We start from the raw sequence: 115,343 nt of genomic DNA on the forward strand, positions 1-115,343 counted from the left end.
TTGTGGATAAAAAATTGATGCGGTTGTGGATAAAATTCAGTATAATCGCTGAATCTGTATATGCTTACATAGATTTCAGGCCGTCTGAAAAACAGTGTGTCATCAAGCTGTTTCTTTTATTTTCAGACGGCCTTTGCTGTTTTCCTGCCTTTGTTTTCCCAAACGTTTTACGATTTGAGCCATTCCATGACCTTAGCTGAATTTTGGCCGCAGTGCCTTTTGAGTCTGAACCTGACCTTACCCGCGCAACAATTCCAGCAATGGATTGCACCGTTGACCGTGGGCGAGGAAGGCGGCGTGTGGGTGGTGTATGGCAAAAATCAGTTTGCCGTCAATATGTTGAAAAACCGGTTTGCCGCTAAGATTGATGCCGTTTGTGCGCAATTGGCGCCACAGCAGGGGGCGCTGGTGTTTAAAGTCGGTGCAGGGCAAAGCTATGACATGGCGGCACAACAGGATGCGCCTGCGGCAGAGAATCAGGAAGTACAGGCGGCAGAAGCGCCTTCGCAAGCAACGATTGCTGAAACCGCGCAAACCGATTTGGCTATGCCGTCTGAACACACGGCCAAGCCGATACCGAAAAAATCCGCTGCCGATATTTTGGCCGAACGTTTGAAAACCCTACCGGAAAGCAAAGCCGCACCGGAAGCGGCAGAAGACAAACCCGCGCCCGGTAAAATCAAGCAGGAAGTGCAGCGTGAGGCAGAAGAAGCGCGTTATCAGGCGACCAATTTATCGTCGGATTACACGTTTGACACCTTGGTCGAAGGTAAGGGCAACCGCATTGCCGCTGCCGCAGCGCAGTCAATTGCAGAAAATCCGGGACAAAGTTATAACCCGTTTTTCCTATACGGAAGCACAGGCTTGGGTAAAACCCACTTGGTGCAGGCTATTGGTAACGAATTGCTGAAAAACAAGCCCGATGCCAAAGTGCGTTATATGCATTCCGATGATTACATCCGCAGCTTTATGAGCGCCGTGCGTTCCAATGGTTATGATGTGTTCAAACAGCAATACAAACAATACGATTTGCTGATTATCGACGATATTCAGTTCATCAAAGGCAAAGACCGCACGATGGAAGAGTTCTTCTATCTGTATAACCATTTCCATAATGAAAAGAAACAGTTAATCTTAACTTGTGATGTATTGCCGGCCAAAATCGAAGATATGGACGACCGCCTGAAGTCACGCTTCTCATGGGGGTTGACACTGGAACTCGAGCCGCCCGAATTGGAAATGCGCGTGGCGATTTTGCAGAAAAAAGCCGAATCCGCAGGCGTAAACCTGACCGAAGAAGCGGCGTTTTTCATTGCCAACCTGATTCGCTCGAATGTGCGTGAATTGGAAGGCGCGTTCAACCGTGTCAGCGCCAGCAGCCGCTTTATGAATAAGCCGATTGACATCGATTTGGCACGAGATGCGCTGCAAGACATCATCGCCGTGCGTCATAAAGTAATTACCGCCGATTTGATTATCGATGCCACTGCCAAATATTACCGCATTAAAATCAGTGATATCCTGGGCAAAAAACGCACGCGCAATATTGCCCGCCCGCGCCAAGTGGCGATGAGTTTGACTAAAGAACTCACCAATTTAAGCCTGCCGTCCATCGGCGATGTTTTCGGCGGTCGCGACCATACCACTGTGATGCACGGCGTGAAGGCGGTCGCAAAACTGCGCGAAGAGGATCCCGAATTGGCGCAGGATTATGAAAAACTACTGATTATGATTCAGAACTGATGTTCAGACGGCCTGATAAATATAGTAAATCCACTTTAAAATAGTACGGCGTTGGTTCGCCTGGCCGTATTATTTATACTGTCTTCTGCTCGCCGCCTTGTCCTGTTTTAAAGTGAAGCCACTGTATCAGGCCGTCTGAAACCGAAAACCGACAAAACCAAACAAAATCCAAAGGACTTTCCCATGTTAATTTTGCAAGCCGACCGCGACAGCATTCTCAAGCCGCTGCAAGCCGTTACCGGTATTGTGGAACGCCGCCATACCTTGCCGATTCTGTCTAACGTGTTAATCGAAAGCAGCAACGGTCAAACCAATATCTTGGCGACCGACTTGGAAATCCAAATCAACACCCACGGCCCGGAAAGCCAAGCGGGGGATTTCCGCATCACCACCAACGCCAAAAAATTCCAAGACATTCTGCGCGCGCTGCCGGATAGCGCCATCGTGTCGCTGGATTGGGCGGATAACCGTCTGACCTTGAAAGCGGGTAAATCGCGTTTCGCGCTGCAAACCCTGCCTGCGGAGGACTTTCCGTTGATGAGCGTGGGAGAGGACGTGAGCGCGGCTTTTGCGCTGACGCAGGACACCTTTAAAAACATGTTGTCGCAAGTGCAATACAGCATGGCGGTGCAAGACATCCGCTATTACCTCAACGGCTTGCTGATGCAGGTGGAGGGCAATCAATTGCGTTTGGTGGCGACCGACGGCCACCGTTTGGCGTATTCCGCCACCGCCATTGAAGCAGAATTGCCGAAAGCCGAAGTGATTCTGCCGCGCAAAACCGTATTGGAATTGTTTAAGCTGCTGAACCATCCGGGTGAGGCCGTCAGCGTGGAACTGTTGAATAACCAAGTACGTTTCCGCTGCAACGATACCGTAATTGTGAGCAAGGTCATCGACGGCAAATTCCCCGATTTCAACCGCGTGATTCCGTTGGACAACGATAAAATCTTTTTGGTATCGCGCACCGAATTGCTGGGCGCGCTGGAGCGTGCTTCGATTTTGGCCAATGAAAAATTCCGTGGCGCACGTTTATTTTTACAACCGGGCCTGCTGAGCGTGGTGTGTTCCAACAACGAGCAGGAAGAAGCGCGTGAGGAACTGGAAATCGCTTATCAAGGCGGCGAATTGGAAGTGGGCTTCAACATCGGCTATTTGATGGACGTATTGCGCAACATCCATTCAGACGATATGCAGCTTGCTTTCGGCGATGCCAACCATTCGACCTTGTTTACCATGCCGAATAATCCGGACTTCAAATACATTGTGATGCCGATGCGCATTTGACGAAAATATATCGGCAAGGCCGTCTGAAAAGCGCCGGCCTTGCCGCAATGATTATGCCGTCTGAAACTGTTTTCAGACGGCATTTTTCATGAAAGATTTGCATACGTAAAGGCTGAAATATCCAACAAAATCAGGTATAATGACATGTTATTTGCCGTTGCGTTGCAGGTTTGGCCGACATCGTTTTCCTCCACTCCGGCACGCGTTTGAAAAAGCATTCAGACGGCCTGTTTTTCTATTTAGTTTCAAAAAGATAAAGATTATGACCGACCAAAAACACGAAGAATACGGCGCAGACAGTATTCAAGTCTTAGAAGGCTTGGAAGCGGTGCGCAAACGCCCGGGTATGTACATCGGCGATACGCAGGACGGCAGCGGCCTGCATCACATGGTATTTGAAGTGCTCGACAATGCGATCGACGAAGCCTTGGCCGGTCATTGCGACAAAATCACCGTCACTATCCACGCCGACAATTCCGTCAGCGTTTCCGACAACGGCCGCGGCATGCCGACCGGCATACACCCGAAAGAAGGCCGCTCGGCCGCCGAAGTCATCATGACCGTATTGCACGCGGGCGGTAAGTTTGACAACAACAGTTACAAAATTTCCGGCGGCCTGCATGGCGTGGGCGTGTCGGTGGTGAATGCCTTGTCCGATTGGGTGGCATTGACGATTTACCGTGACGGTAAAGAGCATTTTGTAAAATTCGTAAACGGCGCTGCGGAGAAACCGTTGGCCGAATTGGGCGGGTCGGATAAAAAAGGCACCACCGTGCGCTTCCGTGCCAGCGAAGAGACCTTCGGCAATGTCGAATACAGCTTCGATATTTTGGCCAAACGTATCCGCGAATTGTCGTTCCTGAATAACGGCGTCGACATTGAATTGACCGACGAGCGCGACGGCAAACACGAGAGCTTCGCTCTGAGCGGCGGCGTGGCCGGTTTCGTGCAATACATGAACCGCAAAAAAACACCGTTGCACGAAAAAATCTTCTATGCCGCCGGTGAAAAAGACGGCATGAGCGTGGAATGCGCCATGCAGTGGAACGACAGCTACCAAGAATCGGTGCAATGTTTCACCAACAATATCCCGCAACGCGACGGCGGCACCCATTTGGCGGCCTTGCGCGGCGTGATGACGCGCACTTTGAATGCCTACATTGAAGCCAACGAAGTGGCGAAAAAAGCCAAAGTCGAAACCGCCGGCGACGACATGCGCGAAGGCTTGACCTGCGTGTTGTCGGTAAAATTACCCGACCCGAAATTCTCATCGCAAACCAAAGACAAACTGGTGTCGAGCGAAATCGGTCCGGTGGTGAACGAAGTCATCAACCAAGCCTTGACCGAATTCTTGGAAGAAAACCCGAACGAAGCCAAAATCATCACCGGCAAAATCGTTGATGCCGCGCGCGCGCGCGAAGCCGCCCGCAAAGCCCGCGAAATCACCCGCCGCAAAGGCGTGATGGACGGTTTGGGCTTGCCGGGTAAATTGGCCGACTGTCAGGAAAAAGACCCGGCTTTGTCAGAACTGTATCTGGTCGAGGGCGATTCGGCGGGCGGTTCCGCCAAACAAGGCCGCGATCGCAAATTCCAAGCGATTTTGCCGCTGAAGGGTAAAATTCTCAACGTGGAAAAGGCACGTTTTGAAAAAATGCTGGCCAGTCAAGAAGTGGCGACGCTGATTACCGCTTTGGGTGCCGGTATCGGCAAGGAAGAATTCAATCCGGAAAAACTGCGCTATCACCGCATCATCATCATGACCGATGCCGACGTGGACGGCGCGCACATCCGCACGCTGTTGTTGACCTTCTTCTACCGCCAAATGCCTGAATTGGTGGAACGAGGTTATATTTATATCGCCCAGCCGCCTTTGTACAAAGCCAAATACGGCAAGCAAGAGCGTTATTTGAAAGATGAATTTGAAAAAGATCAATGGTTGCTGGGCTTGGCAGTCGATAAAGCCAAATTGGTTTCAGACGGCCATACCATAGAAGGTGAAGAATTAGCGCAAATCGCCAAGCAATTCTTGTTGGCTAAAGCCGTGATTGAACAAGAAAGCCGTGTGATTGACAGCTTGGTATTGAATGCCATGCTTCATGCCAAACCAGTGGATTTATCGACGGCAGAAAGCACCGACAAAGGCATTGCCGAGCTAAGCGGCCTGCTCAAAGATCAGGAAATCGCACTACAGCGCATCGAAGGTCATCAAGAAGGCAGCCATTTCATCAAGATTACCCGCCAATTACACGGCAACGTTGCCATCAGCTACATCGAGCCGAAATTTTTGAGCAGCAAGCCGTATCAAACCATCGTGCAAACCGCTGAAATGTTGGATGGTTTGATTGGTAAAGAAGCGGTTTTGGTGAAAGGCGATAACGAGCAGCCGGTTGCCGGCTTCGAGGAAGCCTTGAATATCTTGATGAGCGCCGCACAAAAAGGCATGAGCATTCAGCGATACAAAGGCTTGGGCGAGATGAATCCCGAGCAATTGTGGGAAACCACCATGGATCCGAACGTGCGCCGTTTGCTGAAAGTGCGCATTGAAGATGCCATTGCGGCGGATGAAGTGTTCGTGACCTTGATGGGAGATGAAGTCGAACCGCGTCGCGCGTTTATCGAAAACAATGCCCTGATTGCGCAAAATATTGACGCTTAATTAAATGAATGTATTCAAAGGCCGTCTGAAACTGTGTTTCAGACGGCCTTTTTGTATGATATTGATGACATCGAATCAAACCAGTCAAAATGTATAGTGGATTCACTATAATTATTACGTTAATTTTTTGGCGGTTGATAGGCCGCCTGAATCCGTTAATAGTGTGGGGCATGATAATCAGAACGAGATTAAATGATTGTATTTAAAATAGAATAAATAGTTTATTTGGCTGGTTATCTTCTTCATTTGATTTAATTTTTCGTAAAAATTCCACTGTTGGCCGCGCTTTATGTCAAACTGCATAAATCAGGACAGATGGCTGTTTCGGCAGAATGTTAATAGTTTAAAGATACTAAGATTAAGATTTAGATTTAAAATAGTAAACTATAATCGATTCCATAGTTTTAATAGCTAAAATCTTCATGTATAGTCTGTTTCGTCATAGCAAACAAACAGCATCTGGCGGCAGTCATCTCCGACCATGATAATAAAAATCATCGAAGCAGCTTAAACTAAGCCTGCTTTAAAGATTTCCATTTAACTAATACCAAGGAGCAACACCATGAATAAATGCCCTGTAAACCACTTGACCATGAGCAACGGTGCGCCGGTTGCCGATAACCAAAACAGCCTGACCGCCGGTCCGCGCGGTCCTTTACTGTCGCAAGATTTGTGGCTCAATGAAAAATTGGGTGATTTTGTGCGCGAAGTGATTCCTGAGCGTCGTATGCACGCGAAGGGCAGCGGTGCATTCGGTACTTTTACCGTTACTAACGACATCACTCGCTATACCCGTGCATCGATTTTTAGCGAAGTCGGCAAAAAAACCGAAATGTTTGCTCGCTTTTCTACCGTGGCCGGTGAGCGCGGTGCGGCCGATGCTGAGCGCGATATTCGTGGTTTTGCCTTGAAGTTTTACACTGACGAAGGCAACTGGGACATGGTCGGTAACAACACGCCGGTGTTCTTTGTACGCGACCCGCGTAAATTTCCGGATTTGAATAAGGTGGTAAAACGCGACCCGCGCACCAATCTGCGCAGCCCGAACAATAATTGGGACTGGTGGACATTGCTGCCGGAAGCCTTCCATCAAATAACCATCGTGATGTCGGATCGCGGTATTCCACGTTCTTACCGCCACATGCACGGTTTCGGTTCGCACACTTATAGCTTCTGGAACAAAGAAGGCGAACGTTTCTGGGTGAAATTCCACTTTTGCACTCAGCAAGGCATTGAAAATCTGACCGATGCCCAAGCCGAAGCGGTGATTGCGAAAGACCGTGAAAGCAACCAACGCGACCTGTATGAAGCGATTGAGCGCGGCGAGTTTCCGAAATGGAAAATGTACGTGCAAATCATGCCGGAAGCCGATGCCGAAAAAGTGCCTTACCATCCGTTTGATTTGACCAAAGTATGGCCGAAAGGTGATTATCCGCTGATTGAAGTGGGTGAGTTTGAATTAAACAAAAATCCGGAAAACTACTTTGCCGATGTCGAACAAGCTGCTTTTGCGCCGAGCAATCTGGTGCCGGGCATCAGCGCATCGCCGGATAAAATGCTGCAAGCGCGTTTGTTTAACTATGCCGATGCCGGGCGTTACCGCTTGGGTGTAAACCGCAATCAAATTCCGGTCAATGCGCCGCGTTGTCCGGTACACAGCAATGCCCGCGACGGTTTGAACCGCGTTGACGGCAACTATGGCAGCTTGAAAAACTACGAGCCAAACAGCTACGGCCTGTGGCAGGAGCAGCCTGAATTTTCCGAGCCGCCTTTGAAAATCAACGGTGATGCTGATTACTGGAATTTCCGTGAAGATGATGCGGATTACTTCAGCCAACCGCGCGCGTTGTTCAACCTGATGAACGATATGCAAAAACAAGCTTTGTTTGACAACACCGCTGCGGCCATGGGTGATGCGGCAGATTTCATCAAACACCGCCACATCCGCAACTGCTTCATGTGTGACCCTGCTTACGGCGAAGGCGTTGCCAAAGCCTTGGGCATGACCGTTGCCGATGCACAAGCCGCCCGCGAGACCGATCCTGCGCTGGGCCAACCGGGTTTGCTGTAATGTGGTTGGAGATTAACGAGCGGATTGATGCATAGTGAATCCACTTTAAAATAGTACGGCGTTGGCTCGCCCAGCCGTATTACCGATACTGTCTTCGGCTCGCCGCCTTGTCCTATTTTTAAAGTGAATCCACTATATTGATTCACCCGAATCAGGATTAAGGCTTGATATGAGTAAAGGCCGTCTGAATGTTCAGACGGCTTGAGACCTTCGCAAAATCTCCATCTTTGGCGTTATGCGCCCGAAAGTTTGCCTGTCTTTATATATCTCTTCGCTTTCCGTGCTGCTCTGGCTTGGAACTGCACTCAAATCCGGGGTTTTGTAAAAGTCCCGGCCTGGCTTTAAATATGAAAAAATTAAATATGAAAAAAGGTTTCAGACGGCCTCGACCAAATATTTCCATTCGCCGTAACCTTCTTCATCCATTTTGTCCAACGGAATAAAACGCAGGCTGGCGCCGTTGATACAAAAGCGCAGACCGCCGAGTGCTTGCGGGCCGTCGGGGAAAACGTGGCCCAAATGCGAATCGGCTGCTTTGCTGCGCACTTCGATTCGGCGCATGTCATGACTCAAGTCTTCCAGCGCGGTGATGTGTTCGCGTGCGATCGGTTTGGCAAAGCTCGGCCAGCCGCAGCCGGAATCGAATTTGTCGGCGGAGCTGAACAAAGGTTCGCCGCTGACAATGTCGACATAAATGCCCGGATCGAACAAATGGTCGTAAGCGTGGGAAAACGGGCGTTCGGTGCCGCTTTGTTGGGTGACGTAATATTCTTCCCCGCTCAATTTTGCCCGGATTTCGGTTTCAGACGGCCTGCCGAATACGCGCGGGGTGGCATGAGCGGCGGATAAGGGTTTGTGCGCCAAACGGATGTCGATGTGGCAATAACCGTTAGGATTTTTGCCCAAGTAATCTTGATGGTAGTCTTCGGCAGGATAGAAATGCTGCAAAGGCCCGCATTCCACCACAATCGGCGCGGTGTGTTTTTGCTGCTCGGCGGCCAAGGCGGCGCGGATGACTGCTTCATCGTCCGGCTTGGTATAATAAATGCCGGTGCGGTATTGCTCGCCGACATCGTTACCCTGGCGGTTGAGCAAGGTCGGGTCGATGATGCGGAAATAGTATTGCAACACATTGTCCAAGCTGATTTTTTCGTCGTCAAACACGACTTTCACCACTTCGGCATGGCCGGTGTTGCGGTGGCAAACGTCTTCGTAAGAAGGGTTGTCGGTACGGCCGTTGGCATAGCCCGATACGGCTTCCAAGACACCGTGGATGCGGCGGAAATAGGCTTCGACGCCCCAAAAGCAGCCTCCGGCCAGATAAATGGTGTGTGTCATTGTCATTCTCTGTTTAAAATTGAATTACTTACATATGGGCATTCCCTAAAATTTCTATTCGTTTTACAATTGCGAATTATTCTTAAATTTATGCCGAACTCATCAGGCCGTCTGAAAGCTCATGAAAGCTTATTATGTCCATCGCTGATCCCAAAAGAATTTTAATCATCAAATTGCGCCATCATGGCGACGTGTTGCTGACCACGCCGGTAGTGGCCGCCATCAAACAGCGTTTTCCCGATTGCGAAGTCGATATGCTGGTGTATCAGGAAACAGCCGACATTATCCGAGACAATCCCGAGATTACACATATTTTCAGTGTGGATCGCGCGTGGAAAAAGCAAGGGGTGACGGCGCAACTTAAGCATGAAACCGATTTATTCAAGCGGCTTAAAGCGCGCTGTTACGATTGGGCATTTAATTTGTCCGACCAATGGCGCACGGCGTTTATTGCCAAATTCTGCGCCGAATGCAGTGTGGCCTTGGCTTATGGAAAACGCGATAATGCGGCATGGCGTTTTTGTCATGATTTTATCAACCCTGATTTGGACGTAAACCATCATGTTATCGAGCGGCATTTGGCGGTGTTGCCGCCGTTGTTGGTGCGTGAAGATTGCGGCGAAGCGAAAGTACTGCTGACCGTCAGTGACGAAGTACGCCGCAGTTGGGAAAACAAATTGCGTGAACAAGGCTGGCGCGGCGAGAATTATGTGTTGGTGCATCCCGGCTCGCGCTGGTTGTTTAAATGTTGGGAAGACGGTAAAAATGCGGCGGTGGTACAGCTTTTGCTCAACCACGGCTGCCATGTGGTGCTTACCGCCGCGCCCAATGAAGCCGAGCGCAATATGCTGGATGAGATTTTAGGCCGTCTGAACATTCCGGCCGGCGTGAGGGTGTGGGACATGGGCGGCAAACTCAACCTGCGCGAACTTGCCGCCGCGATTGACGGCGCGCAACTGTTCTTCGGCGTCGATTCGGTTCCCATGCACATTGCGGCGGCCTTGGATAAACCGCAAGTCGCTCTGTTCGGCCCGACATGGGTTGGCCGTTGGCGGCCGTATTCGGAACAGGCTGAAGTAGTTTGGGCGGGTGATTTCGGCGAATTGCCGCATCCGGACAGTATCAATACCGATGATAAAACGCGTTTGCTTGGCGCAATTCCTTTAGAAGCGGTATGGGAAAAAATTGCAGCGAAGCTGGGCTTGCCGCGTTAGCAGTGTTTTATAGTCGTTTCAAATAAAAATAATACAGCGTTGCCAGCTTCCTTATGTACTAGATGTACACGGCGGTCGCTGTCGCCTTGTCTTATTTCTATTTGAAACGACTATATATCAACAGGCCGTCTGAAAAACTGGTTTCAGACGGCCTGTTCGATTTCAGCGCTCTTTCCCGAAACCGATATATGATTCGCCACGCTGTTTGCGTTCGCGCCATTCTTGGCGTAATGAGCCGTTGTTGCCGTTGTATTTATCGGAAGCGGTCGGTGTGTCTTGTTGCCATTGCCACGTCATTTGGTTGCCGTTGCTGCCAATCGGATACGAGCCGCGCAAGCCGATAAGGCTGCCTTGGTCGGCAATTTGGGTATGGGAAACGGATTTGCCGTTGATTTTGGTGCGCGAGCTTTCCACGCCGCTTTTGAGTTGGCCGTAGATTTTTACTTCGGCACACGCCAACACGGGCAGGAGCAGGGCAGTTAAGACAAAGGCGGCGGATTTCATGATTGCCTTTCGCATCAAAAGAAAATAAGATGGAATCAAGTATAACCGACTTGGCTGTAAAAGAATGACGGTTCAGGTAAAGGCCGTCTGAAAGGAAACGATATGGTTCGCACAATCCGCGCTGCCGCTGTGCAGATGATTTCCGCCACAGATCCCGATACCAACATCCAAACCATGCGCCGCTTGGTCAAAGAAGCCGCCGAAAAGGGCGCCGATTGGGTATTGCTGCCGGAATACTGGCCGATTATGGGTCGGCAGGATACCGATAAAATCGCCTGCGCCGAAACCTTGGGCGAAGGCAAATTTCAGACGGCCTTAAGCGATGCGGCGCGTGAAAACCGGGTGATTTTGTTCGGCGGTACCATACCGTTAACCAGCGGTGAAGACGGTAAAGTGATGAACACCATGCTGGCTTATGACCGCGGTGGCCGGCTTTTGATGCATTACCACAAAATGCACTTGTTCGGCTTTTCCGGTTTGGGCGAACGCTATGCCGAAGCCGACACCATCACCGCGGGCAAGGAAGTGCCCGATTGGCAGGCGGACGGGCTGAACGTGGCGGCCGGCGTATGCTACGATTTGCGTTTCCCTGAATTTTTCCGCATGCAGGCACCGTTTGACGTATTGCTGCTGCCGGCGGCCTTTACCTACACCACCGGCGAAGCGCATTGGGAATTGCTGTTGCGCACGCGGGCGGTGGAAAACCAATGTTACGTCGTGGCATCGGCGCAGGGTGGTAAACACGAAAGCGGACGGCGCACCTTCGGCCACAGCATGATTATCGACCCGTGGGGGGAAGTGCTGGCGGTATTGCCGGAAGGCGAAGGCGTGGTGGCGGCGGATTTGGACGCGAGCCGTCTGAACAGCGTGCGCACGCGTTTACCGGCCTTGCAGCACCGTTTGCTTTAAATATAAGGCCGTCTGAAACCGATTCAGACAGTCTGAGACCTTTTCAAAATCCCCATCTTTGGCACATTTCTTCGTTATACGCTGCTTGAAAGCTTGTCTATCTTCATGATATGCCTGCGCTTTCTGTGCTGCTATGGCTTCAAACTGTGCTCAAATCCGAGGTTTTGCAAAGGTCTCAGCCCATTTTCCCAAGCTTTGATGAAATGAATAAGAAACCCATCCGCATTTTAGGCATTGACCCCGGCAGCCGCATAACCGGTTTCGGCGTGATTGACGTATATGGCCGCGAACACAGCTACGTTGCTTCCGGCTGCATCAAAACCATTCCCGGTGACGAACTGGCCGGCCGCATCGGCGTGATTTGCGAACACATCAACGAAATCATTGATGTGTACCAACCCAACCAAACCGCCATCGAACAGGTATTCGTCAACGTTAATCCGGCGGCAACGCTGATGCTGGGGCAGGCGCGTGGTGCAGCGATTGCAACCATGGTGTTGCGTGGTTTGCCGGTGTATGAATACACCGCGTTGCAGGTCAAGCAGGCGGTGGTCGGGCAGGGCAAGGCGGCGAAAGAACAGGTGCAGCATATGGTGGTGCAGATGCTGGGGTTGTCGGGTACGCCGCAAGCCGATGCAGCGGACGGGTTGGCCGTGGCGCTCACCCATGCGCTGCGCAATCATGGTTTGGCCAATCAAATCAACCGCAATGGCTTGCAGATTAAGGGCGGGCGGTTTCATGGTTGAGGCCGTCCGAAAAGATTGGATAAGCATACGGGCGAGTGAAACATACGGTCGGCGAAGTGAAAAAGTCATACAGGCGGCGCGCCCGACGGGTAGGGTGGGCATTTATGCCCGCCGGATACCGTTTAAAACCAGCGGTAATCTTAAACCGGAAGATTGCGTGGGCAGCGAGTGCTTTACCGCTACTCAAACGGTTTGAAAGCGTCTGGAAATCGCAAATTAAGGCTTTGATAAATTGATGAATTAAAACAATAATTATTAATATCAATAAATTATAGTGAATCCGCTATAACAGCCGTCGGCTGTCGGTGGGTAAGGCCGGATTCTCTGAAAAATTACTATTCACTAAAAAATCAGGCCGTCTGAAAGCAGCAAAATTTCAGACGGTCTTTGCTGTTATAATAACCACACTTAACATACAGGCCGTCCGAATAATGAAATTTGCTTTTTTTATTTTGTATCTGGTGCAGCTTTTGCCTTTCAAGCTGATCCACAAAATCGCCGATGCGGTGGGTTGGCTGGCGTATTACGCCGTGAAACCGCGCCGTAAAGTCGGGCTGGTGAACCTGAAAAAATGTTTTCCCGAGTGGAACGATGAAAAGCGTGAAGCGGTATTGAAACGCCATTTCCAACACATGGCCAAACTGATGTTTGAATACGGCCTGTATTGGTACGCCCCTGCCGAACGGTTGCGCAGCTTGGTGCGCTATGAGAACAAACATTATCTTGATGATGCTTTGGCTGCGGGCGAAAAAGTGATTTTGCTTTATCCGCACTTTACCGCGTTTGAAATGGCGGTGTACACGCTCAATCAAGATGTGCCGCTGACCAGCATGTATTCGCATCAGAAAAACAAAGCGGTAGACGAGCAGATTTTAAAAGGCCGCCACCGCTACGATAATGTGTTTCTGATTGGCCGTACGGAAGGCCTTCGCGCGATTATCAAGCATTTGCGCAAAAGCGATGCGCCGTTTCTGTATCTGCCCGATCAGGATTTCGGCCGCAATGACTCGATTTTTGTCGATTTCTTTGGTGTTCCCACTGCCACCATTACCGGGTTGGGCCGCATTGCCGGTATGGCCAAAGCCAAAGTGATTCCGGCGGTACCGTTTCGAGAGGCCGATAATACCGTGACATTGCGTTTTTACGAGCCGTGGGAACATTTTCCCGGCGAGGATGTGGCCGCCGACACCCAACGCATGAACGACTTCATTGAAGCGCGTGCGCGTGAAATTCCCGAGCAGTATTTTTGGTTGCACAAGCGGTTTAAAACCCGTCCGGAAGGCGAAGCAGGGTTTTATTGATTACATACAGTTACAAAAAATCAAGGTTTGGTGGCTGCCGAACCTTTTTTGTTTCTGTTTAATCGAGCAGGGTTGATATTTATTCATACAAGGCCGTATGTAAGAAAAGCGCGGTATGCCTTATTCCAAAGGAAATCAAGCAGCCTGAAAATTTGGATAATGACGGTAAAATCATCTGTGTCATTTAAGTTTCATATAAGCCGAATATTTAATTAATATATTAAATTTAATATTTTTTAAAAACAATAAGTTATAAAAAATTAGTTTAAATTTAAATATATTATTTTTTTTAGATAAGATTTTAAATTTTAAATTTTTAGAAAAATCGGTATTTTATTTTTCTAAAATCAAATTTTAGAAATTATTTTAAGATTCTTTGGTTCTTAGGGAAATATACTATTTTTAGAAGGGAAAGGGAATTTTTCAAAAAAAGACTTGGCAAGCACATTAAAAACGCGTACATTTCGCTACATTGAGTTACAAGATGTTCAGCCAGCAAGTCTGAATATCGCCCCGTTCCCTTAACGGGCGTTTTGCCGGTGCGGTTTCTGCCGATGAAACGACTGTTTATTAATGCAGAGTTGAGCTGCATTAATAAAGCCGCAGGCGAGAGCCTGTATTGTTTGTGAAGCGTAAATCTCTGATTTGAGGTATTGAGGCAATCCTGTGGGGGGTTGCCTCTTTTTTTATCCGCGGCTTCGTGTCACAATGTCCGTATCCTGACTCGAGGAACATGCCATGACCCCGATACTCGCTTTTGATATTGAAACCATTCCCGATGTCAACGGCATCCGTCTGCTTTACGATTTGCCGCAAAGCGTGACGGATGACGAAGTGGTGTTGTTTGCCCGGCAAAAACGACGCGCGCAAAACGGCAGCGATTTTATGCAGCATCATCTGCATCAAGTGGTGGCGATTTCGTGCTGTATGCGTTGGGGCAGCGAGAAGATCCATGTCGGTACCATCGGCGAAATCGATGACAGAGAAGAAACGGTGATTGCCAAGTTTTTCGAGTTGATTGAAAACCACACGCCGCAGCTGGTGAGCTGGAACGGCGGCGGTTTCGATCTGCCGGTATTGCATTATCGCGCCATGATACACGGCATAGCCGCCGCACGTTATTGGGACATGGGCGAGGGCGATTTCGGCGACAGCCGCGATTTCAAATGGAACAACTACATCAGCCGCTACCACAACCGCCATTGCGATTTGATGGATTTGCTCGCGCTGTATCAACCGCGTGCCAACGTGCCGCTGGACGACATGGCCAAGCTGTGCGGTTTCCCCGGTAAATTGGGCATGGACGGCAGCAAAGTGTGGGAAGCGTATTATCAAGGCCGTCTGAAAGACATCCGCGATTATTGCGAAACCGATGCCGCCAATACCTATTTGATGTATCTTCGCTTCCGCCTGATGAGCGGTGCCTTGGACAGCGACGAATATGAAGTCGAAGTGAAACGTTTGAAAAACTATCTTAAAGAACAAGCCGAGGATAAACTGCATTGGCAGGAATTTGTCGGTCAATGGCGATGAATGTTGGCAACAGGCCGTCTGAAACTTAATCATGTTTCAGGCGGCCTTTTACTATCAACGCTTAATCAGGTAAACTCGTTTTTTTGTTCACGTTACCGTCCGTCATGTCTGCCATCCCCCCCCTCAAACAAATCACCCTTATCGGCGTCGGGCTGATAGGCGGCTCGTTTGTGTTGGATTTGAAACGCTTGGGAATGGTGGAAACCGTAGTAGGCATCGATTTAAACCGTGAAAACCTTGACCGCGCGCTGGAGCGGCGCGTGATAGATGCCGCGTTTACCGAAATCAATGCCGAGAGCGTTGGCGGGGCGGATTTGGTGTTGATTGCCACGCCGGTATCGACCCTGCCGGCAATTTGTCAGGCCGTCAAACGGTTTTTGCGGGCGGATGCGCTGGTATCGGATGTAGGCAGCACCAAGCAAATCGCCGTCGAAGCCTTCCGCACTTATCTGCCCGAGCATTTGCCGCGCTGTATTGCCGCGCACCCGATTGCCGGTTCCGACCGTCACGGCGCGTTGGCGGCGCAATTCGGTCTTTATCAAGATAAAAAGCTGATTATTACGCCGCACGGCGACGAGCATTCAGACGGCCTTGAGCGGCTTGAATCGCTGTGGCAGGCAGTGGGGGCGAAAACGTTTCGTTTAAGCGCGGCTGAACACGATGCCATTTTTGCCGCCGTGTCGCATATGCCGCATTTGTTGGCTTTTGCTTTTGTACACGAAATTTTCGATCATCCCGACGGGCGAGCTTACCTGAGCTTTGCCGCCTCCGGCTTCCGTGATTTTACCCGCATCGCGTCCAGCCATCCGGCGATTTGGACGGACATTTGTTTAGCCAATAAAAACAGCCTGCAGGATTTAATCGGCGGTATCCGTCGGCAATTGGATACGTTGGAGCATCTGTTGGCAGCCGGGAACAAAGCGGCGCTGTACACTTATTTTGAGGAAGCCAAAAACACACGCGATGAGTGGTTGAAAGGGCAGTAGTTGTAAGAAATAACAAGGCCGTCTGAAAGCAAATACTTTCAGACGGCCTTTAGTTTAGATCGCTTAACCCGGTCTGCCGTCGGCGCGCGGACGAATCAGCCAGGGAATGTATTTCCACGCGTAAAGCAGCAGCGCGGCGGCAAACAGCGCAGCCGACAAGCGGATGCTGTGGGTATAAGCCGTGCCGTGAACGAAAGTCGCCAAAATGCGCACCAAGGTGGAGGCAATCATTAACCAAAATGCCACCGGCACCGATTTGGGCGGCGGATAGATCGCGTTGCCGGTGTGGCCGAGCGCGGTGCGCGCCATCATGCCCAAGGTCAACACGCCAATGCCGCCCACGCCGATTAAGTGCACGCCCAAATTCAGGAACGATGGTGCGAAGTAGGAAATGCCGACCGCCATCAAGCCTAATCCGGTGAAGAAATAGCCGGCGAACAAAATCCACAGCATCGGTTCTTTCAACACATCGTTATGCCACCAACGATATACCTGTACCAAGCTGATGATACCCGCGGTGAAAGAAAACAGGGCAGCCAGCGGCAACAGCATTTGGTGCGCCATCAGCATGGCGGCCGACATCGGCAGCCACAAAGAAGCATGGCCGACCCATTGCGGGCTGGAGATTTGCGGGATATTCAAGCGTTTCGATGTGAAAAACGAGATAATGCGCATGCCGATTAAGCCGATAAAACCGGCTACCATAATCAGGCCGGATTGCAGGCCGGTCAATAAGGCAGCGGGGTCAAACGGGCTGAGTTGGCGGTGAAAAGCAACATGAGTGCCGCCCAACACGAAAATGGCGAATACGGCCACATAGTTGCGTTTGTTTTTGGTGCGGAACACCGGCAATGCCATGCACAACGCACCATACCAAAAGAAAATGGTGCCGAAAATGCCGCTGGCCGCCGCACCCCAGCCGGGAATAAACACGCAAATGCGTGCCGAAAGCCAAAACGCGGTTAGGCCGGCCAACACTGCGCCGCGGGTCGGCGACCGGCCGGTCCAAGTAGCGACGGCGGTGAGCAGGAACGCAATCACCACCAAGCCGGCATAGCCCCAAATCATTTCATGTGCGTGCCAGTAAAAGCCGGGCAGCTCGGGCGTGCCTTGATAGCCGAAGCCCCACAGTAAAATCGATAGCGCACCGTAAAGGGCGGCCAGTGAATAAAACGGGCGGAAAGCCATAGCCCAAACGGGGTGTTTGAACAATGCGTTCATGGTGGTTCCTTGATTGATTATGGTGAATGGTGTAGATAGGCCGTCTGAAAGTTTCAGACGGCCTTGTCCGTATGTTTAGGCAGTTGCACCGTCCAAGTAAGGCTCAACGGCAGGGAAAAGCTCGCGCTCTTCGAAGCGGGCATGGTCGCGCAGGGTGGTGGCGAATTCTTGGTTCCATGCTTCGCTGGTGTAATCGGGTTGCGCCATCATTTGGCGTAATTTAGTGTGGTCGTTTTCAAAACGCGTGCGCAGTTCAGGCGCAATATTCGGCCAATGCGGGGCAAGCTGGTTTTCTTCTTCCTGAAAATGTTGCGCCAATTCAACAAAATGCGGCTCGAGTTCGGCTTGATGGCTTTCAGACGGCGTGCGCAGGATACGCACGCACAAAGAAAGGGAATGATGGTGTTCGCGCGAGAGTTCAATCAGTGCAGGATGGCGTTTTAATGGTTTCATAATCGGCGGTTCGTGTCGGATTTTACTGGATTAATTTATAAGTTTCATATATTATGAAACTTAATTCTATATAAAGTCAAACACATACCGCCCCAATTGTATGATGACTCATTAGAGCGGCTGATTTTAAATAACAAATACAACCCGATTCAGAACAGAGATCGTTATGTATCTAACCCAGCATACAGATTACGGATTGCGCGTTTTAATCTATACCGCCATCAACGATGACTCGTTGGTCAACATTAGCACTATTGCCGATACTTACGGCATTTCTAAAAGCCATTTGATGAAAGTGGTGACTGCCTTGGTAAAAGGCGGCTTTCTTACCAGCGTCCGCGGTAAAGGTGGCGGATTAAAGCTGGCTATGACTGCAGACAAAATCAACATCGGCGCCGTCATAAGGCATTTGGAACCTATGCAGCTGGTTGAATGCATGGGCAATAACAATGATTGCCTGATTACCCCGTCTTGCCGCTTGGCCGGTATTCTTGGCGGTGCGATTAAATCGTTTTTCAACTACCTTGATGGTTTTACACTGGAAGATTTGTTGAACAAGCCGACCTACGATTTGCTGTATTTCCCTAAAATCGACATCATGCCCGAGCAAGATTCTGTAGAGGTTATGCCGACGGCTCTGCCTGAAAACCTGGAACATGTACCGGAGAAAGTGGCACAGCCGGGTACTATTCGCATTGATGCGGCGAACTGAGTTTAGACATCATTGCTTAAGCACAGTGGTTCGGCATAAAAATTTGGCGCTATGCCAGTAACTTTATATTTCTTCCAACGGCTTTATTTCCGATACATTGCCGAAATAAAGCCGTTTGTTTTAGCTTGACAAGAGAATGAATATCATATTCAGTCTGTTTTAATTTAATGATTTTTAAAGTAATTATTTGAATGGTAATAAACCTGCTATCGGACTGAATTGTGTAAAAATAAGTTGCAAACAGGAATAATTGCTATTACCATGCGCATACTATGAAAAAAGATCGAATGATAAACCCCACGGTGGTTGCCGTGGTCGCTCTTTTGCACATTGGATTGATGTCTTTATTATGGAAAGCCCATAAGCCCGACATTGTTGATGTTGAGCATATCGAGTTTGTTGAATTAGGAGATTTCGGTGGCGGCGATGGCGCACCGGAAGGTGCCGGTGCGCCATCGCCGGTGCAAGCGCCGCCACCTCCGCCGCCGCCGAAACCTAAACCGCGCCCTGAGCGGAAACCCAAACCGAAACCGGTAGAAGAGGCGAGGCCGGAGATTAATCCGGTTATCATCAAAAAGGCAGAGGCGGATATTCAGCAACCTAAAGAAAAACCGAAACCGGTTGAAAAAAACAAGCCGAAACGCGAGCCTAAGCCGGAACCCAAACCAGAACCTAAACCAGAACCTAAACCTGAGCCGGCACCGGCGCCAGAAACTAAAGCAGAAAAACCTGCTGAGAAACAGGCCGAAAAAGCCGGCGGTAACGCGGCTGAAAAAGCAGGCGGCGAAGGCGGTAAAGGCGGATCATCTGCCAAAGGCGAAGGCAATGGCCGCGGAGAAGGCAGCGGCAGCGGTTCAGGCGGTAAAAAAGGTGAAAACGGCACCGGTGAGGGCAGCGGCACAGGCGGCGGCAGCGGCCCGGGCAGCAGCCGCGACAATCCGGTAAAAGCCACCGGCTCGATTCCGACTCCGCCGTATCCTGCTTTATCGCAAGAAAATGGTGAAGAGGGTACCGTCGTGCTGAATGTATTGGTAGCACCGGGCGGCAAAGTCGCTTCGGTATCGGTTGCCAAGAGCAGCGGTTCGTCACGCTTAGACCGTGCCGCACGCAATGCCGCCAAATCCGGCCACTTCAGCACCAATGTATGGACGAGCTACCGCGTGCCGGTACGCTTCAGCTTAGATGGATAGGCCGTCTGAAAGCAGTAATGCTGTGGCCTGAATCCCAACAGGCTGCCGCCGAATGTTTCATTTATTTATTTTGATTTTGGAAAAACCATGAATTTAGGATTAGTGTTTCAATCGGGCGATTACGTCTTAATCAGCGTATTTTTATTGATGGTCATTATGAGTATTGTCACGTGGAGCGTTTTGATCGTGCGCGTGATTAAGCTGCGCAAAGCCAAAGCAGGCAATGCCGCCGCCAAAAAAGCGGTTATGGATTCGTTTACGCTGAATGATGCTGTGCAGAAAGTCAGAAATATCGATGCACCAATCAGCACGCTGACCACTGATGCCGTACGTGCGTACGACAATTATCGCCAAAGCACCACCAAAACCTTGGCCAACGCATTGCCGCTGAATGAATTCTTAGTCGGCCAAATCCGCACCAGCATGAATCAGGCCATGCGCCAATTTGACGGCGGCATGACGGCCTTGGCGTCGATTGGTGCGACCGCGCCTTTTATCGGTTTGTTCGGTACCGTTTGGGGTATTTACCACGCTTTGATTAACATCAGCGAAAGCGGCCAAATGAGCATCGCTGCCGTAGCAGGTCCGATTGGCGAAGCCTTGGTGGCAACAGCGGCCGGTTTGTTTGTGGCGATTCCGGCGGTGTTGGCTTACAATTTCTTAAACCGCGGCAAAAAAACCGTTTCTCAAGACTTAGACGCTTACGCGCATGATTTGCACGTTCGTCTGTTGAATCAGAAGGATTAACATATGGCATTCGGTTCAATGAATTCCGGTGACGAAGATGCGCCGATGTCTGACATCAACGTGACTCCTTTGGTCGATGTGATGCTGGTGTTGCTGATTGTATTTATGATTACCATGCCGGTGCTGACGCATTCGATTCCGTTGGAGTTGCCGACCGCTTCCGAACAGGCGGCGAAAAAAGATGCGCAGCCTAAAGAGCCTTTGCGCGTGACGATTGGTGCCGACGGCGCATATTATATCGGTGGCGATTCCGACAAGAAAATCACCATTGAAGAAGTTGCCGCGCGTTTGAAGGAGGCTAAAACGGCGAATGAAGATGCCATCGTAGCCATTGCAGCAGATAAAGCCGTGGAATATGATTATGTGAACAAAGCTTTGGGTGCGGTACGCGAAGCCGGTATCAGCAAAATCGGTTTTGTCACGGAAACCAAAGCAGAATAACAGTTGAAAACGTTGCAAAGATTTCTGCTTATCTGTTTAACAGGCTGCCTGAAAGAATAGTTGAACTAAAATTTTGAGTGTTTAGTCTAAGGTTTCAGACGGCCTGTTTGTATGAAAGCCAAAATTCTGCAATATTAGCCGATTAAAATAAGCTTGCCTGATGGAGAAGGAGTACAACAGACATGACCTTATTGGATGTGAGTTTGTGGTTGATGGCTGCGGTTTTGTTGTTGATGCTGCTTTCCATCGTATTCGGTTTGGTCCATATGGCCGTGATGATGGCTAAGCAGCAAGAATTTTGATTTATAGTGAATTCACTTTAAACTAGTACGGCGTTGGTTCACCTGGCCGTATTATCTATACTGTCTTCGGCTCACCGCCTTGTCCTATTTTAAAGTGAATCCACTATAAAAGATAATGAAAAGGCCGTCTGAAATGTTTCAGACGGCCTTTTATGTGTTTGATTTAAGAAAATTTTTGTTCGGCTGCAGTTTGTAAACGCGCTTCAAAATTGCTCAAGTCAACACCGGCTTCGGCAGCGGCGGCTTTAGCCTCGGCAACGCGCATACCGTTTTGCACTTGATGATAAGCCCACAATAAAGAACTGCGCGTGCCGGTGCGGCAATAGGCTAATACGGGCTGGTCGGCGTGCTGCAATAGATCTTGAAATGCAGCAACATCGGCGGCGGAAATATTAGGCGCGGCAACAGGCTGGTGTTTGAAAGACGTAATGCCTTCTGCCGACAGCCATTGTTGCACTTGCGCCATTGATGGCTGATTGTCTTCTTCGCCGTCGGGGCGGTTGCAGATAACGGTTTGGATGCCCAATTGTGCGGCATCTTTTGCATCTTGTTCGGTCAGTTGCGGCGACACGTATAATTGTCCGCTCAATTTCAAAATAGCCATGATTTCCCTTCCTTTTGTCAATTGTTCAGACGGCCTGATGAAAGGCCGTCTGAAAGTTTAGCGGTTAAACAACCATTTATCCAACAAATCTTGATGGGTGATTTTCAACAAAGCCGTATTCGCTTCCACGGCTTGCACGGTAATGTGCGTTTGGTGCAGCACGCCGCTGCGGAAAAAGTGCAGCGTGGCACGCTCGCCGACAGCCAATTGTGCCCATTGTGCGGCCAAGTCGGTGCAGGCATAGCCGTTGAGTGCGATGATTTTGTCTTGCGGGCACAAAGCTGCGTTTTCCGCACTGCCGCCGTTGAATACGTGCGTCAGCGTGGCGCCGTCGCCGCTTTGTTTGAAGCGTGCGCCGAAATCGCCGGCCGGTTTTACGCAAACCGTTTCGCCCGCCAAGCCGCCGTGACTGTACGGCATGGGCTGCCAATCCAATGCCACGCCGACGTGTGCCAAGCATTCTTGCAAGGGCAGGTCATCGGTGCTGTATAAGGCCGTCTGAAAAAATGCTTGCAAATCCAAACCGGTGATTTGTTGGCAACGCACTTGCCAGTGTTTTTCCGGAATGCCTTGCCCTGTATTGACCCAATCGCGGTAGTGCTGTTGCATCACACTGTCTAATGAATGCCTGCCGTTGCTTTTTTGACGAATCAGCAAATCCAAACACAATGCCGCCAACGCCCCTTTCTGATAATAGCTGACGATGGCATTGCTGCTGTTTTCGTCTTGTTTGTAAAACTTGTTCCATGCGGTGAAGCTGGATTCAGCCAATGTTTGTTTCAGACGGCCTTTGGTGTGCTGCACGCGGGTAATCGCTTGGCCGAGCAGATTTAAATAAGCATTGCCGCCAATCACGCCGCTGCGTGCTAGGAACAAATCATCATAATAAGACGTAATGCCCTCAAATGCCCACAGCTGCTCGGTGTAACTTTCTTGGTCGAGGTCGTAAGGCACAAATGCTTCGGGCTTAACCGACTTTACATTCCAAGCATGAAAGTATTCGTGGCTGAACAGGCCGAGCAGTTGGGTATAGGCTTCGTCGGCTTCGCCTATATTGTGCAGCGGCAGGCTGTTGCGGTCGGCTAAAAGAGCGGTGCTGCTGATGTGTTCGAGGCCGCCGTAGATGTTGTCACCGATATGCAGCATAAACAGATATTCTTGAAACGGTGTAGGCTCGGGGAACATTGCCAATTCGGTTTCGCAGATTTTGCGAATGTCGTTGATAAAACGTTGGCGGTCAAAATCGCGGTAAAAGCCGCTTAAGGCAATGCGGTGTGGAATACCGGCGGCGGTAAAGTCTAGAAATTCAATCTTACCCATTTCAACCGGATGGTCGATTAAATCGGCATAAGAGGCCGTCTGAAATTGAAGTGCGGCGTTTTGGGGCAGGGTAGTGGCAATTTGCCATTGGCCGGGAAAATCTTGCAAAGTAACACCATGCGGTAGAGATTCGGAGCCATGGATTTTTAAAAACAGGCAGGCACCATCAAAGAAGCCGCGTTCTGTGCTTAAAAACGCGCCGCGCACGGATAAGTCAAACGCATAAACGGTGTAGCAAATTTGCCACTTGCCTTTCCGGCCGTTTGCCTGCCATTTATTCTTGGTCAATTGCGTCAATGCAACAGTATGACCATTGCAAGAAGCACTTAATTGCGTGATATGTCTGGAGAAGTCACGAATCAGATAGCTGCCCGGTACCCAATTGGGCAGGCTGAATTCAATAGGTAAATCATTGTCTTGATTTAAGCTCAATGTAATTTGGTATTCATGGCTCAAGGGGCGGAACGAGATTGTGTAATTAATCATATCTATTGCTTGGTTTGTTAAAATTAATGAATAGCGTCGGCATACAGTGTCTGATATTTAATTTACATCAAAAAGCCTTTAAAAAAACGGGTCTTGAAAAAAATGTATGTTGTTTATCGAGTTGGGTTTTATTTAAATATTTGATTATTAAAATTTTTTATTTTTTAAGCTGCGTATTGGTTTGAGCGGAAGAAATATAATATTGCTTGGCTCAATCTTGTATATATGTTAAATTTAGAAAAATTTATACTTTGCCTTAATGTTTTTTGTGGAAACGCAGAAAACATTCGGGCGGGTAAAACAAAAATTTTTAATTCCCATAATTTATGGAGACTCCCATGGACACACAAACTTATAACTACAAAGTGGTGCGCCAGTTCGCCATCATGACAGTAGTTTGGGGCATCGTGGGTATGTTGGTCGGTGTGATTGTCGCCGCCCAATTATACTTGCCGGCTCTTAATTTATCTGAAATCGGACCTTGGTTCCACTTTGGTCGTCTGCGTCCATTGCACACTAATGCAGTGATTTTCGCATTCGGTGGCTGCGGTCTGTTTGCCACTTCTTATTATGTCGTACAGCGCACCTGTAATACCCGCCTGTTTGGCGGTTGGTTGGCATCATTTACCTTTTGGGGCTGGCAAGCGGTCATTGTAGCGGCAGTCATCACCTTGCCGATGGGCTTTACTCAAGGTAAAGAATATGCGGAGTTGGAATGGCCGATCGATATCCTGATTACTCTGGTATGGGTGGCTTACGCAATCGTATTCTTCGGTACCATCGCCAAACGTAAAGTAAAACACATTTATGTGGCTAACTGGTTCTACGGCGGCTTCATCTTAGCCGTTGCCTTACTGCATATTGTGAACAACATCAGCATCCCTGCCGGCTTCATGAAATCTTATCCGGTATATGCCGGTGCCATCGATGCCATGGTTCAATGGTGGTATGGCCATAATGCGGTAGGTTTCTTCCTGACCGCGGGCTTCTTGGGCATGATGTACTACTTCGTTCCAAAACAAGCAGGCCGCCCGGTTTACTCTTACCGTTTGTCTGTGGTTCACTTCTGGGCATTGATTTTTACTTATATGTGGGCAGGCCCTCACCACTTGCACTACACCGCATTGCCTGACTGGACACAATCTTTGGGTATGGTCTTGTCGCTGATTCTGTTCGCACCATCTTGGGGCGGTATGATCAACGGTATTATGACCTTGTCTGGCGCGTGGGACAAACTACGTACCGATCCGATTTTGAAATTCTTGATCGTTTCCCTGTCTTTCTACGGTATGTCGACCTTTGAAGGTCCGATGATGTCGATCAAAACCGTTAACTCCTTGAGCCACTACACCGACTGGACAGTTGCACACGTACACGCCGGCGCCTTGGGTTGGGTAGGTTTTGTGACCATCGGTTCGATTTACTACCTGATTCCGCGTCTGTTTGGTAAAACCCAAATGCACAGCGTGAAATTGATTGAAACACACTTCTGGATCGCAACCATCGGCGTGGTGTTGTACATTGCTGCGATGTGGATTGCCGGTGTGATGCAAGGTTTGATGTGGGGATCGTTGAATGACGACGGTACTTTGACCTACTCATTTGTTGAGTCTGTAAAACGCACTATGCCTTATTATGCAATCCGTGTGGTAGGTGGTCTGATGTATTTGACCGGTATGTGTATCATGGCGTACAACGTTTACCGTACTGCAATCAGTGGCAAACCTGTTGAAGCTGAGATCCCTGCGGTTTCTCAACACCACCACTAAATAACAAGAAAGTAGGCTACCAAATGAAATTACAACAATTAGCTGAAGAAAAAGTCGGCTTTCTGATTATTTTCACTGTGATTGTAATCAGTTTCGGCTTGTTGATTGAAGTTGTGCCTTTGTTTGGCACGAAAGCAGTTATCGAGCCTGCTCCGGGTGTGAAACCTTATAATGCATTGCAAGTGGCAGGTCGTGATATTTATGTGCGTGAAGGTTGTTACAACTGCCATTCACAAATGATTCGTCCTTTCCGTGCAGAAACCGAGCGTTACGGCCATTACTCTGTTGCCGGCGAGTCTGTTTACGACCGCCCGTTCCAATGGGGTTCGAAACGTACCGGTCCTGATTTGGCACGTGTCGGCGGCCGTTATTCTGATGAATGGCACCGCATTCACTTGCAGAATCCGCGTGACGTGGTTCCTGAATCGAATATGCCGGCATTCCCATGGTTGGCACGCAACAAGGTAGACGCTGAAGCAACTGTGGCGCGCATGAAAGCATTGCGTGCCGTAGGTACCCCTTACAGTGATGAAGAATTGCAAAAAGCACCGGAAATGCTGACCAACAAATCTGAGCTGGATGCAGTGATTGCCTACTTGCAAAGTTTGGGCTTGGCATTGAAAAACGTAAGGTAACATCATGGATATTAACTGGGTCCGCTCACTTTTTACGCTGCTGATTTTTGTCAGCTTCATACTGGTCATCTATATTGTGTTCAACCGGCACAATAAGAAAAATTACGATGAAGCCGCCAGTAGTATTTTTGACAATAATGACGATACGCCTGATAAAAACGAGCGATAACCGGTTAATCCGTGGTCACGGAGCAAAAGAATGAACACAACATCCCAATTTACCAGTAATTTCTGGAATATATACATTGCCGCCATTGTCCTGCTCAGCTTTATCGGTTTGGCTTGGCTGCTTTTCTCGCAAAATGTGGTGAAACAGCCGAAAAAAGGCGAAGAAGTACAAACCACAGGTCATGAATGGGACGGTATTGAAGAATATAACAATCCGTTACCGCGTTGGTGGTTTTGGTTGTATGTCCTCACTTGGGTTTTCGGTGCTGTTTACTTGGTGCTGTATCCGGGGGTAGGTGACTGGAAAGGTATCTTGAATTGGACCAGTCACAACCAATACGAAAAAGAAGTGGCCAAAGCAAACGAGCAATACCAACCGCTGTATGCTAAGTTTGCCAAAATGCCGATTGAGAAAGTGGCGAAAGATCCGCAAGCACAACAAATCGGTAAAAACATGTTTGATACTTACTGTATCCAATGTCACGGTTCGGATGCCAAAGGTTCTAAAGGTTTCCCTAACCTGACCGACCACGACTGGTTGTGGGGCGGCGAACCGGAGCAAATCTCCGAAACCATCGAAAAAGGCCGTACCAACGTGATGGCTGCATGGGGGCCGCAATTGGGTGAAGAGCGTGTGAAAGACGTTGCGCATTATGTGATGTCTTTGTCTAAAGGTAAAGACCAATACGATGAGGAACGTGCTGCTCGCGGTCAGGCTTTGTTTAGCGGTCCGCCTGCTAACTGCTTCACTTGTCACGGCGACAAAGGTCAAGGTATCCAAGGCTTAGGTCCTAACCTGACCGACGACACCTGGTTGTGGGGCGGTACGCAAAAAGCCATTATCGAAACCATTACCAACGGTCGTCATAACCAAATGCCGGCATGGGGTAACTTCTTGGATAAAGATAAATTACACATCATGACCGCTTATGTTTGGGGCTTGTCTAATAAAGACGGCAAAGCACCGGTGAAAAAAGCAGAGCCTGCTGCGGCTTCTCCGGCTGCTAGCGAAGCTTCCGCTCCCGCAACTGAGGCTGCTTCTGCTGCCAGTACGTCTGCTGCAACTGAAAAAGCCGTACCGGCTGCGGACACTGCTGAAGTCACTTACAATGCAAACGATGGCGCAGTATTCTTCTTTGCAACCGGTAAAAGTGATGTAGCTGCTAATGCAGAAACTGTAGTGGCGGATTTGGTTAAAGCTGCTAAAGACGGTAAACGTCTGATTGTAAGCGGTTATACCGACAGCACTGGTGACACTACAGCAAATGCCGAATTGTCTAAAAAACGTGCCCAAGCGGTTCGGGCATTTTTTGAAGCTCAAGGTGTAAAAGCAGAAAATATCGAATTGCGTAAACCTGAAAACACTACTGCTGCACAAGGCAATGATGTTCAAGGTCGTCGCGTAGAAGTTAAATTGGAAGGTTAATATCCTGATGAAAAAGCCACTCGAAAGGGTGGCTTTTTTGTATTAAATTATTTAGTTTTCAGACGGCCTTAATTAGAACAAGGTGTAAAACACTCAAGGCCGTCTGAAAAATCGGTTATAATGAATTTATTTCAAAGGCCGTCTGAAAAGACGGTTTTCTTATTATTTTCACGCGGTTCGTAACCCTCCCGCGATACCAAAACTAGGAATCAATATGCATAATCAAAAAGCCTTGATCATCTTTTCCGGTGGCCAAGATTCTACCACTTGCCTGTTTCAAGCAATTCAAACGTATGGCCGAGACAATGTCCAAACTATCACTTTTCGCTACGGCCAACGCCATTCAATCGAATTGGAACGCGCACAATGGATTGCTCAAGATTTAGGCATTGCGCAAACCGTATTAGATTTAAGCTTAATGCGGCAGATTACCCATAATGCTTTAATGGAAGAGGGAGCGGCCATTCAGACGGCTGCCAACGGTATGCCGAATACTTTTGTCGATGGGCGTAATGCTTTGTTTTTAATGTATGCCGCTATTTACGCCAAAGGGCAAAACATTAAGCACATCATTGTCGGTGTGTGTGAAACCGATTTTTCCGGTTATCCGGATTGCCGTGACGTGTTTGTTAAGTCTATGAATGTAACCCTCAATTTGGCGATGGATTATGATTTCCAGATTCACACGCCTTTGATGTATCTGACCAAAGCACAAACATGGGCGCTGGCTGATGAATTGGGCTACTTGGATTATGTGCGCGAGCAAACGCATACCTGTTACAACGGTGTGGCCGGCGGTTGCGGCGAATGCCCGAGCTGCGTGTTGCGCGAACGTGGTTTGCAGGAGTATCTGGCGAGCAAACAGGCCATCTGAACACATACACTTATTGTCTCTATAACAAAGGCCGTCCGAATGTTTCAGACGGCCTCAAAGAATACATCATGAAAATCACCAAAATCTTTTCCTTCGATTCATCCCATATGCTTGATGGCCATGACGGCAAGTGCCAAAACTTACATGGCCATACCTATAAGCTCGAAATCACCGTTTCAGACAGCTTGATTCAAGGCGGTGCCAAAGACGGCATGGTGATGGATTTCACCGATTTAAAAGCCGTTATCAAACAAGAAATCATCAACCCGTTTGATCATGCCTTTATCTACGATGGCAGCAACGAGCGCGAAAGCCAAATCGCTGCTCTATTAGAAGGCTGGAACATGAAAACCCTGCGCTTGGATTACCGCACTACTGCGGAAAACATGAGTATGGAAATGTTCTCCCGGCTAAAGAAAGCTGGTTTGAAGGTGTGCAGCGTCAAGCTCTGGGAAACACCGGCTTCCTGCGCCGAATATGAGGGTGCATGATGGTGTCGATTGAGTCTGTTAACCCGCAATACCGCATTGTCGAAATATTCGAAAGCCTGCAAGGTGAGGGCTGCAACACCGGTATGCCCGCTGTTTTCATCCGTTTGGGCAAATGCAACTTGGCTTGTTCGTGGTGCGACACCGATTACCTGCGTTTTGAAATGATGGGTCTGCAAGAGATTTTAGGCCGTCTGAAAAGCTACCGTGCGCGCAATATCATCATTACCGGCGGTGAACCAACCATTCAGCCGCATTTGGATACCTTGCTCGATGCACTCAAAGCAGCGGGCTATTATTTGTGTATGGAAACCAATGGCCTCAATCCTACACCGCCGCAAATTGATTTCGTTGCCGCCAGCCCGAAGGCATGTTATGCGGATAAGTATGCCAAAAGCTGCATTGAGAAAGCTGATGAAGTGCGCATTGTTGCCGATGGTGATGTGCTGGCCTTTTGCGAACAAATCGAGCGCAAGATTCAAGCCAAACATTTTTATTTATCGCCTTGCGAGCAGAGCGGCGTAATGAATATTTACGACACCATCCGCCAAATTGGTCTGCTCAACAGCCGCACCAATACGCCTGTACATTGGCAATTAAGTGTGCAAACGCATAAATTGGCGGGAATCGAGTAAGCGTTAAAATTTATGACCAAGGCCGTCTGAATCGTATTTCAGACGGCCTGAAATGTAGGAAATTGTCGGGTTGTTTACACTTTTTATGCAAAACAGCTTTTGTTTTTTGCCCGAATGATTGTTTTAGGATTTTTGAGCATTATCGAGAACCATGCGGCTTTGCCGTGCCTTTCGGCATTCTTGGCAACACTCGAAAATCCCAACATGGGTCTTCAAGCAAAAAAGCAAAAGTGTAAACAACACTAGGATTTTCTATACCTGAGACCTTTGCAAAATTTCCTTTCCCAAACAATAAAGGTTACTTGAATTATCAAGTAACCTTTATTTCCCTCCAAATACATATATTCCCCCTAAATTCCCCCGAACCCAGCCACCCAAGCGCCTGCTTTCCCGGGTGCTCCCTTTTCGGCAGCAGGCGCAACGAGGCTGAGTTTGTTTGCCGCTTCGGGCAAATTCAAACACCGCTTTCAAATGACTTTGTGCATTCGCTTTTCGTAAGCCGAAATATGTTGCCCTATGGCAGCGGAACTTGCGGTGCAATGTACCGAAACCCTGTTCCGCCGCATAACGGGTTTCCGATAAGTATCGGTTGCGTTGTTTGCCTTCGTCTGTTAAGGGGCGGCCACGGCGGGCTTTACGTATGATGCCGTCCGAAAGTTTTTTGTTGTTTAAGCATTCCCGATTGGCTTTGCTGCCGCAGCCTTTGCCGGCATATACGGCGGTGTATTCGGCTGTGCCGTCGAAGTGGCGGCACTCGTGTTCGTTGGCGGGGCTGACAGGCAGTTGGCCGGTACAGCCTTCTTGGCCGGTACGGGTATGTTGTTTACAGCTGGTTTGAATTTGCCGTCTTTTTTATCCGACGGGCGTCTTTGTCTTTGCCGGGAGCGATTTCGCCGGCGATACCCTCCACAGATGACAATGATGGTTTGAGCGGTTTGTTGGGAGAAGCTGCTTATGGGAAATCCTCTAAATTCGGTTTAGGGGAATTTAGAGGGTTTTTTTGGGGGGCAAAGGTCTCGGCCTTTATGCATATTAAGTGTTGAGTAAGGTGTATTGAGATGTAGTTCTTTTGTAGTATTTTCTCAACAATTCTTATATTTTTATGAATGTATATTTAATAATGAGAAAATATATATATGAATATTTTTAATTTTTTATTAAATGTAACCCAAGATTTATGTTCAAGAAAACAGACAGGGTTTTAAAATCATTTGGTATTTTGCCTAATACTTTTGAAGTATTTATAGTAACATATTAATTTTAAAAAATAATTCTTTGCATTTTAATGGGTTTGCCTAACGGTAATCAGAAAAAACTTGACCGCTTACATAGGATTACGTAAAGTAATCGGCATGATAAGTAAATTGGTATGACCAATTTTAAATACGGCTTCTTTAATCGCTGCAGGTTTAGGGTGGATTAAGGCAAGCGTTTTTTATTTGGTTTTCTTGATTGAATGCTTTACACGTAATACAAGGATTTTCCGTATGGCACTTTTTCTCAGTATTTTTCCCATTGTTTTCCTGATTTGGTTGATGGTGAAGAAAAACAGCATGCCTTCTTATATTGCCCTGCCGATTGTGGCGGTATTGATTTATGTGATTAAAATCACTTATTTCGGTGATGATTTTATGCTGTTAAACGCCACCGCCGCATCCGGCTTGGTATCGACTTTGACGCCGATTACCGTGATTTTCGGTGCGATTATGTTCAACCGTATGATGGAAACTACCGGCTGTATCGACATCATCCGCAAATGGTTGGCGAATATTAACCCGAATCCGATTGCGCAATTGATGATTATCGGTTGGGCGTTTGCCTTTATGATTGAGGGCGCATCCGGTTTCGGTACGCCTGCTGCCATTGCCGCCCCGATTTTGATGAGCTTGGGTTTTAACCCTTTGCGTGTAGCTATCTTTACACTGGTGATGAACTCCGTACCGGTATCGTTCGGTGCGGTGGGTACGCCGACTTGGTTCGGCTTCGCACCGTTGAACCTGACGCCTGCCGATATTTTGAGCATCGGTAAGCAAACCGGTATCATCCACTTCTTTGCCGCTTTTGTGATTCCGGTGATTGGTTTGAGCTTCATCGTTTCTAAAGAAGAAATCCGTAAAAATCTGGGCTTTATCGGTATCAGTGTGTTCTCATGTGCACTGCCTTACGTTGCCTTGGCGATGGTCAACGAAGAATTCCCATCTTTGGTGGCGGGTGCCATCGGTTTGATGGTTTCCGTGTTTGCCGCCAACAAAGGCTGGGGCTTGAGCAAAGATTATCCAAAAGATACCAACATGGAAAAAGTGCCTTTGGCACAAGTGGCCAAAGCATTGGCGCCATTGGGTATGCTGATCGGCATGCTGGTGATTACCCGTATCAAACAACTCGGTATTAAAGGTATGTTGACCAGCGCTGAACCATGGTTTGGCTTTTCGCTGCCGGGTTTGAGCGATATTACTGTGACCCAATCCTTAACGATCGTATTTGGTAATATTTTTGGTGAAGCAGTATCCGAAAAATACCAAACCCTGTATGTGCCGGCTTGGATTCCGTTTGTCATTACCGTGTTGATTTGTATTGTTTTATATAAAACCAAGGCTCAAGATGCTTGGGGCTTTTATAAAACTACCTTTAACCAGACCAAAAAACCATTGCTTGCCTTGATGGGTGCGCTGATTATGGTGAAATTGATGATGGTCGGCGGTGATGATTCAATGGTGAAAATCATCGGTAAAGAGTTTGCCGCTATGGCCGGTGACAACTGGATTTACTTCTCACCTTACTTGGGTGCCATCGGTGCATTCTTCTCCGGATCGAATACCGTATCCAACCTGACTTTCGGCCCGATTCAACAGCAAATCGCTTTGGATACCGGATTGTCGGTTACCCTGATTCTGGCGCTGCAGTCGGTCGGTGGTGCGATGGGTAACATGGTATGTATTAACAACATCATCGCGGTATCCAGCGTGTTGGGCATCGACAAATGCGAAGGTGAGATTATTAAGAAAACCGTGATTCCGATGATGATTTATGGTGTGATTGCCGTCTTGGTTGCGTTGATTTTCTTCATGTAAACGAGTTTTTGTGAACAGTCAACATGCCGTCTGAAAAGTTTCAGACGGCATTTTTTCTTATAGATATGATTGACTAATAGGACTTACTAATGGAATTTAACTGTTTGATTTATAATGCTTGTATAATTTATTTATCGGCAAGGCCGTCTGAAAGATTTGAACTGCACCCCAAAAGTTGGACACCCCTCCAACTTTAAAAGGTGCAGTTTTCTTATGTCCAAATATAACCTACACTTCAAATACCGAGCCGTACTCCATTATCACCAAGTGCACAGCCAACAGCGCACCGCAGAGCACTTCAACGTCTCGCGCACCCACCTGCGCCGTTGGATAGCCGCCTATCGCCAAGGCGGTATCGCCGCACTTCAACACCCGCAGGCTACGTTTATGAAGACCAAACGCAAAAACCCGTTTATCGCCGACAAACCCGACCACGAAAAAACCCAGGCGGAACTGATTGAAGAGTTACGTTACATGAGGGCGGAGAACGACTACCTAAAGCACATGAAAGCCCTCAACGAAAAGAACGCCGCCAAAGCTGCGAAACCGTTCAAACGTTGAGAGCGAAGCACCCGCTGAAATATCTGCTGCACAGTGCCGGCGTTCCCAAAAGCAGCTTTCATTACCATATCGGCAAAGCCGATCCCGATGCGGCGGCCAAAACCGCAGTAAGTGAAGTCTATCGCCCGCTACGGTCATCGGCGGATTGCCGCCGTATTGTCGTGGAACAAAAAGAAAGTGCAGCGCATTATGGGTTTGTTGGGACTGAAAGCCAAAGTCCGCAGCAAAAAAGCCTGCCGTCCGCAGGTAATAGGAGAGGCTTCGGATAATATTCTTAATCGTGAATTTACTGCTGGCAAACCGGCAGACAAATGGCTGACCGATGTGACGGAGTTCAAATGCACAGACGGGAAGCTGTACTTATCGCCGATATTGGATGTGTTTAATCGGGAGATTGTGGCCTATTCTTTAAGCCGCAGAGCAAACAGTAAACTGGCGGCGCAAATGTTGGATAAAGCATTTGGCCGTCTGAAAGGCCAAACGCCGCTGCTGCATTCCGACCGGGGTGTGCTTTACCGCACCGGGGCTTATCGGGCGAAACTGGCTGGGAAAGGAATAGTGCAAAGCATGTCGCGCAAAGGAAATTGCCGGGACAATGCGCCGATGGAGCGTTTCTTCGGTACATTAAAAGAAGAGAGCTTCTATCAGGAAGGTGCGTTGTCGGTGGCAGAGCTGACAGAGGTAATATAGTCAATCTCATGAATTTAAATAACATTCCTAAACAACTCATCCACAGACACCACCCCAAGTTTTCTCCGTCTCGCCTTTAACCAAGCCCATTTCTTTTCGATGGGATTCAGGTCGGGGCTGTAAGGCGGCATCCATAGGACGGTATGCCCCTTTTTCTTCAGCAAGGCTTCTGCCTTACCCTTATGAAACGCCGCATTGTCCATCACCACAACACTCTCGGGCGGCAGTTGCGGGATCAGTAACCGTTCTACCCAAGTGTCGAATATCTTGCTGTTGATGGAACAGTCAAACAAACTGACCGCAAACAGTTGATTATCATACAGCGCACCGATGGCATTAGTCTGATTACGTCCCTGCCAGTCATGGGTATCAATACACCGTCTGCCTTTTGGGGCATAACCGTAAGGATGGTGGACGGAAGCTCTGAATCCGCTTTCGTCCAACCAAACAATCGGACGTTCCTTCAGTTGGAAACGGTGTCTGAGTCTGATAAAGCGTTTTCTGAGCCGAACATCTGCTTTGGGGTGTTTATTGGTCTTTTTTTCGGCTGATTCCGTATCTTTTCAATGCCTGGTGAATGCCGTTGGTCGAACAGTTGAGCCGTTGTGCCCGTTCGTAGCAATAGGCATCGGGGTATTGTTCGACATCTCTAAGCAGTGCTTCTTTGGTAATTTTGAGGGGTTTTCTGTCTTTGGGATAGCCTTTGGGAATGGGATTCTTTTTCCATTTGAACACGGTATCGCTGCCGATGCCGAGCTCTTTGGCTACTTGACGGATGGAGAGGCCTTGGGCGAGTTTGGCTAAGGCGAGTTGGCGAAAGTCTGTTGAATAGGTCATGGGGGCGATTGTAATTTATATTAGGGGGATTGACTATAGATGATTACATACGTTACTACAATCATGAGCGGATTAGTTTAAACTTAAAAAAGCTGAGTCCTGTCGGCTACAGAACCCAGCTTGAAAAGGCTGTTTGAGAAAGATTCTTAACTTGTCCAAGTATTGGGGGGCAGTTCACATTTCAGACGGCCTTGTCGTTAGATTAGAAATCTATTTCAAACACAAATCGGTTTATTTCCACACCAATAAAGCATGGTTACGTTTGCCGCGGCGCAGAATCGTATATTTACCAAAACGCTTGTGTTCATCGGTCAACAGATAAGCATCGTCAGGTTTTTCCGCAGCATGATTCGAATTATTCGGATCGGTTACGGCAGTACCATTAATTACGACTGCTTTGCTGTTTACAAAACCGCGCGCTTCTTTATTTGATTGCGCCAAGCCGCTGCTTACCAAGGCTTCGACCACATTCAGACGGCCTGAAACTTCAAAAGCAGGCAGACCGTCGAGGGCGAGTTGCTCGAAGTCGGCTTCGGTCAGGTTGCTTTGGTCTTCGGCAAACAGGCTGGCGGAAATGCGTTGCGCTGCTTCCAAAGCCGCTTCGCCGTGAATCAGGCGGGTCATTTCTTCGGCAAGAATGCGTTGCGCTTCGGGTTTGGTGCCGCTGGCTTGGTCTTTGGCTTCGATGGCGTCGATTTCTTCCACGGATAGGAATGTGAAATATTTCAGGAATTTATACACATCGGCATCCGCTACTTTCAGCCAGAATTGGTAGAATTGGTAAGGCGAGGTTTTTTTGGCGTTCAGCCATACTGCGCCGCCTTCGGTTTTGCCGAATTTGGTACCGTCTGACTTGGTTACCAGCGGCAGGGTCAGGCCGTACACGGTTTTGCGGTGCAGGCGGCGGGTCAGGTCGATGCCGGCGGTGATGTTGCCCCATTGGTCGGAACCGCCGATTTCCAACACCGCCTGATGGCGGCGGTTGAGTTCGGCAAAGTCGTAGCCTTGCAGCAGAGCGTAGGCGAATTCGGTAAACGAAATGCCCACATCGTCCCGTTCCAAACGCTGTTTGACCGATTCACGGGCCAACATGGAATTAACCGAAAAATGTTTGCCGATGTCGCGCAGGAAATCCAAACAGTTCATTTCGCCGAACCAGTCGGCATTGTTGGCCATTACGGCGGCGTTGTCGCCCTCGAAACTCAAAAACGGTTTGAGTTGGTTACGGATACTTTCCACCCAGCCGGCGACGGTTTCGGCGGAATTGAGGCTGCGTTCCGCCGCTTTAAAACTGGGGTCGCCGATCATGCCGGTTGCGCCGCCCACCAAGGCAATCGGCGTATGCCCCGCCTGTTGGAAACGGCGTAATGCCAAAACGGGTAGCAGGTGGCCGATATGCAGGCTGTCGGCGGTCGGGTCAAAACCGCAGTAAAGGGCGATTTTCTGTTCGTTCAATAAAGTTTCTAAGGCCGAAAAATCGGTGGTTTGGGCGATTAAGCCACGGGCTTGGAGGTCTTGCAGAACATTCATTGCGTTTGGATCCAGTGGGAAACTGCTGTTTTCAGACGGCATCATGATGATTTGAGGCCGTCTGAAAATCGGGTTTATACATTAAACAAAAAGTGCATCACATCACCGTCTTGTACGACATATTCTTTGCCTTCGACACGCATTTTGCCGGCTTCTTTGGCTTTGGCTTCGCCGCCCAGAGCGACAAAGTCTTCATAAGCAATCACTTGGGCACGGATAAAGCCCCGTTCGAAGTCGGTATGAATCACGCCTGCGGCTTGCGGGGCGGTATCGCCTTTGTGAATAGTCCATGCACGCACTTCTTTGACGCCGGCGGTGAAGTAGGTTTGCAGTCCCAAAAGGTCGTAACCGGCACGGATTAAGCGGTTCAAGCCCGGCTCTTCCAAGCCCATTTCGGCGAGGAACTCGGCTTTTTCGTCTTCTTCCAACTCGGCGATTTCGCTTTCCATAGCGGCGCAAACGGCAACCACAGGGGCGTTTTCTTTGGCGGCGAGTTCTTTCAGTCGGTCGAGATGGGGATTGTTTTCAAAACCGTCTTCGGCAACGTTGCCGACATACATGGCGGGTTTGGCGGTGAGCAGGAACAGTGGCTTGAGCATGGCGAGTTCTTCGGTGTCCAAGCCCAGCGAGCGGACCGGTTTGCCTTCGTCCAAATGCGGCAGGAGTTTTTTGCACAATTCAACCAGTTTTTGCGCATCTTTGTCGCCGCTGCGGGCGCGTTTTTCTTCACGGACGATGGCTTTTTCGACGCTGGCAAGGTCGGCAAGTGCCAATTCGGTGCCGATGGTTTCGATGTCGGCAATCGGATCGACTTTGCCGGCGACGTGGACGATGTTGTCGTTGTCGAAGCAGCGCACCACGTTCACAATCGCATCGGTTTCACGGATATTGGCGAGGAACTGGTTGCCCAAGCCTTCGCCTTTGCTTGCGCCTGCGACCAAGCCTGCAATATCGACAAATTCTACAATGGCGGGCTGCATTTTTTGCGGATTGACGATTTTCGCCAGTTCCGCCATGCGGGGATCGGGTACTTCGACAATGCCGACATTGGGTTCGATGGTGCAGAAGGGATAGTTCGCCGCTTCGATACCGGATTGGGTCAGGGCGTTAAAGAGGGTGGATTTGCCGACGTTGGGCAAACCGACAATGCCGCATTTCAAGCTCATGTTTTTTCCTGATATTTGCTAAAATTTTTAAATGGGCAATTATAGCATAATTCGTTTGTGCGGTCGGATGACAAGGCCGTCTGAAAACGGTGTGTTAATTTTCAGACGGCCTAGAATGGTATGTATAGCGTGAATGAAATCTTGGCTAAATCATTCAGGCCGTCTGAAAACGGATGATTTCAGACGGCTTATGCTTATTTAAAAATCAAAATCAGCAGCAGGGTAATGGCAATCAAGCCAAGCCACAGGCTTTGCCGTTGCTGCACTTTAATCAAATGCAGATAAGCATCGCGCATTTCTTGCTGGCGGTTTTCATCAACCAGTGCATTGAGTTTGCGCGGCAGGCAGGGCAGGATTTGCGCCCAGTCGGGGGCTTCGTTTTTCAGATTGTTAAAAAAGGCTTTAGGGCCGATTTGTTCATTCATCCATTTGGTGAGGAAAGGCTTGGCGGTAGCCCACAAATCCAAATCAGGGTCGAGTTGGCGGCCTAAGCCTTCGATGTTGAGCAGTGTTTTTTGCAGTAAAACCAGTTGCGGCTGGATCTCGACATTAAAGCGGCGGCTTACTTCAAATAAGCGCATCAGCACCAAGCCGAAGGAAATCTGTGAAATCGGTTTGTTGAAAATCGGTTCGCACACACTGCGCACGGCGGCTTCGAGTTCTTCCGCCCGTGTGTCGGCAGGCACCCAGCCCGATTCGATGTGAGCGGTGGCAACGCGGTGGTAATCGCGGTTGAAAAAGGCGAGAAAGTTAATCGCCAAGTAGCGTTTGTCGTAATCGGTGAGGCTACCGACAATGCCGAAATCGAGTGCGATATAGCGGTTGTCGTCGGCAACCAGAATATTGCCCGGGTGCATATCGGCATGGAAAAAACCGTCGCGGAATACTTGGGTGAAGAAAATTTCTACGCCGTAATCTGCCAGTTTTTTCAGGTCGATGCCTTTGGCTCTGAGCGCAGCGATGTCGGAAACCGGCGTGCCTTCCATCCATTCGATGGTCAATACGTCACGGCTGCAATAATCGTAAAATACCTTGGGAATAATCAGCATGTCGCTGCCGGCGAAATTGCGGCCAAGCTGGCTGGCATTGGCCGCTTCGCGCATTAAATCCAATTCGTCATGCAGGTATTTGTCGAATTCAGCCACGACTTCGCGCGGTTTCAGGCGTTTGCCGTCGGTAAATAAGTGTTCCAACCAACCGGCTCCCAAACGCATCAACGCCAAATCCTGTTCGATAACCGGCAGAATATTCGGGCGCAATACTTTAACTGCTACTGTTTCGCCACTGTGCAAGCGTGCTTTGTGGACTTGGGCTATCGAGGCGCTGGCGACCGGCTCGGTTTCAAACTCGGCATACAGGGTTTCAATCGATCGGCCTAGGGCTTTTTCAATTTGGCGGCGTGATAATTGCGCGTCAAACGGTGCTACGCGGTCTTGCAGTTTCGCCAGTTCGATAGCGTATTCGTAAGGAATCAAATCGGGGCGGGTGGATAAAATTTGGCCGAATTTGATGAAAATCGGGCCGAGATTTTCCAAAGCCAAGCGTAAACGCACGGGCAGGGCTTGGTCTTGGTATTCGGCAGCTTGCGGCAGCTTGCCGATTAAGTTGCGCAACCAATTTTGCCGGATGTGATTGATAAATAAATCGGACAGTCCGTAAAGATAAAGAGTGCTAAAGATGGTTTTAATGCGTTTGAGCCATTTCATGATGGGCATTCGGTTGCGCTGGAGATGGTACGAATTATAAATCATTGCAAGGCGTTGCGCCAAAGCTTCTATTGGGCGTGAATAGGAAAATGTAATAAAAAGGCCGTCTGAAACGGGTATGTTCAGACGGCCTTTTTATTGGAAATTTACAGGAATTTAGCAGCAATATAACCAACCGCTACCAATACGATCATGAGGATAAAAGCGGCCACAGCGATTAAGATGTTTTTGCGTTTGGCTGCGATGGTAACCAGGTCGGGATTTTTGCCCAATTCTTCACGCAGTTTTTCTTCCAATTCCGCACGGATTTGCTTACGCAGGATTTTTTCTTCGCGTTCGCGCTCTTGTTGGAGCCTGTGGACAATTTCGGTTTGCTTTTTGTGCTCAAAGGCCAGCTTTTCTTGCCATTCAATGCGTTTTCGGTCAACGATTTGAGGTGTGGCGCTGGAAAACTGAAAATTGCAGACCAAACAATGAGACTGGCTTGGTTCTTCAATAATAGTCATACACACCGGACATTGGCTGATTCCCGCCGGCGTCTCTTCTTCCGAATCAGGATTAACGGAATTAGGCATCAGCTCTAAGGAATGGCGAACAATGACATCTAAGCCCAAGTAATTGAAATAATGTTGGGCATTTTCGCGTTCTTCTTGCGTGCAGTTTTCAGCAATAATGGCTTGTGGGCGCTCTGCCAGTGCCTGTACCAAGTCTTCTGCTTCGTTTTCCGGCAGATTGTCATACAGACAAGCATTAATCCGCTCGCGATCGACATTGGGCGGATAAGAAACATATACGTCGTAAAGCTTTGCTTTTTGGTTCATCGGTATCCCATTTATACAATTGATAAAACGGTTTATGTCGTTTTTAGGCGCTTTATCAGGAGATTTTCTATTGTTATATATATTATAGAAGTATAAGCGTTATAGGGTTGTATGTCTTCTGCAACAGATAAAGGGTAGTTTCTAGGGTTAAAACAGCCTGGTGTAATAAAACTAAAAAATCAGGTTTGCGAGTAGTTGATGTCAATTGGTGTTATTGTTCAATAATAGATAATATACCAGTTAATTGTTTTATGTGTATCATAAATTACACAAAACGGATACTTACTTGAACAAAATATTATGAAAAGGCCGACTGAATCATTCAGACGGCCTTTTGCCGGAAAAAATTTCAAGCGGTAGTCAGTGCCAATCTTTGCGATTGGTTGAAATATTGGGCTTGGATATGCACACTCAATCTTTCTTAAGAGAGCAACCATTAAACCGAGAATGATGAACCGCAGCCGCAGGTGGTTTCGGCATTCGGATTGCGAATCACGAATTGTGAGCCCTGCAGACTTTCGGTGTAGTCGATTTCGGCACCAACCAAGTATTGGTAGCTCATTGGGTCAACCAAGAAAGTCAGGCCGTTTTTTTCGATTTCGAAATCATCGTCGTTTTTGATTTCATCGAAAGTAAAGCCGTATTGGAAGCCGGAGCAACCGCCGCCGTTCACGAAAACACGCAATTTGAGTTCGGGATTGTTTTCTTCCGCGATAAGGTCTGCCACTTTGGTGCAGCAGCTATCGGTAAAGAGAATAGGGCTTTCAGATGACATGATGTGATTCCTTTTATATGACTGTTATGTGTATTGTCGCGCAATCCGCTAAGTAAGGCAAGTTGAGATAATGACTTAAAATTCAATAGCCCATATAAAAATTAGATATTGCGCCCAAACCATTCCACGCGGCCGATGATGGCAATATCGTCACCCAGATGGTTCAAATCGATTTCAAAGGTTGGGTAGGCTTCGTTAGCGGAAATGACATTTACGATGCCGCCGGGCATTAACTGCAAACGTTTGACCAACAGATTTTCATTCAGGCGTAAAACATACAGCCCGTCGCGCGGAGTGATTTCGCTGTGGTTAATCAAAATCGAATCACCATCATTGAGCACACCTTCCATTGAGTCGCCTTTAACCGAAATCACGGATAAATTTTTGGTGTCGCGGGTGACGTAGTTTTCAATCCAATAGCGGCGGAAAGCCATGGTAAAGACGGGTTTTTCATCACCCACCAATTGGCCGTGACCCGCAGCGGCTTGAATGTTGTAACGCGGCACAAAGACAAATTCTTCGACATCAACCGGATTGCCCAGCGTGTCGTAAGCAGTGGTGTTGGGAGCGGCTTGGTCGGGAAAAGGCTCGCCTTCGCCGGTCAGCAGCCAATCAATGCTGCAACCTTTTAATTGTTTGATTTTTTTTAAGGTTTCTGATTTTGGCAAGCCGCCTTCATTCCAAATGCGGCTAAAGCCGGCAATGGTCATATCGATATCGGCTGCAATTTTTGCTTGCTTGGCATCGCCTTTCCATAAAAAGGCCAGTCTGTCTTTAAAGGTATCCATGTTATTCCTTAGGTGAAAGTGTGATTTTGGATACACACTGGTTAATTGCTTTATATTTTACTTCATTTTTAAGAATGGCGTAAGAAAAAAATTAGTTTAACTAAGAAAAAGTATTGCATTATTTATTTTTTCTGAGTATTATGTCGGAAATTGAAGATTAACTAAAGTTCCCTGCCATATTTTTGAGTTTATCTCTATATTCATTTTGTCATATACCTTGCGTATATTGTATGAAGAGGGCTTACAAGATTAATCTGATTGATTTCAAAAGAATGGGATTATTTTTAATTTTTAATTAAAGGAATCAAAATGACAGGCTATCGTAAAAATACTTGGTTGGCAGTAATGGCTTTGGCTTTAGGCCTGGTAGCGTTTCCTGTCAGCTATTCAGAAGCGCAATCTTCTAATGTGTCGATCTCTGCATTAGAGTGCGAGCAATTAAGCCATTTGATTTTGGAAAACATGAATGTCAAGCAGCGCAAATTCGCGCTCGAGTGTGACATCGTTGAAGCATCGCATGATTGGGAACAGCAATATGGCGGTCTCAACGAGCAAGAATTCGTAGCAAGTGTGGTTTACGAATAAATCGATTAATATCGAAAACAATACGGTAGAAACACGCAGTAAAATTTGAGGCCGTCTGAAATAGTAGCATTCAGACGGCCTCAGGTTTATTTTCAAATCATTACTTAATTGAAAATTAAGGTAATAATGGCGCAGCTTGCAGGCCTAAGCGCTCGTCAAAACCAAACATAATGTTCATATTTTGAACAGCTTGTCCGGCAGCTCCTTTAACCAAGTTATCAATGACCGACAACACTACCCAAAGTTGGCTCTGCGGCGCTTGCTGTACGCTGATGCGACAGATGTTGGCACCGCGTACGCTGCGGGTTTCTGGTGTGCTGCCCGGTTTCATCACATCCACAAAAGGGCTGTCTTGATAAAATTCGTTCAAGATGTCGTATGGATTGATGTTGTTTGCCAAGTGCAGGTAAACGGTGGCATGCATGCCGCGAATCATCGGGGTTAAGTGCGGAACAAACACAAAACCCTCTGCTACATCAGCTTGCAAGCTGCTGATGGTTTGCTTGATTTCCGGTAGGTGGCGGTGGCCGCCGATGCCGTAGGCTTTAAAATTGTCGCCTGCTTCACACAATAATGAACCAACATTACTTTTGCGGCCTGCACCTGAAACGCCGGATTTACAGTCGGCAATCAACGGCATATTGGCTTTCAGATGGCCTTGTTGCAATAATGGCAGCAGGGGTAGAGATACGCAGGTAGGGTAGCAGCCAGGATTAGCCACGATTTGTGCCTTAGCAATAGCGTCGCGGTTCATTTCGCATAAGCCGTAAACGGCTTGCGGCACAATATCGGGACAAGCGTGCGCCATGCCGTACCATTGCTCCCATGTCGGAATGTCCTGAATGCGGAAGTCGGCAGATAAATCGACAATACGCGCGCCTTTGGCCAATAATTCCGGTGCCTCTTTCATGGCTATGCCGTTGGGAGTGGCAAAAAAGACCACATCGCATTGATTAAGGTTGGCTTCGTCCGGTGTTTGGAAAATCAAATCATAAATGCCACGTAAGCTGGAGAAGTAATCGGCAATTGCCGTGCCGGCCTCACTACGGCTGGTGACGGCGGTTATTTCAACATTGGGGTGTGTGGTCAGCAGGCGTAATAATTCAACGCCGGTATAACCTGTTGCGCCGACGATACCGACTTTGATTTTAGCGTTCATCTGTATCTCCAATAAGGGTAAATTCGATAGTGAGGGTAGTTTAAGGCTTGGCAGTCCGTCTGAAAAGGGTAGGAAATCATAAATTATTGGGCGAAGTGACTTATCAGCATAATAAATAAGAAAGGCCGTCTGAAAAAGATAAACCAAAGTTTCTTTTTCAGGCGGCCTGAGATGTAGAAAATTGTCGGGTTGTTTACACTTTTATGCAAAACAGTTTTTGTTTTTTGCCCGAATGATTGTTTTAGGATTTTTGAGCATTATCGAGAGCCATGCGGCTTTGCCGTGCCTTTCGGCATTCTTGGCAACACTCGAAAATCCCCAAATGGGTCTTCAAGCAAAAAAGCAAAAGTGTAAACAACGCTAGGATTTTCTACACCTGAGACCTTTGCAAAATTTCCTTTCCCAAACAATAAAGATTACTTGAGTTATCAAGTAACCTTTATTTCTCCTCCAAACACACAGATTTCCCTAAGTTTCCCTAAATTCTTCCAAATCCTGCCATCCAAGCACCCGATTTCCCAGGTACTCCCTTTTCGGCAGCAGGCGCAGCGAGGTTGAATTTGTTTGTCGTTTTGGGCAAATTCAAACACACCGCTTTCAAATGACTTTGCGTATTCGCTTTCCGTAAGCCGAAATATGTTGCCCTATGGCAGCGGAACTTGCGGTGCAATGTACCGAAACTCTGTTCCGTCGCATATAGTGGATTCACTTTAAAAATAGGACAAGGCGGCGAGCCGAAGACAGTATCGATAATACGGCCGGGCGGGCCAACGCCGTACTATTTTAAAGTGGATTCACTATAACGGGTATTTGATAAGTATCGGTTGCGTTGTTTGTCTTCGTCTGTTAAGGGGCGGCCACGGCGGGCTTTACGCATAATGCCGTCTGAAAGTTTTTTGTTGTTTAATCATTCCCGATTGGCTTTGCTGCCGCAGCCTTTGCCGGCATATACGGCGGTGTATTCGGTTATGCCGTCGAAGTGGCGGCACGCGTGTTCGTTGGCGGGGCCGACATGCAGTTGGCCGGTATAGCCTTCTTGTTCGGTACGGGTGTTGTTTGCAGCCGGCGGTTTGGATGATGGCGGAGGCAATAACAGCGGCGGCTTTTTCTACTTTTAAGCCTTTGCCGGTTAATCGGTTCCGACGGATAAGGCAAAGTTTGGTCTTGCGCCAATCGGTTGCGGCAGCGGTGGTCGCGAATTCAGCGGTTTTTTGTTGCTCAAGACAGGTATGGATGGGTTGCCAATCAATGATTTGGTTGATTTTGAGCAGTGGGAACCGGTCGATGCCGTTGATGGCAATGATGGTTTGGGCGGTTTGTTGGAAAAAGCTGCTTATGGAAAATCCTCTAAATTCGGTTTAGGGGAATTTAGAGGATTTTTGGGGGGTGCAAAGGTCTTGGCTTGAATGTTTATTTAGCCATTAAAACAGCAATTCGGTCGGCTCAGTCTCGGCCGGAATTTCCTGCGTCGGATAAGCAGGAGCAGGGGCATAGCTTGAGGCCGGGGGAGGCGTATTTTCTGCAGAAGCCGCTGCATTGCTTGGCGTAACCGATTGAGCAGGTTGCGGTGTAGCCGGCGTTGGGGCAGTGATTGGTTTCACAGTATCATCACCGGCATCGATTTCGATTTCGGAACCTGAAGGCAATACATCGTTTTTAACTGGAGCCGGTTTTGGCATAGCTTTCGGTTTGCTGTAAGCAGATGAGCCGGTGGTCCAAGCCAGAGACTTCAATGGGCCTTTGAGCTTCACGCCTTTGGCACAAGTTAAGCAGTTAGCTTGGCCGGTGCGGTTTTTCAAAATCGCTTCAACGCGCTTAGTGTTGGTGTTTTTGCCGTGTGCTTTTGCCCATGCAGCAATGCTCTTTTTCAATGCTGCAGTATCGAGATTCTCTTTATTGTATGGGTCGCGGTAAGCGGCAAGCCATAAATTTTTATTAGCATCTTCATTTAAAGCCGCCATTTGGTAAATCACGTGAGCCGGTGAGCCGGTGGAAATAGTTTTGGCAAATTCCAGGGCATCAGGCGATTTCATGCGCACACAGCCGTGGCTGCGCACGCCCGGTACACTAGATGGTGCATTGGTGCCGTGGATACCCAAGCCCAATTTCGGGTCACCAAGACGAACGAATACCGGCCCTAAAGGGTTTTTCGGTCCCGGCGGAATGGTTTTCACATTGTCGCCACGCTCTTTTTGAATCGATTTTGGAATGTGCCATGTAGGATTAAAGGCTTTAACACCGATTTTGTGTTCGCCTAAGTTGGTTTGGGTCATGGCTTTCCCGACTGCAACAGGGTAGGCTTTGGTCAGCTTGCCGTCGGTGTATAAAAACAGGCGCTGTTGCGGGATATTGATGAAAACGTGTTGGCCTTCGGTTGCCGGTGCGACATCAGGCAGTGGCGTGTTGGCAAATGCGGTGGTGGTCAGTGTCAGTGCAAATAAACTTAAGCTGATTTTTTTCATGTATTTGTCTGTATTTTAACAAAGGGTTAAAAGATAATTTTGCGAAATCATACCTTAATATAGTGGTAACTGTGCGAAAATATGCTTTTCCGGTAAGTAATAACCGGCAAACGGTTATTTAAGATGAATATTTCAGTGAAGATAAATAGATGGCCAAAGGTGAGTATGTGAAGAATGTGGCGGACGTTTTTTCTTTGGATTATGAAGGGCGCGGGGTAGCGCGATCGGACGGAAAAACGGTTTTTATCAAAGGTGCCATGCCGTCTGAAACCGTTGGCTACCGTGTGACCGGATCTAAAAAACAATTTGATGAAGCGGAAGTAGAATCTGTCTTAAAGCCATCAGGTGAACGGGTTAAGCCAAAGTGTCGCTATTTCGATACATGTGGCAGTTGCGTACTGCAGCATATCGAGCCGAATGCGCAGGTGGCATTTAAGCAGCGAATTTTAGAAGAACAATTGGCGCGTATCGGCAAAGTGCTTCCGGAGCAAATCCTGCCGCCGATTTATGCGGCGCCGTGGCATTACCGTGATAGAGCCAGATTGAGTGTCGCTATTGATGCTTCAGGTAAAGCCAAATTCGGTTTTCAGGCAAAGCGCAGTCATGATGTGGTGGATATTGCGTCTTGTGAAGTGTTGCCGCAACACATTTCGGTGCAGATTCCTTCGGTAACAATGTTGCTGCAAACATTAGTGGATTCGGGAGCAGGAATCAAATTTGTCGAGTTTTACCGCAGTAAAAAATTAACCGTATTGAATCTGTGTTTTTATCAAAGGCCGTCTGAAAAAACAGAGTGCCAATTGAGAAAATGGTTTGATGCATCTTTAAAAGAAAAAAACGAAACTTGGCAGCTGTGGATACAATACGGCAAAGAATCGGCACAGGCTTTTTATCCAATACATCATGTTGATTTATCTTATGATTTGCCTGAGTATGATTTGACTATGCCTTATCGGCCGGGTGACTTTACTCAAATTAATGCCGACTTAAATGCACTGATGATTAGTCGGGCCATCCGGCTGCTGGATATCCGTTCAGGCGAAAGAATTGCCGATTTGTTCTGCGGGTTGGGCAACTTCAGTTTGCCTATGGCAAAATGTGGCGCAAGTGTAGTCGGTATTGAAGGCGCAGATTATTTGGTCGATCGTGCGCAGCAAAATGCCATGGCAAACGGCTGTGCAGATCAGGTTGAATTTCAAGTGGCTGATTTATTTGATACAGATGAAGCAACGGTAGCATCGTGGGGACAATTCGATAAAATGTTGCTCGATCCGCCGCGAAGAGGTGCTTATGCTGTCGTCAAATCGCTACATTTACCTTATTTACCCAAACGCATTGTTTATGTGTCGTGCAATCCTGCCACACTCGCGCGTGATGCTGCTGTTTTAATTGAGAAAGGCTATGTTTTCAAGTCTGCCGGTGTGATGAACATGTTTCCTCAAACCGCCCATGTCGAATCCATCGGCGTGTTTGAGTGGTAGAAAATCTCGGTGTTGTTTACACTTTTCTTTTTTTACTTGAACACTCAAAAATCCTAAAATAATCATTTATGCAAAAAACAAAAGCTGTTTTGCATAAAAAGTGTAAACAATCTGGCGATTTCCTACAATATCAGGCCGTCTGTCAAATGGTTTTTTAATGTAATTATCCGGGGAATCATGCTATCATAATCAATCTAGGGGATAACATGATTCGATAGCATAAATAAATGAGTGTCGAACATATTAATACATTGGCAGTGTGATGCGCATTTGTGCATCATCGGGAGGTGTTCTTGAATTATTCGCTTTTAATCATCTTGCTGGCGCTTTTGTTGCTGGTCTTGTTGTTCGTACGCTATAAGCAAGGCGGTGAGACGGCAAAAAAACCGAGCAAAGCAGCTAAAGCATCCAGACAAAATAATCATCAAAATCAGGCTGATGAGGCTTCTGATGGTGCAGATTGGATGGATAAAGTCAATCAGTCTGTTTCCAATGCCGACAACCAAGATTGGGAATGGGACACAGAAGGTGGCAGCGGCACATCTACAGCTTCCGTATCCGCTCAGGAAGTCGACCCATTAACCGAATATCAAGTCTATAAGCAATTCGGCTACGAAAGCAAAGCAGCCGAATCCCTCGCCAGCTATCTCAATGGCCTGCCTGATGGCGCGCCTGAAAAATTAGTTCATGAATTGGTCGGCTTAAATCTGCGTGTCGGTAACATCGATAAATTAGCCGAAACCTTAGAAAATCATGGTTCCGCTTTGCCGGAAGACAGCTTGGCTGAATATGTGAAGCTGGGTCTGATGGCCGAGTCTACTCATTTGCGCCTGCGCGTATTGGCAGAGAGCAAATTAGGCTGGAATATGCAGGAGGTTGCCCGTCAAATCGGTGAAAATAATGGCATTGAGGAAAATATTGTCACTAACCCTGTTCTTACCATCGATTCTGCCAATCCACAAGCAGCTAATGGGTTCTCTAAACGCGCTCCAATTGTTTTGGGTAAAAAAGAATTCAGCGATATCACGCCTGAAGAGATGAGTGCGGTAATCGGTTTTGTGAAGCCGGAGCAAAGTGCCAAGATTCTGAAAGATAAAGTGAATTATGAGACAGCGGTAGAACAATACAACCGTGCGATTCATCATTCTGCCAAACCGGCAAGCCTCATTATTGATGCCTTGAAGTTGGACTATCAAAACGAAGAAGTCGGTCAATTTGCCAAGCATTTATGGAAATTATATTACTCTTTGGGCCAATATGGCCGCCAAGTTAAAGAACGTATGTTAGGCTGGGGCTACAGCCTAGGTTACCATGAGCTTTTCGATGATTTGGAACGCAGCCCGAGTGAGCAGCAAGTGCGAGAAATCGGCTTGTCACGTGGTTATTTGCAACCAACTGCCTTACAAATGAAATCCAAATACCGCGACTTGGTGCAAAAAGATTCATCCATCATCAGCGCAAATAATTCACCTGCCGACGAGGCATTGAAAGAAGTGGAATCTTTGCTGATGTATGGTCAGCTTGATCAAGCAATTGGTACTTTGGAACAGGCAGTATTGCAATATCCGAAAGAATCTCAGCTGTATGTGATGCTGTTTGACCTTTATGAGCGTGCTGAGGATTGGGCACGTTTGGAACAATTCTTACGTTTATTGCGAGAACGCGTCGTCAACTTGCCGGAGGAGGTGGTTTTGGCCATGAGCCGCTTGTTGCAACGTGTCAACCAACATTCTAAAAAATAAAATAACTCAAGAGAGTATCAATAATGGACAATCTGTTGCCTAAGATTAAAACCATACGGATCATGTTGCAAAAAGTGGGTGATCAGCAAGAGGCCGTATTCCGTATGGCTTTTAAAATGCACAATACGACGAATTACGAAATTGTAACGCCGGAATCAGCCGATAAACCGGATTTGATTTTGGTCGACACTGACTCACAACAAGGGATGGAAGCGTGGAAAGCAGCAACAGCAGCCTATCCTGAAACACCGGTAGCGATGTTTTCTTCATCTGAACCGACCGTTACCACACCTTATCTGCCGAAACCAATCAAATTTGATACCTTATTTCCTATCTTGCGCAGTTTGGCACAAGGCGGACAGATTTTTACCGTTTCAGACGGCGTGACTTCCAGTCAAGAAGCAGGTCAAACTCAAGCTGATGGTACGCGCAAAGCAACCATCCGCCGCTTCAATCCACAAAAAGGGTTGCTGGGCGCGTTGAAATTTGCCAGTCAAGGTCATCAAGATATTGCCGTTTTGCATCAAGGCAAACCGGTATTGATCGTGTTTCCAAACATTCAGCGTGTCTTATTGACCGTTAATGCCACTGAATTAGAAAAACTATGTAAAGATGATAATCTTGCCGTAGTGTGTAAGGCTGTGCCTGATAACCCGCAATGGAAAGAAAAGGCTAAAGTCACGATTATGTCGTGCTTGTGGCAAATGGCGATTTGGACTGCCCAAGGCCGGCTGATTTATCCGATGACACCGCAAACCGTTTTCACGTTGAAACGCTGGCCGAATTTGACCCGTTTGGCTCATGTGCCTGAATCGATGCGCTTATCGGCCTTTCTAACCAAAACATCGGTTAACCTGAATATTCTGTATAAAGTCATGCCTTTAGAAATGCCGGATATTTTGAATTATCTGGCAGCGACGTCCGTAACGGGTTTCTTGGCAACCGATGCCGAATACGCTCAAGCAGTGCCGGCCAATCTGACCGAACGCGTTAATGTCAGCAGCGATGTGCCGGACAGCGAAATGGCTAAAGATGCCGAAAAAGTGGCTGGTCCGTCAGAAGAGCAGCCGCGTGGTTTGTTACAACGCCTGATGCGTAAATTGCTTGGTAAACGATAATAAAAAGGACAAGGCAATGAAAGAAAATAAAATTATCTTTACCGGTCCGGTAGGCGTAGGTAAAACAACAGCTATTTCAGCATTATCCGATGAGCCGCCAATTCAAACGGATGCTTCCGCTTCCGATATGACTTTGGTCCGCAAAGGCTACACCACCGTTGCTATGGATTATGGTGTGATTCATTTGGATGAAGAAACCAAAGTGCATTTATATGGCACACCGGGTCAAGAACGCTTTAATTTCATGTGGGAAATTCTTAGTCAAGGCAGTATGGGTTTGGTGTTGCTGCTGGATAATACCCGTACTAATCCATTGAAAGATTTGCAATTCTTTTTGGAAGCTTTCCGTGAGTTGCTGAAAACCGCTCCTTTGGTAGTTGGTGTGACCAAAATGGATATCCGTTCTTTGCCGGGTGTGGATGTATATCAAAAATACTTGGCTCAAAATAATTTTAATGTACCGGTTTTTGAGATTGATGCCCGTCGTGAAGACGATGTGAAGCAGTTGGTGACTGCGATGTTATTCTCAATTGATCCGGGTTTAGAGGTATAAGATGGAATCTACACTCTCTTTACAGTCAAATTTGTACCCCAAAATTACACCGGCAGGCGCCTATTATGCCGTTTCTAACGAAACCCCAAGTGCCAGCCGTACATTACTTTACGGTTTATTGCGGGCAGATCCTACTGAAACTATCAGCAGCCAAAGAGTGTTGGCTTGGGCCGATACCAGCGACATCAACACGGCATTGAATCTGCTGTATCGTTTGCAACGCTTGGAATTTTTATACGGCGACGAGCAAATGAGCACAGACGATGTGAACCTGACTGATGAACAACTGCCGCAATTATTGGAGCAATTGTCCAATTCAGGCAAAGCATTATTAGCTGATGAAAACGGGCTTTATTTTGCCAATGCAGGCTTTCATCATGAAGCTGCGGAAGAATTAGGCTTATTGGCGAGCGAAGTGGCGAAAGTTGAAGATAATCACCGCTTATTGATTCGCAACAACCTGTACATTAACAACAGCGCATGGGGTATTTGCGATCCATCAGGCCAAAGCGAACTGACTTTCTTCCCGCTTTACGTCGGACAAACCAAACTGATTTTGGTTATCGGCGGTATGCCTGATTTAAATAAAGAAGCCTTTGTTACCATGGTTAAAGTGTTATATCACCGATACGGCAGTCGCTAACCCGACTTGATATAACCCACTACATTTTGAATGGAATAAAAATATGCAACAATTATTAATCTCCGTATTAAGCGACTTGAATAATACCTCTACGGATATCGTCGCTTCTGCCGTGATTTCTCCTGATGGCTTGCCGATTGCAACGCTGCTGCCAAACCATTTAAATGCCGACCGTGTAGGTGCCATGTCGGCCACCTTGTTGGCTTTGGGCAACCGTTCCGTACAAGAGTTGGCTTGCGGCGAGCTTGATCAAGTGATGGTAAAAGGTAAAAACGGCTATATTTTATTGAGCCAAGCAGGTGATAATGCCGTATTGGCTTTAATGGCCAAAGAAAGTGGCAAATTGGGCTTAATCCTGCTGGATGCCAAACGCGCTGCCAAACATATTGCGGAAATTTTGTAATGTAGAAACATTGGATTATCAAAAAATAAAATAATCTATTGACAGGTTTATTATTCTTAACTAAAATCCAACTCTTATTCCCTGATAGCTCAGTCGGTAGAGCGACGGACTGTTAATCCGCAGGTCCCTGGTTCGAGCCCAGGTCGGGGAGCCAAATTTAAAAAAGGCCACCTTATAGGTGGTCTTTTTTTATAGATATTTTATAGATAAATGTTTAGGTCGATTTTATTCATTTTGTGTGATGTCAGCCATTGATGTAGCAGTTGGAAATAAGTAGTGAAATATATAGTGGATCCACTTTAAAATAGTACGGCGTTGGTTCGCCTAGCCGTATTATCTATACTGTCTCCGGCTCACTGCCTTGTCCTATTTTAAGTGGTGACTTGCGCGTCTTCGGTAAACAAGGGCATTTGCTCGGCAACGCGTTTTTCATCGGCTAAATTTGAGAATGTATCCACCAAATCTTTTAAGGCTTGGCGTTCCTGAAAATTTAGCTACAGTTTTCAGGCAGCCTGAATTTTGGACGAGAACACGCGTCTTGCCGCGCACCACGCTTTTGGGTGGGTGGTGCGGAACGGTGCGTTCTCCGTAGTGTCAGTACTGGCTCAAAATTCATTCTCAAAAATTTAACTATTTTTGCGATTAAAATTTTTATAGATTGAGTAGATGAATTTTTAAAATAACTCGCCTATTGAATTTTTAAAATAACTCGCCTATTGAATTTTTAAACTAACTCATCTATAATGCGTTTAAATTTTTAAACTCTTAAACATTTAAACGTATCTAAACATAGGAATTCAAATATATGAAAAAATTATCTGCTTTATTATTGAGTGCTGCTTTGAGCATGACAGCGTGTAGCACAACCAACCCCACAACCACATCAACTGAAATCGTTAATCCCAATGCGGTTTACACCCAATATGCTACCGTTCCCACGCAATACATTACGGCTGAAAATGGCGTTCGCTATGCCTATCGCCGTATGGGCAAACCACAAGCTGTGCCGATTATTTATTTCAATCATTTAGCATCTAATATGGATAACTGCGACCCTAGAATTATGGACGCATTGGCGCAAGATTTTGAAATTATCTGTTTTGATTACAAAGGAGTAGGCAGTACTTCTGGCAAACAAGCGCAATCTATTCAAGAAATGGCACACGATAGCTTGGCGTTTATCAAAGCATTGGGCTATGAAAAAATTGATATTTTGTCGTTTTCTATGGGCGGATTTATTTCACAGGAAATCATGGAGTTGAAACCTGATTTAATTCGCAAAATTATTTTGGCTGGCACAGGTGGACGCGGTGGTCAAGGTGTAAGCGATGTGGTTGGTTTGACTTACAAAGAGATTGCCAGAGGGCGTTTGCATGGTGTTGACTCTAAATATTTCTTATTTTTTAATTCATCGCCAAGCGGTCAAGTCGCCGCCCAAGATTTTTTAAGCCGTTTGGAAGAAAGGAAAGTCAATCGTGATATACCTGCAAAATGGAGCAATTTACGTATACAATTAGAAGCCATTAGCAAATGGGGAAAAGAGCAACCTGCTGATTTGTCTAAATTTACTATGCCTGTATTGGTCATCAATGGCGACCACGACCGCATGGTACCAACGGTTAATTCCTACGATTTGGCAAAACGTTTCCCTAATGCCCAATTGCATATTTATGAAAATTCGGGACACGGGGCGATTTTCCAATATCATGAAGATTTTGTGAAACGTGCCAAAGCATTTTTTGCCAATAAGAACGCAAAATAATGTTGTATGGGCTTGAGTGAATACACTATATAATATGCCGTCTGAAAATCATTTTCCAATTTTGATAAAACAACACTCACTTAAAACACATTATATTCAATGATTACCGACACAACTTTCCCAGCATCTTGATTTAAATTTGTGTTTAAAAATGCAGGTTGGCACTTATTAATCGGTCTTTTTGTAGCAGGTATAGCGGCACTATTGGTCTTTAAAATATAGTATCCACATCCTTATGAAGTGCTAACTGGTGGTTTGGCGTTATATAAATTGGTTGTTATCGTTGACGTGATATGCGGCCCTTGATATTGGCCAACCCGAAGAAATCCACTAAAGAGCGCATAATCGATTTTAGCTTAATCGGTGTTATTCAATTGGTTGCATCATTGTATGGGCTTTACAGCGTTTCTCAAGCATGTCCGGCGGTGGCAGGCATTTGAGCAAGATAGAATCATGTAGTCACTGCTGCTGAAATGATCATAAACAGCTGCCTAGTGCACCGGAAGGTTTGCAGCAATTATCATGGTTTGGTGTAAAGCGTGTGGGTTTGCGTGAGGCTGTGAATGTGAAAGAGGTTAACCAAAGTTTATCCATGTCTTTGCAGGGGGTTGAGCCAAGTATACGACCGAATTGGCGGCTTGAAGATGGTAAGAAAGAACGTGCAAAAATTCGCACCAAGATGAGACCTTTATCTGTATTGGCACAAGCAAAGGGCTTAAGTGAAGCGGAAATTCTTTCGAGTGCTTCAGTAAAATCCGATGAGCAACTTTATTACTTACCTTTTACCAGCAGTTTGAATCAAAACTGGGTTGTTTTGCTTATCCAACATGCAGATTTTGTGGCTTATGCCCCTATAGACGGTTTATCGTGAACTACTAGCATTATGCTTATATGTTATACAATAAGCATATAAATATTCGTTCAAAATTTAACTAGATAAATTTCCTATTAAGTCAAAATTAGAGTAAATGCCTAATTTTAGCTTAATCATTTTTGATAGAGAAATAAACTGATTATAAACAATGGTATATTATTTAATATTTATTGCCGGTTTCCGTTTGTTTTAACTAATAACCGCTTATCCTTCATTTTAATATATTATCAATTTCAGCTTGAAAAAGTGACAAGAAACGGCACATGACAAAAATGGCTAAGGCGTATATGACGAATACCAACTAAAACTGACAAAAAATGTCATATTAAAATCTTGAAATTAGCTTTAAGAGATAAAACTTTAGGCTGTTTGAAATGTAATATATAAAATTTATGTTTTAAAACAATGGCTTTTAATAAAATATTTGAAAATTTTAAGATTACTTAAAAACTGGCACGTTCATTGCTTGATAGATTATGTCCGGCGAAGTTGAAGCGCAACGGATACTGAGTCGGAAGCTGTATATTCCTTCCTCTTCATGGTTTTACTCATATGAAGTAAACGAAAATGCCAAGCGCATTACGGATTTTAAAATATAATACACAACCAATTATTCACAAATTTTTAACCGGAGTTAATGAAATGAAAAACATGCAAAAAGGTTTTACCTTGATTGAATTGATGATCGTAGTTGCAATTATTGGTATTCTGGCAGCCATTGCGTTGCCTATGTATCAAAACTACATCGCTCGCTCACAAGTTTCACGCGTAATGGGTGAATCAGGCAATTTAAAAACGGTTGCTGAAACTTGTGTTTTGGATGGTAAATTGACTGTTGGCAAGGACAACGGTAACTGTAAAATTGGTGCAACTGGATCTAATTTGTTAACTGGTGCCGCACAAAGTGGTGAAACTCTAGAAACTGGTACGGGTGTGCCTCAAGTAACGTTGCAAAATACAGGTGCTGCAACTATTGTAGCTACGTTTGGTAATAATGCTGCAGCTGATTTGAAGACTAAAACTTTGACTTGGACGCGTTCAGTAGATGGTACTTGGACTTGTGGTACAACTGCTCCTGAAAAATATGTACCATCAGGTTGTGCTGTGACTACTACTACTCCTTAATTTTAATCATTTTGTAATCTTGAAAAGCGTATCATGAAATGTGGTACGCTTTTATATTTATAATTTGTAAAATAGGTTTAAAAGATGCATAAAAGCCATATGCTAGGTGGGTTTACATTAGTTGAATTGATGGTTGTGTTGGTTATCATAGGGGTGTTATCAGCATTTGCGCTACCAATTTATCAAAATTATGTTGGAAAAGCTCAATTGGCGCGTATTGTGTATGAATTGTCAAGTACTAAAGCATCTATTGAGACCATTTTATCTAATGGTGGTTTTCCTACTGTAGATGCTGCGCAAAATGGCACTCCATACTCTGATCATGGAGGTATTTATGAGTACATAGGAATTCAAGGTAATAATCCTGTGTCTAACATTATTAGTTTAGCTACTATTAAATCTGCTGATGGCAGTTTTGGCGGAATTGAGGCAGTTGTTGGTGGGGATGTTAGCGCGATATTAACAGGTACAACAATTGAATTATTGCGCAATCCTTCAGGCCTTTGGAGCTGTGAAATTAGAATCTTAAATAAAGTTGATAAAAGTGATTTTAGTATTAGTGGCTGCAAAATTGTTGATTAAGTAACAAATTGGTTAAAATGTTATTTAAATATATCTATGGATGGATTCATATCATTTTGTTTATTTTAAATGAGGCTGTCTTAGATAACTGGGAAAATCACCCTTAGGGTAGAATCCTTCCTATGAGAAAAAGCTGCTTAAGCTGGTTAACCATAGTCGAATAAAATCTCAAATTTCCATTTTAAAACAACTGGTAAAACAGGGGTGTTCTAGTTATCTAGGATCGTCCCTTTTAAATTAATTAGAATCAAATCTAAAGTAGATTAGATAATCATGAAATTACATTAAAGGCCGTCTGAAAATTTTCAGACGGCCTTTATTATTATCTACTGCTCAGCTATTTAATTTCTTAACCGGTCAACTGCTTAGTAATCAGCTTCTTAATCGGCGGGAAATTATTGCTGGCGCGCAACACCAGGCCGCGTAGAATTTTGGCCGGAGCGGTTTCATTGGTGAAAAGTTTCAACAACATATTGGTGCCATGGTAAATCGGATGGGCATGCAGCATGTGTTTGCTGTTGTATTTTTCCAGCAGAGTGTTTGAGCCGATGTCTTGGCCGCGTTGCTCGGCTTCCAAAATCAGTTTGGCTAAAATATCGGCACTGGATAAGCCTAAGTTGAAGCCGTGTGCGGTAACGGGATGCATACCAACGGCGGCATCGCCGATCAAGGCGCTGCGTTTGCCGTAGAAACGTTGGGCAATCATGCCGACTAAAGGATAATTATGGAAAGTGCTGACCACTTCCATATCGCCCAATCGGCCTTTTAATTGGGCTTTGACCATAGCGGCCAATTCTTCATTGCTCAAGGCTTTGACGGAATCGGTTTTATCGGCATCAACGGTGATGACGGTATTGGTGATATGTTCTTCCAGCGGCAACAGGGCGATGGTGCGGCCATAGTGGAAGCATTCATAGGCCGTGTGGTCGTTGGAAAGGGTATGTTTCATGCGGCCGACAAACATGGTGCGGCTGTAATCGTGCATATCGGATGAAATGCCCAATTGGCGGCGGGTCTGTGAGAAACGGCTGTCGGCGGCCAAAAGCAGGCGTGCGGTCAGGATGTTACCGTTTTCGATAATAACTTGCGCTTCTTGATCGGATATTTTCACATCTTTGACATTAGAGTCGGTCAGAATGGTCACGTTGTCGAGTGTGGCCACTACTTCATACGCAGCTTTGCGGATGTTGTGGTTGGAAACCAAGTAGCCTAAGCAGTCGGCCGGTTCGCCGCGTGCTTGGGCGGGTTGCGGGAAGTGCAGTTGGTAATCGGATTGGCCGTTTAATACTTTGGCATCGCGTAACGGATAAATTTCGTCTGCGGGAATGCGTTGCCACATGCCTAAGCGTTGCATGATTTCGCGGGAAAGGTGGGTAAGCGCGATCTCTCGGCCGTCGTATGGCGGATTTTGCAACACAGCGAGCGGGTTGCGTTCGATAAGGGTCACTTTTAAACCGCTGCCTGCCAGTTCTGCGGCAAAGCTGAGGCCGGCCGGGCCTGCGCCGACGACGAGAATATCGCTGTGTAAGTTCATGGAGGTATCCTTTATTGTAATGGCGTAATGGCTGTGGATTATTTTCAGACGGCCTTAAGTGTACTGTTTTTTGGCGGTTGATGGGTAATCCGGAATAATTGGCAAATTATAGCAAAATTGCTTATAGAATAAAGCAAAGATTCATTCGGTATGCAAGTTTTTACGTGGGCTTTAATGTATATCAAGTGCCCGTATTTAAGATAGGGGAGAAAGGCCGGAATACCTGATCGAATAGGGAGAGGGTTAATATAAATTAACGCGGTGAGAGGTAGTAAGAAAATGAGGGTAAGAAAAAAACCGCTTCTTAAAACAAGAAGCGGTTTAATTTGAGCGGATTACTCTTCAGAACCGGTGTAAGGGCGAACGCTTACGGTTTTACGGTTTAACGCGCCTTTGGTTTTGAATTCTACGTAACCGTCAACTTTAGCGAACAAAGTGTGGTCTTTGCCCATGCCTACGTTGTCGCCGGCGTGAAATTTAGTGCCGCGTTGACGAACGATGATAGAGCCTGCCGGAATCAGTTCGCTGCCGAAGGCTTTTACGCCCAATCGTTTGGCTTCTGAATCGCGACCGTTGCGGGTGCTGCCGCCTGCTTTTTTACTTGCCATGTTAAATACTCCTTAGCTTGTGTTAAATCAGGCGATTGCCACGATTTCGATTTGGGTGAAATTTTGACGGTGGCCTTGGCGCTTTTGGTAGTGTTTGCGGCGGCGCATTTTGAAAATGCGGACTTTTTCGCCGCGGCCGTGGGCCACTACTTTGGCGGTTACTTTTGCGCCCTCGATAAAAGGTGCGCCTACTTTTACAGATTCGCCGTCAGCAATCATCAAAACTTCGTTCAGTTCGATTTGGCTGTCGAGTTCGGCTGGTATCTGTTCTACTTTCAATTTTTCGCCAACGGTAACTTTGTATTGTTTACCGCCGGTTTTTACGACCGCGTACATACTCAACTCCATGAGAATTTTGGTTAAATCATTCGCACCCCATGTGCGAAACATTGAATTCTATGCATATTTTGCTGTTTTGTCAAAGTTTATTTCTGTTGTGATGAAAATGCCGTCTGAAAGGTGTGTCAAACGGTCTTTACTGCTATAATCGCGCGCTGGATTATGATATTTTTATGCAATACTCTCTTTTAATAATAATTTTCTAGAAATTCCGGTCATGCTCGAAAATCTGCCTTATTTCCAACGTCATCTGCCTGACGATTTAGCTAAAGTCAATGTTGTGATTAATCAAGCCGTTCAGTCGGATGTGGCGCTGATTTCCCAAATCGGCAACTATATCATCAGTGCCGGCGGCAAGCGGTTGCGTCCGATTATCACCATTTTGGCGGGCAAGGCCGTGGGTTATGATGATGAGAAACTTTATTCGCTGGCGGCGATGGTGGAATTTATTCACACATCGACGCTGCTGCATGACGATGTGGTGGACGAGAGTGGTTTGCGCCGTGGCCGAAAAACCGCGAATAATTTGTTTGGCAATGCGGCAGCGGTGTTGGTGGGCGATTTTTTATATACCCGCGCATTTCAGTTGATGGTCGGCTCGGGCAGCATGAAGATTTTGGAAGTAATGGCAGACGCGACTAACATCATTGCCGAAGGCGAAGTGATGCAGCTGATGAATATCGGCAACACCGATATTACCGAAGCCGAATATGTGCAGGTCATTCAATACAAAACCGCCAAGCTGTTTGAAGCTGCCGCGCAAGTCGGTGCGATTTTGGGTAAAGCCACTCTGGAACAAGAGCAAGCGTTGAAAGATTACGGCATGTATGTCGGTACTGCTTTCCAAATCATTGATGATGTGCTGGATTATTCGGGTGAAACCGAAGAAATCGGTAAAAACGTCGGTGATGATTTGGCCGAAGGTAAACCGACCTTGCCGCTGATTTATCTGATGCGTAATGGTTCGGAACAAGCGGTGAATGATGTTCGCCATGCTTTGGAAAATGCCGATCGCAGCTATTTTGAGAAGATTCATCATCATGTGGTCAATTCAGAGGCTTTGTCTTATTCGGTAAGCGAGGCGCGTAAGGCAGTTGGAAAAGCGATTGCGTGTTTGGGTGCTTTGCCGCAAAGTGAAATTACCGAAGCCATGCGCCAGCTTGCCGAAGAATCGTTGGCGCGCTTGTCTTAAAAGAGCGTGACATGAATTTCAGTTTTATTCCGCTTTTCTTGGTGGCGCTGATTTTACTGGGTGTCTTGAGCAACAATAATTCGATTACGATTTCCGCGATTGCCTTGTTATTGATGCAGCAAACAGCCTTGGCAAAATACATTCCTTTAGCGGAAAAATACGGCTTGGGCGTCGGTATTGTTTTTCTGACTATCGGCGTATTAAGCCCCTTGGTTTCGGGTAAAGTGCAGCTGCCTAACCTTGCGGCATTTGTGAATTTCAAAATGTTGGCTGCGGTAGCTGTCGGTATTTTTGTGGCGTGGATTGCCGGACACGGTGTGCCTTTGATGAGCAGCCAGCCTATCTTGGTGACCGGCTTGTTAATCGGTACGATTGCCGGTGTCGCTTTTTTCGGCGGTATTCCCGTTGGACCGCTGATTGCTGCAGGGATATTGTCGTTTATCGTCGGAAAAGTTTAGTGCACTCGCCATAGTTCAACGGATAGAACGTATGCCTCCTAAGCATAAAATACAGGTTCGATTCCTGTTGGCGAGGCCAATAATATCAATGCCGTCTGAAAAGCTTCAGACGGCATTGTTGTTTTTAAAGATGAAAGAGGCCGCCTGAAAGTTTCAGACGGCCCAACTTTATTCTGGTGTCACCGGCGTAGCGGAGCTATCGGCATGGTTTGGTTGTAAGGCGGTCAGTTTCTTGGTGAGGAAATTCAGAATCACACCGTAAGCAGGTAGGAAAAACAGGGTACAGATGGCGAGTTTGAATAAATAATCAACAAAGGCAATGCCCGGCCAATGCTGTGCCATAAAGGCATCGTTGCTGGCATAGAAAGCGACGCTGAAGAAAATCAATGTATCTAATGCATTGCCGAGAATGGTCGATGCGGTTGGGGCGGCCCACCATGATTTCAGACGGCGTAAGCGGTTGAATACAAAAATGTCCATCATTTGGCCAAACGCATAGGCGGCAAAACTGGCTAGAGCGATTCGGCCGACAAAGGTGTTGAATGTGGCCAACGATGCCCAGTCTGTCCAACTTCCTTCGCTGAACAAAACGGAGAATACATAAGAGAGTAATAAAGCGGGGAACATCACCCGAAAAATAATCCGGCGCGCTAGATGTGAGCCGAAAATACGCACGGTCAAGTCGGTGGCTAAGAAGATAAACGGAAAGCTGAGTGCCCCCCAAGTGGAATGCACACCAAAAATTTCAAAGGGAAATTGCACCAGATAATTGCTGGAAGCGATAATGAGAATATGGAATAAAACGAGCCAAAACAGGGCTTTTTTCTGTTGGGCTTGGGTAAATTGATACATGAATGGCTTTCGGAAACGGCTTTCAGACGGCCCGGGATGTAGGAAATCACCGGATTCTTCACACTTTTTATGCACAACAGTTTTTATTTTTTGTCTGAATGATTGTTTCGGGATTTTTGAGCGTTATCAAGAACCATACGGCTTTGCCTTGTTTTTCGGCATTCTTGACAACACTCGAAAATCCTCAAATGGGTCTTCGGGCAAAAAAGAAAAAGTGTAAACAACGCTAGGGTTTCCTACATCCCAGGCCGTCTGAAAAAACGATTTGATTTTAAAAATGGATTTAGTGCATGTCGTGTTCGAAGAGACGTTTTCGTGCCAGGCTTTCGAACTCGGTACCGGCTTTGCCGTAGTTGGCAAAAGGATGAATGGCAATGCCGCCGCGCGGGGTGAAATCGCCATAGACTTCGATATATTTCGGATCCATCAGCGCAATCAGGTCTTTCATGATGGTATTGACGCAGTCTTCATGAAAATCACCGTGATTACGGAAGCTAAATAAATAGAGTTTCAGCGATTTGCTTTCCACCATTTTAATATGTGGAATATAGCGGATATAGATGGTGGCGAAATCCGGCTGGCCGGTCATCGGGCACAGGCTGGTGAATTCCGGACAGATAAATTTGACGAAATAATCGTTTCCGGGGTGTTTGTTGTCGAATGCTTCTAAGATATTGGGAGCGTATTCGGTGGGGTATTGGGTGCGTTGGTTGCCCAATAGAGAAATACCGTTTAGCTCTTCGGTGTTACGGGACATTTTTGATTTCCTTAGTTTTTTAATGTGGGAGGTTTTCGAACCACGTAACCGTTTATTTTAATATAAAAATTTGTTTCTGTGGGGATTTAACTTCAAGTTGGCAGGGGAAAATGATGAAATAGTGGCACGTTCAATGAACTAAATATACTGATTGTGCTTCTAAACCAGAGCGTTTATATGGCAATTATGTTTCTTGAGGGATAGTGTTTTGTGTCATAGTCATGAATTTAAAATAAGATTATCGGTTATTATCGCAGCTAATCAGATGCAATATGCATAATGTGACCCGTTTGTAATTTGGGTAAACCGATTATCAGATTTTCATCGGAAAAATAATCAGCTGAATTAATATAGTGTTGGAAAGTAAGTATCTGCATATTGGGTAAATGAATATGTCATTATTCATTCTGCTTTATTCAAAACAAATTAGCCATCTGAATAAGAGAACATACAATGGGTTTTTCACAAGTTGAATTAGTTAATGCGTTGTGCTTGTTGTCAGGCCGACTGCCTGAATTTTCCGAGCATCAAACCCAAGCCGGAAGATTGCTGCGTGTTGTGACCGAGCGTTTAAGCAGCCATTTGAACGAGAGCTTGAAAGTTTTCGGTATTAATGAAAATTTATGGTTTGCCATGATGGCGATTTATGTCAGCCCGAATAGCGAAATTTTGCCGTCGCGTTTGAGCGATTTGATGGATTTGACCCGTACCAGCGCAACCCGTTTGTCGGATGAAATGGTGGAGCGCGGTTGGGTGGAGCGCCACATCAATCAGCAAGACCGTCGTCAGATTGTGTTAAAATTGACCGCTGAAGGCGAATTGTTTATCCAGAAAGTTTGGCCGCAAATTTCAAGCAAAAGCGGAGAAGCTTGGCAGGATTACACTAATGATGATTATGTGCAGCTGCAATATCTGCTGACCAAGCTGTTAAACCGTTTGGATGGTTGATGTGTCACGCTGACGGCTGCGAGACATGATAATGGAGTCGTTCATGAAATTCCGAATTGCCAAAACAGGCATGTGCATCATCGCAGCGGCAACGCTGGCCGCATGTGCTCAATTTGGCAAACAAGCACCGTTGGAGAACCCAACGGTGCATTCTTTATCGCAGGGCAACTCAGTGCTCGGCCAAAATGCTTGGTGGTTGCAATTACAGGATAAGAAACTCAACACACTGATTGCGCGTGCTATTCAGACATCGCCCGATTTGCGCATGGCAAAAGCCCGTTTTGAGCAGGCTCAAGCTCAGTTGGGTATAACCGGTGCTGCCGATAAGACCCAATTGGGTTTGGTGGGTAATGGCCTTGTCATGTATACGGCACCTAAACCGTCTTCGATGCAGGGTGAAACAGACAATCAATTGTTGTTGGCCAATGTGGCGGTGCAAGGCAGTTGGGCGTTTGATTTCTGGGGTAAAAACCGCGAACAATTGGCCTCGATTTTAGGCCGGCGTCAGGCTGTATTATATGAAGCACATCAAGCGCGTATTGCCTTAGCGCATGCAGTGGCGGCGCAATATTTTGCCTGGCAGGCGTTGGTTGGACAGCAGGCGCTGATTGAGCAGCGTATGACTTTGTCCAATAAAATGCTGCAATTGGTCAAACGTCGGATTGATGCTAAGCTAATGCCGTCTGAATCGGTTTATCCGATTGAAATTGCGCAACAAAAATTGGAATTGGAAAAGCTGACGCTGGTGCAGCAGCAGCTTAAAGTGCGCCATAGCTTGGCTGCGCTAACCGGTACAACGCCGATGGGTTTGGCTGTTTCTGCGCCGGAAAAACTGGCAAATGCGCCTGTGTTGCCGGTGGGTAAATTGCATGCCGATTTATTGGCGGCGCGTCCGGATGTGGCGGCGCAAAAAGCCTTGTTAAGCGCGCGCTTGCATAAAGTAAAATCGACTGAAGCTGAGTTTTATCCGAATATTGAATTGAAAGTGTTGGCCGGTTTGGGCCATATTGATGCGTTCAATGTGGTGCGGAATAAAGCTTCGGGTATACTGGGCGTAGTGCCGGCGCTGAACCTGCCTATTTTCACTTCCGGTGCCTTGCAGTCCCGTTTGGCCGGCGAACGCGCACAATACAATGAGCAGGTGGCTGTGTATGATCAAGCAGTGTTAAACGCCATGCGCGCCGCGGCCGATGCCATTGCTGATTACCAAAATTTGCAAGCGCAAAAACCGGTATGGGAGAGAATGCTGAAAACTTCCGATAAATCAGTACGTGCCGCGCAAGGCCGTGTCAAAGCAGGCTTGGAAAATGGTTTGTCGGTGTTGAAACAGCAGGATGAGGCTGTTCAATTAAGAATGAATCAGGCGCAGCAACAGGCACAATTGTTGACGGCCTGGAGTAATGTGCATATGCAATTGGGCGGCGGCTTTAAAATAGGTAAATAAATTTAGCAGTTTTCAATTATTCAGACGGCCTTATTAGGCCGTCTGAATTTTTATTATGGAAAACAATCGGGTAGTATTATTTTTCTTTCTAATTCAGATCAATATTTGAAAGATAACAAATATGAAAAGTAACTTGATTGAGTATGGAGGCAGTTATAGAATGTCGAATCTATTTGGCTTAATTCATCATCATTCAGATGAGGTATTGGTTAGGTTGTAAGTCATTTACTATTTAAAATAAATATAGATAAATCGCGTTTTAAAATCGGGATTAAGTACACTCATGGATTATCAGCAAGACAAAACGCCAAACCTGCCCATAGTGGATAAAGGTTCAGAGGCCGCTAGCCATCGCACACGCAATATGACGATTATTATATTGTTTTTTATCGTGCTGGCGTTGGGTGCGGCCTTGGTTTATTTCTTGATATTGCAAAAGGAAGAGGCTACAGACGAGGCTTATGTCGCCGGCCATTTGGTACAGATTACGCCGCAAGTAAATGGTACTGTGCGTAAAGTGATGGTTGATGATACCGATGTGGTCAAGAAAGGCGATGTGCTGGTTTCCTTGGATGACACCGATTTTCAATTAGCTTATGACCGTGCGCAAAATGAATTGATTCAAGCGATTCGTCAAAATAAGCAGCAAGCAGCAAGTAATTCACAAGTGCGGGCGGAAGTTTTGTTGCGTAAGGCCGAGTTGGCTAAAGCCCAATCGGATTTAGGTCGACGTGAGGCACTGGCGGGAACAGATGCAATTTCCGGAGAAGAATTGAGCCATGCGCGCGCGGCTGTGGTTCAGGCGCAGGCAGCCTTGAAAGCGGTTGAAGCGCAAGAAGCGGCCGCACAAGCGGCGCTGGGCAATAATATTCCATTACGCCAGCAGCCGGCCGTTCAGACGGCCGTCAGCCATATTAAAGACGCGTGGTTAAATCTGCAGCGTACACAAATCCGTTCGCCTATGGCCGGACAAATTGCCAAACGTAGCATTCAAGTGGGGCAGCGTATTCAGCAAGGTGCGGCATTGATGGCGGTGGTGCCTTTGCACAATTTGTGGGTCGATGCTAATTTTAAAGAATCACAACTGCGTAAAATGAAAATCGGCCAGCCGGTGCAGATGGTGACCGGTTTGTATGGTGGTAAAGTTGTCTATCACGGCCACGTAATGGGTCTGTCGGCCGGTACAGGCAACGCATTTGCATTGCAACCTAGTCAAAATTCAGCCGATAGTTGGATTAAAGTAGTGCAGCGTGTGCCGGTTCGAATCAGTTTGGATGAGAAAGAATTGGCAGCCAATCCGTTGCGTGTCGGCTTGTCGATGACGGTGACGGTAGATATTTCTTCGCCGGGGACGGGTAAAAATATGGCGGCGACTGCGGAGGGAAATACTACCTTGCCGGAAGCGGATACTGTAGATTGGGCGGCTGCGGATGCGTTGATTGAACAGATTTTTGAAAAATATGCGAAGTAGCATTTCAGACGGCTTTCACATGAAGGCTGTCTGAATTTTATGATAGATTATGTATAGATTATGTTTACAGGATATCTCTCTTCAAAATAACTATAAAAAGGCCGTCTGAATATTCAGACGGCCTTTTGAATCATGTATTTAGATTCAACAATAAATCGCGGAAAGCATTTGGGTCTTTAATGAAAGTCATTTCACCGGATTGTGGGAAATGGAAATCCAATAATCGGGATACCCAGAAGCGGATGCAACCTGCACGTTGTGCAATCGGGAAATAAGCACGTTCTTCGTCAGATAATGGTCGGATACTTTCGTAACCTTTAATGAATGCATCGCGCAAACACTTATCCAAATGATTGTCGGCTGTTCGCGCCCAATCGTTTACTGCAATTGCTAAGTCATACATAAAATTACCGTTGCAGGCGTAATAAAAATCGATGAATCCGGCAACATGTTCTCCATCCAGCAAAACATTGTCTTTAAATAAATCTGCATGAATAATGCCGGAAGGCAGGTGATAGCCTAAGTTATCATCTAAAAAAGCAATTTGCTGTTGCAATAAGTGTGCATCTTCATCACTTAGAGCCGATAAAAGAGAGGAGCAAGCATTATGCCACCAACGATCGTAACGCGGATTCTCCATTGTCAATGGAAAATCTTGACCGGCTAAATGCATTTTCGCCAACATCACGCCAGTATTAAAGCATTGTGCTTCTGTGGCCCAGCTGGTATCAGACCCTTTTAAACAAGTCACTAAGCAGGCCGGTTTGCCAACTAAAGTAGAGTCTAATTTGCCGTCTTTACGAATAATTGGCGCCGGACAGGCAACGCCATTGTTACTCAAATGTAAATTCAATTGCAGGAAAAAAGGCAATTCTTCTTGTTTCAGCACTTCAAACACGGTTAATACATATCGTCCGGTTGTAGTGTTTAAAAAGTAATTACTATTAGTAATCCCTTGTGCGATACCTTGTAAAGAAACAAAGTCGCCTAAATCATATTGAGTGAGAAACGCACGCATCTCATCATCTGAAACACTCGTATAGACCGACATAATCAAAAGCCTGATAGATAAAAAAGATAAAAGTAGCGTGAATCATACCAAAAAATTCCCTATATATAAAAGTATCAAGGCCGTCTGAAACCTGTGGCTTCTGATATAAATATGTCGCAAAAAGACCAGACAAAGGTCTCGGCCTTTGTTGCAAGGACGAGGTTGGGGATTGGGATTTAAGGTTTTGAAGGTTTATGTCATTTGTTTGGAACTAAATCCGGTTGTAAAACAGGTGGTTGGCGGTTTGGGTTAAAATTTATTGAGGGTATGGGTTGACGGGTATCGGGGCGAGGAGTATAGTTCGGTTCTTCGCTGCTTCGGCGGTGAAGAACCGAACTGACAATTATAGCACGGTTGATTTGGATTTTCGATAGATTTTGAAAAAAAAGAGTTGACAAGCAGTTTAGGTGTTATATAATTCGGTTTTTGCTCTTTAACAAACAGATTACCGATAAGTGTGAGTGCGACAAGCCTCACACTGTTGAAAAAGACAGACAAGACAAATGTTTAAAACATTGACTTGTCAGTTTCTTTGAAGCAGACCAGAAGTTAAAAAGTTAGAGATTAAACATAAGAGTTTGATCCTGGCTCAGATTGAACGCTGGCGGCATGCTTTACACATGCAAGTCGGACGGCAGCACAGAGAAGCTTGCTTCTTGGGTGGCGAGTGGCGAACGGGTGAGTAACATATTGGAACGTACCGAGTAATGGGGGATAACTAATCGAAAGATTAGCTAATACCGCATACGCTCTGAGGAGGAAAGCAGGGGACCTTCGGGCCTTGCGTTATTCGAGCGGCCAATATCTGATTAGCTAGTTGGTGGGGTAAAGGCCTACCAAGGCGACGATCAGTAGCGGGTCTGAGAGGATGATCCGCCACACTGGGACTGAGACACGGCCCAGACTCCTACGGGAGGCAGCAGTGGGGAATTTTGGACAATGGGCGCAAGCCTGATCCAGCCATGCCGCGTGTCTGAAGAAGGCCTTCGGGTTGTAAAGGACTTTTGTCAGGGAAGAAAAGGTTTGTGTTAATACCATAAACTTATGACGGTACCTGAAGAATAAGCACCGGCTAACTACGTGCCAGCAGCCGCGGTAATACGTAGGGTGCGAGCGTTAATCGGAATTACTGGGCGTAAAGCGAGCGCAGACGGTTAGTTAAGCAAGATGTGAAATCCCCGGGCTCAACCTGGGAACTGCGTTTTGAACTGGCTGACTAGAGTGTGTCAGAGGGGGGTAGAATTCCACGTGTAGCAGTGAAATGCGTAGAGATGTGGAGGAATACCGATGGCGAAGGCAGCCCCCTGGGATAACACTGACGTTCATGCTCGAAAGCGTGGGTAGCAAACAGGATTAGATACCCTGGTAGTCCACGCCCTAAACGATGTCAATTAGCTGTTGGGCAACTTGATTGCTTAGTAGCGTAGCTAACGCGTGAAATTGACCGCCTGGGGAGTACGGTCGCAAGATTAAAACTCAAAGGAATTGACGGGGACCCGCACAAGCGGTGGATGATGTGGATTAATTCGATGCAACGCGAAGAACCTTACCTGGTCTTGACATGTACGGAATCCTTCAGAGACGGAGGAGTGCCTTCGGGAACCGTAACACAGGTGCTGCATGGCTGTCGTCAGCTCGTGTCGTGAGATGTTGGGTTAAGTCCCGCAACGAGCGCAACCCTTGTCATTAGTTGCCATCATTAAGTTGGGCACTCTAATGAGACTGCCGGTGACAAGCCGGAGGAAGGTGGGGATGACGTCAAGTCCTCATGGCCCTTATGACCAGGGCTTCACACGTCATACAATGGTCGGTACAGAGGGTAGCCAAGCCGCGAGGCGGAGCCAATCTCACAAAACCGATCGTAGTCCGGATTGCACTCTGCAACTCGAGTGCATGAAGTCGGAATCGCTAGTAATCGCAGGTCAGCATACTGCGGTGAATACGTTCCCGGGTCTTGTACACACCGCCCGTCACACCATGGGAGTGGGGGATACCAGAAGTAGGTAGGCTAACCGCAAGGAGGCCGCTTACCACGGTATGCTTCATGACTGGGGTGAAGTCGTAACAAGGTAGCCGTAGGGGAACCTGCGGCTGGATCACCTCCTTTCTAGAGAAGAAGAGGCTTCTCGCATTCACACTTATCGGTAAACTGTAGAAGATGCAGAAGATATTGAGAAAACAAAGTAACGGATCGGCAATAAGGCCTGGTTTGGTGAAACGGTTTCAAAATAACGACCTTGGGTTTGTAGCTCAGCTGGTTAGAGCACACGCTTGATAAGCGTGGGGTCGGAGGTTCAAGTCCTCCCAGACCCACCACAACTCATACTGGGGGCATAGCTCAGTTGGTAGAGCACCTGCTTTGCAAGCAGGGGGTCATCGGTTCGATCCCGTTTGCCTCCACCAAATACTTTCCAAATCAAAGTCAGTTGGCAGAATTTAAATAAAAAAGCGCATAGCGCTGATTTTTTGTTTAATGACTGAAAAAGCTTGACTGCAAGAAGAAGGCTGATATAATGGCCAGCTCATTTTGATTTGCGAAGTCAATAGCAATATTGAAAAGCATCGATCTTTAACAAATTGGAAAGCCGAAATCAACAAACAAAGACAATGTCGGTTTACTTTAACGATTGGCCAGTTGCAAACGGCTAATCGTTACCAAGAAGTAAACCGCAGTATTTGGGTGATGATTGTATCGAGTTGCTCCTGAAACACAAAAGGCAGGAGCGACACACAACAAAGCAGTAAGCTTTATCAAAGTAAACACCTTAAGCCAAGTTACCTAGTCAACGGGAACAAAGCGAAGTCAAAGAGGTTCTTGAAATGATAGAGTCAAGTGAATAAGTGCATCAGGTGGATGCCTTGGCGATGATAGGCGACGAAGGACGTGTAAGCCTGCGAAAAGCGTGGGGGAGCTGGCAATAAAGCTTTGATCCCGCGATATCCGAATGGGGAAACCCACTGCATTCAGTGCAGTATCCTAAGTTGAATACATAGACTTAGAGAAGCGAACCCGGAGAACTGAACCATCTAAGTACCCGGAGGAAAAGAAATCAACCGAGATTCCGCAAGTAGTGGCGAGCGAACGCGGAGGAGCCTGTACGTAATAATTGTTGAGATAGAAGAACAAGCTGGGAAGCTTGACCATAGTGGGTGATAGTCCCGTATTCGAAATTTCATCAATGGTACTAAGCGTACGACAAGTAGGGCGGGACACGAGAAATCCTGTCTGAATATGGGGGGACCATCCTCCAAGGCTAAATACTCATCATCGACCGATAGTGAACCAGTACCGTGAGGGAAAGGCGAAAAGAACCCCGGGAGGGGAGTGAAACAGAACCTGAAACCTGATGCATACAAACAGTGGGAGCGGACTTGTTCCGTGACTGCGTACCTTTTGTATAATGGGTCAACGACTTACATTCAGTAGCGAGCTTAACCGGATAGGGGAGGCGTAGGGAAACCGAGTCTTAATAGGGCGACTAGTTGCTGGGTGTAGACCCGAAACCGAGTGATCTATCCATGGCCAGGATGAAGGTGCGGTAACACGCACTGGAGGTCCGAACCCACGCATGTTGCAAAATGCGGGGATGAGCTGTGGATAGGGGTGAAAGGCTAAACAAACTCGGAGATAGCTGGTTCTCCCCGAAAACTATTTAGGTAGTGCCTCGAGTATGAGACTGATGGGGGTAAAGCACTGTTATGGCTAGGGGGTTATTGCAACTTACCAACCCATGGCAAACTAAGAATACCATCAAGTTGCTCCTCGGGAGACAGACAGCGGGTGCTAACGTCCGTTGTCAAGAGGGAAACAACCCAGACCGCCAGCTAAGGTCCCAAATGATAGATTAAGTGGTAAACGAAGTGGGAAGGCCCAGACAGCCAGGATGTTGGCTTAGAAGCAGCCATCATTTAAAGAAAGCGTAATAGCTCACTGGTCGAGTCGTCCTGCGCGGAAGATGTAACGGGGCTCAAATCTATAACCGAAGCTGCGGATACCGTAAGGTATGGTAGGGGAGCGTTCTGTAGGCCGAAGAAGGTGCATTGTAAAGTGTGCTGGAGGTATCAGAAGTGCGAATGTTGACATGAGTAGCGATAAAGCGGGTGAAAAGCCCGCTCGCCGAAAGCCCAAGGTTTCCTACGCAACGTTCATCGGCGTAGGGTGAGTCGGCCCCTAAGGCGAGGCAGAAATGCGTAGTCGATGGGAAACAGGTTAATATTCCTGTACTTTGATTCAATGCGATGTGGGGACGGAGAAGGTTAGGTTAGCAAACTGTTGGAATAGTTTGTTTAAGCCGGTAGGTGGAAGACTTAGGCAAATCCGGGTCTTCATAACACCGAGAAGTGATGACGAGTGTCTACGGACACGAAGTAACCGATACCACGCTTCCAGGAAAAGCCACTAAGCTTCAGTTGAATCGGAACCGTACCGCAAACCGACACAGGTGGGCAGGATGAGAATTCTAAGGCGCTTGAGAGAACTCGGGAGAAGGAACTCGGCAAATTGATACCGTAACTTCGGGAGAAGGTATGCCCTTCGATGTGAAAGACTTGCTCTGTAAGCATTGGAGGGTCGCAGAGAATAGGTGGCTGCGACTGTTTATTAAAAACACAGCACTCTGCTAACACGAAAGTGGACGTATAGGGTGTGACGCCTGCCCGGTGCTGGAAGGTTAATTGAAGATGTGAGAGCATCGGATCGAAGCCCCAGTAAACGGCGGCCGTAACTATAACGGTCCTAAGGTAGCGAAATTCCTTGTCGGGTAAGTTCCGACCCGCACGAATGGCGTAACGATGGCCACACTGTCTCCTCCCGAGACTCAGCGAAGTTGAAGTGGTTGTGAAGATGCAATCTACCCGCTGCTAGACGGAAAGACCCCGTGAACCTTTACTGTAGCTTTGCATTGGACTTTGAAGTCACTTGTGTAGGATAGGTGGGAGGCTTAGAAGCAGAGACGCCAGTCTCTGTGGAGCCGTCCTTGAAATACCACCCTGGTGTCTTTGAGGTTCTAACCCAGGTCCGTCATCCGGATCGGGGACCGTGCATGGTAGGCAGTTTGACTGGGGCGGTCTCCTCCCAAAGAGTAACGGAGGAGTTCGAAGGTTACCTAGGTCCGGTCGGAAATCGGACTGATAGTGCAATGGCAAAAGGTAGCTTAACTGCGAGACCGACAAGTCGAGCAGGTGCGAAAGCAGGACATAGTGATCCGGTGGTTCTGTATGGAAGGGCCATCGCTCAACGGATAAAAGGTACTCCGGGGATAACAGGCTGATTCCGCCCAAGAGTTCATATCGACGGCGGAGTTTGGCACCTCGATGTCGGCTCATCACATCCTGGGGCTGTAGTCGGTCCCAAGGGTATGGCTGTTCGCCATTTAAAGTGGTACGTGAGCTGGGTTTAAAACGTCGTGAGACAGTTTGGTCCCTATCTGCAGTGGGCGTTGGAAGTTTGACGGGGGCTGCTCCTAGTACGAGAGGACCGGAGTGGACGAACCTCTGGTGTACCGGTTGTGACGCCAGTCGCATCGCCGGGTAGCTAAGTTCGGAAGAGATAAGCGCTGAAAGCATCTAAGCGCGAAACTCGCCTGAAGATGAGACTTCCCTGAGGATTTAATCCTCCTAAAGAGTCGTTCGAGACCAGGACGTTGATAGGTGGGGTGTGGAAGTGCGGTAACGCATGAAGCTAACCCATACTAATTGCTCGTGAGGCTTGACTCTATCATTTGAAGGACTTCAAAGATAAAAGCTTACTGATGATTCAGTCATCACCAAAAGTTGGTTAAACAATAAATAACTGCAGGAAACTGCATAACGGCTTAACAATTTGTACAGTTTAAGTTTGGCGGCCATAGCGAGTTGGTCCCACGCCTTCCCATCCCGAACAGGACCGTGAAACGACTCAGCGCCGATGATAGTGTGGTTCTTCCATGTGAAAGTAGGTCACTGCCAAACACCCATTCCGAAGCCTCCGACTCCTGTCGGAGGCTTCTTTACGTCATACGTTAAAAGCAGCGGTAATTGAATAAAAGCGTGGTCATGATGAAACAGTCATGAAATAATCGGCAGAGAAAATTTGCATTATTAATATTGGGTAAATATAATCTACGGTATTATCAACACGTTCAGGAGAAAACGTATGAATCCGATGAAAAAAATCATCTTCTGCGCACTGACCACTTTGGTCGCTTCCGTCTCTGCAGCAGCAGTCAACATCAACACCGCTTCCGAAAGCGAACTGACGGCACTGCCGGGTGTAGGCCCGGCCAAAGCCAAAGCCATTGTGGAATACCGCAAACAGCATGGCAGCTTTAAGACTTTGGACGAACTGAAAAACGTCAAAGGCATTGGGGAAGGGATTTTTGCGAAATTGAAGAATGAAGCGTCGGTTGCCGCCCCTGCCAAGAAGGCTGCCCAGCCTGTGGTTAAAAAGTAGTAGGGGCAGTGCAGCAGGTAACATAGCATGTAAGAGGTAGGCCGTCTGATTGTTAGGGATTCGGGCGGCCTTCTGTTTGGGGGTTCGGCAAGTTAATTTTTAGTTAAAGAATAAGATAAGTCGTGCACAATGAATTATCTTAATGATCTTTTTTGGCTTAATGGACATCTATAGCAAACACACATATTTCCCTAAATTCCCCCCGAATCCTGCCACCCAAGCACCCGATTTCCCGGGTGCTCCCCTTTTCAGGCGGTAGGCGCAATGGGCTGAGTTTGTTTGCCGCTTTGGGCAAATTCAAACATACCGCTTTCAAATGACTTTGCGCATTCGCTTTCCGTAAGCCGAAATATGTTGCCCTATGGCAGCGGAACTTGCGGTGCAATGTACCGAAACCCTGTTCCGCCGCATAACAGGTATTTAAGTATCGGTTGCGTTGTTTGTCTTCGTTTGTTAAGAGGCGGCCACGGCGGGCTTTACGCATGATGCCGTCCGAAAGCTTTTTGTGTTTAAGCATTCCCGATTGGCTTTGCTGTCGCAGCCTTTGCCGGCATATACGGCGGTGTATTCAGCTGTGCCGTCGAAGTGGCGGCACTCGTGTTCGTTGGCGGGGCTAACAGGCAGTTGGCCGGTACAGCCTTTTTGGCCGGTACGGGTATGTTGTTTACAGCTGGTTTGAATTTGCCGTCTTTTTTATCCGACGGGCGTCTTTGTCTTTGCCGGGGGGGGGATGATGGCGGCGTCGATAACGGCGGCTTTTCTACTTTTAAGCCTTTGTCGGTGAACTGCCGGTTAATCGGTTCAGACGGATAAGGCAAAGTTTGGTCTTGCATTAACCGGTTGCGGCAGCGGCAGAGTGTGCTGTGGTCGGGAATACCCGGTTCGTCGAAGCTGCAAAGAGGTTGGAGTCGATACGGGTAATCAAGTTGTGTTCGAGTTTGGAGTCGGAGAGGCTGTGCCATTGGCCGATCAGGACTGTTTTGAACATGTAGGGCAGGAATAGGCAGGACGGCCGCGGTGGTTGGGAATGCGGCGGTTTTTTTGTTGTCGGAGACAGGTATGGATGGGTTGCCAATCGATGGCCTGGTTGATTTTGGGCAGCGGGAAACGGTTGACGCCCTTGATGGCAATGATGGTTTGGGCGGTTTGTTGGAAAAAGCTGCTTAGGGGAATTTAGACGGTTTTTAGGGGTTGTAAAGGTTTCAACATGTAAGAGGTAGGCCGTCTGATTGTTAGAGATTCAGACGGCCTTCTGTTTGAGAGCTGAAAGGTTTATTTAAACAAAAATAGTTGAATCACTCATATTAAAATAGGTTTCCAGGTAAAGGATATATTGATAGATAACTTTATCGTCATTGCTATCGCACAATTTTAACAATACAAAAAGACAATGATTATTTTTATGAACAAGTATTATTTATACTGATTTTTTAGGCTTTTGTGTTTCATGGTGGGTTTGAAGGGCAGGTAAAACTTTGTGTAAGCGATACCAACCAAATAAGCGATATAAACAAAGCAAAGCAATAGCTGGTAAACATAATGCACTGATTAAATAGCGAATATTGTTAAAATTGAATACATTATTGCCGGATAAAAGCGATGTGATTGCCCACATCCATTCCCATAGCGATGGTAGGCTAAATGCCAATACGGCAATTAGGCCTAATGTTCTGAAAATGCCGATAGGCAAAATTTTTTTTTGCAATACGGTCCGGTTAAGTTGCAGTAGAACGATCAAACCAAAGCCGGTGATGAGAATCATCCCGCCGTTGGAGACAACCTGCAGGCTGCTGAAGGCAATATCGGGTGTTACAGTATCGGTTTGCGCTTGGCTGGATTGGCGATTCATGCTTTGGGAAATGTTTAAACCGAGGCCGTAAATCATATCTGCCAAACTGATCCAAATCGGAAGAGAGGTAAGTAAGCGGTTCATTATTGATGAAAAATGAATGTATAAATGACAAAAATATAATACATTATTCAGTATAAATTTGGCTATTTGTCCATGTAAAAAATATGTATTAAGCGACAAACTATAATGGTTTATGTGCTATTTAACAAAAGTATGCTGTGCAACAGCCTGCAAATTTTACTTTATCATGGCAAGACAGAAAAAAGATTGCTAAAAGTTTGGTTTGAATCACAAATTCTGTAATTTTATACCAAAATAAAAGAATTTCAGGGTACAATTTGTTTATTAATAACAGTATGCTTACCAGAAAGGATGTCAATGGATACCGTAAAACGTGATTTAACCCGTATCAGCCACAATACCAAAATTGTGGCTACATTGGGCCCCGGTAGTAATGATGTTCAATTGCTTGAAGACATGATTCGTGTGGGTGGCTTGAATGTCGTTCGTTTTAATTTCAGCCACGGCACTGCGGAATTTCATCGGGAAAATGCGCGCATTGTGCGTGAGGCAGCCAAGCGTTCCGGACAAGAAATTGCAATTTTGGCCGATTTGCAAGGCCCTAAAATCCGTGTAGGTAAAATTGCCGGCGGCAGTATTCAGTTGAATCAGGGTGAAAAACTGGTTTTGGATGCAGCGCTGGAAGAAGAAGGCACTCGTGAAGCGGTAGGCTTGGATTACCGTGATTTACCGAATGATGTGAAGCCGGGTGATGTATTGTGGTTGGACGATGGCTTGTTGACGTTGACTGTCGATTCGGTTGAAGGAAGTAAAATTATTACAACAGTAGTCAATAGTCATGTTTTGAAAAGCAACAAAGGCATCAATAAACCAGGAGGCGGCTTGTCGGCCGGTGCGTTAACCGAAAAAGATTTCCGTGATTTGAAAACCGCCATTGCCATCGGTTGCGATTATTTAGCCATCAGTTTTGTCAAATCGGCTGAAGATTTACATCTTGCCCGTGCCAAAGTGGAAGAAGAAATGCAGGGCAGTAATGCCGTGCGCCCGGGGTTGGTATCGAAAATCGAGCGCGTAGAAGCAATTGAAAACTTGGATGAAATTATCCTTGCGTCAGACGGCATTATGGTGGCGCGTGGTGATTTGGCCGTAGAAGTCGGTCATGCGGCTGTGCCTGCGCTGCAAAAACGCATGATTCGCCGTGCGCGTGAGCTGCGCCGTTTCAGCATTACCGCGACCCAAATGATGGAAAGCATGATCACCAATCCGGTACCAACTCGCGCCGAAGTGAGCGATGTGGCCAATGCCGTATTGGATGGCACTGATGCTGTAATGTGCTCTGCGGAAACAGCAGTGGGTGCGTATCCGTTTGAAACCGTTACCCAAATGGCGATCATCTGTGCCGCTGCTGAAAAAGAGCAAGATTCGTTGAACGGCGTTTCTGAAGCGATTGAAGAAAAAGAAGCGGTTAGCACCAACTTGGCGATTGCCGCCGGCGCGGTCAGTGTGGCACGTGCCGTGCATGCCAAAGCGATTGTGGCCTTGACCGAAAGCGGTTCGACTGCTTTTGAAATCAGCCGCCACAATATCCAATTGCCGATTTTCGCTTTGACTCCAAGCATTTCGGCGCAACGCCGCATGGCTATGTACCGTGGTGTGCGCCCGATGATTTTGGCAACCAGCACAGACCATAACACTGCCCTGAACGAAGTGGAGGCTACCTTAATCGAACACAATATTTTGAAATCCGGTGATCAATACATCATCACCAGTGGTTCGAAAATGCGTGAATCCGGTTCGACCAATATGTTGGAAGTGTTGCAAGTGAAATAAATTTATGCTCGAAAGCAGGCTGTTTCAGCCTGCTTTTTTTGTATTTTGCATAAAAGTAGCACAATGTAACCGACAGATGGACAAAAAGTAGAAAAAACTGTTATCCGTGCACAAACTATTATAAAATCGAGCAGCTACACTAATTTCAGTACACGGTCGTTTCAGGCGGCCTTTTTTATGTTTTACGATACGATACTCATTATGGAAAAGTCTTTGAAAAAAACCGGCTTGGGCGTGGCCCTGGCGTTTGTTACCACCGCCGCCCAAGCTTCTGGCTATCATTTCGGTACCCAATCTGTGACTGCCCAAAGCACAGCTAATGCCGCCGCTGCCGAAGCTGCTGATGCGTCCATCATTTTCTACAATCCGGCCGGTTTGACTAAGCTGGAAAACCACGAAATTACCGCTGCCGTCAATGCCGTAGCGCCACACATCAAATACAGCGATGCCGAGGCGACTTACCGCCGTGGCGGTAAGGTTAACGGTGAAACCGGCGGCAAAATTACCGATGATATCGTGATTGCCCCGCATGTTTACGGTGCCTATAAAGTGAATGATGATGTTACCGTCGGCGTGGGCATGTATGTACCGTTTGGTTCGTCAACCGAATACAGCAAAGATTCGGTATTGCGCCATCATTTAAACCAATTGGGCTTGACCACCATCGCTGTTGAGCCGGTAGTGGCGTATCAATTCGATCCGCAACATTCGATTGGTGTCGGCGCGATTGCCCAATATTCAACTGCTGAATTGCGTAAATATGCCGACTGGGATGCCAGTGGTGCAGTGAGCGGGTTGGCCAGCTATCAAGCCAGCCGGCGTGCGGGCAAACAGGTAAGCGTGGATGCCTCCGGCCAAGCAGACGGCCATGCTGAAATGAAAGGCAAAGACTGGGGTTTTGGTTACCAATTGGCATGGCTGTGGGATGTGAGTGACCGTGCCCGTGTCGGTGTGAATTATCGCTCGAAAGTAGAACACAAGCTGGAAGGCACGGCTGATTGGCGGGCTGATGGCGCCATGGTGCAGGCCGCGTATCCGACCTTGATTGGCAAAACCGTTGCAGAAGGCGGTAACGGTTATGTGCCGCACGAAAAAGCCTCGGTTAAAATCGTGACGCCGGAATCTTTGTCGGTGCACGGTATGTATAAAGCCACCGATAAGTTGAACCTGTTTGGCGATGTTACTTGGACACGTCATAGCCGTTTCAATAAAGCCGAATTGGTTTTTGAAAATGTGAAAAACATCGGTGGCGGCAAAAAATCCGACCGTACCATCATCACACCTAACTGGCGCAATACTTACAAAGTGGCCATCGGCAGCTCATACCAATACAGCGAACCTTTGCAACTGCGTGCCGGTATCGCCTTTGACCAAAGTCCGGTGCGTGGTGCCGAAAGCCGTTTGAATACCTTGCCAGACGGCAACCGTATTTGGTATTCGGTGGGTGCCAAATACCAATACCGAAAAAAACATATCTTTGACGTGGCCTACAGTCATATCCACATTAACGACACCGGCTTTAATGCGGCAGCCTCTACCGGCGACAATGTGGACAGCAAAGGCGCGGCAACGGCAAAATTCAATAACTACGCCAATATTCTGGGTGTGCAATACAGCTATAAATTCCGCTAAGATTGGATAAGCCCAACTTTGCTGACGACATAAATAGGCCGTCTGAAAAGGATTTGCTCTTTTCAGACGGCCTATTGATATTTATCGTTTATTGACAGGTTCTTGCACAAATTTCAAATCTGTTTGATACACGCAAAACATCAATTGCCGATACGTGTGCGCGAAGTTTCCACGCCTGTTTTGATTTCGCCGTACATTTCGGAGTTACCCGATAAGCCGCCGGCGCAAGCGGAGAGCAGCAAGGCCAAGCCGATGGTAAAATAAGCTTTTATGGTTTTTCCTTTATGATTCAAGGTTAATGTCAGTTAAAGGCCGTCTGAAACGTTGTTGTGGATTTATCGGACGAAAAGAATATTTATAAAATATAAAATATAAAAGTTAATATAGCACCTAGCAATAATGCACCTAGTATTTTTAACTTACTTTTTGTATCTTTTTCTTGCCATGGTTTCTCATCAAAAAGTTCACTAAAAAAATCAAAGGCAGTATGCCAAATAGTTTTCCATAGCTCCATTCAGACGGCCTCTGTGTTTATTTAGTGTCGCTGCGGAAATGATAGGCACTGATTTCAAAACCGTTTTTGAAATACAGACGATGGGCATTTACGCGGTCTTGGCTGACATGCACATTCAGGTGGATTTTGGTCGCGCCAACTTCGCCACCGATTTTGCGTACTTCATTCAACAGGCGGGAAGCGTAACCTTTGCGGCGGCTTTGCGGCATAGTGACGATGTCGTCAATGTAGATGTGGTGGCCGCTGGCCAGATTGTAGGTTTCGCGGAAACCGGCCACGGCCACGGCATTGTGTTTGCCTTCTTCAAAAATACCGAGCAAACGGTAACCGGCAGGGCGTTGCTGCCGGTTGATTTGCTCGACGAAGCGGTTGATGTCGGTCAGGCAGGAACGCAGTGTGCTCAAGGCGGCAAAGGCAGTGGCGGTTTCTTCCGGCATGATTTCGCGTAACACACTGGTTTCGGCGGCTGCAGCGGCGATCTCACGCTGGGTTTCGGCAGCGTGTTTTTCTTCAATCGCTTGCGCCAGCATCACTTTTTCATCAGGCTTGTTGTCAGCGGCTTGCTCTTCCAGCAGCGCCTTACAGTCAATGACGCGCAAGTCGTTGTCGGAGGCAAAATCCATCAGGAAGCGGAACATCGGCGGGTTGATAGTTTCCAGTTCTTTATCCACTGCCACGCAGCGCACTTTGTCCACCAAAATCGGGCGCACCCATTTCGAGTAAGACAAGCGGTTGTCTTTGTCGAACGAAGACAGGATACCGCACAAACGTTCCGACCAGTCGCTCGGGCGGAAAACGCGGCCGGAACTGGTGGTGCCGTGAATGACAACTTCGTAAGGATTGCAAACTAACATGGTGTCTTCCTGAAAGGTTTGTTTTTCCGAATTATAACTGACTCAGCGGCTTTTCTTCAAAGTATTGCGGTAAAAAATTTTTATAAAAGCAACAAGATCCGACTGTGTGAAATCAAATTTCAGACGGCCTGCCTGATGTGAATCAGGCCGTCTGAAAAAAACAATTTGAAAAGCCATGGCGAATCTGTGCAGACAGGCCGGGGATATGCGATAATAAGGCCGTCTGAACCATCTGCATATAAACGGCGCACCATGAACCTACAGCCTTCGGTTGACCGCTTTGCGATTGCTGCTTTTGCGGCGGTCTGATTGTTTCCATTTCCCGCACGGCGGGTTTTTTTATGGACATTTCAGGCTGCTCATCACCGTGTGCCGCACTATCTTGACATTGGAAAAAGGAAATCCCATGCCGAATCCGCTTTATCGTCAAAACGTCATTTCCATCGCCGATTTGACCACGCCGCAGCTGGAATTGCTGCTCAACACAGCCTTGAAACTCAAAGCCGGGCCGCGCAGCGATTTGTTGGAAGGCAAATTAATCGGATCGTGCTTTTTTGAGCCGTCCACGCGTACCCGCCTGTCATTCGAAACCGCCGTACAGCGTTTGGGCGGCAAGATCATCGGTTTTGCCGACGGTGCCAATACCAGTGCGAAAAAAGGCGAAACGCTGGCGGACACGGCGCGCATTATTTCCAGCTACACCGATGCGATTATCCAGCGTCATCCCAAAGACGGTGCAGCGCGCGTGTCGGCCGAGTTTTCCGCCGTGCCGGTGATTAATGCGGGCGACGGCACCAACCAACACCCAAGCCAAACCTTGCTCGATTTGGTAACGATTTTTGAAACGCAAGGCCGTCTGAACGGCTTGAAAGTGGCCATGTGTGGCGATTTGAAATACGGCCGCACCGTGCATTCTTTGTGCCAAGCCTTGAAGCGTTGGGGCTGCGAATTTGCCTTTGTGTCGCCGCCGAGTTTGGCCATGCCGGAATACATCACCGAAGAGTTGGACGAAGCCGGTTGCACGCATCGGATTTTCACCACTTTGGAAGAAGCGGTCGGATGGGCGGATATTCTTTACATGACCCGCGTGCAGCGCGAGCGTTTTGATGAGCAGGAATTTGCCAAAATCCAAGGTAAATTCAATTTGGATGCATCGATGCTGTCCAACGCCAAACCCAACTTGCGCGTACTGCATCCCTTACCGCGTGTTGATGAAATCCATCCGAATGTTGATGCTACGCCGCATGCCTATTATTTTGAACAGGCTACCAACGGCGTGTATGCACGCATGGCGATTTTGTCGCTGGTGTTGAACGAAGAAGTGTAAGGAGCGCCAAATGGAAAAGAAACAATACAGCGTCGAAGCGATTCAAAACGGCACGGTCATCGACCACATCCCTGCCGGCAAGGGCTTGGCGATTTTGCGCCAGTTTAAATTGCTGCACTATGGCAGCGCGGTGACGGTGGGCTTTAATCTGCCGAGCAAAACGCAGGGCAGCAAAGACATCATCAAAATCACCGGCGTGTGGCTGGACGACACCGCCGCCAACCGCTTGGCTTTGTTTGCACCCGAAGCAGTGGTGAATGTGATTGAAGATTTTAAAGTGGTGTCCAAACGCCACTTAACCATGCCGTCTGAAATCAGTGAAGTATTCCGCTGCCCGAACACCAATTGCGCCAGCCACGGCGAGCCGGTGAAAAGTCGTTTTTACGTGCGTACCCAAAACGCGCAAACCCGCTTGAAATGCCATTATTGCGAAAAAACCTTCTCGCGGGAATCGGTGGCCGAAGCCTAAGGCAGGCGGCCTTCCGCCATACCCGGCAATTATTCTGAAAAACCGGCCGCATGGCATAAATGCCTAAATCATAAACAGATAGTCTGTTAGAATAAAGCCCGTCTGAAACATCGTATGATTGTTCGGACGGCCTTTTAACCACATACGGGAAAACCATGAATTCATCTTTTCAACGCCGTTTCGCGCCGGTTTTATATGTCTTGATTTTCTTCGCCGGATTTTTTACCGCTTGCTTGTGGTTCAACCCGCAAGATTATTTGGCCAATCTGCCGCTGACCTTAACCGCCATTTCCGCGACGGCCTTAATTTGGCTGATTTACGCTGCGGCTTCCGTGCGTGCCGGCCAGCAACGTGAAATGCTGTATCGTGAAAGCCTAATTCAAAAAGAAAGTATACATCCGGTGTTGCATGCCGCGATTCACCGCATGGAAGATAGGCCGGAAATGCTGGTGTTGGCGGTGCGCAATTACGGCAAAGGTATGGCGGAAAATGTCAAAGTGCGCGTGGAAGCCATGCCCGACCAGCCGTGCAGCCAAGCCGTTACCCAAGCAATAGCGCAGCTTCCGGCGGTAGCGGAAGGCATCGACCACTTGGCATCGGGCGAAACCTACGGCGGCATTTTTGCCGACAGCCGCATGTTGGCCACCGATTTGCCCAACCAAGAATTCAGCGGCGTGGTGCGGGTGACGGTGACTTGTGAAAATACCTTCGGCGATGCCTGCTCTTCCGAAACCGTGTTGGACTTAAGCCTGCTCAACGGCGGCATCGCGGAAGACAAACCGCGCAAAAAATTATTGTATTGATTTAACCGATTACACAGCCAAGTTAACAAGGAAATGATTTAAGCTTGCGGCTGGGTAACAAGTTTGTTTTCAGACGGCCTGATTCCTACAAAGGTTTCAGGCCGTCTGAACGATTTTTAGGAGAGTTGAATGTTAAGTCTGACGACGATTATCATCGCGGTGGCAGTGGCCGCGGTGTTATTGGTGATCACCTTAGTGGCGCCCAATCCGATTACCGGCATTATGGCGTTGGTGTTTGGTGCGCTGATTTATTTTGTGCTGTGGCCGAAATACGAAGGCGGCCGGCAAGCCCAAGCGCAGGGCGTGGAAATTCAGGCGGCGGTGCAGGAAGTGCGGCATTGGAACAGCGGCATGCGCAACAGTCAGGGTGATAAATACGAAATCATCGCGCTGGCACCGAATCCATACAACGGCAAAATGCAGCAATTTGTCAGTCCGCCGATGGCCACCGACCCCGAGCCTTATCTGCAAGATACGGTAACGGTGAAAGTCGATTGGTCGAATCCGAAAGCGTATATTATGGATTTGTCGTTTTTACCGTTTAAAGTGCATTAAGGCACCATATAGCCAAAGGCCGTCTGAAATATTTTTCAGACGGCCTTTGGTTTGAACATCACGGTTTATTTGATGTTGGTATGGATATTGTATTGATTGTGTTCGGTGGCATGCGAATCTTGCGGTTCGTTGCGAACATGCGGTTTATCATCGGCCATGTTGTCGAGATCGCGTCCCGGATTGGAAACCGTATCGCCGATATTGATATTGGTCAGGCTTTCCAAAATGATGGCGGAGGACAAGTTTTGGCTGGTGCGGTACACCATCGCCAAGCCGACTTCTTCGGCGGGGATGGATACATATTTCACCACGCTCTTACGGCCTTTTGGGTTACTTTCCAAATCCACTTTGGTCTGGTGGCTGCGCTTGTACAGGCTGACCACAGTACCCTTGTCGATGCCGTCGGCTTCGCCTTTGTTGATGGTGACGGTTTGGAACTGGCCGGCTTCGCTCACGCCTTCAAAGATAGACACGACTTTACCGTCAATCGGCTGCTCGGGTGCGTGCGGCATCATTTGGAAGCTGTCGGTCTCGCCATTGAGTTTCAGCAGGAAATCGCCTTTGCGGATTTCTGAAATGGCCTCTTCAACCACCATCGGCTGGGCGGTTTGGGTGGGGATTTTAATCAGCGGGTGATTGCGGGTGTAATATTCGCCTTCTTTCAGATAAAACGTGTCTTCATCGGGAGCGGCATCCAGTGCGCTGTTGGTGTAAGGCAGGGTGCTGACGATGCCGCTGAAAACCACTTCCTGGCCCAAGAATTTTTTCGTCACAGGGTCGGTAATGTCTTTGCGGGCGCGGTAAACCAAATAACGGCCGGGTTCGGTAATGCCGTAAGCGTAAACGCGGTTGCCCTTGGTATAAAGCAGGCGGCTGTCAGGGCCTTCAATCAATCTCGGTGCATCTTGGGTCTGCAATTGGTCAATCACTTGCGGATGCTTCATAAACAAACGGTAGAAATTCACATTCACGGTCGGAATACCGTAGCCGGATGTTTCGCGGATACGCGGGCTGAGTTTGATGGTCGGAATGCCGTCTGAACCCATGCCCGAACCTTCAAAACCCAAGCGCGGCTGGCCGTTGACGTAGCGCAACAACAGCACCTGACCCGGATAAATCAAATGAGGATTGCGGATTTCGCTGCGGTTGGCGCCCCAAAGGCGGTTCCATTGCCACGGGCTGTAGAGATATTTGCCTGAAATGCCCCACAAAGTATCGCCCGGTTTGACCACGTAGCGTTGCGGCGCATTCGGGCGCACTTTCAACGCCGCTGCATGAACTTGGGCAGAAATTGCCACGCCTGCCATGCAAAGCAGGGTTATAATATGTTTTTGCATAACCGTTCCCCTTGAAAATAATGCGGTTTGTCATCAATTTAGCTGAATCAAGAACGCGTCAATCGTGGCGTGAAAAATAACAATGGGCGTGACGCAGGCTGCTGTGTTAGAATTTGCCTATTGATATTTATTCAGCGATAAAACGATTCAAAATTCATAAAACGCTATTTTATCATTGAATGTTACCGTCATTCTAGAAATAATGGTGTTGCCCCGATAAAGCGTATCAAAGTACATACACAAATTTACTGTTTCCGATTGAGAAGATAAAAAATGGCATTGTTAAATATCCTCCAATACCCAGACGAACGCCTGCATACCGTCGCCCGGCCGGTGGCCGAAATCGACGGGCGCATCCGAACTTTAGTGAAAGACATGTTTGAAACCATGTATGAATCGCGCGGCATCGGCTTGGCGGCAACGCAGGTTGACGTGCACGAGCGCGTGGTGGTGATGGATTTGACCGAAGACAAAAGCGAACCGCGCGTGTTCATTAATCCCGTCATTATTGAAAAAGACGGCGAGACCACTTATGAAGAAGGCTGCCTGTCGGTGCCCGGCATTTACGACACGGTCACCCGCGCCGAACGTGTCAAAGTGGAAGCACTGGACGAAAAAGGCGAAAAATTCACCCTTGAAGCCGATGGTTTGCTGGCGATTTGTATTCAGCACGAACTCGACCACCTGATGGGTAAAGTGTTTGTCGAGCATTTGTCGCAACTTAAGCAAAACCGCATCAAAACCAAGCTGAAAAAACGCCAAAAACATAACCTGTAATCAGGATCCAATCTTATCATGCCGTCTGAAAACATTTCTCGTTTTCAGACGGCATGCTTTATTTGGCTGCTATAATTATGCGTCAAATCATCAGATTAAATGTTCAGACGGCCTGTATGGAAAATTTACCGTCGATTCCCTCACCGGCTGGCGGGAGAGGCTTGTCAAGTACATAGCCTTTTCCATGCAACGCTGTTTCACGGTTCTAAGGCCGTCTGAAACCATTTGAAGAAAGACAACCATGAAAGTAATCTTTGCCGGTACGCCCGATTTTGCCGCCGCCGCACTCAAAGCCATTGCCGCCGCCGGTTTCGACATTCCGCTGGTGTTGACCCAGCCGGACCGTCCCAAAGGCCGCGGCATGCAATTGCAAGCTTCGCCGGTAAAACAAGCCGCGATCGAATTGGGCTTGCGCGTGGAACAGCCGGAAAAACTGCGCAACAACGCCGATGCATTGCAAATGCTTAAAGACGTAGATGCCGATGTAATGGTAGTGGCCGCCTACGGTCTGATTCTGCCGCAAGACGTGCTTGATACGCCGCATCACGGCTGCCTGAATATTCATGCGTCGCTGTTGCCGCGTTGGCGCGGCGCCGCCCCGATTCAGCGTGCCATCGAAGCCGGCGATGCCGAAACCGGTGTGTGCATCATGCAGATGGATATCGGCCTTGACACCGGCAACGTTGTCAGTGAACACCGCTACGCCATCGCCCCGGCCGACACCGCCAACGAAGTACACGATGCGCTGATGGCGATTGGTGCCGAGGCGATTGTTGCCGATTTGCAACGCTTACAGGCTGAAGGCCGTCTGAACGGCACGCCTCAGCCGGAAGAAGGCGTGACCTACGCGCAAAAACTGACCAAAGAAGAAGCCAAAATCAACTGGCAGGAATCCGCCGATGTGGTTGCCCGCAAAATCCGTGCCTTCAACCCCGTACCTGCCGCATGGGTGGAATGGGACGGCAAACCGATGAAAATTTGGGCAGCCGAAACGGTGAATCAAAAAGGCAAAGCAGGCGAAGTCTTGGCTTGCGGTTCAGACGGCCTGATTGTTGCCTGCGGCGAAAATGCGCTGAAGATTACCGAGTTGCAACCTGCCGGCGGCAAACGCATGAGTATTCAGGCTTTTGCTGCAGGGCGCACGATTGAAGCAGGCACGGTTTTGTAAGGTGCGTGATGATTAATAGGTTTTCAGACGGCCTTAAATAGCTCGTCTGAAAAGATCCAAAGCAAAGAAAGACACCCATGCCCGTCAATGAATTCAATCAACCCATCGGCGAAGCCTTACCCGATTACACTGCCGGCAGCCGCCCAGAAGTGACACTGTTGCAAGGAAAGTTTTGCCGTTTGGAAAAGCTTTCTGTGGCTAAACACGGTGCGGATTTGTATGAAGTGTATGCGGCCGAACACAGCCCATTGCCGAACTGGACATATTTGTCGCTCAATCCGGTGGCGAATCACGATGAATTGGCGGCTTTGTTGGCGGGCTATGAGCAATCTGCCGACCCGTATTTTTTCGCCATCATCGACACGGCAAGCAATCGGTCGGTGGGTTCGGTAAGTTTGATGCGCATTGATACGGCCAACCGAGTGATTGAAGTGGGTTGGGTGGTGTATTCCGATGCGCTCAAACGCACGCGGATCGCAACGGAAGCGCAGTACCTGTTGGCGAAATATGTGTTTGAAACGCTGAAATATCGCCGTTACGAATGGAAATGCGACTCTTTGAACGAGCCGTCGCGCAAGGCGGCGTTGCGTTTGGGTTTTCAATTTGAAGGTATTTTCCGTCAGGCGGCGGTGTATAAAGGCCGCAGCCGCGACACGGCGTGGTTTTCGATAATCGGCAGCGAATGGCCGCAAGTCAAAGCGCGCTTCGAGCGGTGGCTGGCGGATGGCAATTTTGATGAAAACGGCAAGCAGCGATTGTCGCTGAGCGAAATTTAGGGAGTGTAGTCAGAAGGCATTGCGGCGGTATTTTTGGTTAAAATCCGCATCTGCTGCGTTAAAAATGTCCGCAAGATGTCCGCTCTTGCTGCGCTTTTTGCCTTGCCTCTGCGGATTTTTCCTCAAAAAACCGCTCCACAAGCATTCTGACTATACTCCCTAATCCGTATTGCCATAAAGATAAAATTGTTTTCAGACGGCCTTTAAATCCGTCAGGCCGTCTGAAAAAGAAAAATGGACAAATGATGAATCAGACAATGAAAGTTTGCCTATGAGCATGGCATTGGCGCAAAAGCTGGCCGCCGACAGTATCGCGGCGGTGGCGCAGGGGCAGAACCTGCAAGACGTATTGGCGGCTGTTCGTGCGGCCAATCCCGAATTGAGTGCGCAAGAGAGCGGTGCGCTGCAAGACATTGCTTACGGTTGCCAGCGTTATCTGGGCAGCCTGAAATTTATGCTCGGCAAAATGCTGAATAAGCCGATTGACAATTTGCAGCTCGAAAGTCTGTTGTTGGCAGCTTTATACCAACTGCATTACACACGAAATGCGCCGCATGCGGTGGTGAACGAAGCGGTGGAGAGCATTGCCAAAATCGGCCGCGGTCAGTACCGCTCGTTTGCCAATGCGATTTTGCGCCGTTTTCTGCGCGAGCGCGACAAGCTGGCTGCGGCGTGCAAATACGACGACACGGCCAAGCACAATCTGCCGCAATGGTGGGTGGCGTATTTGCAAAACCATTATCCGAAATATTGGCACAACATTACCGCCGCGCTGCAATCGCATCCGCCGATGACTTTACGCGTCAACCGCCGCCACGGCAATGCGGAAGGTTATCTGCAAAAATTGGCTGCGGAAGGCATTGAAGCGAAGGCTTTGGACGATTATGCGGTGACCTTGACCGAAGCCGTGCCGGTGAGCCGCCTGCCCGGTTTTTCAGACGGCTTGGTATCGGTGCAGGACTTCGGTGCGCAAAAAGCGGCGTATCTGCTCAATCCGCAAAACGGAGAGCGTATCCTTGATGCCTGTGCCGCGCCGGGCGGTAAAACCGGGCATTTGCTGGAATTGGCCGATTGCCATGTGACCGCATTGGATATTGATGCTGCCCGTTTGGTGCGCGTGCAAAGCAATATCGACCGCTTGGGCTTTCAGACGGTCACTTTGCATTGTGCCGATGCGCAGGATTTGGCTGCGTGGTATGATGGCAAACAGTTTGATGCAGTGTTGGCCGATGTACCGTGTACCGCTTCGGGTGTGGCGCGCCGCAATCCCGACATCAAATGGCTGCGTCGTCCCGGTGATGCGCTGAAAACCGCCTGCCAACAGGAAGCCTTGTTGGACGCTTTGTGGCAGACTCTGACAAAAAACGGCAGGATGCTGTTGGCGACGTGTTCGATTTTTGCCGAAGAAAACGATCAGCAGTTGCAAAAATTCCTTAACCGCCATGCTGATGCCCGATTGCTGGAATCGCATGTGCTTTTACCGAACAAACACCAAGATGGCTTTTATTACGCGCTTATTGAAAAGCAGTAAATTCATGCTGCTGCCGGTTCTGCTGGCTGCGTCGTTGCACGCAGCGGCGGAGGGCATCAGTGCGGCCCGTGCCGAGGCCGGCTTGATGGAGGACGGCCAGTTGTCGGTCAGCAGCCGTTTCAAAACCGAATTGCCCGACCAGCTCAAACAGGCCTTGCAACAGGGTGTGCCGTTGAATTTTTCTTTGTCTTACCAATTGTCGGAGCCGACGATTGCGGCTTACCGTTTCCGTTTGGAACATCTTTTAAACGACGGCAACACAGTCAACTATAAATTATCGTTCCATCCGCTAACCAACCGTTACCGCGTCACGGTGGGCACGTTTTCCACCGAGTACGATACCTTGAATGCTGCCTTGCGTGCGGTTGGCGCGATTGCCAACTGGAAAGTATTGAGTAAAGGTGCCTTGCGCAACATCGAGCCGAAAGACATTAAAGCACAAATCCGTTTGCAATTGTCCACATCCAAGCTGCCGAAACCTTTCCAAATCAATGCACTGACGTCACGAAGCTGGAGCTTGGATTCGGGCTGGAAAAGCTTGTCGGTTACGCGGGAATAAATCATGCGCCGCTTTCTCTTAATCGCCGTTTTGTTGGCCGTGGCGTTGCTCTACGGACTGACGGTCGCCACCGGCAGCAGTAGCCGGATTGCCGATTATTTCTGGTGGATTATCGTCTTGTGCGGCCTGCTGATGCTGGTGTTGTCGGCGGTGTTGGTGCGCTATGTGCTGCTGCTCATGCGCGACAGCAAAAACGGCGTGTTCGGCTCGCAAATCGCCCGCCGCTTGTCGGGTATGTTTACCTTGGTGGCGGTGTTGCCGAGTGTGTTTTTATTCGGTATTTCCGCCCAGTTTATTAATGGCACGATTAATTCTTGGTTCGGCAACGACACCGAAGAAGCGCTGGAGCGCAGTTTAAACTTGAGCAAATCGGCCTTGGATTTGGCGGTGGATAATGCCGTCAGTAATGCCACACCGATTCAGATTGATTTAATCAGCGCATCATCTTTAGGCAATGATCTGGGCAATGCGCTGGCTGCCGCTTCAAATGCCGACGATTTCACCCAATTGGCCTTGTATAACCTGAGCCAAGACCGTTTTGAAAAAGTCATCAATCCGCAAAACCTGAACCAGCCGAAAATCGATAAGGCCGGGCAAGAGCAATTGCAGCAGGCCGGCTCGCTGCGCAGCTTGGAAAACATCGGCAATATGTTGTATGCGCAGGGTTGGTTGTCGATTGGGGATTACAATAATCAGGAATATGCCTTTTTCTTCCGCCAGCCGATTCCGCAGAATGTGGCGCAGGATGCAACCCTGATTGAGTCGGCGCGTGCGAAATATGCCGAATTGAGCTATGCTAAGCAAGGCCTGCAAACTTTCTTTTTGGTGACTTTGTTGGTGGCGGCGTTACTGGCGATTTTCTTGGCCTTGGTGATGGCCTTGTATTTTGCCCGCCGCTTTGTCGAGCCGATTTTATCGCTGGCAGAAGGGGCCAGGGCAGTGGCGCAGGGCGATTTCAGCCAGAAGCGTCCGGTGTACCGCAACGACGAATTCGGCCGCTTGACGCATTTGTTCAACCACATGACCCAGCAGTTGGCAATTGCCAAAGATGTGGACGAACGCAGCCGCCTGCAACAGGAGGCCGCCCGCCATTATTTGGAATGCGTGCTGGAAAGCCTGACCACCGGCGTGATTACCTTGGATGCAGAAGGCCGTCTGAAAACCTTTAATAAATCCGCCGAACACATTTTAGGCGTGTCGCTGGTGCCGTTGTGGGGCAGTAATTGGCACGATTGGCGCGGGCGGTCGCCGCAGCAGACTTTGCTGGCGGATGTGTTTGCCGCGATTGAAGCTACCGCCGGCACCAATAAGCCAGTGCAGGTGGAATATGCCGCGCCCGATGACGCGCGGATTCTGCTTGGTAAAGCCACGCTTTTACCGGAAGACAACGACGGCGGTTTGGTGATGGTGATTGACGATGTGACTCTGCTTATGCGTGCGCAAAAAGAAGCGGCATGGGGCGAGGTGGCTAAGCGTTTGGCACACGAAATCCGCAATCCGCTGACGCCGATTCAATTGTCCGCCGAAAGATTGGCATGGAAATTGCATGATAAGTTGGATGGGCAACACGCTCAGATTCTGACCCGCTCAACCGATACCATCGTCAAGCAGGTGGCCGCGCTGAAAGAAATGGTGGAAGCCTTCCGCAACTATGCCCGCGCGCCGTCGTTAAGTCTGGAAAAACACGATTTGAATACTTTGGTAGAAGAAGTATTGGTACTGTATGAAGGCAGCGCGTGTACATTTGCTGCCAAATTCAGTAATATAGAGTTATTCATCCGTGCAGATACCACCGCCATGCGGCAGGTGTTGCACAATATATTTAAAAATGCGGCTGAAGCGGCAGGAAGCGACCCGAATCCACAGGTAAACATCGAAACTGCCTTGAGTGACGATGGGCAGGCCGTTTTGACCGTTTGCAACAACGGCAAAAGCTTCAGCAAAGAAATGTTGCATAATGCCTTTGAGCCTTATGTGACCGATAAACCGACAGGTACAGGGCTGGGTTTGCCTGTGGTAAAGAAAATTATTGAAGAGCACGGCGGCCGTATCAATTTGAGCAATCAGACCGCCGGTGGTGCATGTGTCAAAATAGTGTTACCCCAACTGGTAGAAACTTATGCGCAGCAGTGATATTTTAATTGTAGACGATGAAGTAGGAATCCGTGATTTACTGTCGGAAATCCTCCAAGACGAAGGTTATACCGTGACTTTGGCCGAAAATGCCGAGGAAGCGCGCCAATTGCGCCACCAAACCCGTCCGGCCATGGTTTTGCTGGATATTTGGATGCCTGATTGCGACGGCATTACTTTGCTGAAAGAGTGGGCGAAAAACGGCCAACTGAATATGCCGGTGGTGATGATGAGTGGCCATGCCAGCATTGACACGGCGGTTGAGGCCACCAAAATCGGCGCATTGGATTTCTTGGAAAAACCGATTGCCCTGCAAAAGCTGCTGTCCACCGTTGATCGCGCCTTGAAACACGGCGAAATGCAGGCGGCTGCCGGTTTGTCTCTAGACCGACTGGGCAATAGTCCGGTGATTCAGGAATTGAATCAGAAACTGGATGCCGCTTCCAAACAAAGCGGGCCGGTATTGCTGACCGGTGAAGCCGGTTCGCCGTTTGAATGGGTGGCGCGCTACTTCCACAAAAACGGCACGCCTTGGGCGGAGCCGGGCAAAGTCGAGCATATTGTCGATACGCCGCTCGAATTGCTGCAAAAAGCCAGCGGCGGCATTTTGTATGTCGGCGACATCTCGCAATACAGCAGAAACATTCAAAACGGCATTGTATTCTTGTTGGGCAAGGCCGACCGCTATAACGTGCGCATCGTGGCGGCCAGCAGCCGCTCGGCGGAAGAATTGGTCGAATCGGCCACGGCAGATAATAAATTGCCGAGCTTGTTATCCAAAATTATTGTCGGTGTGCCGGCTTTGCGCAGCCAGCCGGATGACATTGTCTTTTTGGTTAACCAAATTTTGATTGAGTTAGCCGAAACACAAAAAATTCCGCTGGCCAAATTCAGCACCGGTGCGTTGACTGTTTTGCGTCAATATGAATGGCCGGGCAATTTCGAGCAACTGCGTACCGTGGTGAAAAACTTGGCCTTAGAAGCCGATGGTGAAGAAGTGCAGGAGCAAGCGGCGGCGGCGGCCTTGGGACAACATGTATCATCTGCTTCGTCGGAAATGGTTGGCGGCTTTAATTTCAATATGCCGCTGCGTGAATTACGCGAAGAATTGGAACGCCGCTATTTTGAATACCATATTGCGCAAGAAGGCCAAAACATGAGCCGTGTGGCGCAAAAGGTTGGCTTGGAGCGCACGCATTTATACCGCAAATTGAAGCAGCTCGGTATCAGCGTTTCCCGCCGCAATAGCGATAAAACCGAAGACTGATCGCTCGATTTTTAAGGCCGTCTGAACATGGAAAACGTTTCAGACGGCCTTCATCTGTTTGTATTTCGTTCAATGCCTGTATAATCATTGCTGTCAAAAAAATTACTTAAATGATTATTTTAACGGCATTCAATATGATATTGAGGCCGTCTGAAACAGGATACGGGTATGAACGACAACGAACGCTTTGCATGGGTACAGCTCGCGCTGACGCCTTATGTCGGCGCGGAAAGTTTTTTGATTTTGCTGCAACATTTCGGCAGTGCAGAAGCGGCATTGGCTGCGCCGTCTGAAATCATCGCTAAATTGGTGAGGCACAAACAAGCCGTGGCTGCGTGGCAACATGCGGATAAACGCGATGCCGCCAAGGTTGCCGCCGAAGCTGCGTTAAACTGGGCGCATCAGGATGATTGCCGTTTGCTGCTGTTGCAGGACGATGATTTTCCCGATATGCTGACCGAAGGCATCACGCCGCCGCCGCTGTTATTTTTGCGCGGCAATAGCGATTTACTACACAAAGCTTCCGCCGCGGTTGTCGGCAGCCGTCATGCCACCCCGCAGGCGATGCGCATTGCCCGCGATTTCGGCATGGCGTTGAGTGAAAAAGGCATTCCGGTGGTTTCCGGTATGGCGGCCGGTATTGATACCGCTGCCCATCAAGGGGCACTGCTTTCAGACGGCGGTACCATCGCCGTGTGGGGCACGGGCATAGACCGCATTTATCCGCCGTCGAATAAACAGCTTGCCTACAAAATCGCCGAGCGCGGTCTGATTATCAGCGAGTTTCCATTGGACACGCGCCCGTATGCCGGTAATTTTCCGCGCCGCAACCGTCTGATTGCCGCTTTATCGCGTTTGACCTTGGTGGTGGAAGCGGCGGTTGAATCCGGTTCGCTGATTACCGCCAAGCTCGCCGCCGAGATGGGGCGCGAAGTGATGGCGGTGCCCGGTTCGATTGACAATCCGCACAGCAAAGGTTGCCACAAGCTGATTAAAGATGGTGCCAAACTGGTGGAAAGTTTGGAAGATATCTTACAAGAATGTCCGCAGCTATTGCAAAACACCCCATTACCATCATATTCTATATATAAGCGTCCGCAAAACGAATTCACCACTGAGTCGGAAGCCAAGCCCGAAACCGGCGCCAAACCACTTGCTGAAACCAATATCAGGCCGTCTGAAAAGGAGAGGCCGTCTGAAAACCAAAACACGGCAGACGGCACTTTATTAAACGCCATGGGTTACGATGCCGTTCATCCCGATACCTTGGCCGAGTTGCTGAATTGGCCGGCGGTCGATGTTTACGCCCAATTGCTGGAATACGAGCTGGAAGGCATGATTGCCCCGCTGGCCGGCGGACGCTACCAACGGATTAAAACATAACACTTAAGGAACACGCATGGCTGAAGTCATTGCTTTTTTAATCGAACATTTTCAGGATTTTGATGCTTGCCCGCCGCCGGAAGATTTGGGACAACTGCTCGAAGATGCCGGTTTTGACGCGATGGAAATCGGCAATACCCTGATGATGATGGAAGTGTTGCTCAACAGTTCCGAATTCGCCATCGAGCCGATCGACGGCACGGCCTTGCGCGTGTACAGCGTGGAAGAAGCCGATGTGTTGCCGCAAGAAGTGATGGGTTTGCTGCATTATTTGATTGCCGAGCGCGCGATGACCTACGAGCAGCGTGAAATCGTGGTACATGCGTTGATGCACATTCCGGCGGATGAAATCACCGTCGATATTGCCAAAGTGCTCACGTTGCTGGTGTTGTGGGCACACAAGAGCGAATTGCCGGTGTTGATCGGCGATGATTTGATGGCGGCTTTAAACGGCAACGCTGTGATGCATTAATTTTTTCAGACGGCCTTGATAAACAAAAGGCCGTCTGAAATTTACAATAACAAAAGAGAGTAAAGATGGCTAAAAACCTCTTAATCGTCGAATCCCCGTCCAAGGCCAAAACCTTGAAAAAATACTTGGGCGGCGATTTTGAAATTCTGGCTTCCTACGGCCATGTGCGGGATTTGGTGCCGAAAAACGGCGCAGTCGATCCCGACAACGATTTTGCAATGAAATACCAACTGATTTCCCGCAACGCCAAACACGTCGATGCCATCGTTGCCGCCGCCAAAGAAGCGGAAAACCTCTATCTGGCAACCGACCCGGATAGGGAAGGCGAAGCCATTTCATGGCATTTGCAGGAAATTTTGAAAAGCAAATGGGGTTTGAAAAACATTCGTCCGCAGCGGGTTGTGTTCCACGAAATCACCAAAAACGCCGTGCTGGATGCCGTTGCCCAGCCCCGTGAAATCGAAATGGACTTGGTCGATGCGCAACAGGCACGCCGTGCCCTCGATTATCTGGTCGGCTTCAACCTCTCGCCCCTGTTGTGGAAAAAAATCCGCCGAGGGCTGAGTGCCGGACGGGTGCAAAGCCCCGCCTTGCGCCTGATTTGCGAACGTGAAAACGAAATCCGTGCCTTTGAAGCGCAGGAATATTGGACGCTGCATCTCGACAGCCACAAAGGACGCAGCAAATTCACCGCCAAGCTCGTTCAATATCGGGGCGAAAAACTCGAACAGTTCGCCTTGCCTGACGAAGCCGCACAAGCCGCCGTATTGCAGGCATTGCAGGGCAAAGATGCCGTAGTCGGCGGGGTGGAAAAGAAAAAACGCAGCCGTAACCCCGCCGCACCGTTCACCACCTCCACCATGCAGCAGGATGCCGTGCGCAAACTCGGCATGACCACCGACCGCACCATGCGCACCGCTCAGCAGCTTTACGAAGGTATCGACGTAGGGCAGGGCGCAATCGGTCTGATTACCTATATGCGTACCGACAGCGTGAATCTGGCGGACGAAGCCGTTACCGAAATCCGCCACTACATCGAAAACAAAATCGGCAAAGACTATCTGCCAAGTTCGGCGAAGCAGTACAAAACCAAATCCAAAAACGCCCAAGAAGCCCACGAAGCGATCCGCCCGACTTCTGTGTACCGCACGCCCGAAAGCGTCAAACCCTTCCTGACCGCCGACCAGTTCAAACTCTACCAAATGATTTGGCAGCGTACCGTTGCCTGTCAAATGTCGCCGGCAAAATTCGACCAAACCACCGTCGATATTTGCGTCGGCGAAGGCGTATTCCGTGTCAGCGGCCAAGTGCAGACTTTTGCCGGCTTTTTGAGCGTGTACGAAGAAAGCAGCGACGACGAGAGCGAAGAAAACAAAAAACTGCCCGAAATGGCAGAGGGCGACAAATTGCCGGTGGACAATCTTTACGGCGAACAACACTTCACCACCCCGCCGCCCCGCTTCAACGAAGCCACACTGGTCAAAGCCCTCGAAGAATACGGCATTGGCCGCCCCTCGACCTATGCCAGTATTATTTCCACGCTCAAAGACCGCGAATACGTTACCCTTGAGCAAAAACGCTTCATGCCCACCGACACCGGCGACATCGTCAATAAATTCCTGACCGAACATTTCGCCCAATACGTCGATTACCACTTCACCGCCAAACTCGAAGACCAACTTGACGAAATCGCCACCGGCAAACGCCGCTGGGTGCCGGTGATGGACAAATTCTGGAAAGGCTTCAGCAAACAGGTTGAAGAAAAAGAAGGCATCGAACGCGCCAAATTCACCACGCAGGAATTAGACGAAGACTGCCCGAAATGCGGCCAACACAAGCTGCAAATCAAATTCGGACGCAACGGCCGCTTCGTTGCCTGCGCCGGCTACCCCGAATGCAGCTACACCCGCAACGTCAACGAAACCGCCGAAGAAGCCGCCGAACGGGTCGCTAAAGAAGCCGCCGAACAAGCCGAACTCGAAGGACGGGAATGCCCGAAATGCGGCGGACAGCTTGTTTACAAATACAGCCGCACCGGCAGCAAATTCATCGGCTGCGCCAACTACCCCAGATGCAAACACATCGAACCGCTGGAAAAACCCAAAGACACCGGCGTTCAATGTCCGCAATGCAAAAAAGGCAACCTTGTCGAGCGCAAATCCCGTTACGGCAAACTCTTTTACAGTTGCAGCACCTATCCCGACTGCAACTACGCCACTTGGAACCCGCCCGTTGCCGAAGAATGCCCGAAATGCCATTGGCCGGTATTGACCATCAAAACCACCAAACGCTGGGGCGTAGAAAAAGTCTGCCCGCAAAAAGAATGCGGCTGGAAAGAACAAATCGAACCGCCCGCACCTAAGGGCAGCAGCGAGGAATAAACGCTGAAACAAAGGCCGTCTGAAAATCAGGTTTTCAGACGGCCTTATGCAGATAAATCTTATGAATAATAAGTATGTTAGCTACTCCAAAGTGATGTAACGTACCGATTAGTGGACTTATCTATTTTGCAGTACCCCCCAACATCTATAAACTTGTGCAATATTTAGTATGTTTTCATCATATTCTGCATGATTGGATTATTTCAGCACTTCAATTTGAGTGGCAAGCTTTTGTTTCTACCCATTCAATCATTGAGTTAGGAACAATTGAATCCCATTGGTTAGAACCGGGATAGGATTGGAAAACAGAGCCGTCAGGTTTATAGTGGATACTGTTACCCGATACATAGGAGCCAGCACAATCAAGACGGAATTGCTGCATGACGTATGCAGATACATAGTGGCATAGTCCGTAACCATCGGGGTTATCACAAATATCTTTACCAACTTCTTCCGGTGGGTTAGTAATTTTTACCCATACCACTCGACTATCCCCTTGCTGTTAATTTCTAATAACTGACCAAGTGCTATTACCACCGTGAGCAGTAGAAATAATGCATAGAGTTAATGCAATAGTAGAAAGTGATTTCTTGAGGAAAGTCATATGATTGTTCCTTTTAAATTATAGAAATGAAAAGCCTATTCTCAGGTGTGATGAATAGAACATCTAGAATAAATAATATCTATTATTCTAATGATTTTTACTTGCCTAACCAGCCAGCAAAAGTTTAAAATCTGTCCTTAAAATTCAACCGGCTATACAGAAAGTTCAACTATGGAAACCCACGATAAAATCCGCCTGATGCGCGAATTGCGCCAATGGTCGCAGGAAGATGTGGCTGAAAAATTGGAAATGTCGGCAGGCGGTTATGCCAAAATCGAGCGGGGTGAAACGCAGTTGAGTTTGCCCCGTTTGGAGCAGTTGGCGGCGGTATTCCGTGTTGATGTGTGGGATTTGCTGAAGTCGGGTAAAGGTGGTTTGATTCTTCAAATTACAGAAAATATTGATAACAGTGAGTTTTCAGTTTGTGCCGGCAATAATGCTGCCGAAATTGAATTATTAAAAGCTAAGTTGAAATATACTCAAGAACTGCTGGTGCAAAAAGACCGTGAAATCGAGCTGTTGCGCAAAATTGCGGGCATGATGGAATCGCAGCAGTCCGAATAGGCCGTCTGAAAATCCTTTGATTGCAGCATTTTTCCGTTATAATGGCCGTATCTGAAATTTTATGTAGAGGCCGTCTGAAAATCAGTTTTTGCTGTGCAGAAACCTTATTTTCAGACGGCCTCTTTAATGGATTATGGCGGCGCAGAAACACAATACGAAACATAGCAACCAAGTGCGCATTATCGGCGGTACGCATCGGGGCAGGAAGCTGGCGTTCCGTTCGGCAGACGGGTTGCGGCCGACACCGGATATGGTGCGTGAAAAGCTGTTTAACTGGTTGGGGCAGGATTTGACCGGTAAAACGGTGTTGGATTTGTTTGCCGGCAGCGGCGCGTTGGGGCTGGAAGCCGCTTCACGCCATGCCAAGCGGGTGGTGTTGGTGGATAATCACCGCCAAACGCTGCAATCTCTACAACAAAACGCGCATGAGTTGGGCTTGGCGCAAGTGGAAACTGTTTTTTCAGACGGCCTGAGTTTTCTGAAAAATCAAAGCGGACAGTTTGATGTGGTTTTTCTGGATCCGCCGTTTGCGTGGCAGCAATGGGGCGACTTGTTTGTTTTGCTGCAAAGCCGTTTGAAAAACAACGCAATGGTCTATGTCGAAGCAGGACTATTGCCGGCAAAACCGGAATGGTTGGTGCAATATCGCGACGGTAAATCCGGAATGAGCTGCTTTCAATTGTTGCATTTCGTGCAAGTAGCTGAATAGTATAGGATTTGAGAATCATTACCAGGGTGTAAACATTCTTTGCATATGCGTTTTTTCGAATAGTTTATGCTATAATCCGCGCTCATCGGTTTTGAAATTGAATAAAAAGGAAACGAAAATGTCGCTCTTTATTACAGATGAGTGCATTAACTGCGACGTATGCGAGCCTGAGTGCCCGAATGACGCCATTTCTCAAGGCGAGGAAATTTACGAAATCAATCCGAATCTGTGTACGCAATGCGTCGGCCACTATGACGAACCGCAATGTCAGCAAGTGTGTCCGGTCGACTGTATTTTGATTGATGAAGAACATCCGGAAACGCATGATGAGCTGATGGCGAAATACGAAAAAATCATTCAGTTTAAGTAATTTTTTCATATAATCATATTGTTGCAATATTTTTAGGAAAATATCGAAAATATTGCTTGACTTGGTAAAGAGAAATAAATAGACTAGCGTTCTCTTTTGGAGGGGTTCCCGAGCGGTCAAAGGGGGCAGACTGTAAATCTGTTGCGCGAGCTTCGAAGGTTCGAATCCTTCTCCCTCCACCAAAATCTTACTTGGAGCAAAGAAGTAAGTGTATGCGGGTGTAGCTCAATGGTAGAGCAGAAGCCTTCCAAGCTTACGGTGAGGGTTCGATTCCCTTCACCCGCTCCAATGGACAAATTAGCCCATGTAGCTCAGGGGTAGAGCACTCCCTTGGTAAGGGAGAGGCCGGCAGTTCAAATCTGCCCATGGGCACCATCTCATTATTATTTACCCGTATTTTTATTTAATTGAACGCTTAGAATAGGATTTATTGCCATGGCTAAGGAAAAATTCGAACGTAGCAAACCGCACGTAAACGTTGGCACCATCGGTCACGTTGACCATGGTAAAACCACTCTGACTGCAGCACTGACTACCATTTTGGCTAAAAAATTCGGTGGCGCAGCAAAAGCTTATGACCAAATCGACAACGCGCCGGAAGAAAAAGCCCGCGGTATTACCATTAACACCTCTCACGTAGAATACGAAACCGAAACCCGCCACTACGCACACGTAGACTGTCCGGGCCACGCCGACTACGTTAAAAACATGATTACCGGCGCAGCACAAATGGATGGCGCGATTTTGGTGGTGTCTGCCGCTGACGGCCCTATGCCGCAAACCCGTGAGCACATCTTGTTGGGTCGCCAAGTAGGTGTACCATACATCTTGGTGTTCATGAACAAATGCGACATGGTTGATGATGCTGAATTGTTGGAATTGGTTGAAATGGAAATCCGTGACTTGCTGTCAAGCTACGACTTCCCGGGTGATGACTGCCCAATCATCCAAGGTTCTGCACTGAAAGCCTTGGAAGGCGATGCCGCTTACGAAGAAAAAATCTTCGAACTGGCCGCTGCATTGGATAGCTACATCCCAACTCCGGAACGAGCAGTTGACAAACCATTCCTGCTGCCGATTGAAGACGTATTCTCAATCTCCGGCCGCGGTACAGTAGTAACCGGTCGTGTAGAGCGCGGTATCATCCACGTGGGCGACGAGATCGAAATCGTAGGTCTGAAAGACACAGCCAAAACCACTTGTACCGGCGTTGAAATGTTCCGCAAACTGCTGGACGAAGGTCAAGCAGGCGACAACGTAGGCGTATTGCTGCGCGGTACCAAACGTGAAGAAGTTGAACGTGGTCAAGTATTGGCTAAACCAGGCTCAATCACACCACACACCAAATTCAAAGCCGAAGTGTACGTATTGAGCAAAGAAGAAGGCGGTCGTCACACCCCATTCTTCGCCAACTACCGCCCACAATTCTACTTCCGTACAACCGACGTAACCGGTGCGGTTACTCTGGAAGAAGGCGTGGAAATGGTAATGCCGGGTGAAAACGTAACCATCAGCGTAGAACTGATTGCACCGATTGCTATGGAAGAAGGCTTGCGCTTTGCAATCCGTGAAGGCGGCCGTACCGTAGGTGCCGGCGTTGTTTCTTCTATCATTGCTTAAGTTTTAGAAGGCCAGTAGCTCAATTGGTAGAGTATCGGTCTCCAAAACCGAGGGTTGGGGGTTCGAGACCCTCCTGGCCTGCCAAATAAAAAATTAACCGGCCTTAGTGCCGGTTAATTTTTTTTGCTATTTTATTTTTATTGGTTGATTTGTTTTAACCATTGCATGACGGTGAGCAGTATCAATATGTACTGCACATGCTGTATCAGTGCTATGGAAAGTGAGTTTAAAATGGCTGATCGTATGCCTGAAGATAAAGCGGATAAAGTGGGGCGGCTTGTCAAATCAGACAACAATGCACATGTCACATCGCAGCGCGAAGGGTTCGCTTATTTTCGAAATTCATGGATTGAATTTAAGAAAGTAGTTTGGCCGGCTCGTGATGATGCGGTCAAGATGACTGTATTTGTGGTAATTTTTGTAGCAATTTTGGCTGCGTTTATTTATGCAGTTGATACAGCGGTTTCATGGTTATTTTTTGATTTGTTATTGAAGAGGGGATAAAAATGTCAAAGCGTTGGTATGTTGTGCAGGCTTATTCCGGCTTTGAAAAAAATGTCCAAAAAACATTGAAAGAGCGTATTGTACGCGAAGGTATGGAAGAGTATTTCGGCCAAGTGTTGGTTCCGGTCGAAGAGGTGGTTGATATTAAAAATGGCCGCCGTACCATCAGCGAGCGTAAATTTTACCCTGGCTATGTTTTGGTTGAAATGGAAATGACCGATGAGTCATGGCATTTAGTAAAAAGCACTCCGCGTGTATCTGGTTTTATTGGCGGTACTGCTAACCGCCCATTACCTATTTCACAACGCGAAGCTGATGTAATTATGCAACAAGTTCGCAGCGGTGTTGAAAAACCAAAACCAAAAGTCGAATTTGAAGTAGGCCAAGCAGTTCGCGTCAATGCCGGTCCCTTTGCTGACTTCAATGGCGTGGTAGATGAAGTCAATTACGAGCGTAATAAGCTGCGTGTTTCTGTGCAGATTTTTGGTCGTGAAACGCCTGTTGAGTTGGAATTTGGTCAGGTTGAAAAGATTTAATTGAATTAATGTCTTGAATCAAAATACATTAAGTTTTATAATTGACAATTCGTTTTGGGAAGCGGAATGGTTCCGCGCTATACCCGTCTTTTAGGAGTCCCTTAAGTGGCAAAGAAAATTGTAGGCTACATTAAACTGCAAATTGGTGCAGGTAAAGCCAACCCATCTCCTCCAGTTGGTCCGGCATTGGGTCAGCGTGGTTTGAACATTATGGAATTCTGTAAGGCATTTAATGCCGCAACCCAAGGTATGGAACCTGGTTTGCCGATTCCTGTTGTGATTACTGCATTTGCAGACAAATCATTCACATTTGTGATGAAAACACCTCCAGCTTCTATATTGTTGAAAAAAGCTGCCGGTCTGCAAAAAGGTAGTGCCAATCCATTGACCAATAAAGTGGGTAAAGTGACCCGTGCTCAATTGGAAGAAATCGCTAAAACCAAAGAGCCTGATTTGACAGCTTCTGATTTGGATGCTGCGGTACGTACTATTGCTGGCTCAGCCCGTTCAATGGGCCTGGATGTGGAGGGTGTGTAATGGCTAAAGTTTCTAAACGCTTGAAAGCTTTGCGCTCTTCTGTTGAAGCGAACAAATTGTATGCGATCGATGAAGCGATTGCTTTGGTAAAAAATGCCGCAACTGCGAAATTTGATGAGTCAATTGACGTATCATTTAATTTGGGCGTAGATCCTCGTAAATCTGACCAAGTGATTCGTGGTTCGGTAGTATTGCCTAAAGGTACCGGTAAAACCACTCGCGTGGCTGTATTTGCTCAAGGTGCCAATGCTGAAGCAGCTAAAGAAGCAGGTGCAGATGTTGTCGGTTTTGATGATTTGGCTGCTGAAATCAAAGGCGGTAACTTGAACTTTGATGTCGTGATTGCTTCTCCGGACGCAATGCGTATTGTGGGTCAGTTGGGTACCATCTTAGGTCCACGCGGTTTGATGCCTAACCCTAAAGTGGGTACTGTAACGCCAAACGTTGCCGAAGCAGTGAAAAATGCGAAAGCCGGTCAAGTACAATACCGTACGGATAAGGCAGGTATCGTGCATGCAACCATCGGTCGCGCTTCATTCGCTGAAGCTGATTTGAAAGAAAACTTTGACGCATTGTTGGATGCAGTCGTTAAAGCCAAACCAGCTGCTGCCAAAGGCCAATACTTGAAAAAAGTTGCGGTATCCAGCACTATGGGTTTGGGTGTGCGCGTAGATACTTCTAGCGTAAACAACTAAGAATTTTCAGACGGCCTTTTTGAAGGTTGTCTGGATTTGGGCTACTTAAAATATTAAGTAGATGTCCAAGACCGTAGGGATCGTAAGATTTAATCGTTATTGCCCTACGCAGACGGTAGTCCTGAAACAAATTGCAAGAAAGCTTGTAAGATGTCTTTTTAGGTTACCGAGCTGGTGGAATACTGAGAAAGTATTCTGTTGATAAACAGTGGGAGGTAGACCTTGAGTCTCAATATTGAAACCAAGAAAGTAGCCGTCGAAGAGATTAGCGCAGCGATTGCTAACGCTCAAACTCTGGTGGTTGCAGAATATCGCGGTATCAGTGTTGCCAGCATGACCGAGCTGCGTGCAAATGCGCGTAAAGAAGGCGTATATTTGCGCGTTCTGAAAAATACTTTGGCTCGTCGCGCAGTAGAAGGCACTTCATTTGCAGGTTTGGCAGATCATATGGTGGGTCCGCTGGTTTACGCTGCTTCTGAAGATGCTGTAGCTGCTGCAAAAGTGCTGCATCAATTCGCGAAAAAAGATGACAAAATCATTGTTAAGGCTGGTTCTTATAATGGTGACGTACTGGATGCTGTTCAAGTAAGCGAGCTGGCTTCTATTCCTAGCCGTGAAGAATTGTTGTCTAAACTGTTGTACGTTATGCAAGCACCTGTTGCAGGTTTTGCACGTGGTTTGGCTGCATTGGCTGAGAAAAAGGCTGGCGAAGAAGCCGCTTAATCGATTTTGTTTCATTTGAAAATTAATTTTTAATACAATATTTGGAGTTTAAATAGCATGGCTATTACTAAAGAAGACATTTTGGAAGCTGTTGGTTCTTTGACCGTTATGGAATTGAACGACCTGGTTAAAGCTTTTGAAGAAAAATTCGGCGTTTCTGCTGCTGCCGTTGCCGTTGCCGGTCCTGCCGGTGCCGGTGCCGCTGCTGCTGAAGAAAAAACTGAATTCGATGTAGTTTTGGCTTCCGCCGGTGATCAAAAAGTTGGCGTGATTAAAGTGGTTCGAGCCATCACTGGTTTGGGCTTAAAAGAAGCTAAAGACATCGTTGACGGCGCGCCTAAAACACTGAAAGAAGGTGTTTCTAAAGCTGAAGCTGAAGACATCCAAAAACAACTGGAAGAAGCCGGCGCTAAAGTCGAAATCAAATAATCATCATTTGATACTTTCAGTAAAGGCTGGCAGATATCTGCCAGCCTTATTTTGCGTTTTAATTATACAGAAAATAATTATTTACATTTATTTGCATTTATATTCTGAAGTAAATATAAATAAATGTAAATAACATCACAAAATTGTCGTCTTCTCAATTCTTAAAGTGTTCAGACGGCATTTCTATTCAAAAGTCACCCTTCGGAGTGTATATGAACTATTCGTTTACCGAGAAAAAACGTATCCGTAAGAGTTTTGCCAAACGAGAGAACGTATTGGAAGTTCCCTTTTTGCTGGCAACTCAAATTGATTCTTATGCAAAATTTCTGCAATTAGAAAATGCTTTCGATCAGCGTACCGATGATGGTCTTCAAGCGGCATTCAATTCTATTTTCCCAATCGTCAGCCATAATGGTTATGCACGTCTGGAATTTGTCCACTACACTTTGGGTGATCCGCTGTTTGATATTCCTGAATGTCAATTGCGCGGTATTACTTACGCTGCGCCTTTACGTGCCCGCATCCGCTTGGTGATTTTGGATAAAGAAGCTTCTAAGCCGACAGTAAAAGAAGTGCGCGAAAACGAAGTGTACATGGGTGAAATCCCATTGATGACACCGAGTGGTTCTTTTGTCATTAATGGTACCGAGCGCGTTATCGTTTCTCAGTTGCACCGTTCTCCAGGTGTATTCTTTGAACACGATCGCGGTAAAACCCATTCCTCTGGCAAATTATTGTTCTCTGCCCGCATTATTCCTTACCGTGGCTCATGGTTAGATTTTGAGTTTGATCCGAAAGATCATCTATATTTCCGTATCGACCGCCGCCGCAAAATGCCGGTAACTATTTTGCTGAAAGCCTTGGGCTACAACAACGAACAGATTTTGGATACCTTCTATGACAAAGAAATATTCTTTTTGTCAAAAGGCGGTGTGCAAACTGAATTGATTCCGGGCCGTCTGAAAGGCGAAACTGCTAAAACCGATATCGTTGATGCTGAAGGTAACGTTTTGGTGACCAAGGGCAAACGCATCACCGCTAAAAATATCCGCGATATTGCTAATGCCGGTTTGACCCGCTTGGACGTTGATCCTGAAACTTTATTAGGCAAAGTCTTGGCTGCTGATTTGATCGTGCCGGATACGGGTGAAGTCTTGGCTGTGGCCAATGATGAAATCACCGAAGAATTGTTGGCGAAACTGGATATTCACGGTATTGAACAAGTCACTACTTTGTACATCAATGAATTGGATCAAGGCGGTTATATTTCCAGCACTTTGCGTACGGATGAAACTGCCGACCAACAAGCTGCTCGCGTGGCGATTTACCGCATGATGCGTCCGGGTGAACCGCCTACCGAAGAAGCGGTTGAAATGCTCTTCAACCGCTTGTTCTTCAGTGAAGACAGCTATGACTTGTCTCGTGTAGGCCGTATGAAATTTAATACCCGCACCTACGAGCAAAAATTGTCTGAAGCACAACGAGGCTCTTGGTATGGCCGTTTGTTGAACGAAACCTTTGCCGGTGCGGCTGAAAAAGGTGGCTATGTCCTGAGTATTGAAGACATTGTGGCTTCAATTGCAACATTGGTTGAGTTGCGTAACGGTCACGGCGAAGTGGACGATATCGACCACTTGGGCAACCGCCGTGTGCGTTCAGTGGGTGAATTGACCGAAAACCAATTCCGCAGCGGTCTGGCCCGTGTAGAGCGTGCCGTAAAAGAGCGTTTGAACCAAGCAGAATCTGAAAATCTGATGCCGCACGACTTGATTAACGCCAAACCGGTTTCTGCTGCGATTAAAGAATTTTTCGGCTCAAGCCAGTTGAGCCAGTTTATGGACCAAACCAACCCGCTGTCGGAAGTTACCCACAAACGCCGTGTTTCTGCCTTGGGTCCGGGCGGTCTGACCCGTGAACGTGCCGGCTTTGAAGTGCGCGACGTACACCCGACCCACTATGGCCGCGTGTGTCCGATTGAAACACCTGAAGGCCCGAACATCGGTTTGATTAACTCATTGTCGGTTTATGCCCGTACCAATGATTACGGCTTCTTGGAAACTCCATACCGCCGTGTAGTGGATGGCAAAGTAACTGAAGAAATCGATTATCTGTCCGCCATCGAAGAAGGTCGCTATGTGATTGCGCAGGCTAATGCCGATTTGGATGAAAACGGCAACCTTACCGGCGATTTGGTAACCTGTCGTGAAAAAGGCGAAACCATTATGGCCACGCCGGATCGTGTCCAATATATGGACGTGGCAACCGGTCAAGTGGTTTCCGTGGCTGCTTCGCTGATTCCGTTCTTGGAGCATGACGATGCGAACCGTGCATTGATGGGTGCCAACATGCAACGTCAGGCCGTACCGTGTCTGCGTCCGGAAAAACCGATGGTCGGCACCGGTATTGAGCGCTCGGTGGCCGTGGATTCGGCAACCGCTATTGTTGCCCGTCGTGGCGGTGTAGTGGAATATGTTGATGCCAACCGTGTGGTCATCCGTGTACACGACGATGAAGCGACTGCCGGTGAAGTGGGTGTCGATATTTACAACTTAGTCAAATTCACCCGTTCCAACCAATCGACCAACATCAACCAACGTCCGGCTGTGAAGGCAGGCGATGTGTTGCAACGTGGCGATTTGGTAGCCGATGGTGCTTCGACCGATTTGGGCGAACTGGCATTGGGTCAAAACATGACCATCGCCTTTATGCCGTGGAACGGTTACAACTACGAAGACTCGATTTTGATTTCCGAAAAAGTGGCTGCCGACGACCGCTATACTTCGATTCATATTGAAGAATTGAACGTTGTGGCGCGTGACACCAAATTGGGTGCCGAAGACATTACCCGCGATATTCCGAACCTGTCCGAGCGTATGCAAAACCGTCTGGATGAATCCGGTATCGTGTATATCGGTGCCGAAGTGGAGGCCGGTGATGTGTTGGTAGGCAAAGTAACGCCTAAAGGCGAAACCCAGCTGACCCCTGAAGAAAAACTGCTGCGTGCGATTTTCGGTGAAAAAGCGTCTGATGTGAAAGATACTTCGCTGCGTATGCCGACCGGCATGAGCGGTACCGTGATTGACGTGCAGGTCTTCACCCGTGAAGGCATCCAGCGTGATAAACGTGCCCAATCGATTATTGATTCCGAGCTGAAACGTTACCGTCAAGACTTGAGCGACCAACTGCGTATTTTCGACAACGATGCATTTGACCGTATCGAACGCATGATTGTCGGTCAAAAAGCCAACGGCGGTCCGATAAAATTGGCCAAAGGCAGCGAAATTACGGCCGAATACTTGGCTTCTGCCGCCAGCAAACACGATTGGTTCGACATCCGCTTGGCTGATGAAGATTTGGCGAAACAACTGGAACTGATTAAAGCCAGCCTGCAGCAAAAACGTGAAGAAGCCGACGAACTGTATGAAATCAAGAAGAAAAAACTGACCCAAGGCGACGAATTACAGCCGGGCGTACAAAAAATGGTGAAAGTATTTATCGCCATCAAACGCCGCCTGCAAGCCGGTGACAAAATGGCGGGCCGCCACGGTAACAAAGGTGTGGTATCGCGCATTTTGCCGGTGGAAGACATGCCGTATATGGCAGACGGCCGTCCGGTGGACATCGTGCTGAACCCGTTGGGCGTACCGTCGCGTATGAACATCGGTCAGATTTTGGAAGTGCATTTGGGCTGGGCCGCCAAAGGTATCGGCGAGCGTATCGACCGCATGCTCAAAGAGCAGCGCAAAGCCAGCGAATTGCGTGAATTCTTGAATAAGCTGTACAACAACAGCGGTAAACAAGAAGATCTCGACAGCTTGAGCGATGATGAAATCATTGAATTAGCTTCTAACCTGCGTAAAGGTGCATCTTTCGCTTCTCCGGTATTCGACGGCGCGAAAGAATCTGAAATCCGCGATATGTTGAACTTAGCTTATCCAAGTGATGATCCTGAAGTGGAAAAATTGGGCTTTAACGATACCAAAACCCAAATTACCCTTTACGACGGCCGTTCAGGCGAAGCCTTCGACCGCCGCGTAACCGTAGGCGTGATGCACTATTTGAAACTACATCACTTGGTGGATGAGAAAATGCACGCCCGTTCGACCGGCCCTTACAGCTTGGTAACCCAACAACCTTTGGGCGGTAAAGCGCAGTTCGGCGGCCAACGTTTCGGTGAGATGGAGGTTTGGGCACTGGAAGCTTACGGTGCCGCTTATACCCTCCAAGAAATGTTAACCGTGAAGTCTGATGACGTGACAGGCCGTACTAAAATGTATGAAAACATCGTCAAAGGCGAACATAAAATTGACGCCGGTATGCCTGAATCCTTCAACGTATTGGTTAAAGAGATTCGCTCATTGGGCTTGGATATCGATTTGGAACGGTACTAAACAACGCTTTCAGACGGCCTCTGATGTCAATAGGCCGTCTGAAGGAACACCGAGCTTTAAACGGGCATCACGAAAATGTTTAAAGGTTGTCTGAAAAGCTGTGTCATTCCATCCGAATCCTGATCCGCCAAGCGGTAAAAATACTTCCTTCAAGGAGCAAAAATGAATTTGTTGAACTTATTTAATCCGTTACAAACAGCGGGTATGGAAGAAGAGTTTGATGCCATCAAAATTGGCATCGCTTCTCCGGATACCATCCGTTCTTGGTCTTACGGTGAAGTGAAAAAGCCGGAAACCATCAACTACCGTACGTTCAAACCGGAACGCGACGGTTTGTTCTGCGCTAAAATTTTCGGTCCGGTGAAAGACTACGAATGTTTGTGCGGTAAATACAAACGCTTGAAATTTAAAGGCGTAACCTGTGAAAAATGTGGCGTGGAGGTGACTTTGTCTAAAGTGCGCCGCGAACGCATGGGTCACATCGAATTGGCCGCCCCGGTTGCCCACATCTGGTTTTTGAAATCGTTGCCGTCACGCTTGGGTATGGTATTGGACATGACCCTGCGCGATATCGAACGCGTATTGTACTTTGAAGCATTTGTGGTGACCGAACCGGGCATGACTCCGCTGCAACGCCGTCAATTGCTGACCGAAGACGATTACTACAACAAATTGGACGAATACGGCGATGATTTCGATGCCAAGATGGGTGCCGAAGGCATCCGCGAATTGTTGCGTTCATTGGACGTAGCAGGCGAAATCGAAGTATTGCGTCAAGAATTGGAATCAACCGGTTCCGACACCAAAATCAAAAAAATCGCCAAACGTTTGAAAGTATTGGAAGCTTTCCACCGATCAGGTATGAAACTTGAGTGGATGATTATGGACGTATTGCCGGTATTGCCGCCGGATTTGCGCCCGCTCGTTCCGCTGGACGGCGGCCGCTTCGCCACTTCCGATTTGAACGATCTGTACCGTCGTGTCATCAACCGTAACAACCGTCTGAAACGCCTGTTGGAACTGAATGCGCCCGACATCATCGTGCGCAACGAAAAACGTATGTTGCAGGAAGCGGTTGATTCGCTGCTGGACAACGGCCGCCGCGGCAAAGCCATGACCGGTGCCAACAAACGTCCGCTGAAATCGCTGGCCGACATGATTAAAGGCAAAGGCGGCCGTTTCCGTCAAAACCTGCTGGGTAAACGTGTGGACTATTCAGGCCGTTCGGTGATTACCGTTGGTCCTTACCTGCGTCTGCACCAATGCGGTCTGCCGAAAAAAATGGCGTTGGAACTGTTTAAACCGTTTATTTTCCACAAACTGGAAAAACAAGGCTTGGCAACCACCGTTAAAGCAGCTAAAAAATTGGTTGAGCAAGAAGTACCGGAAGTATGGGACATCTTGGAAGAAGTCATCCGCGAACACCCGATTATGCTGAACCGTGCGCCGACGCTGCACCGTTTGGGTATTCAAGCGTTTGAACCGATTCTGATTGAAGGTAAAGCCATTCAGTTGCATCCATTGGTGTGTGCCGCGTTTAATGCCGACTTTGACGGTGACCAAATGGCGGTTCACGTTCCACTAAGCCTGGAAGCACAAATGGAAGCCCGTACGCTGATGTTGGCATCCAACAACGTATTGTCTCCGGCCAACGGCGAACCGATTATCGTGCCGTCCCAAGATATCGTATTGGGTCTGTACTATATGACCCGCGACCGTATTAATGCCAAAGGCGAAGGCAGCCTGTTTGCCGACGTGAAAGAAGTACACCGCGCTTACCACACCAAACAAGTGGAACTGGGTACCAAAATTACCGTGCGCCTGCGTGAATGGGTGAAAAATGAAAATGGTGAATTGGAGCCGGTAGTCAACCGTTATGAAACCACCGTAGGCCGTGCTTTGTTGAGCGAAATTCTGCCTAAAGGCCTGCCGTTTGAATATATCAACAAGGCGTTGAAGAAAAAAGAAATTTCCAAGTTGATTAACGCATCGTTCCGCTTGTGCGGCCTGCGCGATACCGTCATTTTCGCTGACCATTTGATGTATACCGGCTTTGCTTATGCAGCCAAAGGCGGTATCTCGATTGCGGTTGACGATATGGAAATTCCGAAAGAAAAAGCCGTATTGTTGGCCGAAGCGCAAGCCGAAGTGAAAGAAATCGAAGACCAATACCGCCAAGGTTTGGTGACCAACGGTGAACGCTACAACAAAGTTGTGGATATTTGGGGCCGTGCCGGCGATAAAATCGCCAAAGCGATGATGGATAACCTGTCTACCCAAAAAGTAATTGACCGCGAAGGTAATGAAGTGGATCAAGAGTCGTTCAACTCCATCTACATGATGGCTGACTCCGGTGCCCGTGGTTCGGCGGCACAAATTAAACAGCTTTCCGGTATGCGTGGTCTGATGGCGAAGCCGGACGGTTCGATTATCGAAACACCGATTACGTCTAACTTCCGCGAAGGTCTGACCGTATTGCAATACTTTATTGCGACTCACGGTGCGCGTAAAGGTTTGGCCGATACCGCTTTGAAAACCGCAAACTCCGGTTACCTGACCCGCCGTTTGGTAGACGTGACCCAAGACTTGGTAGTGGTGGAAGACGATTGTGGCACAACTGACGGCTTTGTGATGAAAGCTGTGGTACAAGGCGGTGACGTGATTGAAGCCTTGCGCGACCGTATTTTGGGTCGTGTTACTGCTTCCGATGTAGTTGACCCGTCGACAGGTGAAACCTTGGTAGAAGCCGGTACCCTGCTGAACGAAAAATTGGTCGACATGATTGACCAATCCGGTGTCGATGAAGTGAAAGTGCGCACCCCGATTACCTGTAAAACCCGCCACGGTTTGTGTGCCCAATGTTATGGTCGTGACTTGGCGCGCGGTAAGCTGGTAAATGCCGGTGAAGCTGTCGGCGTGATTGCTGCCCAATCGATTGGTGAACCGGGTACCCAGCTGACCATGCGTACCTTCCACATCGGTGGCGCCGCTTCCCGAGCAGCCGCTGCCAGCCAAGTGGAAGCCAAATCCAACGGTACGGCACGCTTCAGCAGCCAAATGCGTTATGTTGCCAATAACAAAGGCGAATTGGTTGTCATCGGTCGCTCTTGCGAAGTGGTGATTCACGATGATATCGGCCGTGAGCGCGAACGTCATAAAGTACCTTACGGTGCCATTTTGCTGGTACAAGACGGTGAAGCCATTAAAGCCGGCCAAACCTTAGCAACATGGGATCCGCATACCCGTCCGATGATTACCGAACACGCCGGCTTGGTGAAATTCGAAAACGTGGAAGAAGGCGTGACCGTTGCCAAACAAACCGACGATGTAACGGGTTTGTCTACCTTGGTGGTTATTGACGGCAAACGCCGCTCTGCCGGTACATCTAAATTGTTGCGCCCAACCGTGAAGCTGTTGGACGAAAACGGTTTGGAAATCTGCATTCCGGGTACGTCAACACCGGTATCGATGGCCTTCCCTGTTGGTGCGGTGATTACCGTGCGTGAAGGTCAGGAAATCGGTAAAGGTGATGTGTTGGCGCGTATTCCTCAAGCCTCGTCTAAAACCCGAGACATTACCGGTGGTCTGCCGCGTGTGGCCGAATTGTTTGAAGCGCGTATCCCGAAAGATGCCGGTATGCTGGCTGAAATCACCGGTACCGTTTCCTTCGGCAAAGAAACCAAAGGCAAACAGCGCCTCATCATTACCGATGTGGACGGCGTGGCCTACGAAACTCTGATTTCCAAAGAGAAACAGATTCTGGTACACGACGGCCAAGTCGTAAACCGTGGAGAAACCATTGTTGACGGTGCAGTCGATCCACACGATATTCTGCGTCTGCAAGGCATCGAAGCATTGGCACGCTATATCGTTCAAGAGGTACAGGAAGTTTACCGCCTGCAAGGCGTGAAGATTTCCGATAAGCACATTGAAGTCATCATCCGCCAAATGCTGCGTCGCGTGAATATTGCCGACTCAGGCGAAACCGGCTTCATTACCGGTGAGCAAGTTGAGCGTGGCGATGTGATGCTGGAAAACGAGAAAATGATTGCCGAAGGTAAAGAACCTGCGCGTTACGAAAACGTGTTGCTGGGTATTACCAAAGCATCGTTGTCGACCGACAGCTTCATCTCAGCGGCTTCCTTCCAGGAGACCACCCGTGTCTTGACCGAAGCGGCGATTATGGGCAAACAAGACGATCTGCGCGGCTTGAAAGAAAACGTCATCGTAGGCCGTCTGATTCCTGCCGGTACCGGTCTGACCTACCACCGCAACCGCCATCGTCAGAATCACAGCGAAGAAGCCGGATCGTTGCAAACTGAAGGCTCGACAGAGTAAGCCGCTTTAAATCATTAATCAGACAGCAGGTCGTCTGAAAATAACAATCCGTTAGACATATTGTTTAAGGAGCGTTGTTTTCAGACGGCCTTTTTGCATTTTTGCCACACACAAAAAACCTTAAACAACGAAACCGTAATCTACGCCCTGCACGGCATGAAAATCCGTTTATGTTACAAGGTGTTTCAAATCATCATGGGTCGAGACTCCACCTACACCCTGTCTGCTTTTTCAAGTGAATTTACTATATATAGTCAATCCCCCAAATATAAATTACAATCTCCCCCATGACCTATTCAACAGACTTCCGCCAACTCGCCTTAGCCAAACTCGCCCAAGGCCTCTCCATCCGTCAAGTAGCCAAAGAGCTCGGCATCGGCAGCGATACCGTGTTCAAATGGAAAAAGAATCCCATTCCCAAAGGCTATCCCAAAGACAGAAAACCCCTCAAAATTACCAAAGAAGCACTGCTTAGAGACGTCGAACAATACCCCGATGCCTATTGCTACGAACGGGCACAACGGCTCAACTGTTCGACCAACGGCATCCACCGGGCATTGAAAAGATACGGAATCAGCCGAAAAAAAGACCAATAAACACCCCAAAGCAGATGTTCGGCTCAGAAAACGCTTTATCAGACTCAGACACCGTTTCCAACTGAAAGAACGTCCGATTGTTTGGTTGGACGAAAGCGGATTCAGAGCTTCCGTCCACCGTCCTTACGGTTATGCCCCAAAAGGCAGACGGTGTATTGATACCCATGACCGGCAGGGACGTAATCAGACTAATGCCATTGGTGCGCTGTATGATAATCAACTGTTTGCGGTCGGTTTGTTTGACTGTTCCATCAACAGCAGGATATTCGACACTTGGATCGAACAGTTACTGATCCCGCAACTGCCGCCCGAGAGTGTGGTGGTGATGGACAATGCGGCGTTTCATAAGGGTAAGGCAGAAGCCTTGCTGAAGGGAAAGGGGCATACCGTCCTATGGATGCCGCCGTACAGCCCCGACTTGAATCCCATCGAAAAGAAATGGGCTTGGTTAAAGGCGAGACGGAGAAAACTTGGGGTGGTGTCTGTGGATGAGTTGTTTAGGAGTGTTATTTAAATTTGTGGGATTGACTATAAGCCCGAATACTTGATATTTGCAGACTGAAAAAACAGGTCGTCTGAAAGCCGGTTTCATAGCTTTCAGACGACCTGTTACTCGTTGCGACACGGTGAAGAAGTTCAATTTCCCAACTGCTCGGTTTTATTGACAATAATCTCCACACGGCGGTTTTGGGCGCGTCCTTCCGGATTATCGCTGCCGTCGGGAAGGGTATTGGGTGCGACAGGGTTTGTCGCACCGTGGCCTTCCAGCGTGTAATTCTGCTTCAGACCTTGCGCCTCAAACCAGTCTTTTACCGCCTGCGCACGTGCCAGAGACAGGCGTTGATTGTAAGCATCGGAGCCTTTGCTGTCGGTATGACCGGCAATCAGTATCATTCCCTGACCTTTTTGGCGGATAACATCGGCGGCTTTTCGCAGTTCGGCATCGGCATCGGGTTTGAGTTCGGCTTTGTCGAAATCGAACAATACGTCGGACGACAAATTAATCCGGATATTGAAAGCGGATTCCGTGCCGCTCAAACTGCTACCCTGTGCCGACAGGCTGCTGCTTTGGGCGGAAAGACCGTTGCCCTGTGCAGCAAGGTTGGACGGAGCCGAAGCGAAGACGGCGGAAGCCTGCACAGAGACGGTTGCAGGAGCTTCGGACGGCATTTGCGGCGTGGAAGCCGTATTTGCGGCGGAAGTCTGCTGCGCTTCGACAGGTTTGGGTTCCTGCCCGCAAGCACACAGGGCGGCAAGTGCCGCAACACAGGTAAGGAAACGCAAAGTTTTCATAAAGCGCAATCTCTACTGATGCGGCGCGCAGACCGTTTAAAGCCTACACACCGCCAAGCGGGCAATCAGCGGCTCACCGGCACCGAATCAAACGAACCGGCTCCGGGGAAATCGATGGTGATGGTCGGCGTGGTTTCGGGCGGGGCGGGGAATTTAAGCGCAAGGATTTTAGGCGTGCTGCCGTACAAGTGTATATTCTTAGGGTTTGCGGCAGGATTGGTCATATATTGCCCGTTTTCGTCCTGCAAAAGACCGATGCGTTTGCTGGTGGTTTCATCGATATAGGCAAAATCGCGAACATTGCCGGTGTGTATGCTAACGTATTGATAGCCGCTACCGTCTGCCTTTTTGGGCGGTATGAACAGAAATTCCATATTGAGAATCTGACCGATGACTTTGACTTTGGTTAAAGCCAGCGTACCTTCGCCAAACGGTTTGGACTGGATTGCCCCGGCTGCGGGATCCTGCTGCGCGGCAGACGCGGAGTCGCGGATCAGGCTGGTGGCGGCAGGTTCG

General features: G+C 47.9%; 100 protein-coding genes, 8 tRNA genes, 3 rRNA genes, 6 pseudogenes and 1 riboswitch (1 of these 118 running past the window's edge). Of the genes and pseudogenes, 84 read left to right on the forward strand and 33 right to left on the reverse strand.

Annotated elements, in window-relative coordinates; genetic code table 11:
* Positions 1–186 precede the first annotated feature (186 nt).
* The 4 genes from dnaA to H4O27_RS00020 all read left to right on the forward strand — a co-directional run bounded on the left by dnaA (position 187) and on the right by H4O27_RS00020 (position 7,757).
* Positions 187–1,743: a chromosomal replication initiator protein DnaA gene (gene dnaA / locus H4O27_RS00005; RefSeq protein ID WP_165010365.1), complete on the forward strand. Its 1,557-nt coding sequence runs from the start codon at positions 187–189 to the stop codon at positions 1,741–1,743.
* Between the two features lie 183 nt (positions 1,744–1,926).
* Positions 1,927–3,030: a DNA polymerase III subunit beta gene (gene dnaN / locus H4O27_RS00010; RefSeq protein ID WP_165010363.1), complete on the forward strand. Its 1,104-nt coding sequence runs from the start codon at positions 1,927–1,929 to the stop codon at positions 3,028–3,030.
* A 262-nt stretch (positions 3,031–3,292) separates the two neighbouring features.
* The gene (gyrB, locus tag H4O27_RS00015; protein WP_165010361.1) at positions 3,293–5,686 is read left to right on the forward strand and encodes a DNA topoisomerase (ATP-hydrolyzing) subunit B; all 2,394 of its coding nucleotides are present in this window, start codon (positions 3,293–3,295) and stop codon (positions 5,684–5,686) included.
* Positions 5,687–6,248: 562 nt separating this feature from the next.
* On the forward strand, positions 6,249–7,757 hold the full coding sequence (locus H4O27_RS00020; protein ID WP_165010359.1) for a catalase: 1,509 nt from the start codon (positions 6,249–6,251) through the stop codon (positions 7,755–7,757).
* Positions 7,758–8,132: 375 nt separating this feature from the next.
* Here H4O27_RS00020 and msrAB read toward each other — a convergent pair.
* Positions 8,133–9,092 (reverse strand): annotated as a pseudogene (msrAB, locus tag H4O27_RS00025) (bifunctional peptide-methionine (S)-S-oxide reductase MsrA/peptide-methionine (R)-S-oxide reductase MsrB); the annotation flags it as partial.
* A gap of 137 nt (positions 9,093–9,229) precedes the next feature.
* On the opposite strand from msrAB, the gene rfaQ reads away from it, so the two are divergent.
* Positions 9,230–10,309, forward strand: a complete 1,080-nt coding sequence (rfaQ, locus tag H4O27_RS00030; protein WP_165010355.1) for a putative lipopolysaccharide heptosyltransferase III — start codon at positions 9,230–9,232, stop codon at positions 10,307–10,309.
* A gap of 162 nt (positions 10,310–10,471) precedes the next feature.
* On the opposite strand, the gene H4O27_RS00035 is transcribed toward rfaQ, so the two are convergent.
* Positions 10,472–10,813 carry a porin family protein gene (locus H4O27_RS00035; RefSeq protein WP_165010353.1) on the reverse strand — a complete coding sequence of 114 codons (342 nt, stop codon included), beginning with the start codon at positions 10,811–10,813 and terminating at the stop codon, positions 10,472–10,474.
* Positions 10,814–10,915: 102 nt separating this feature from the next.
* Here H4O27_RS00035 and H4O27_RS00040 point away from each other — a divergent pair, with 102 nt between their 5' ends.
* From H4O27_RS00040 to H4O27_RS00060, 5 genes are all read left to right on the forward strand, one after another.
* Positions 10,916–11,722 carry a carbon-nitrogen hydrolase family protein gene (locus H4O27_RS00040; RefSeq protein ID WP_165010351.1) on the forward strand — a complete coding sequence of 269 codons (807 nt, stop codon included), beginning with the start codon at positions 10,916–10,918 and terminating at the stop codon, positions 11,720–11,722.
* Positions 11,723–11,925: 203 nt separating this feature from the next.
* Positions 11,926–12,468 carry a crossover junction endodeoxyribonuclease RuvC gene (gene ruvC / locus H4O27_RS00045; protein WP_165010349.1) on the forward strand — a complete coding sequence of 181 codons (543 nt, stop codon included), beginning with the start codon at positions 11,926–11,928 and terminating at the stop codon, positions 12,466–12,468.
* A gap of 431 nt (positions 12,469–12,899) precedes the next feature.
* Positions 12,900–13,769, forward strand: coding sequence for a lipid A biosynthesis lauroyl acyltransferase (locus H4O27_RS00050; protein ID WP_165010347.1), 870 nt, complete (start codon positions 12,900–12,902; stop codon positions 13,767–13,769).
* A gap of 738 nt (positions 13,770–14,507) precedes the next feature.
* A complete protein-coding gene (locus tag H4O27_RS00055; RefSeq protein WP_165010345.1) occupies positions 14,508–15,302 on the forward strand; it encodes a 3'-5' exonuclease in 795 nt (264 codons plus the stop codon).
* A gap of 113 nt (positions 15,303–15,415) precedes the next feature.
* Positions 15,416–16,288 (forward strand): prephenate dehydrogenase, encoded by an 873-nt coding sequence (locus H4O27_RS00060; RefSeq protein WP_193004367.1) that lies wholly within the window; start codon positions 15,416–15,418, stop codon positions 16,286–16,288.
* Positions 16,289–16,351: 63 nt separating this feature from the next.
* On the opposite strand, the gene H4O27_RS00065 is transcribed toward H4O27_RS00060, so the two are convergent.
* Both H4O27_RS00065 and H4O27_RS00070 read right to left on the reverse strand, forming a co-directional pair.
* Positions 16,352–17,509 (reverse strand): NnrS family protein, encoded by a 1,158-nt coding sequence (locus H4O27_RS00065; RefSeq protein ID WP_165010341.1) that lies wholly within the window; start codon positions 17,507–17,509, stop codon positions 16,352–16,354.
* 75 nt (positions 17,510–17,584) lie between these two features.
* Complete coding sequence (locus H4O27_RS00070; RefSeq protein WP_165010340.1) at positions 17,585–17,962, reverse strand: hemerythrin domain-containing protein; 378 nt, start codon at positions 17,960–17,962, stop codon at positions 17,585–17,587.
* A 166-nt stretch (positions 17,963–18,128) separates the two neighbouring features.
* Between H4O27_RS00070 and H4O27_RS00075 the strand changes: the two are divergent.
* The 4 genes and pseudogenes from H4O27_RS00075 to H4O27_RS00090 all read left to right on the forward strand — a co-directional run.
* Positions 18,129–18,560: pseudogene (locus H4O27_RS00075) on the forward strand (Rrf2 family transcriptional regulator); the annotation flags it as partial.
* 386 nt (positions 18,561–18,946) lie between these two features.
* Positions 18,947–19,864 (forward strand): energy transducer TonB, encoded by a 918-nt coding sequence (locus tag H4O27_RS00080; RefSeq protein WP_165010336.1) that lies wholly within the window; start codon positions 18,947–18,949, stop codon positions 19,862–19,864.
* 87 nt (positions 19,865–19,951) lie between these two features.
* Positions 19,952–20,611: a MotA/TolQ/ExbB proton channel family protein gene (locus H4O27_RS00085; protein WP_165010334.1), complete on the forward strand. Its 660-nt coding sequence runs from the start codon at positions 19,952–19,954 to the stop codon at positions 20,609–20,611.
* A gap of 3 nt (positions 20,612–20,614) precedes the next feature.
* On the forward strand, positions 20,615–21,052 hold the full coding sequence (locus tag H4O27_RS00090) for an ExbD/TolR family protein (RefSeq protein ID WP_165010332.1): 438 nt from the start codon (positions 20,615–20,617) through the stop codon (positions 21,050–21,052).
* A 465-nt stretch (positions 21,053–21,517) separates the two neighbouring features.
* Here the strand turns inward: H4O27_RS00090 and H4O27_RS00095 are convergent, their stop codons facing one another.
* Positions 21,518–21,958: a TIGR01244 family sulfur transferase gene (locus tag H4O27_RS00095; RefSeq protein WP_165010330.1), complete on the reverse strand. Its 441-nt coding sequence runs from the start codon at positions 21,956–21,958 to the stop codon at positions 21,518–21,520.
* Between the two features lie 57 nt (positions 21,959–22,015).
* Positions 22,016–23,764, reverse strand: a complete 1,749-nt coding sequence (locus H4O27_RS00100; protein WP_165010329.1) for a M61 family metallopeptidase — start codon at positions 23,762–23,764, stop codon at positions 22,016–22,018.
* Between the two features lie 338 nt (positions 23,765–24,102).
* Here H4O27_RS00100 and ccoN point away from each other — a divergent pair, with 338 nt between their 5' ends.
* The 7 genes from ccoN to H4O27_RS00135 all read left to right on the forward strand — a co-directional run bounded on the left by ccoN (position 24,103) and on the right by H4O27_RS00135 (position 29,759).
* Positions 24,103–25,533 carry a cytochrome-c oxidase, cbb3-type subunit I gene (gene ccoN, locus H4O27_RS00105; RefSeq protein WP_193004285.1) on the forward strand — a complete coding sequence of 477 codons (1,431 nt, stop codon included), beginning with the start codon at positions 24,103–24,105 and terminating at the stop codon, positions 25,531–25,533.
* A gap of 23 nt (positions 25,534–25,556) precedes the next feature.
* Positions 25,557–26,168 (forward strand): cytochrome-c oxidase, cbb3-type subunit II, encoded by a 612-nt coding sequence (ccoO, locus tag H4O27_RS00110; RefSeq protein ID WP_165010325.1) that lies wholly within the window; start codon positions 25,557–25,559, stop codon positions 26,166–26,168.
* A 4-nt stretch (positions 26,169–26,172) separates the two neighbouring features.
* Positions 26,173–26,337, forward strand: coding sequence for a cbb3-type cytochrome oxidase subunit 3 (locus tag H4O27_RS00115; protein WP_165010322.1), 165 nt, complete (start codon positions 26,173–26,175; stop codon positions 26,335–26,337).
* A gap of 30 nt (positions 26,338–26,367) precedes the next feature.
* Positions 26,368–27,762 carry a cytochrome-c oxidase, cbb3-type subunit III gene (gene ccoP, locus H4O27_RS00120; RefSeq protein ID WP_165010321.1) on the forward strand — a complete coding sequence of 465 codons (1,395 nt, stop codon included), beginning with the start codon at positions 26,368–26,370 and terminating at the stop codon, positions 27,760–27,762.
* A 214-nt stretch (positions 27,763–27,976) separates the two neighbouring features.
* Positions 27,977–28,636: a 7-cyano-7-deazaguanine synthase QueC gene (gene queC, locus H4O27_RS00125; RefSeq protein WP_165010319.1), complete on the forward strand. Its 660-nt coding sequence runs from the start codon at positions 27,977–27,979 to the stop codon at positions 28,634–28,636.
* A gap of 68 nt (positions 28,637–28,704) precedes the next feature.
* Complete coding sequence (gene queD, locus H4O27_RS00130) at positions 28,705–29,127, forward strand: 6-carboxytetrahydropterin synthase QueD (protein ID WP_165010316.1); 423 nt, start codon at positions 28,705–28,707, stop codon at positions 29,125–29,127.
* Entirely contained in the window at positions 29,124–29,759 is a 636-nt protein-coding gene (locus H4O27_RS00135) for a 7-carboxy-7-deazaguanine synthase QueE (RefSeq protein WP_193004287.1), read from the forward strand. The genes queD and H4O27_RS00135 overlap by 4 nt, the downstream gene beginning before the upstream one ends.
* Before the next feature lie 321 nt (positions 29,760–30,080).
* Here the strand turns inward: H4O27_RS00135 and H4O27_RS00140 are convergent, their stop codons facing one another.
* Complete coding sequence (locus H4O27_RS00140) at positions 30,081–30,599, reverse strand: transposase (RefSeq protein ID WP_165010373.1); 519 nt, start codon at positions 30,597–30,599, stop codon at positions 30,081–30,083.
* A 647-nt stretch (positions 30,600–31,246) separates the two neighbouring features.
* Between H4O27_RS00140 and H4O27_RS00145 the strand changes: the two genes are divergently transcribed.
* The 3 genes from H4O27_RS00145 to H4O27_RS00155 all read left to right on the forward strand — a co-directional run bounded on the left by H4O27_RS00145 (position 31,247) and on the right by H4O27_RS00155 (position 34,081).
* Entirely contained in the window at positions 31,247–32,830 is a 1,584-nt protein-coding gene (locus H4O27_RS00145) for an L-lactate permease (protein WP_165010314.1), read from the forward strand.
* Positions 32,831–33,043: 213 nt separating this feature from the next.
* Positions 33,044–33,391, forward strand: a complete 348-nt coding sequence (locus H4O27_RS00150) for a helix-turn-helix domain-containing protein (RefSeq protein WP_165088224.1) — start codon at positions 33,044–33,046, stop codon at positions 33,389–33,391.
* A gap of 111 nt (positions 33,392–33,502) precedes the next feature.
* Positions 33,503–34,081, forward strand: a complete 579-nt coding sequence (locus tag H4O27_RS00155) for an IS3 family transposase (RefSeq protein WP_193004289.1) — start codon at positions 33,503–33,505, stop codon at positions 34,079–34,081.
* Positions 34,082–34,095: 14 nt separating this feature from the next.
* Here H4O27_RS00155 and H4O27_RS00160 read toward each other — a convergent pair whose 3' ends face one another.
* Together H4O27_RS00160 and H4O27_RS00165 are read right to left on the reverse strand one after the other, a co-directional pair.
* Positions 34,096–34,572, reverse strand: coding sequence for an IS630 family transposase (locus tag H4O27_RS00160; protein WP_226883558.1), 477 nt, complete (start codon positions 34,570–34,572; stop codon positions 34,096–34,098).
* A 37-nt stretch (positions 34,573–34,609) separates the two neighbouring features.
* Positions 34,610–34,918 (reverse strand): IS630 transposase-related protein, encoded by a 309-nt coding sequence (locus H4O27_RS00165; protein WP_165010422.1) that lies wholly within the window; start codon positions 34,916–34,918, stop codon positions 34,610–34,612.
* Between the two features lie 29 nt (positions 34,919–34,947).
* Between H4O27_RS00165 and H4O27_RS00170 the strand changes: the two are divergent.
* Positions 34,948–35,055: pseudogene (locus H4O27_RS00170) on the forward strand (IS3 family transposase); the annotation flags it as partial.
* A gap of 94 nt (positions 35,056–35,149) precedes the next feature.
* Here H4O27_RS00170 and tyrS read toward each other — a convergent pair.
* From tyrS to H4O27_RS00200, 6 genes are all read right to left on the reverse strand, one after another.
* Complete coding sequence (gene tyrS / locus H4O27_RS00175) at positions 35,150–36,448, reverse strand: tyrosine--tRNA ligase (protein ID WP_165010481.1); 1,299 nt, start codon at positions 36,446–36,448, stop codon at positions 35,150–35,152.
* Between the two features lie 74 nt (positions 36,449–36,522).
* Entirely contained in the window at positions 36,523–37,614 is a 1,092-nt protein-coding gene (ychF, locus tag H4O27_RS00180; protein ID WP_165010441.1) for a redox-regulated ATPase YchF, read from the reverse strand.
* Positions 37,615–37,808: 194 nt separating this feature from the next.
* Entirely contained in the window at positions 37,809–39,320 is a 1,512-nt protein-coding gene (gene ubiB, locus H4O27_RS00185) for a ubiquinone biosynthesis regulatory protein kinase UbiB (RefSeq protein ID WP_165010483.1), read from the reverse strand.
* A 146-nt stretch (positions 39,321–39,466) separates the two neighbouring features.
* Positions 39,467–40,141, reverse strand: a complete 675-nt coding sequence (locus tag H4O27_RS00190; protein WP_165010443.1) for a hypothetical protein — start codon at positions 40,139–40,141, stop codon at positions 39,467–39,469.
* Positions 40,142–40,577: 436 nt separating this feature from the next.
* Positions 40,578–40,916 carry an iron-sulfur cluster insertion protein ErpA gene (gene erpA / locus H4O27_RS00195; protein WP_165010445.1) on the reverse strand — a complete coding sequence of 113 codons (339 nt, stop codon included), beginning with the start codon at positions 40,914–40,916 and terminating at the stop codon, positions 40,578–40,580.
* Positions 40,917–41,017: 101 nt separating this feature from the next.
* Positions 41,018–41,704: a S24 family peptidase gene (locus tag H4O27_RS00200; protein ID WP_165010447.1), complete on the reverse strand. Its 687-nt coding sequence runs from the start codon at positions 41,702–41,704 to the stop codon at positions 41,018–41,020.
* A gap of 309 nt (positions 41,705–42,013) precedes the next feature.
* Between H4O27_RS00200 and H4O27_RS00205 the strand changes: the two genes are divergently transcribed.
* Entirely contained in the window at positions 42,014–42,289 is a 276-nt protein-coding gene (locus H4O27_RS00205) for a hypothetical protein (RefSeq protein WP_165010449.1), read from the forward strand.
* A gap of 115 nt (positions 42,290–42,404) precedes the next feature.
* Here H4O27_RS00205 and argC read toward each other — a convergent pair whose 3' ends face one another.
* The 3 genes and pseudogenes from argC to H4O27_RS13480 all read right to left on the reverse strand — a co-directional run bounded on the left by argC (position 42,405) and on the right by H4O27_RS13480 (position 44,538).
* On the reverse strand, positions 42,405–43,448 hold the full coding sequence (argC, locus tag H4O27_RS00210; RefSeq protein ID WP_165010451.1) for an N-acetyl-gamma-glutamyl-phosphate reductase: 1,044 nt from the start codon (positions 43,446–43,448) through the stop codon (positions 42,405–42,407).
* 478 nt (positions 43,449–43,926) lie between these two features.
* A pseudogene (locus tag H4O27_RS13475) lies at positions 43,927–44,145 on the reverse strand (hypothetical protein); the annotation flags it as partial.
* A 210-nt stretch (positions 44,146–44,355) separates the two neighbouring features.
* The gene (locus H4O27_RS13480; RefSeq protein WP_371864824.1) at positions 44,356–44,538 is read right to left on the reverse strand and encodes a hypothetical protein; all 183 of its coding nucleotides are present in this window, start codon (positions 44,536–44,538) and stop codon (positions 44,356–44,358) included.
* A gap of 139 nt (positions 44,539–44,677) precedes the next feature.
* Between H4O27_RS13480 and H4O27_RS12860 the strand changes: the two genes are divergently transcribed.
* Positions 44,678–44,854: a hypothetical protein gene (locus tag H4O27_RS12860; RefSeq protein ID WP_226883411.1), complete on the forward strand. Its 177-nt coding sequence runs from the start codon at positions 44,678–44,680 to the stop codon at positions 44,852–44,854.
* A gap of 15 nt (positions 44,855–44,869) precedes the next feature.
* On the opposite strand, the gene H4O27_RS00220 is transcribed toward H4O27_RS12860, so the two are convergent.
* Positions 44,870–45,910, reverse strand: coding sequence for a L,D-transpeptidase (locus tag H4O27_RS00220; RefSeq protein WP_165010453.1), 1,041 nt, complete (start codon positions 45,908–45,910; stop codon positions 44,870–44,872).
* 149 nt (positions 45,911–46,059) lie between these two features.
* Here H4O27_RS00220 and rlmD point away from each other — a divergent pair, with 149 nt between their 5' ends.
* From rlmD to H4O27_RS00280, 11 genes and pseudogenes are all read left to right on the forward strand, one after another.
* Positions 46,060–47,391, forward strand: a complete 1,332-nt coding sequence (gene rlmD / locus H4O27_RS00225; RefSeq protein ID WP_165010455.1) for a 23S rRNA (uracil(1939)-C(5))-methyltransferase RlmD — start codon at positions 46,060–46,062, stop codon at positions 47,389–47,391.
* Positions 47,392–47,678: 287 nt separating this feature from the next.
* Positions 47,679–49,133: a 23S rRNA methyltransferase gene (locus tag H4O27_RS00230; protein WP_165010457.1), complete on the forward strand. Its 1,455-nt coding sequence runs from the start codon at positions 47,679–47,681 to the stop codon at positions 49,131–49,133.
* Positions 49,134–49,156: 23 nt separating this feature from the next.
* Positions 49,157–50,251, forward strand: coding sequence for a DNA-binding transcriptional response regulator (locus tag H4O27_RS00235; RefSeq protein WP_165010459.1), 1,095 nt, complete (start codon positions 49,157–49,159; stop codon positions 50,249–50,251).
* A gap of 16 nt (positions 50,252–50,267) precedes the next feature.
* Positions 50,268–50,804 carry a GTP-binding protein gene (locus tag H4O27_RS00240; protein WP_106740194.1) on the forward strand — a complete coding sequence of 179 codons (537 nt, stop codon included), beginning with the start codon at positions 50,268–50,270 and terminating at the stop codon, positions 50,802–50,804.
* Position 50,805: 1 nt separating this feature from the next.
* Positions 50,806–51,447 (forward strand): peptidase M23, encoded by a 642-nt coding sequence (locus H4O27_RS00245; RefSeq protein WP_165010461.1) that lies wholly within the window; start codon positions 50,806–50,808, stop codon positions 51,445–51,447.
* 43 nt (positions 51,448–51,490) lie between these two features.
* Positions 51,491–51,850, forward strand: a complete 360-nt coding sequence (locus H4O27_RS00250; RefSeq protein ID WP_095503242.1) for a roadblock/LC7 domain-containing protein — start codon at positions 51,491–51,493, stop codon at positions 51,848–51,850.
* A 78-nt stretch (positions 51,851–51,928) separates the two neighbouring features.
* A tRNA-Asn gene (locus H4O27_RS00255) sits at positions 51,929–52,004 on the forward strand.
* Positions 52,005–52,655: 651 nt separating this feature from the next.
* Positions 52,656–53,612, forward strand: a complete 957-nt coding sequence (locus H4O27_RS00265; RefSeq protein WP_206222799.1) for an alpha/beta fold hydrolase — start codon at positions 52,656–52,658, stop codon at positions 53,610–53,612.
* A 141-nt stretch (positions 53,613–53,753) separates the two neighbouring features.
* Positions 53,754–54,483, forward strand: a pseudogene (locus H4O27_RS00270) (fimb protein).
* Positions 54,484–55,128: 645 nt separating this feature from the next.
* Positions 55,129–55,611, forward strand: a complete 483-nt coding sequence (locus tag H4O27_RS00275) for a pilin (protein WP_165010487.1) — start codon at positions 55,129–55,131, stop codon at positions 55,609–55,611.
* A gap of 84 nt (positions 55,612–55,695) precedes the next feature.
* Entirely contained in the window at positions 55,696–56,193 is a 498-nt protein-coding gene (locus tag H4O27_RS00280; protein WP_165010489.1) for a pilin, read from the forward strand.
* A 349-nt stretch (positions 56,194–56,542) separates the two neighbouring features.
* On the opposite strand, the gene ubiM is transcribed toward H4O27_RS00280, so the two are convergent.
* From ubiM to rplU, 3 genes are all read right to left on the reverse strand, one after another.
* Positions 56,543–57,727 (reverse strand): 5-demethoxyubiquinol-8 5-hydroxylase UbiM, encoded by a 1,185-nt coding sequence (gene ubiM / locus H4O27_RS00285; protein ID WP_165010463.1) that lies wholly within the window; start codon positions 57,725–57,727, stop codon positions 56,543–56,545.
* Positions 57,728–58,062: 335 nt separating this feature from the next.
* Entirely contained in the window at positions 58,063–58,335 is a 273-nt protein-coding gene (gene rpmA / locus H4O27_RS00290) for a 50S ribosomal protein L27 (RefSeq protein WP_095503238.1), read from the reverse strand.
* A gap of 27 nt (positions 58,336–58,362) precedes the next feature.
* The gene (rplU, locus tag H4O27_RS00295) at positions 58,363–58,671 is read right to left on the reverse strand and encodes a 50S ribosomal protein L21 (protein WP_095503237.1); all 309 of its coding nucleotides are present in this window, start codon (positions 58,669–58,671) and stop codon (positions 58,363–58,365) included.
* A gap of 220 nt (positions 58,672–58,891) precedes the next feature.
* Here rplU and H4O27_RS00300 point away from each other — a divergent pair, with 220 nt between their 5' ends.
* From H4O27_RS00300 to H4O27_RS00310, 3 genes are all read left to right on the forward strand, one after another.
* The gene (locus tag H4O27_RS00300) at positions 58,892–59,866 is read left to right on the forward strand and encodes a polyprenyl synthetase family protein (protein WP_165010465.1); all 975 of its coding nucleotides are present in this window, start codon (positions 58,892–58,894) and stop codon (positions 59,864–59,866) included.
* Positions 59,867–59,877: 11 nt separating this feature from the next.
* The gene (locus H4O27_RS00305) at positions 59,878–60,324 is read left to right on the forward strand and encodes a DUF441 domain-containing protein (protein ID WP_165010467.1); all 447 of its coding nucleotides are present in this window, start codon (positions 59,878–59,880) and stop codon (positions 60,322–60,324) included.
* 4 nt (positions 60,325–60,328) lie between these two features.
* Positions 60,329–60,403: transfer RNA gene (locus H4O27_RS00310), tRNA-Arg, on the forward strand.
* Between the two features lie 89 nt (positions 60,404–60,492).
* Here the strand turns inward: H4O27_RS00310 and H4O27_RS00315 are convergent.
* On the reverse strand, positions 60,493–61,176 hold the full coding sequence (locus tag H4O27_RS00315) for a 7-cyano-7-deazaguanine/7-aminomethyl-7-deazaguanine transporter (protein ID WP_165010469.1): 684 nt from the start codon (positions 61,174–61,176) through the stop codon (positions 60,493–60,495).
* Between the two features lie 283 nt (positions 61,177–61,459).
* The gene (queF, locus tag H4O27_RS00320; protein WP_165010471.1) at positions 61,460–61,933 is read right to left on the reverse strand and encodes a preQ(1) synthase; all 474 of its coding nucleotides are present in this window, start codon (positions 61,931–61,933) and stop codon (positions 61,460–61,462) included.
* 5 nt (positions 61,934–61,938) lie between these two features.
* Positions 61,939–61,983: riboswitch (PreQ1 riboswitch) on the reverse strand.
* A gap of 403 nt (positions 61,984–62,386) precedes the next feature.
* Between queF and H4O27_RS00325 the strand changes: the two genes are divergently transcribed.
* The 3 genes from H4O27_RS00325 (at position 62,387) to H4O27_RS00335 (ending at position 65,796) form a co-directional block, all read left to right on the forward strand.
* Entirely contained in the window at positions 62,387–62,881 is a 495-nt protein-coding gene (locus H4O27_RS00325) for a MarR family transcriptional regulator (RefSeq protein WP_165010473.1), read from the forward strand.
* 43 nt (positions 62,882–62,924) lie between these two features.
* Positions 62,925–64,325, forward strand: a complete 1,401-nt coding sequence (locus H4O27_RS00330) for an efflux transporter outer membrane subunit (RefSeq protein WP_165010475.1) — start codon at positions 62,925–62,927, stop codon at positions 64,323–64,325.
* Positions 64,326–64,608: 283 nt separating this feature from the next.
* A complete protein-coding gene (locus H4O27_RS00335) occupies positions 64,609–65,796 on the forward strand; it encodes an HlyD family secretion protein (RefSeq protein ID WP_165010477.1) in 1,188 nt (395 codons plus the stop codon).
* Positions 65,797–65,926: 130 nt separating this feature from the next.
* Here H4O27_RS00335 and thrB read toward each other — a convergent pair whose 3' ends face one another.
* On the reverse strand, positions 65,927–66,847 hold the full coding sequence (gene thrB, locus H4O27_RS00340; protein ID WP_165010479.1) for a homoserine kinase: 921 nt from the start codon (positions 66,845–66,847) through the stop codon (positions 65,927–65,929).
* 566 nt (positions 66,848–67,413) lie between these two features.
* Here thrB and H4O27_RS00345 point away from each other — a divergent pair.
* The 6 genes from H4O27_RS00345 to H4O27_RS00370 all read left to right on the forward strand — a co-directional run bounded on the left by H4O27_RS00345 (position 67,414) and on the right by H4O27_RS00370 (position 73,277).
* Positions 67,414–68,954 (forward strand): 16S ribosomal RNA (locus tag H4O27_RS00345).
* 132 nt (positions 68,955–69,086) lie between these two features.
* Positions 69,087–69,163 (forward strand) — tRNA-Ile (locus H4O27_RS00350).
* An 11-nt stretch (positions 69,164–69,174) separates the two neighbouring features.
* Positions 69,175–69,250, forward strand: a tRNA-Ala gene (locus H4O27_RS00355).
* Positions 69,251–69,674: 424 nt separating this feature from the next.
* Positions 69,675–72,562 (forward strand): 23S ribosomal RNA (locus H4O27_RS00360).
* A 120-nt stretch (positions 72,563–72,682) separates the two neighbouring features.
* Positions 72,683–72,796 (forward strand): 5S ribosomal RNA (rrf, locus tag H4O27_RS00365).
* The 16S, 23S and 5S rRNA genes sit together here with 2 tRNA genes alongside, the layout of an rRNA operon.
* A gap of 193 nt (positions 72,797–72,989) precedes the next feature.
* Positions 72,990–73,277, forward strand: coding sequence for a ComEA family DNA-binding protein (locus H4O27_RS00370; RefSeq protein ID WP_165008812.1), 288 nt, complete (start codon positions 72,990–72,992; stop codon positions 73,275–73,277).
* A gap of 268 nt (positions 73,278–73,545) precedes the next feature.
* On the opposite strand, the pseudogene H4O27_RS00375 reads toward H4O27_RS00370, so the two are convergent.
* Both H4O27_RS00375 and H4O27_RS00380 read right to left on the reverse strand, forming a co-directional pair.
* Positions 73,546–74,450 (reverse strand): annotated as a pseudogene (locus H4O27_RS00375) (transposase); the annotation flags it as partial.
* 244 nt (positions 74,451–74,694) lie between these two features.
* Positions 74,695–75,210 (reverse strand): hypothetical protein, encoded by a 516-nt coding sequence (locus H4O27_RS00380; RefSeq protein WP_165010496.1) that lies wholly within the window; start codon positions 75,208–75,210, stop codon positions 74,695–74,697.
* 297 nt (positions 75,211–75,507) lie between these two features.
* Between H4O27_RS00380 and pyk the strand changes: the two genes are divergently transcribed.
* Together pyk and H4O27_RS00390 are read left to right on the forward strand one after the other, a co-directional pair.
* Positions 75,508–76,980: a pyruvate kinase gene (gene pyk / locus H4O27_RS00385; protein WP_165010498.1), complete on the forward strand. Its 1,473-nt coding sequence runs from the start codon at positions 75,508–75,510 to the stop codon at positions 76,978–76,980.
* A gap of 198 nt (positions 76,981–77,178) precedes the next feature.
* Positions 77,179–78,612, forward strand: coding sequence for an OmpP1/FadL family transporter (locus H4O27_RS00390; protein WP_503826618.1), 1,434 nt, complete (start codon positions 77,179–77,181; stop codon positions 78,610–78,612).
* 140 nt (positions 78,613–78,752) lie between these two features.
* On the opposite strand, the gene H4O27_RS00395 is transcribed toward H4O27_RS00390, so the two are convergent.
* From H4O27_RS00395 to H4O27_RS00405, 3 genes are all read right to left on the reverse strand, one after another.
* Positions 78,753–78,905, reverse strand: a complete 153-nt coding sequence (locus tag H4O27_RS00395) for a hypothetical protein (RefSeq protein WP_165010493.1) — start codon at positions 78,903–78,905, stop codon at positions 78,753–78,755.
* Between the two features lie 62 nt (positions 78,906–78,967).
* Positions 78,968–79,126: a transporter gene (locus H4O27_RS00400; protein ID WP_165010502.1), complete on the reverse strand. Its 159-nt coding sequence runs from the start codon at positions 79,124–79,126 to the stop codon at positions 78,968–78,970.
* A gap of 17 nt (positions 79,127–79,143) precedes the next feature.
* Positions 79,144–79,980 carry a GNAT family N-acetyltransferase gene (locus H4O27_RS00405; protein ID WP_165010504.1) on the reverse strand — a complete coding sequence of 279 codons (837 nt, stop codon included), beginning with the start codon at positions 79,978–79,980 and terminating at the stop codon, positions 79,144–79,146.
* A 406-nt stretch (positions 79,981–80,386) separates the two neighbouring features.
* Between H4O27_RS00405 and pyrB the strand changes: the two genes are divergently transcribed.
* From pyrB to H4O27_RS00425, 4 genes are all read left to right on the forward strand, one after another.
* Positions 80,387–81,307, forward strand: a complete 921-nt coding sequence (gene pyrB / locus H4O27_RS00410; protein ID WP_165010510.1) for an aspartate carbamoyltransferase — start codon at positions 80,387–80,389, stop codon at positions 81,305–81,307.
* A gap of 10 nt (positions 81,308–81,317) precedes the next feature.
* Complete coding sequence (gene pyrI, locus H4O27_RS00415; protein WP_165010512.1) at positions 81,318–81,776, forward strand: aspartate carbamoyltransferase regulatory subunit; 459 nt, start codon at positions 81,318–81,320, stop codon at positions 81,774–81,776.
* Positions 81,777–81,931: 155 nt separating this feature from the next.
* Complete coding sequence (locus H4O27_RS00420) at positions 81,932–82,579, forward strand: DUF8453 domain-containing protein (protein WP_165010514.1); 648 nt, start codon at positions 81,932–81,934, stop codon at positions 82,577–82,579.
* Between the two features lie 129 nt (positions 82,580–82,708).
* A complete protein-coding gene (locus tag H4O27_RS00425; protein WP_165010516.1) occupies positions 82,709–83,134 on the forward strand; it encodes a hypothetical protein in 426 nt (141 codons plus the stop codon).
* A 65-nt stretch (positions 83,135–83,199) separates the two neighbouring features.
* On the opposite strand, the gene H4O27_RS00430 is transcribed toward H4O27_RS00425, so the two are convergent.
* Complete coding sequence (locus H4O27_RS00430; RefSeq protein ID WP_165010518.1) at positions 83,200–84,471, reverse strand: LysM peptidoglycan-binding domain-containing protein; 1,272 nt, start codon at positions 84,469–84,471, stop codon at positions 83,200–83,202.
* Positions 84,472–84,744: 273 nt separating this feature from the next.
* On the opposite strand from H4O27_RS00430, the gene def reads away from it, so the two are divergent.
* From def to H4O27_RS00570, 28 genes are all read left to right on the forward strand, one after another.
* A complete protein-coding gene (gene def, locus H4O27_RS00435; protein ID WP_165010520.1) occupies positions 84,745–85,248 on the forward strand; it encodes a peptide deformylase in 504 nt (167 codons plus the stop codon).
* A 241-nt stretch (positions 85,249–85,489) separates the two neighbouring features.
* Entirely contained in the window at positions 85,490–86,416 is a 927-nt protein-coding gene (gene fmt / locus H4O27_RS00440; protein WP_165010522.1) for a methionyl-tRNA formyltransferase, read from the forward strand.
* Positions 86,417–86,493: 77 nt separating this feature from the next.
* Positions 86,494–87,192, forward strand: a complete 699-nt coding sequence (locus H4O27_RS00445) for a GNAT family N-acetyltransferase (protein WP_165010524.1) — start codon at positions 86,494–86,496, stop codon at positions 87,190–87,192.
* 271 nt (positions 87,193–87,463) lie between these two features.
* The gene (gene rsmB / locus H4O27_RS00450) at positions 87,464–88,723 is read left to right on the forward strand and encodes a 16S rRNA (cytosine(967)-C(5))-methyltransferase RsmB (RefSeq protein ID WP_165010526.1); all 1,260 of its coding nucleotides are present in this window, start codon (positions 87,464–87,466) and stop codon (positions 88,721–88,723) included.
* Positions 88,689–89,282, forward strand: coding sequence for a DUF4390 domain-containing protein (locus H4O27_RS00455; protein WP_165010528.1), 594 nt, complete (start codon positions 88,689–88,691; stop codon positions 89,280–89,282). The genes rsmB and H4O27_RS00455 overlap by 35 nt, the downstream gene beginning before the upstream one ends.
* Before the next feature lie 3 nt (positions 89,283–89,285).
* Entirely contained in the window at positions 89,286–91,415 is a 2,130-nt protein-coding gene (locus H4O27_RS00460; RefSeq protein ID WP_165010530.1) for a sensor histidine kinase, read from the forward strand.
* Entirely contained in the window at positions 91,402–92,682 is a 1,281-nt protein-coding gene (locus H4O27_RS00465) for a sigma-54-dependent transcriptional regulator (RefSeq protein ID WP_165010532.1), read from the forward strand. Before H4O27_RS00460 ends, H4O27_RS00465 begins: the two co-directional genes overlap by 14 nt.
* A 168-nt stretch (positions 92,683–92,850) precedes the next feature.
* A complete protein-coding gene (gene dprA, locus H4O27_RS00470; RefSeq protein ID WP_165010534.1) occupies positions 92,851–94,065 on the forward strand; it encodes a DNA-processing protein DprA in 1,215 nt (404 codons plus the stop codon).
* Positions 94,066–94,081: 16 nt separating this feature from the next.
* Positions 94,082–94,537 carry a DUF494 family protein gene (locus H4O27_RS00475; protein ID WP_165010536.1) on the forward strand — a complete coding sequence of 152 codons (456 nt, stop codon included), beginning with the start codon at positions 94,082–94,084 and terminating at the stop codon, positions 94,535–94,537.
* A gap of 65 nt (positions 94,538–94,602) precedes the next feature.
* Positions 94,603–96,918, forward strand: coding sequence for a type I DNA topoisomerase (topA, locus tag H4O27_RS00480; RefSeq protein ID WP_165010538.1), 2,316 nt, complete (start codon positions 94,603–94,605; stop codon positions 96,916–96,918).
* Between the two features lie 775 nt (positions 96,919–97,693).
* Positions 97,694–98,086 (forward strand): helix-turn-helix domain-containing protein, encoded by a 393-nt coding sequence (locus tag H4O27_RS00485; RefSeq protein WP_165010542.1) that lies wholly within the window; start codon positions 97,694–97,696, stop codon positions 98,084–98,086.
* A 133-nt stretch (positions 98,087–98,219) separates the two neighbouring features.
* A complete protein-coding gene (gene rsmD, locus H4O27_RS00490; RefSeq protein ID WP_165010544.1) occupies positions 98,220–98,795 on the forward strand; it encodes a 16S rRNA (guanine(966)-N(2))-methyltransferase RsmD in 576 nt (191 codons plus the stop codon).
* Positions 98,796–98,913: 118 nt separating this feature from the next.
* Positions 98,914–99,165, forward strand: a complete 252-nt coding sequence (locus H4O27_RS00495; protein WP_002215364.1) for a YfhL family 4Fe-4S dicluster ferredoxin — start codon at positions 98,914–98,916, stop codon at positions 99,163–99,165.
* 98 nt (positions 99,166–99,263) lie between these two features.
* A tRNA-Tyr gene (locus H4O27_RS00500) sits at positions 99,264–99,347 on the forward strand.
* 32 nt (positions 99,348–99,379) lie between these two features.
* Positions 99,380–99,453 (forward strand) — tRNA-Gly (locus H4O27_RS00505).
* A gap of 12 nt (positions 99,454–99,465) precedes the next feature.
* Positions 99,466–99,540, forward strand: a tRNA-Thr gene (locus H4O27_RS00510).
* A 60-nt stretch (positions 99,541–99,600) separates the two neighbouring features.
* Entirely contained in the window at positions 99,601–100,785 is a 1,185-nt protein-coding gene (gene tuf / locus H4O27_RS00515; RefSeq protein WP_165090209.1) for an elongation factor Tu, read from the forward strand.
* Between the two features lie 8 nt (positions 100,786–100,793).
* Positions 100,794–100,869 (forward strand) — tRNA-Trp (locus tag H4O27_RS00520).
* A gap of 147 nt (positions 100,870–101,016) precedes the next feature.
* Positions 101,017–101,289 (forward strand): preprotein translocase subunit SecE, encoded by a 273-nt coding sequence (gene secE / locus H4O27_RS00525; protein WP_165010997.1) that lies wholly within the window; start codon positions 101,017–101,019, stop codon positions 101,287–101,289.
* Between the two features lie 2 nt (positions 101,290–101,291).
* Positions 101,292–101,825, forward strand: a complete 534-nt coding sequence (gene nusG / locus H4O27_RS00530; protein ID WP_165010999.1) for a transcription termination/antitermination protein NusG — start codon at positions 101,292–101,294, stop codon at positions 101,823–101,825.
* A 105-nt stretch (positions 101,826–101,930) separates the two neighbouring features.
* On the forward strand, positions 101,931–102,362 hold the full coding sequence (rplK, locus tag H4O27_RS00535; protein WP_095502978.1) for a 50S ribosomal protein L11: 432 nt from the start codon (positions 101,931–101,933) through the stop codon (positions 102,360–102,362).
* Positions 102,362–103,057 (forward strand): 50S ribosomal protein L1, encoded by a 696-nt coding sequence (rplA, locus tag H4O27_RS00540; RefSeq protein ID WP_165011001.1) that lies wholly within the window; start codon positions 102,362–102,364, stop codon positions 103,055–103,057. Before rplK ends, rplA begins: the two co-directional genes overlap by 1 nt.
* 222 nt (positions 103,058–103,279) lie before the next feature.
* Positions 103,280–103,780 carry a 50S ribosomal protein L10 gene (gene rplJ / locus H4O27_RS00545; protein ID WP_165011003.1) on the forward strand — a complete coding sequence of 167 codons (501 nt, stop codon included), beginning with the start codon at positions 103,280–103,282 and terminating at the stop codon, positions 103,778–103,780.
* 57 nt (positions 103,781–103,837) lie between these two features.
* Positions 103,838–104,209, forward strand: a complete 372-nt coding sequence (gene rplL / locus H4O27_RS00550) for a 50S ribosomal protein L7/L12 (RefSeq protein WP_003677916.1) — start codon at positions 103,838–103,840, stop codon at positions 104,207–104,209.
* Positions 104,210–104,421: 212 nt separating this feature from the next.
* A complete protein-coding gene (gene rpoB, locus H4O27_RS00555; protein ID WP_165011005.1) occupies positions 104,422–108,600 on the forward strand; it encodes a DNA-directed RNA polymerase subunit beta in 4,179 nt (1,392 codons plus the stop codon).
* A 162-nt stretch (positions 108,601–108,762) separates the two neighbouring features.
* A complete protein-coding gene (rpoC, locus tag H4O27_RS00560; RefSeq protein WP_165011007.1) occupies positions 108,763–112,938 on the forward strand; it encodes a DNA-directed RNA polymerase subunit beta' in 4,176 nt (1,391 codons plus the stop codon).
* Positions 112,939–113,225: 287 nt separating this feature from the next.
* Entirely contained in the window at positions 113,226–113,534 is a 309-nt protein-coding gene (locus H4O27_RS00565) for an IS630 transposase-related protein (RefSeq protein WP_193004219.1), read from the forward strand.
* 37 nt (positions 113,535–113,571) lie between these two features.
* On the forward strand, positions 113,572–114,048 hold the full coding sequence (locus tag H4O27_RS00570) for an IS630 family transposase (protein WP_226883464.1): 477 nt from the start codon (positions 113,572–113,574) through the stop codon (positions 114,046–114,048).
* 122 nt (positions 114,049–114,170) lie between these two features.
* Here the strand turns inward: H4O27_RS00570 and H4O27_RS00575 are convergent, their stop codons facing one another.
* Positions 114,171–114,827: an OmpA family protein gene (locus tag H4O27_RS00575; RefSeq protein WP_165011062.1), complete on the reverse strand. Its 657-nt coding sequence runs from the start codon at positions 114,825–114,827 to the stop codon at positions 114,171–114,173.
* Between the two features lie 65 nt (positions 114,828–114,892).
* Positions 114,893–115,343, reverse strand: the 3' portion of a protein-coding gene (locus tag H4O27_RS00580; protein ID WP_165011064.1) for a phosphoribosylglycinamide synthetase. Its footprint extends 152 nt past the window's final position; only the last 451 of its 603 coding nucleotides appear in the window; its start codon lies off the right edge, out of view; the stop codon is at positions 114,893–114,895.

Source organism: Neisseria yangbaofengii (assembly GCF_014898075.1).
GTDB lineage: Bacteria > Pseudomonadota > Gammaproteobacteria > Burkholderiales > Neisseriaceae > Neisseria > Neisseria yangbaofengii.

Bases quoted from the DNA above. Each gene is read 5' to 3' on its own strand.
- ccoO (WP_165010325.1), top strand. From the start codon at position 25,557: ATGAAATTACAACAATTAGCTGAAGAAAAAGTCGGCTTTCTGATTATT.
- rplU (WP_095503237.1), bottom strand. From the start codon at position 58,671: ATGTACGCGGTCGTAAAAACCGGCGGTAAACAATACAAAGTTACCGTT.
- rpmA (WP_095503238.1), bottom strand. From the start codon at position 58,335: ATGGCAAGTAAAAAAGCAGGCGGCAGCACCCGCAACGGTCGCGATTCA.
- H4O27_RS00315 (WP_165010469.1), bottom strand. From the start codon at position 61,176: ATGTATCAATTTACCCAAGCCCAACAGAAAAAAGCCCTGTTTTGGCTC.
- H4O27_RS00425 (WP_165010516.1), top strand. From the start codon at position 82,709: ATGTTAAGTCTGACGACGATTATCATCGCGGTGGCAGTGGCCGCGGTG.
- H4O27_RS00135 (WP_193004287.1), top strand. From the start codon at position 29,124: ATGATGGTGTCGATTGAGTCTGTTAACCCGCAATACCGCATTGTCGAA.
- ccoP (WP_165010321.1), top strand. From the start codon at position 26,368: ATGAACACAACATCCCAATTTACCAGTAATTTCTGGAATATATACATT.
- H4O27_RS00460 (WP_165010530.1), top strand. From the start codon at position 89,286: ATGCGCCGCTTTCTCTTAATCGCCGTTTTGTTGGCCGTGGCGTTGCTC.
- H4O27_RS00055 (WP_165010345.1), top strand. From the start codon at position 14,508: ATGACCCCGATACTCGCTTTTGATATTGAAACCATTCCCGATGTCAAC.
- gyrB (WP_165010361.1), top strand. From the start codon at position 3,293: ATGACCGACCAAAAACACGAAGAATACGGCGCAGACAGTATTCAAGTC.
- H4O27_RS00280 (WP_165010489.1), top strand. From the start codon at position 55,696: ATGCATAAAAGCCATATGCTAGGTGGGTTTACATTAGTTGAATTGATG.
- H4O27_RS00325 (WP_165010473.1), top strand. From the start codon at position 62,387: ATGGGTTTTTCACAAGTTGAATTAGTTAATGCGTTGTGCTTGTTGTCA.
- rplA (WP_165011001.1), top strand. From the start codon at position 102,362: ATGGCTAAAGTTTCTAAACGCTTGAAAGCTTTGCGCTCTTCTGTTGAA.
- ubiM (WP_165010463.1), bottom strand. From the start codon at position 57,727: ATGAACTTACACAGCGATATTCTCGTCGTCGGCGCAGGCCCGGCCGGC.
- ychF (WP_165010441.1), bottom strand. From the start codon at position 37,614: ATGAGCTTGAAATGCGGCATTGTCGGTTTGCCCAACGTCGGCAAATCC.
- H4O27_RS00265 (WP_206222799.1), top strand. From the start codon at position 52,656: ATGAAAAAATTATCTGCTTTATTATTGAGTGCTGCTTTGAGCATGACA.
- nusG (WP_165010999.1), top strand. From the start codon at position 101,292: ATGTCAAAGCGTTGGTATGTTGTGCAGGCTTATTCCGGCTTTGAAAAA.
- H4O27_RS00100 (WP_165010329.1), bottom strand. From the start codon at position 23,764: ATGATTAATTACACAATCTCGTTCCGCCCCTTGAGCCATGAATACCAA.
- H4O27_RS00165 (WP_165010422.1), bottom strand. From the start codon at position 34,918: ATGACCTATTCAACAGACTTTCGCCAACTCGCCTTAGCCAAACTCGCC.
- H4O27_RS12860 (WP_226883411.1), top strand. From the start codon at position 44,678: ATGGATGGGTTGCCAATCAATGATTTGGTTGATTTTGAGCAGTGGGAA.
- queD (WP_165010316.1), top strand. From the start codon at position 28,705: ATGAAAATCACCAAAATCTTTTCCTTCGATTCATCCCATATGCTTGAT.
- H4O27_RS00070 (WP_165010340.1), bottom strand. From the start codon at position 17,962: ATGAAACCATTAAAACGCCATCCTGCACTGATTGAACTCTCGCGCGAA.
- dnaA (WP_165010365.1), top strand. From the start codon at position 187: ATGACCTTAGCTGAATTTTGGCCGCAGTGCCTTTTGAGTCTGAACCTG.
- H4O27_RS00240 (WP_106740194.1), top strand. From the start codon at position 50,268: ATGAAAGAAAATAAAATTATCTTTACCGGTCCGGTAGGCGTAGGTAAA.
- ccoN (WP_193004285.1), top strand. From the start codon at position 24,103: ATGGACACACAAACTTATAACTACAAAGTGGTGCGCCAGTTCGCCATC.
- H4O27_RS00200 (WP_165010447.1), bottom strand. From the start codon at position 41,704: ATGGATACCTTTAAAGACAGACTGGCCTTTTTATGGAAAGGCGATGCC.
- H4O27_RS00445 (WP_165010524.1), top strand. From the start codon at position 86,494: ATGCCCGTCAATGAATTCAATCAACCCATCGGCGAAGCCTTACCCGAT.
- thrB (WP_165010479.1), bottom strand. From the start codon at position 66,847: ATGTCGGTCTATACGAGTGTTTCAGATGATGAGATGCGTGCGTTTCTC.
- H4O27_RS00050 (WP_165010347.1), top strand. From the start codon at position 12,900: ATGAAATTTGCTTTTTTTATTTTGTATCTGGTGCAGCTTTTGCCTTTC.
- fmt (WP_165010522.1), top strand. From the start codon at position 85,490: ATGAAAGTAATCTTTGCCGGTACGCCCGATTTTGCCGCCGCCGCACTC.
- H4O27_RS00020 (WP_165010359.1), top strand. From the start codon at position 6,249: ATGAATAAATGCCCTGTAAACCACTTGACCATGAGCAACGGTGCGCCG.
- ubiB (WP_165010483.1), bottom strand. From the start codon at position 39,320: ATGAAATGGCTCAAACGCATTAAAACCATCTTTAGCACTCTTTATCTT.
- H4O27_RS00575 (WP_165011062.1), bottom strand. From the start codon at position 114,827: ATGAAAACTTTGCGTTTCCTTACCTGTGTTGCGGCACTTGCCGCCCTG.
- H4O27_RS00035 (WP_165010353.1), bottom strand. From the start codon at position 10,813: ATGAAATCCGCCGCCTTTGTCTTAACTGCCCTGCTCCTGCCCGTGTTG.
- H4O27_RS00250 (WP_095503242.1), top strand. From the start codon at position 51,491: ATGCAACAATTATTAATCTCCGTATTAAGCGACTTGAATAATACCTCT.
- H4O27_RS00040 (WP_165010351.1), top strand. From the start codon at position 10,916: ATGGTTCGCACAATCCGCGCTGCCGCTGTGCAGATGATTTCCGCCACA.
- H4O27_RS00090 (WP_165010332.1), top strand. From the start codon at position 20,615: ATGGCATTCGGTTCAATGAATTCCGGTGACGAAGATGCGCCGATGTCT.
- H4O27_RS00205 (WP_165010449.1), top strand. From the start codon at position 42,014: ATGACAGGCTATCGTAAAAATACTTGGTTGGCAGTAATGGCTTTGGCT.
- rlmD (WP_165010455.1), top strand. From the start codon at position 46,060: ATGGCCAAAGGTGAGTATGTGAAGAATGTGGCGGACGTTTTTTCTTTG.
- H4O27_RS00485 (WP_165010542.1), top strand. From the start codon at position 97,694: ATGGAAACCCACGATAAAATCCGCCTGATGCGCGAATTGCGCCAATGG.
- H4O27_RS00115 (WP_165010322.1), top strand. From the start codon at position 26,173: ATGGATATTAACTGGGTCCGCTCACTTTTTACGCTGCTGATTTTTGTC.
- H4O27_RS00455 (WP_165010528.1), top strand. From the start codon at position 88,689: ATGGCTTTTATTACGCGCTTATTGAAAAGCAGTAAATTCATGCTGCTG.
- dnaN (WP_165010363.1), top strand. From the start codon at position 1,927: ATGTTAATTTTGCAAGCCGACCGCGACAGCATTCTCAAGCCGCTGCAA.
- rsmB (WP_165010526.1), top strand. From the start codon at position 87,464: ATGAGCATGGCATTGGCGCAAAAGCTGGCCGCCGACAGTATCGCGGCG.
- H4O27_RS00245 (WP_165010461.1), top strand. From the start codon at position 50,806: ATGGAATCTACACTCTCTTTACAGTCAAATTTGTACCCCAAAATTACA.
- H4O27_RS00095 (WP_165010330.1), bottom strand. From the start codon at position 21,958: ATGGCTATTTTGAAATTGAGCGGACAATTATACGTGTCGCCGCAACTG.
- topA (WP_165010538.1), top strand. From the start codon at position 94,603: ATGGCTAAAAACCTCTTAATCGTCGAATCCCCGTCCAAGGCCAAAACC.
- H4O27_RS00420 (WP_165010514.1), top strand. From the start codon at position 81,932: ATGAATTCATCTTTTCAACGCCGTTTCGCGCCGGTTTTATATGTCTTG.
- H4O27_RS00220 (WP_165010453.1), bottom strand. From the start codon at position 45,910: ATGAAAAAAATCAGCTTAAGTTTATTTGCACTGACACTGACCACCACC.
- H4O27_RS00465 (WP_165010532.1), top strand. From the start codon at position 91,402: ATGCGCAGCAGTGATATTTTAATTGTAGACGATGAAGTAGGAATCCGT.
- H4O27_RS00475 (WP_165010536.1), top strand. From the start codon at position 94,082: ATGGCTGAAGTCATTGCTTTTTTAATCGAACATTTTCAGGATTTTGAT.
- erpA (WP_165010445.1), bottom strand. From the start codon at position 40,916: ATGTCATCTGAAAGCCCTATTCTCTTTACCGATAGCTGCTGCACCAAA.
- rpoC (WP_165011007.1), top strand. From the start codon at position 108,763: ATGAATTTGTTGAACTTATTTAATCCGTTACAAACAGCGGGTATGGAA.
- dprA (WP_165010534.1), top strand. From the start codon at position 92,851: ATGAACGACAACGAACGCTTTGCATGGGTACAGCTCGCGCTGACGCCT.
- H4O27_RS00495 (WP_002215364.1), top strand. From the start codon at position 98,914: ATGTCGCTCTTTATTACAGATGAGTGCATTAACTGCGACGTATGCGAG.
- ruvC (WP_165010349.1), top strand. From the start codon at position 11,926: ATGAATAAGAAACCCATCCGCATTTTAGGCATTGACCCCGGCAGCCGC.
- H4O27_RS00430 (WP_165010518.1), bottom strand. From the start codon at position 84,471: ATGCAAAAACATATTATAACCCTGCTTTGCATGGCAGGCGTGGCAATT.
- pyrB (WP_165010510.1), top strand. From the start codon at position 80,387: ATGCCGAATCCGCTTTATCGTCAAAACGTCATTTCCATCGCCGATTTG.
- H4O27_RS00380 (WP_165010496.1), bottom strand. From the start codon at position 75,210: ATGAACCGCTTACTTACCTCTCTTCCGATTTGGATCAGTTTGGCAGAT.
- H4O27_RS00150 (WP_165088224.1), top strand. From the start codon at position 33,044: ATGTCCAAATATAACCTACACTTCAAATACCGAGCCGTACTCCATTAT.
- H4O27_RS00085 (WP_165010334.1), top strand. From the start codon at position 19,952: ATGAATTTAGGATTAGTGTTTCAATCGGGCGATTACGTCTTAATCAGC.
- rsmD (WP_165010544.1), top strand. From the start codon at position 98,220: ATGGCGGCGCAGAAACACAATACGAAACATAGCAACCAAGTGCGCATT.
- H4O27_RS00300 (WP_165010465.1), top strand. From the start codon at position 58,892: ATGCTCGAAAATCTGCCTTATTTCCAACGTCATCTGCCTGACGATTTA.
- H4O27_RS00080 (WP_165010336.1), top strand. From the start codon at position 18,947: ATGAAAAAAGATCGAATGATAAACCCCACGGTGGTTGCCGTGGTCGCT.
- def (WP_165010520.1), top strand. From the start codon at position 84,745: ATGGCATTGTTAAATATCCTCCAATACCCAGACGAACGCCTGCATACC.
- tuf (WP_165090209.1), top strand. From the start codon at position 99,601: ATGGCTAAGGAAAAATTCGAACGTAGCAAACCGCACGTAAACGTTGGC.
- H4O27_RS00145 (WP_165010314.1), top strand. From the start codon at position 31,247: ATGGCACTTTTTCTCAGTATTTTTCCCATTGTTTTCCTGATTTGGTTG.
- H4O27_RS00330 (WP_165010475.1), top strand. From the start codon at position 62,925: ATGAAATTCCGAATTGCCAAAACAGGCATGTGCATCATCGCAGCGGCA.
- queF (WP_165010471.1), bottom strand. From the start codon at position 61,933: ATGTCCCGTAACACCGAAGAGCTAAACGGTATTTCTCTATTGGGCAAC.
- H4O27_RS00405 (WP_165010504.1), bottom strand. From the start codon at position 79,980: ATGTTAGTTTGCAATCCTTACGAAGTTGTCATTCACGGCACCACCAGT.
- pyk (WP_165010498.1), top strand. From the start codon at position 75,508: ATGGATACCGTAAAACGTGATTTAACCCGTATCAGCCACAATACCAAA.
- H4O27_RS00065 (WP_165010341.1), bottom strand. From the start codon at position 17,509: ATGAACGCATTGTTCAAACACCCCGTTTGGGCTATGGCTTTCCGCCCG.
- H4O27_RS00400 (WP_165010502.1), bottom strand. From the start codon at position 79,126: ATGGAGCTATGGAAAACTATTTGGCATACTGCCTTTGATTTTTTTAGT.
- rplL (WP_003677916.1), top strand. From the start codon at position 103,838: ATGGCTATTACTAAAGAAGACATTTTGGAAGCTGTTGGTTCTTTGACC.
- queC (WP_165010319.1), top strand. From the start codon at position 27,977: ATGCATAATCAAAAAGCCTTGATCATCTTTTCCGGTGGCCAAGATTCT.
- H4O27_RS00235 (WP_165010459.1), top strand. From the start codon at position 49,157: ATGGACAATCTGTTGCCTAAGATTAAAACCATACGGATCATGTTGCAA.
- H4O27_RS00370 (WP_165008812.1), top strand. From the start codon at position 72,990: ATGAAAAAAATCATCTTCTGCGCACTGACCACTTTGGTCGCTTCCGTC.
- H4O27_RS00335 (WP_165010477.1), top strand. From the start codon at position 64,609: ATGGATTATCAGCAAGACAAAACGCCAAACCTGCCCATAGTGGATAAA.
- argC (WP_165010451.1), bottom strand. From the start codon at position 43,448: ATGAACGCTAAAATCAAAGTCGGTATCGTCGGCGCAACAGGTTATACC.
- H4O27_RS00305 (WP_165010467.1), top strand. From the start codon at position 59,878: ATGAATTTCAGTTTTATTCCGCTTTTCTTGGTGGCGCTGATTTTACTG.
- pyrI (WP_165010512.1), top strand. From the start codon at position 81,318: ATGGAAAAGAAACAATACAGCGTCGAAGCGATTCAAAACGGCACGGTC.
- rfaQ (WP_165010355.1), top strand. From the start codon at position 9,230: ATGTCCATCGCTGATCCCAAAAGAATTTTAATCATCAAATTGCGCCAT.
- secE (WP_165010997.1), top strand. From the start codon at position 101,017: ATGGCTGATCGTATGCCTGAAGATAAAGCGGATAAAGTGGGGCGGCTT.
- H4O27_RS00275 (WP_165010487.1), top strand. From the start codon at position 55,129: ATGAAAAACATGCAAAAAGGTTTTACCTTGATTGAATTGATGATCGTA.
- tyrS (WP_165010481.1), bottom strand. From the start codon at position 36,448: ATGAATGTTCTGCAAGACCTCCAAGCCCGTGGCTTAATCGCCCAAACC.
- rpoB (WP_165011005.1), top strand. From the start codon at position 104,422: ATGAACTATTCGTTTACCGAGAAAAAACGTATCCGTAAGAGTTTTGCC.
- H4O27_RS00565 (WP_193004219.1), top strand. From the start codon at position 113,226: ATGACCTATTCAACAGACTTCCGCCAACTCGCCTTAGCCAAACTCGCC.
- H4O27_RS00190 (WP_165010443.1), bottom strand. From the start codon at position 40,141: ATGAACCAAAAAGCAAAGCTTTACGACGTATATGTTTCTTATCCGCCC.